Annotated in this window: 113 protein-coding genes, 1 tRNA gene and 1 pseudogene (1 of these 115 running past the window's edge); 36 read left to right on the top strand and 79 right to left on the bottom strand. The window is 59.2% G+C overall.

The genetic code is table 11. The features are described from left to right. Positions 1-89: 89 nt before the first annotated feature. Positions 90-1,745: a chaperonin GroEL gene (gene groL / locus V8G57_RS09825; protein WP_092400799.1), complete on the bottom strand. Its 1,656-nt coding sequence runs from the start codon at positions 1,743-1,745 to the stop codon at positions 90-92. A gap of 141 nt (positions 1,746-1,886) precedes the next feature. Then, complete coding sequence (gene groES, locus V8G57_RS09820) at positions 1,887-2,180, bottom strand: co-chaperone GroES (RefSeq protein WP_092400802.1); 294 nt, start codon at positions 2,178-2,180, stop codon at positions 1,887-1,889. Positions 2,181-2,679: 499 nt separating this feature from the next. On the opposite strand from groES, the gene V8G57_RS09815 reads away from it, so the two are divergent. The 4 genes from V8G57_RS09815 (at position 2,680) to V8G57_RS09800 (ending at position 9,661) form a co-directional block, all read left to right on the top strand. Next, positions 2,680-3,456: an APH(3') family aminoglycoside O-phosphotransferase gene (locus V8G57_RS09815; protein WP_342829217.1), complete on the top strand. Its 777-nt coding sequence runs from the start codon at positions 2,680-2,682 to the stop codon at positions 3,454-3,456. 471 nt (positions 3,457-3,927) lie between these two features. Then, entirely contained in the window at positions 3,928-5,412 is a 1,485-nt protein-coding gene (locus tag V8G57_RS09810) for an efflux transporter outer membrane subunit (protein WP_342829215.1), read from the top strand. Positions 5,413-5,436: 24 nt separating this feature from the next. Then, positions 5,437-6,579, top strand: a complete 1,143-nt coding sequence (locus V8G57_RS09805) for an efflux RND transporter periplasmic adaptor subunit (RefSeq protein ID WP_342829214.1) — start codon at positions 5,437-5,439, stop codon at positions 6,577-6,579. A gap of 13 nt (positions 6,580-6,592) precedes the next feature. Next, complete coding sequence (locus V8G57_RS09800) at positions 6,593-9,661, top strand: efflux RND transporter permease subunit (protein ID WP_342829212.1); 3,069 nt, start codon at positions 6,593-6,595, stop codon at positions 9,659-9,661. Positions 9,662-9,734: 73 nt separating this feature from the next. Here V8G57_RS09800 and cynR read toward each other — a convergent pair whose 3' ends face one another. Then, positions 9,735-10,625 (bottom strand): transcriptional regulator CynR, encoded by an 891-nt coding sequence (gene cynR, locus V8G57_RS09795; RefSeq protein WP_342829211.1) that lies wholly within the window; start codon positions 10,623-10,625, stop codon positions 9,735-9,737. Positions 10,626-10,738: 113 nt separating this feature from the next. On the opposite strand from cynR, the gene V8G57_RS09790 reads away from it, so the two are divergent. The 3 genes from V8G57_RS09790 to V8G57_RS09780 all read left to right on the top strand — a co-directional run bounded on the left by V8G57_RS09790 (position 10,739) and on the right by V8G57_RS09780 (position 12,733). Then, complete coding sequence (locus tag V8G57_RS09790) at positions 10,739-11,401, top strand: carbonic anhydrase (protein ID WP_342829210.1); 663 nt, start codon at positions 10,739-10,741, stop codon at positions 11,399-11,401. Positions 11,402-11,453: 52 nt separating this feature from the next. Next, on the top strand, positions 11,454-11,924 hold the full coding sequence (gene cynS, locus V8G57_RS09785) for a cyanase (RefSeq protein WP_342829209.1): 471 nt from the start codon (positions 11,454-11,456) through the stop codon (positions 11,922-11,924). Between the two features lie 155 nt (positions 11,925-12,079). Continuing rightward, positions 12,080-12,733 carry a DUF1345 domain-containing protein gene (locus tag V8G57_RS09780; protein ID WP_342829208.1) on the top strand — a complete coding sequence of 218 codons (654 nt, stop codon included), beginning with the start codon at positions 12,080-12,082 and terminating at the stop codon, positions 12,731-12,733. Positions 12,734-12,837: 104 nt separating this feature from the next. Here V8G57_RS09780 and mgtA read toward each other — a convergent pair whose 3' ends face one another. Then, a complete protein-coding gene (gene mgtA, locus V8G57_RS09775; RefSeq protein WP_342829207.1) occupies positions 12,838-15,600 on the bottom strand; it encodes a magnesium-translocating P-type ATPase in 2,763 nt (920 codons plus the stop codon). A gap of 691 nt (positions 15,601-16,291) precedes the next feature. Between mgtA and V8G57_RS09770 the strand changes: the two genes are divergently transcribed. Together V8G57_RS09770 and dacB are read left to right on the top strand one after the other, a co-directional pair. Beyond that, positions 16,292-16,474, top strand: a complete 183-nt coding sequence (locus V8G57_RS09770) for a hypothetical protein (protein WP_092400927.1) — start codon at positions 16,292-16,294, stop codon at positions 16,472-16,474. Between the two features lie 175 nt (positions 16,475-16,649). Beyond that, on the top strand, positions 16,650-18,077 hold the full coding sequence (gene dacB / locus V8G57_RS09765) for a D-alanyl-D-alanine carboxypeptidase/D-alanyl-D-alanine endopeptidase (RefSeq protein ID WP_425458257.1): 1,428 nt from the start codon (positions 16,650-16,652) through the stop codon (positions 18,075-18,077). A 103-nt stretch (positions 18,078-18,180) separates the two neighbouring features. On the opposite strand, the gene V8G57_RS09760 is transcribed toward dacB, so the two are convergent. Genes V8G57_RS09760 through V8G57_RS09750 form a run of 3 tightly spaced genes read right to left on the bottom strand, consistent with a single transcriptional unit; the run spans position 18,181 to position 20,152 of the window. Next, the gene (locus tag V8G57_RS09760; RefSeq protein ID WP_342829206.1) at positions 18,181-18,684 is read right to left on the bottom strand and encodes a TPM domain-containing protein; all 504 of its coding nucleotides are present in this window, start codon (positions 18,682-18,684) and stop codon (positions 18,181-18,183) included. Then, complete coding sequence (locus V8G57_RS09755) at positions 18,684-19,553, bottom strand: TPM domain-containing protein (protein WP_342829205.1); 870 nt, start codon at positions 19,551-19,553, stop codon at positions 18,684-18,686. The genes V8G57_RS09760 and V8G57_RS09755 overlap by 1 nt, the downstream gene beginning before the upstream one ends. Then, the gene (locus V8G57_RS09750; protein ID WP_342829204.1) at positions 19,553-20,152 is read right to left on the bottom strand and encodes a LemA family protein; all 600 of its coding nucleotides are present in this window, start codon (positions 20,150-20,152) and stop codon (positions 19,553-19,555) included. The genes V8G57_RS09755 and V8G57_RS09750 overlap by 1 nt, the downstream gene beginning before the upstream one ends. 141 nt (positions 20,153-20,293) lie before the next feature. Here V8G57_RS09750 and pyrF point away from each other — a divergent pair, with 141 nt between their 5' ends. Then, complete coding sequence (gene pyrF / locus V8G57_RS09745; protein WP_342829203.1) at positions 20,294-21,121, top strand: orotidine-5'-phosphate decarboxylase; 828 nt, start codon at positions 20,294-20,296, stop codon at positions 21,119-21,121. Positions 21,122-21,143: 22 nt separating this feature from the next. Here the strand turns inward: pyrF and V8G57_RS09740 are convergent, their stop codons facing one another. The 6 genes from V8G57_RS09740 to V8G57_RS09715 form a co-directional block, all read right to left on the bottom strand. Next, the gene (locus tag V8G57_RS09740) at positions 21,144-21,653 is read right to left on the bottom strand and encodes a CinA family protein (RefSeq protein WP_342829201.1); all 510 of its coding nucleotides are present in this window, start codon (positions 21,651-21,653) and stop codon (positions 21,144-21,146) included. An 80-nt stretch (positions 21,654-21,733) separates the two neighbouring features. Then, positions 21,734-22,252: a phosphatidylglycerophosphatase A gene (locus V8G57_RS09735; protein WP_144739066.1), complete on the bottom strand. Its 519-nt coding sequence runs from the start codon at positions 22,250-22,252 to the stop codon at positions 21,734-21,736. After that, positions 22,249-23,244 carry a thiamine-phosphate kinase gene (gene thiL / locus V8G57_RS09730; RefSeq protein WP_342829200.1) on the bottom strand — a complete coding sequence of 332 codons (996 nt, stop codon included), beginning with the start codon at positions 23,242-23,244 and terminating at the stop codon, positions 22,249-22,251. Before thiL ends, V8G57_RS09735 begins: the two co-directional genes overlap by 4 nt. A 246-nt stretch (positions 23,245-23,490) precedes the next feature. Further along, entirely contained in the window at positions 23,491-24,045 is a 555-nt protein-coding gene (locus tag V8G57_RS09725; protein WP_342829199.1) for a hypothetical protein, read from the bottom strand. A 27-nt stretch (positions 24,046-24,072) separates the two neighbouring features. Beyond that, the gene (trmB, locus tag V8G57_RS09720) at positions 24,073-24,780 is read right to left on the bottom strand and encodes a tRNA (guanosine(46)-N7)-methyltransferase TrmB (RefSeq protein ID WP_342829198.1); all 708 of its coding nucleotides are present in this window, start codon (positions 24,778-24,780) and stop codon (positions 24,073-24,075) included. A 138-nt stretch (positions 24,781-24,918) separates the two neighbouring features. Further along, positions 24,919-24,992, bottom strand: a tRNA-Gly gene (locus tag V8G57_RS09715). A gap of 242 nt (positions 24,993-25,234) precedes the next feature. Here V8G57_RS09715 and V8G57_RS09710 point away from each other — a divergent pair. Beyond that, positions 25,235-26,797 carry a hypothetical protein gene (locus V8G57_RS09710; RefSeq protein ID WP_342829197.1) on the top strand — a complete coding sequence of 521 codons (1,563 nt, stop codon included), beginning with the start codon at positions 25,235-25,237 and terminating at the stop codon, positions 26,795-26,797. A 205-nt stretch (positions 26,798-27,002) separates the two neighbouring features. Here V8G57_RS09710 and V8G57_RS09705 read toward each other — a convergent pair whose 3' ends face one another. Genes V8G57_RS09705 through V8G57_RS09695 form a run of 3 tightly spaced genes read right to left on the bottom strand, consistent with a single transcriptional unit; the run spans position 27,003 to position 28,748 of the window. Further along, entirely contained in the window at positions 27,003-27,935 is a 933-nt protein-coding gene (locus V8G57_RS09705) for a tyrosine-type recombinase/integrase (RefSeq protein WP_342829196.1), read from the bottom strand. Next, entirely contained in the window at positions 27,928-28,116 is a 189-nt protein-coding gene (locus V8G57_RS09700) for a hypothetical protein (RefSeq protein ID WP_342829195.1), read from the bottom strand. The genes V8G57_RS09705 and V8G57_RS09700 overlap by 8 nt, the downstream gene beginning before the upstream one ends. Further along, complete coding sequence (locus tag V8G57_RS09695) at positions 28,113-28,748, bottom strand: hypothetical protein (protein WP_342829194.1); 636 nt, start codon at positions 28,746-28,748, stop codon at positions 28,113-28,115. Before V8G57_RS09695 ends, V8G57_RS09700 begins: the two co-directional genes overlap by 4 nt. Positions 28,749-28,987: 239 nt before the next feature. On the opposite strand from V8G57_RS09695, the gene V8G57_RS09690 reads away from it, so the two are divergent. Genes V8G57_RS09690 through V8G57_RS09675 form a run of 4 tightly spaced genes read left to right on the top strand, consistent with a single transcriptional unit; the run spans position 28,988 to position 30,465 of the window. Beyond that, positions 28,988-29,173, top strand: a complete 186-nt coding sequence (locus V8G57_RS09690) for a hypothetical protein (protein ID WP_342829193.1) — start codon at positions 28,988-28,990, stop codon at positions 29,171-29,173. Further along, positions 29,166-29,435, top strand: a complete 270-nt coding sequence (locus V8G57_RS09685; protein ID WP_342829192.1) for a phage holin family protein — start codon at positions 29,166-29,168, stop codon at positions 29,433-29,435. The genes V8G57_RS09690 and V8G57_RS09685 overlap by 8 nt, the downstream gene beginning before the upstream one ends. Then, positions 29,432-29,995, top strand: a complete 564-nt coding sequence (locus V8G57_RS09680; protein ID WP_342829191.1) for a phage tail protein — start codon at positions 29,432-29,434, stop codon at positions 29,993-29,995. Before V8G57_RS09685 ends, V8G57_RS09680 begins: the two co-directional genes overlap by 4 nt. Continuing rightward, entirely contained in the window at positions 29,992-30,465 is a 474-nt protein-coding gene (locus tag V8G57_RS09675) for a phage virion morphogenesis protein (protein ID WP_342829190.1), read from the top strand. Before V8G57_RS09680 ends, V8G57_RS09675 begins: the two co-directional genes overlap by 4 nt. Positions 30,466-30,485: 20 nt before the next feature. Here the strand turns inward: V8G57_RS09675 and V8G57_RS09670 are convergent, their stop codons facing one another. Beyond that, complete coding sequence (locus V8G57_RS09670; RefSeq protein WP_342829189.1) at positions 30,486-31,253, bottom strand: hypothetical protein; 768 nt, start codon at positions 31,251-31,253, stop codon at positions 30,486-30,488. A 216-nt stretch (positions 31,254-31,469) separates the two neighbouring features. On the opposite strand from V8G57_RS09670, the gene V8G57_RS26255 reads away from it, so the two are divergent. Continuing rightward, positions 31,470-31,541 carry a hypothetical protein gene (locus V8G57_RS26255; RefSeq protein ID WP_425458260.1) on the top strand — a complete coding sequence of 24 codons (72 nt, stop codon included), beginning with the start codon at positions 31,470-31,472 and terminating at the stop codon, positions 31,539-31,541. Positions 31,542-31,611: 70 nt separating this feature from the next. Here V8G57_RS26255 and V8G57_RS09660 read toward each other — a convergent pair whose 3' ends face one another. Continuing rightward, positions 31,612-32,517 (bottom strand): hypothetical protein, encoded by a 906-nt coding sequence (locus tag V8G57_RS09660; protein ID WP_342829188.1) that lies wholly within the window; start codon positions 32,515-32,517, stop codon positions 31,612-31,614. A gap of 325 nt (positions 32,518-32,842) precedes the next feature. Here V8G57_RS09660 and V8G57_RS09655 point away from each other — a divergent pair, with 325 nt between their 5' ends. The 3 genes from V8G57_RS09655 to V8G57_RS09645 all read left to right on the top strand — a co-directional run bounded on the left by V8G57_RS09655 (position 32,843) and on the right by V8G57_RS09645 (position 34,573). Continuing rightward, on the top strand, positions 32,843-32,986 hold the full coding sequence (locus V8G57_RS09655; protein ID WP_425458256.1) for a phage virion morphogenesis family protein: 144 nt from the start codon (positions 32,843-32,845) through the stop codon (positions 32,984-32,986). A 230-nt stretch (positions 32,987-33,216) separates the two neighbouring features. After that, the gene (locus V8G57_RS09650) at positions 33,217-33,588 is read left to right on the top strand and encodes a hypothetical protein (RefSeq protein ID WP_342829187.1); all 372 of its coding nucleotides are present in this window, start codon (positions 33,217-33,219) and stop codon (positions 33,586-33,588) included. A 454-nt stretch (positions 33,589-34,042) separates the two neighbouring features. Beyond that, positions 34,043-34,573, top strand: a complete 531-nt coding sequence (locus V8G57_RS09645) for a phage baseplate assembly protein V (protein WP_342829185.1) — start codon at positions 34,043-34,045, stop codon at positions 34,571-34,573. A gap of 427 nt (positions 34,574-35,000) precedes the next feature. Here the strand turns inward: V8G57_RS09645 and V8G57_RS09640 are convergent, their stop codons facing one another. Beyond that, entirely contained in the window at positions 35,001-35,408 is a 408-nt protein-coding gene (locus tag V8G57_RS09640; protein ID WP_342829184.1) for a helix-turn-helix domain-containing protein, read from the bottom strand. Positions 35,409-35,598: 190 nt separating this feature from the next. Between V8G57_RS09640 and V8G57_RS09635 the strand changes: the two genes are divergently transcribed. Beyond that, positions 35,599-35,946: a hypothetical protein gene (locus tag V8G57_RS09635; RefSeq protein ID WP_342829182.1), complete on the top strand. Its 348-nt coding sequence runs from the start codon at positions 35,599-35,601 to the stop codon at positions 35,944-35,946. Positions 35,947-36,189: 243 nt separating this feature from the next. On the opposite strand, the gene V8G57_RS26250 is transcribed toward V8G57_RS09635, so the two are convergent. The 4 genes from V8G57_RS26250 to V8G57_RS09620 form a co-directional block, all read right to left on the bottom strand. Beyond that, positions 36,190-36,495, bottom strand: a complete 306-nt coding sequence (locus V8G57_RS26250; RefSeq protein WP_425458255.1) for a DUF4359 domain-containing protein — start codon at positions 36,493-36,495, stop codon at positions 36,190-36,192. Positions 36,496-36,531: 36 nt separating this feature from the next. Beyond that, positions 36,532-37,032 (bottom strand): SRPBCC family protein, encoded by a 501-nt coding sequence (locus V8G57_RS09630; RefSeq protein ID WP_342829181.1) that lies wholly within the window; start codon positions 37,030-37,032, stop codon positions 36,532-36,534. 22 nt (positions 37,033-37,054) lie between these two features. Beyond that, positions 37,055-37,342, bottom strand: a complete 288-nt coding sequence (locus V8G57_RS09625) for a putative quinol monooxygenase (protein ID WP_342829179.1) — start codon at positions 37,340-37,342, stop codon at positions 37,055-37,057. A 192-nt stretch (positions 37,343-37,534) separates the two neighbouring features. Then, a complete protein-coding gene (locus V8G57_RS09620; protein ID WP_425458254.1) occupies positions 37,535-37,987 on the bottom strand; it encodes a nuclear transport factor 2 family protein in 453 nt (150 codons plus the stop codon). 7 nt (positions 37,988-37,994) lie between these two features. Here V8G57_RS09620 and V8G57_RS09615 point away from each other — a divergent pair. Continuing rightward, a pseudogene (locus V8G57_RS09615) lies at positions 37,995-38,234 on the top strand (IS21 family transposase); the annotation flags it as partial. A 125-nt stretch (positions 38,235-38,359) separates the two neighbouring features. On the opposite strand, the gene V8G57_RS09610 reads toward V8G57_RS09615, so the two are convergent. From V8G57_RS09610 to V8G57_RS09580, 7 genes are all read right to left on the bottom strand, one after another. Further along, a complete protein-coding gene (locus V8G57_RS09610) occupies positions 38,360-39,145 on the bottom strand; it encodes an alpha/beta hydrolase family protein (RefSeq protein ID WP_342829178.1) in 786 nt (261 codons plus the stop codon). A 97-nt stretch (positions 39,146-39,242) separates the two neighbouring features. Further along, entirely contained in the window at positions 39,243-40,274 is a 1,032-nt protein-coding gene (locus V8G57_RS09605) for an isocitrate/isopropylmalate dehydrogenase family protein (RefSeq protein ID WP_092400886.1), read from the bottom strand. 62 nt (positions 40,275-40,336) lie between these two features. After that, positions 40,337-41,686 carry a 2-hydroxycarboxylate transporter family protein gene (locus tag V8G57_RS09600; RefSeq protein ID WP_305763972.1) on the bottom strand — a complete coding sequence of 450 codons (1,350 nt, stop codon included), beginning with the start codon at positions 41,684-41,686 and terminating at the stop codon, positions 40,337-40,339. A 267-nt stretch (positions 41,687-41,953) separates the two neighbouring features. Next, positions 41,954-42,133, bottom strand: coding sequence for a hypothetical protein (locus tag V8G57_RS09595; protein WP_092400889.1), 180 nt, complete (start codon positions 42,131-42,133; stop codon positions 41,954-41,956). Positions 42,134-42,239: 106 nt separating this feature from the next. After that, positions 42,240-42,365, bottom strand: a complete 126-nt coding sequence (locus V8G57_RS09590; RefSeq protein ID WP_342829176.1) for a hypothetical protein — start codon at positions 42,363-42,365, stop codon at positions 42,240-42,242. A 555-nt stretch (positions 42,366-42,920) separates the two neighbouring features. Beyond that, entirely contained in the window at positions 42,921-43,433 is a 513-nt protein-coding gene (locus V8G57_RS09585; protein ID WP_342829174.1) for a YybH family protein, read from the bottom strand. Between the two features lie 140 nt (positions 43,434-43,573). Continuing rightward, the gene (locus V8G57_RS09580; RefSeq protein ID WP_342829173.1) at positions 43,574-44,452 is read right to left on the bottom strand and encodes an aldo/keto reductase family oxidoreductase; all 879 of its coding nucleotides are present in this window, start codon (positions 44,450-44,452) and stop codon (positions 43,574-43,576) included. A gap of 113 nt (positions 44,453-44,565) precedes the next feature. Here V8G57_RS09580 and V8G57_RS09575 point away from each other — a divergent pair, with 113 nt between their 5' ends. Further along, the gene (locus V8G57_RS09575; protein WP_342829172.1) at positions 44,566-45,474 is read left to right on the top strand and encodes a LysR family transcriptional regulator; all 909 of its coding nucleotides are present in this window, start codon (positions 44,566-44,568) and stop codon (positions 45,472-45,474) included. Here the strand turns inward: V8G57_RS09575 and V8G57_RS09570 are convergent. The 5 genes from V8G57_RS09570 to V8G57_RS09550 all read right to left on the bottom strand — a co-directional run bounded on the left by V8G57_RS09570 (position 45,449) and on the right by V8G57_RS09550 (position 50,688). Further along, positions 45,449-45,961 (bottom strand): GNAT family N-acetyltransferase, encoded by a 513-nt coding sequence (locus V8G57_RS09570; protein WP_342829170.1) that lies wholly within the window; start codon positions 45,959-45,961, stop codon positions 45,449-45,451. The two genes, V8G57_RS09575 and V8G57_RS09570, sit on opposite strands and share 26 nt — an antisense overlap. 51 nt (positions 45,962-46,012) lie before the next feature. Next, the gene (locus tag V8G57_RS09565; protein ID WP_342829169.1) at positions 46,013-47,194 is read right to left on the bottom strand and encodes a hypothetical protein; all 1,182 of its coding nucleotides are present in this window, start codon (positions 47,192-47,194) and stop codon (positions 46,013-46,015) included. Positions 47,195-47,455: 261 nt separating this feature from the next. After that, positions 47,456-48,220 carry a hypothetical protein gene (locus V8G57_RS09560; RefSeq protein WP_342829168.1) on the bottom strand — a complete coding sequence of 255 codons (765 nt, stop codon included), beginning with the start codon at positions 48,218-48,220 and terminating at the stop codon, positions 47,456-47,458. A 531-nt stretch (positions 48,221-48,751) separates the two neighbouring features. After that, on the bottom strand, positions 48,752-50,134 hold the full coding sequence (locus tag V8G57_RS09555) for an NCS2 family permease (RefSeq protein ID WP_092400918.1): 1,383 nt from the start codon (positions 50,132-50,134) through the stop codon (positions 48,752-48,754). Positions 50,135-50,436: 302 nt separating this feature from the next. After that, the gene (locus tag V8G57_RS09550; protein ID WP_092400921.1) at positions 50,437-50,688 is read right to left on the bottom strand and encodes an energy transducer TonB; all 252 of its coding nucleotides are present in this window, start codon (positions 50,686-50,688) and stop codon (positions 50,437-50,439) included. Positions 50,689-50,835: 147 nt separating this feature from the next. On the opposite strand from V8G57_RS09550, the gene V8G57_RS09545 reads away from it, so the two are divergent. Further along, complete coding sequence (locus V8G57_RS09545) at positions 50,836-51,264, top strand: DUF3574 domain-containing protein (RefSeq protein WP_342829166.1); 429 nt, start codon at positions 50,836-50,838, stop codon at positions 51,262-51,264. Between the two features lie 25 nt (positions 51,265-51,289). On the opposite strand, the gene V8G57_RS09540 is transcribed toward V8G57_RS09545, so the two are convergent. The 4 genes from V8G57_RS09540 to V8G57_RS09525 all read right to left on the bottom strand — a co-directional run bounded on the left by V8G57_RS09540 (position 51,290) and on the right by V8G57_RS09525 (position 55,806). Further along, positions 51,290-52,342, bottom strand: coding sequence for a M29 family metallopeptidase (locus tag V8G57_RS09540; protein ID WP_342829165.1), 1,053 nt, complete (start codon positions 52,340-52,342; stop codon positions 51,290-51,292). Positions 52,343-52,781: 439 nt separating this feature from the next. Next, positions 52,782-53,048: a hypothetical protein gene (locus tag V8G57_RS09535; protein ID WP_092397198.1), complete on the bottom strand. Its 267-nt coding sequence runs from the start codon at positions 53,046-53,048 to the stop codon at positions 52,782-52,784. 100 nt (positions 53,049-53,148) lie between these two features. Further along, complete coding sequence (locus V8G57_RS09530) at positions 53,149-54,411, bottom strand: cation:proton antiporter (RefSeq protein WP_342829164.1); 1,263 nt, start codon at positions 54,409-54,411, stop codon at positions 53,149-53,151. 42 nt (positions 54,412-54,453) lie between these two features. Then, positions 54,454-55,806 carry a glycosyltransferase family protein gene (locus V8G57_RS09525; protein WP_342829163.1) on the bottom strand — a complete coding sequence of 451 codons (1,353 nt, stop codon included), beginning with the start codon at positions 55,804-55,806 and terminating at the stop codon, positions 54,454-54,456. Between the two features lie 291 nt (positions 55,807-56,097). Between V8G57_RS09525 and V8G57_RS09520 the strand changes: the two genes are divergently transcribed. Beyond that, positions 56,098-57,030 carry a 2-hydroxyacid dehydrogenase gene (locus tag V8G57_RS09520; protein WP_342829162.1) on the top strand — a complete coding sequence of 311 codons (933 nt, stop codon included), beginning with the start codon at positions 56,098-56,100 and terminating at the stop codon, positions 57,028-57,030. 76 nt (positions 57,031-57,106) lie between these two features. On the opposite strand, the gene V8G57_RS09515 is transcribed toward V8G57_RS09520, so the two are convergent. Next, positions 57,107-58,273 (bottom strand): ABC transporter substrate-binding protein, encoded by a 1,167-nt coding sequence (locus V8G57_RS09515; RefSeq protein ID WP_342829161.1) that lies wholly within the window; start codon positions 58,271-58,273, stop codon positions 57,107-57,109. A 98-nt stretch (positions 58,274-58,371) separates the two neighbouring features. Between V8G57_RS09515 and V8G57_RS09510 the strand changes: the two genes are divergently transcribed. Both V8G57_RS09510 and V8G57_RS09505 read left to right on the top strand, forming a co-directional pair. Continuing rightward, entirely contained in the window at positions 58,372-58,521 is a 150-nt protein-coding gene (locus V8G57_RS09510; protein WP_175500979.1) for a hypothetical protein, read from the top strand. Between the two features lie 64 nt (positions 58,522-58,585). Beyond that, positions 58,586-59,341 (top strand): tyrosine-protein phosphatase, encoded by a 756-nt coding sequence (locus V8G57_RS09505; protein WP_342829160.1) that lies wholly within the window; start codon positions 58,586-58,588, stop codon positions 59,339-59,341. A 90-nt stretch (positions 59,342-59,431) separates the two neighbouring features. On the opposite strand, the gene V8G57_RS09500 is transcribed toward V8G57_RS09505, so the two are convergent. The 4 genes from V8G57_RS09500 to V8G57_RS09485 all read right to left on the bottom strand — a co-directional run bounded on the left by V8G57_RS09500 (position 59,432) and on the right by V8G57_RS09485 (position 66,588). Next, positions 59,432-61,540 carry a M13 family metallopeptidase gene (locus V8G57_RS09500; protein ID WP_425458253.1) on the bottom strand — a complete coding sequence of 703 codons (2,109 nt, stop codon included), beginning with the start codon at positions 61,538-61,540 and terminating at the stop codon, positions 59,432-59,434. Positions 61,541-61,652: 112 nt separating this feature from the next. Beyond that, the gene (locus V8G57_RS09495; RefSeq protein ID WP_342829158.1) at positions 61,653-64,346 is read right to left on the bottom strand and encodes a M1 family metallopeptidase; all 2,694 of its coding nucleotides are present in this window, start codon (positions 64,344-64,346) and stop codon (positions 61,653-61,655) included. Positions 64,347-64,576: 230 nt separating this feature from the next. Next, positions 64,577-65,890: an ATP-binding protein gene (locus V8G57_RS09490; protein WP_342829157.1), complete on the bottom strand. Its 1,314-nt coding sequence runs from the start codon at positions 65,888-65,890 to the stop codon at positions 64,577-64,579. Next, positions 65,890-66,588: a response regulator gene (locus tag V8G57_RS09485; protein WP_342829156.1), complete on the bottom strand. Its 699-nt coding sequence runs from the start codon at positions 66,586-66,588 to the stop codon at positions 65,890-65,892. Before V8G57_RS09485 ends, V8G57_RS09490 begins: the two co-directional genes overlap by 1 nt. Positions 66,589-66,764: 176 nt before the next feature. On the opposite strand from V8G57_RS09485, the gene V8G57_RS09480 reads away from it, so the two are divergent. Both V8G57_RS09480 and V8G57_RS09475 read left to right on the top strand, forming a co-directional pair. Next, on the top strand, positions 66,765-67,580 hold the full coding sequence (locus tag V8G57_RS09480) for a MipA/OmpV family protein (RefSeq protein ID WP_342829155.1): 816 nt from the start codon (positions 66,765-66,767) through the stop codon (positions 67,578-67,580). 24 nt (positions 67,581-67,604) lie between these two features. Beyond that, positions 67,605-68,789, top strand: a complete 1,185-nt coding sequence (locus V8G57_RS09475) for an SDR family oxidoreductase (protein ID WP_342829154.1) — start codon at positions 67,605-67,607, stop codon at positions 68,787-68,789. Between the two features lie 75 nt (positions 68,790-68,864). On the opposite strand, the gene V8G57_RS09470 is transcribed toward V8G57_RS09475, so the two are convergent. The 17 genes from V8G57_RS09470 to V8G57_RS09390 form a co-directional block, all read right to left on the bottom strand. Then, entirely contained in the window at positions 68,865-69,110 is a 246-nt protein-coding gene (locus V8G57_RS09470; protein ID WP_014007628.1) for a GlsB/YeaQ/YmgE family stress response membrane protein, read from the bottom strand. A 191-nt stretch (positions 69,111-69,301) separates the two neighbouring features. Beyond that, positions 69,302-69,808 carry a DUF3761 domain-containing protein gene (locus tag V8G57_RS09465; protein ID WP_342829152.1) on the bottom strand — a complete coding sequence of 169 codons (507 nt, stop codon included), beginning with the start codon at positions 69,806-69,808 and terminating at the stop codon, positions 69,302-69,304. A gap of 349 nt (positions 69,809-70,157) precedes the next feature. After that, complete coding sequence (locus V8G57_RS09460) at positions 70,158-71,183, bottom strand: TonB-dependent receptor (protein ID WP_342829151.1); 1,026 nt, start codon at positions 71,181-71,183, stop codon at positions 70,158-70,160. A gap of 66 nt (positions 71,184-71,249) precedes the next feature. Further along, positions 71,250-71,567, bottom strand: coding sequence for a DUF2946 family protein (locus tag V8G57_RS09455; RefSeq protein WP_342829150.1), 318 nt, complete (start codon positions 71,565-71,567; stop codon positions 71,250-71,252). A gap of 147 nt (positions 71,568-71,714) precedes the next feature. After that, positions 71,715-73,331 (bottom strand): alkaline phosphatase D family protein, encoded by a 1,617-nt coding sequence (locus tag V8G57_RS09450; RefSeq protein WP_342829149.1) that lies wholly within the window; start codon positions 73,329-73,331, stop codon positions 71,715-71,717. A gap of 152 nt (positions 73,332-73,483) precedes the next feature. Then, positions 73,484-74,056 (bottom strand): YceI family protein, encoded by a 573-nt coding sequence (locus V8G57_RS09445; RefSeq protein WP_342829148.1) that lies wholly within the window; start codon positions 74,054-74,056, stop codon positions 73,484-73,486. A gap of 40 nt (positions 74,057-74,096) precedes the next feature. Further along, a complete protein-coding gene (locus V8G57_RS09440) occupies positions 74,097-74,669 on the bottom strand; it encodes a YceI family protein (RefSeq protein WP_342829147.1) in 573 nt (190 codons plus the stop codon). 29 nt (positions 74,670-74,698) lie between these two features. After that, the gene (locus tag V8G57_RS09435) at positions 74,699-75,223 is read right to left on the bottom strand and encodes a cytochrome b (RefSeq protein ID WP_342829146.1); all 525 of its coding nucleotides are present in this window, start codon (positions 75,221-75,223) and stop codon (positions 74,699-74,701) included. A 230-nt stretch (positions 75,224-75,453) separates the two neighbouring features. Continuing rightward, entirely contained in the window at positions 75,454-76,470 is a 1,017-nt protein-coding gene (locus V8G57_RS09430) for a hypothetical protein (RefSeq protein ID WP_342829144.1), read from the bottom strand. 2 nt (positions 76,471-76,472) lie between these two features. Beyond that, positions 76,473-78,179 carry a SulP family inorganic anion transporter gene (locus V8G57_RS09425; protein WP_342829143.1) on the bottom strand — a complete coding sequence of 569 codons (1,707 nt, stop codon included), beginning with the start codon at positions 78,177-78,179 and terminating at the stop codon, positions 76,473-76,475. A gap of 301 nt (positions 78,180-78,480) precedes the next feature. Beyond that, entirely contained in the window at positions 78,481-79,377 is an 897-nt protein-coding gene (locus tag V8G57_RS09420) for an efflux RND transporter periplasmic adaptor subunit (RefSeq protein WP_342829142.1), read from the bottom strand. 43 nt (positions 79,378-79,420) lie between these two features. Continuing rightward, a complete protein-coding gene (locus V8G57_RS09415) occupies positions 79,421-79,624 on the bottom strand; it encodes a DUF1656 domain-containing protein (protein ID WP_092397239.1) in 204 nt (67 codons plus the stop codon). A gap of 2 nt (positions 79,625-79,626) precedes the next feature. Continuing rightward, on the bottom strand, positions 79,627-81,741 hold the full coding sequence (locus V8G57_RS09410; protein WP_342829140.1) for an FUSC family protein: 2,115 nt from the start codon (positions 81,739-81,741) through the stop codon (positions 79,627-79,629). A gap of 12 nt (positions 81,742-81,753) precedes the next feature. Beyond that, complete coding sequence (locus tag V8G57_RS09405) at positions 81,754-83,259, bottom strand: efflux transporter outer membrane subunit (protein ID WP_342829139.1); 1,506 nt, start codon at positions 83,257-83,259, stop codon at positions 81,754-81,756. 189 nt (positions 83,260-83,448) lie between these two features. Next, complete coding sequence (locus tag V8G57_RS09400) at positions 83,449-83,721, bottom strand: DUF4148 domain-containing protein (RefSeq protein WP_342829138.1); 273 nt, start codon at positions 83,719-83,721, stop codon at positions 83,449-83,451. A gap of 386 nt (positions 83,722-84,107) precedes the next feature. Beyond that, positions 84,108-85,229, bottom strand: a complete 1,122-nt coding sequence (gene mnmA / locus V8G57_RS09395; RefSeq protein ID WP_092397247.1) for a tRNA 2-thiouridine(34) synthase MnmA — start codon at positions 85,227-85,229, stop codon at positions 84,108-84,110. Beyond that, the gene (locus tag V8G57_RS09390; RefSeq protein WP_092397248.1) at positions 85,222-85,707 is read right to left on the bottom strand and encodes an NUDIX hydrolase; all 486 of its coding nucleotides are present in this window, start codon (positions 85,705-85,707) and stop codon (positions 85,222-85,224) included. The genes mnmA and V8G57_RS09390 overlap by 8 nt, the downstream gene beginning before the upstream one ends. Before the next feature lie 302 nt (positions 85,708-86,009). On the opposite strand from V8G57_RS09390, the gene V8G57_RS09385 reads away from it, so the two are divergent. The 4 genes from V8G57_RS09385 (at position 86,010) to V8G57_RS09370 (ending at position 89,411) form a co-directional block, all read left to right on the top strand. After that, positions 86,010-87,125: a Re/Si-specific NAD(P)(+) transhydrogenase subunit alpha gene (locus tag V8G57_RS09385; protein ID WP_342829137.1), complete on the top strand. Its 1,116-nt coding sequence runs from the start codon at positions 86,010-86,012 to the stop codon at positions 87,123-87,125. A gap of 102 nt (positions 87,126-87,227) precedes the next feature. Continuing rightward, positions 87,228-87,590 (top strand): aspartate 1-decarboxylase, encoded by a 363-nt coding sequence (panD, locus tag V8G57_RS09380; protein WP_092397482.1) that lies wholly within the window; start codon positions 87,228-87,230, stop codon positions 87,588-87,590. 61 nt (positions 87,591-87,651) lie between these two features. Then, the gene (locus V8G57_RS09375; RefSeq protein WP_092353619.1) at positions 87,652-87,978 is read left to right on the top strand and encodes an NAD(P) transhydrogenase subunit alpha part 2; all 327 of its coding nucleotides are present in this window, start codon (positions 87,652-87,654) and stop codon (positions 87,976-87,978) included. Continuing rightward, the gene (locus tag V8G57_RS09370; protein WP_342829136.1) at positions 87,975-89,411 is read left to right on the top strand and encodes an NAD(P)(+) transhydrogenase (Re/Si-specific) subunit beta; all 1,437 of its coding nucleotides are present in this window, start codon (positions 87,975-87,977) and stop codon (positions 89,409-89,411) included. The genes V8G57_RS09375 and V8G57_RS09370 overlap by 4 nt, the downstream gene beginning before the upstream one ends. A gap of 76 nt (positions 89,412-89,487) precedes the next feature. Here V8G57_RS09370 and V8G57_RS09365 read toward each other — a convergent pair whose 3' ends face one another. From V8G57_RS09365 to V8G57_RS09345, 5 genes are all read right to left on the bottom strand, one after another. After that, positions 89,488-90,657, bottom strand: a complete 1,170-nt coding sequence (locus V8G57_RS09365) for a UbiH/UbiF/VisC/COQ6 family ubiquinone biosynthesis hydroxylase (protein ID WP_342829135.1) — start codon at positions 90,655-90,657, stop codon at positions 89,488-89,490. Next, positions 90,654-91,307, bottom strand: coding sequence for an HAD family hydrolase (locus V8G57_RS09360; protein WP_342829134.1), 654 nt, complete (start codon positions 91,305-91,307; stop codon positions 90,654-90,656). The genes V8G57_RS09365 and V8G57_RS09360 overlap by 4 nt, the downstream gene beginning before the upstream one ends. Before the next feature lie 5 nt (positions 91,308-91,312). Continuing rightward, on the bottom strand, positions 91,313-92,653 hold the full coding sequence (locus V8G57_RS09355) for an aminopeptidase P N-terminal domain-containing protein (protein WP_342829133.1): 1,341 nt from the start codon (positions 92,651-92,653) through the stop codon (positions 91,313-91,315). 66 nt (positions 92,654-92,719) lie between these two features. After that, complete coding sequence (gene murU, locus V8G57_RS09350; RefSeq protein WP_342829132.1) at positions 92,720-93,427, bottom strand: N-acetylmuramate alpha-1-phosphate uridylyltransferase MurU; 708 nt, start codon at positions 93,425-93,427, stop codon at positions 92,720-92,722. Positions 93,428-93,449: 22 nt separating this feature from the next. Continuing rightward, positions 93,450-94,502: an aminoglycoside phosphotransferase family protein gene (locus V8G57_RS09345; RefSeq protein ID WP_092397262.1), complete on the bottom strand. Its 1,053-nt coding sequence runs from the start codon at positions 94,500-94,502 to the stop codon at positions 93,450-93,452. Between the two features lie 182 nt (positions 94,503-94,684). Between V8G57_RS09345 and V8G57_RS09340 the strand changes: the two genes are divergently transcribed. The 4 genes from V8G57_RS09340 to rsmA all read left to right on the top strand — a co-directional run bounded on the left by V8G57_RS09340 (position 94,685) and on the right by rsmA (position 100,414). Continuing rightward, positions 94,685-97,024, top strand: coding sequence for an LPS-assembly protein LptD (locus tag V8G57_RS09340; RefSeq protein ID WP_342829131.1), 2,340 nt, complete (start codon positions 94,685-94,687; stop codon positions 97,022-97,024). Between the two features lie 68 nt (positions 97,025-97,092). Continuing rightward, on the top strand, positions 97,093-98,457 hold the full coding sequence (locus V8G57_RS09335) for a peptidylprolyl isomerase (protein WP_342829130.1): 1,365 nt from the start codon (positions 97,093-97,095) through the stop codon (positions 98,455-98,457). A gap of 33 nt (positions 98,458-98,490) precedes the next feature. Beyond that, positions 98,491-99,567, top strand: coding sequence for a 4-hydroxythreonine-4-phosphate dehydrogenase PdxA (gene pdxA, locus V8G57_RS09330; RefSeq protein ID WP_342829129.1), 1,077 nt, complete (start codon positions 98,491-98,493; stop codon positions 99,565-99,567). Positions 99,568-99,640: 73 nt separating this feature from the next. Further along, a complete protein-coding gene (gene rsmA, locus V8G57_RS09325; RefSeq protein WP_342829128.1) occupies positions 99,641-100,414 on the top strand; it encodes a 16S rRNA (adenine(1518)-N(6)/adenine(1519)-N(6))-dimethyltransferase RsmA in 774 nt (257 codons plus the stop codon). 94 nt (positions 100,415-100,508) lie between these two features. On the opposite strand, the gene gloA is transcribed toward rsmA, so the two are convergent. The 13 genes from gloA to V8G57_RS09260 all read right to left on the bottom strand — a co-directional run. Next, on the bottom strand, positions 100,509-100,919 hold the full coding sequence (gene gloA / locus V8G57_RS09320) for a lactoylglutathione lyase (protein ID WP_144738991.1): 411 nt from the start codon (positions 100,917-100,919) through the stop codon (positions 100,509-100,511). Between the two features lie 87 nt (positions 100,920-101,006). Next, positions 101,007-101,906, bottom strand: a complete 900-nt coding sequence (locus V8G57_RS09315; RefSeq protein WP_342829127.1) for a M48 family metallopeptidase — start codon at positions 101,904-101,906, stop codon at positions 101,007-101,009. Positions 101,907-101,962: 56 nt separating this feature from the next. Continuing rightward, complete coding sequence (locus V8G57_RS09310) at positions 101,963-102,706, bottom strand: lysophospholipid acyltransferase family protein (protein ID WP_092397276.1); 744 nt, start codon at positions 102,704-102,706, stop codon at positions 101,963-101,965. Between the two features lie 62 nt (positions 102,707-102,768). Beyond that, positions 102,769-103,326 (bottom strand): D-glycero-beta-D-manno-heptose 1,7-bisphosphate 7-phosphatase, encoded by a 558-nt coding sequence (gene gmhB / locus V8G57_RS09305; protein ID WP_092397278.1) that lies wholly within the window; start codon positions 103,324-103,326, stop codon positions 102,769-102,771. Between the two features lie 13 nt (positions 103,327-103,339). Further along, positions 103,340-105,460: a glycine--tRNA ligase subunit beta gene (gene glyS / locus V8G57_RS09300; RefSeq protein WP_342829228.1), complete on the bottom strand. Its 2,121-nt coding sequence runs from the start codon at positions 105,458-105,460 to the stop codon at positions 103,340-103,342. 11 nt (positions 105,461-105,471) lie between these two features. Further along, positions 105,472-106,452, bottom strand: coding sequence for a glycine--tRNA ligase subunit alpha (gene glyQ / locus V8G57_RS09295; RefSeq protein ID WP_092397280.1), 981 nt, complete (start codon positions 106,450-106,452; stop codon positions 105,472-105,474). Between the two features lie 114 nt (positions 106,453-106,566). Next, complete coding sequence (gene lnt, locus V8G57_RS09290) at positions 106,567-108,108, bottom strand: apolipoprotein N-acyltransferase (RefSeq protein WP_342829125.1); 1,542 nt, start codon at positions 108,106-108,108, stop codon at positions 106,567-106,569. A 73-nt stretch (positions 108,109-108,181) separates the two neighbouring features. Continuing rightward, a complete protein-coding gene (locus V8G57_RS09285) occupies positions 108,182-109,063 on the bottom strand; it encodes a CorC family transporter (RefSeq protein WP_092397284.1) in 882 nt (293 codons plus the stop codon). A 178-nt stretch (positions 109,064-109,241) separates the two neighbouring features. After that, positions 109,242-109,526, bottom strand: coding sequence for a pentapeptide MXKDX repeat protein (locus V8G57_RS09280; protein WP_092397286.1), 285 nt, complete (start codon positions 109,524-109,526; stop codon positions 109,242-109,244). A gap of 69 nt (positions 109,527-109,595) precedes the next feature. Beyond that, positions 109,596-110,369 (bottom strand): molybdopterin-dependent oxidoreductase, encoded by a 774-nt coding sequence (locus V8G57_RS09275; protein WP_144738987.1) that lies wholly within the window; start codon positions 110,367-110,369, stop codon positions 109,596-109,598. A 17-nt stretch (positions 110,370-110,386) separates the two neighbouring features. Further along, on the bottom strand, positions 110,387-110,992 hold the full coding sequence (locus V8G57_RS09270) for a cytochrome b/b6 domain-containing protein (protein ID WP_342829124.1): 606 nt from the start codon (positions 110,990-110,992) through the stop codon (positions 110,387-110,389). 290 nt (positions 110,993-111,282) lie between these two features. Next, positions 111,283-111,750 carry an rRNA maturation RNase YbeY gene (gene ybeY, locus V8G57_RS09265; protein ID WP_092397292.1) on the bottom strand — a complete coding sequence of 156 codons (468 nt, stop codon included), beginning with the start codon at positions 111,748-111,750 and terminating at the stop codon, positions 111,283-111,285. 5 nt (positions 111,751-111,755) lie between these two features. Beyond that, positions 111,756-111,809 carry the end of a PhoH family protein gene (locus V8G57_RS09260; RefSeq protein WP_342829123.1) on the bottom strand. Its footprint extends 1,098 nt past the window's final position, so the window shows 54 of its 1,152 coding nt (coding positions 1,099-1,152); its start codon lies off the right edge, out of view — the gene reads right to left on this strand; its stop codon occupies positions 111,756-111,758.

Genomic DNA, 111,809 nt, shown 5'->3' with positions numbered 1-111,809 from the left:
AAAAAGCCCACGACGGATAACCATCGCAGGCTTTTTCAAAACATGAGAACAGATGTTTTGTCAGGGCCGGAATATCCCGGCCGCGTCAATTACATCATGCCGTCCATGCCACCCATGCCGCCCATACCACCCATGCCGCCTGGCATGCCGCCGCCAGCCGATTTGTCTTCAGGCAGTTCAGCAACCAGTGCGTCGGTAGTCAGGATCAGGCTGGCAACCGATGCGGCATTTTGCAGCGCCGAACGGGTAACCTTGGCTGGATCCAGGACGCCCAGTTCAACCAGGTCGCCGTAGGTGCCGTCGGCTGCGTTGTAACCGTAGTTACCCTTGCCAGCCAGGACTGCGTTGATCACAACCGATGGCTCGCCGCCAGCGTTGAATACGATTTGGCGCAGCGGCTCTTCGATCGCGCGCAGCACGATCTTGATGCCGGCTTCCTGGTCGGCGTTGTCGCCTTTCAGGTCCTTGACTGCAGCACGTGCGCGCAGGAACGCCACGCCGCCGCCTGGAACAACGCCTTCTTCAACTGCTGCGCGGGTAGCGTGCAGAGCATCTTCAACGCGTGCTTTCTTTTCTTTCATTTCAACTTCGGTTGCAGCACCAACGCGGATCAGCGCAACGCCGCCGGCCAGCTTGGCGACGCGTTCTTGCAGTTTTTCACGGTCGTAGTCCGAAGTCGCTTCTTCGATCTGCGCACGGATTTGCTTGACGCGCGCTTCGATGGTGATGGCTTCGCCGGCGCCGTCGATGATGGTGGTGTTTTCCTTGCTGATTTCGATACGCTTGGCTTGGCCCAGTTCTGCCAGGGTAGCTTTTTCCAGTGTCAGGCCGACTTCTTCAGCGATCACTTGGCCGCCGGTCAGGATGGCGATGTCTTCCAGCATGGCTTTACGACGGTCGCCGAAGCCTGGAGCCTTGACGGCCGCGGTCTTCAGGATGCCGCGGATGTTGTTCACAACCAGGGTAGCCAGCGCTTCGCCTTCGACATCTTCCGCGATGATCAGCAGAGGACGGCCAGACTTGGCGACTTGTTCCAGGATCGGCAGCAGGTCACGGATGTTCGACACTTTTTTGTCGAACAGCAGGACGAACGGGTTTTCCAGGGCAACAACCTGTTTTTCCTGGTTGTTGATGAAGTATGGCGACAGGTAGCCGCGGTCGAATTGCATGCCTTCGACGATGTCCAGTTCGTTTTCCAGCGATTTGCCGTCTTCGACGGTGATCACGCCTTCTTTGCCGACTTTATCCATTGCCTTGGCGATGATGTCGCCGATGTCGGTGTCGGAGTTAGCCGAGATCGAACCAACTTGAGCAATTTCCTTGCTGGTGGTGGTTGGCTTCGACAGGGTCTTGATTTCAGCAACGATAGCGACAACAGCCTTGTCGATGCCGCGCTTCAGGTCGGTCGGGTTGAAACCGGCGGCAACGTACTTGAAGCCTTCGCGCACGATGGCTTGTGCCAGCACGGTAGCGGTAGTGGTACCGTCGCCGGCGTTGTCGGAAGTCTTGGAAGCAACTTCTTTCACGAGCTGCGCGCCCATGTTTTCCAGCTTGTCTTTCAGTTCGATTTCTTTCGCAACCGAAACACCGTCCTTGGTCACGGTCGGCGCGCCGAAGCTGCGTTCCAGGATGACGTTGCGGCCCTTAGGACCCAGAGTTACCTTGACGGCGTTAGCCAGGATGTTGACGCCGTTGACGATCTTGGCGCGTGCTTCATCGCCGAAAACTACTTGCTTTGCTGCCATGTTTGATTCTCCTATTAAGACTCATTGCGGGACAGAGTTTGAGAGTCGCCGCCGTGCGACGAATTACTCTGTCCCCAACTGATCAGATAAAACCGTGAAATTGCAGAGACTGTCTATTGAGAGCCATCCGAATCGGTCGGATTACTTGCCTTCGACTACGGCAAACAGATCTTCTTCGCGCATAACCAGCAGTTCCTGGCCGTCGATCTTGACAGCTTGACCGGAGTATTTGCCGAACAGAACGCGATCGCCAACCTTGACTGCCAGCGCACGGACGTTGCCGTTTTCCAGAATCTTGCCGTTGCCGACGGCCAGAACTTCACCTTGATCCGGCTTTTCAGCAGCAGCTTCCGGCAGCACGATACCCGATGCGGTTTTAGTTTCTTGGTCGAGACGCTTGACGATGACGCGATCGTGCAAAGGACGAAGATTCATATGTGACTCCTTAAGATTCAACAGGTTATTTGTATTTGCAGCAATATCGCAGCAAAGTGAACTGACCGCTCTGCATTGCCTTGTTATTGCATGCGAGTGACTAGGTCGAGGAGATTGTTAGCACTCTCTCCTAACGAGTGCTAAGTATAGGGACGCTCTGTCGATTTTTCAAGCCCGCATTCGGGTTCGCCGGATAATCTGTCGGAATTCACTCAAGTTTGGATATTGTTCATCTGATCCTGAATTTCCACATGGCTAGCCCTTGAACAACGTCCTTCTATCTAGGTGCGGCAGCTAGCAACACTAAACATCCAGGAAAATATTTGAGTAGCCGCACCGGACAAATCCTGGATCAATATTGTTTTTTTATAATTATTGATGTTTAATTGCCACCACGGATTTCTTTCCTGTTCATTGAAAATAATTTTGCGATCGTGATTTCGAGCTCATGTTTAATGGGAGACGGCGATCAAAATCGACTAGATTTCTTGATCTGCGCATGAGCCTCGACCTGCCTTCTACCATTCGCCGCTTCATCGGCGATGCCGACTTGATAACCGACAAGATCGGAGAGTCTCCCTGTGCGGTGCACGAGTTCCGGCGCGGCGGCGAGCGCTTCTTCCTGAAGTCTTCGCCGACGGCCTATGCCAATACCACCTACAGCGTGCGTCGCGAAGCACAGGTGCTTGATTGGCTGTCTGGACGCCTGCACGTTCCAGAGGTGGTTGCCACTGCCGAGCGCGACGGCGAGGCGTTCATGATCACGCGGGCAGTACCGGGGCGGCCACTGGCTACCTGTATCGCTGCCGGGCTGCCTGTTTCGGCGCTGTTCGGCGAAGCGCTGCGCAATCTCCAGCAAGTGTCCGTGTCCAATTGTCCATTCGATGCCAGTGTGGCAATGCGTCTGCGAGAACTGGACATCTTGTTAGCGAAGAACCTGATCGATCCCGACCACGACCTTGATGCCTGGCCGGGACTGGACACGCCAGCCAAACTGGTCGCCCATCTGCATGCCCACGTACCGCATCAGGATCGGGTGTTCTCGCACGGTGACCTGTGCGGCAACAACGTTTTCGTCGATGCGCGCGAACGGCTGTTCTTCATTGATCTTGGCCGCGGCGGCATTGCCGATCGCTGGCTGGACATAGCCTTCGTCCACCGCGAACTGCGTGACCAGGTCGCTGAAGCCAAGGCGAAGACGATCATGGCTGCGCTCGGCGAGCCAGACCAGCCGGACAAACGCCGTTATTTCGAGCAGTTGGACGAGCTGTTCTAATTCCCCAGTCTTCATGATCGGTTAATGATCGTGCAAAAAAATCGGGCATCATGCATGGCGCTGCCCCGAAGCATCTGCCTTCCACCGAATTCCCGGCAGCCGTCGGCGCCTGGTTCCACGCGGCGAAAGTGGTATGGCACTTACTAAACAGGGTGGAAGCAAGTTATTATTGCTGCGCAGAAATTTGACGACGTATCTGTAGTAGATAAATTGATATTTTTTTGCTGTTATTTCTTGCGATTCGGTCCGATTGCATTTCATCCCGTGTTTTAGTCGATTGATTCCCTCGATTCTGCAGCTTGTCGCAATCGCATACCCGGCAGCAATTTTCCTCTTTACAGTGTCGATACACACTGTACATTGGAGAGTTGCAGCAAATAATCACAGACAGCGCCATACCCAGTAAAGCAGCTAAAACAATTAAAAATCCCGCATTTGGGAGCCCCTCAAAAAATCATGTAAGGGAAAAGGATGCGTTTATTCAAGATGCTCGGCAGCGTACCCCTGCTGTCGGTGATCGCCGGTTGCGTTGTCGGGCCTACCTACCAGGTGCCCACGCCAGCTACCTCATCACAAGCGGTGCTGCCGCAATTTCAAAGCGCTTTGCCGAAGCCGGCGGAAGCCGATGGCGCTACTGACCTGACGCGTTGGTGGTCGCAATTCGACGATCCGCTGGTAGCGGAGCTGGTCGCCACGGCCGAGGCCAGCAATCCCAGCGTGGCGCAGGCGCTGGCGCGCATCACCCAGGCACGCGCCACGGCGGGTTCCGCCGGCAGCGCGCTCTATCCTTCGGTGGCCGCCGACGCCAGCAGCACACGCAGCAAATCCCTCTCGGGCCTGACCTCAAACCTGGGCAGCGTCGCCACCGTCGCCACCAGCAGCACCGCTACCCTCGACGCCAGCTGGGAGCTTGACCTGTTCGGCGGCAAGCGCAAGACCGCGGAAGCCGCCAACGCGCGCGTGTTCGCCCGCAACGCCGACTGGTACGGCGCCAAGGTGTCGCTGGCGGCGGAAGTCGGCAGCACCCTGGTGAACTACCGTGCTTGCGTGGCCACCGCGGCGATGCTGACGCAGGACCTGAAGTCGCGCGAGCAGACCGCCCAGCTTACGGCGCTCAAAGTCAAGGCTGGATTCACCGCGCCGGCAGACGGCGCGCTGATCAACGGCTCCACCGCGGACGCCCGGCAAAAACTGGTGGTGCAGCGTACCGAGTGCGACCTTGATGTCAAGGCGCTGGTGGCGCTGACCGACATTCCCGAACCCGCCTTGCGCACCAAGCTGGCTGTCAATGAGCGCCTGCCGACGCCGCGCGGTTTTGTGGTCGAGAGCGTGCCGGCGCAGGCTTTGTCGCAGCGGCCTGACATCGCTGTCGCCGAGCGCGAGCTGGCAGCGGCCAGCGCCGAGATCAATGTCGCCCAGGCCAATCGCTATCCGAGCATTTCGCTGCTGGGCAGCATCGGCATCGGCGGCTTGCGCTTCGACGGCGGCAGTTCCCGGTCCGATACCTGGTCGTTCGGTCCTTCGCTCAAGTTGCCGCTATTCGATGCCGGACTGCGCAGGGCGCAGGTGGACCTGGCGCACGGCCGTTACGACGAGGCGTATGCCGGCTACCAGTCGCAGGTGCGCAGCGCGGCGCGCGAAATCGAGGAAGCGCTGGTGCGCCTGGATGCGGCGGCGCGGCGTGAAGACGATGCGGCGCTGGCGGCGCGCGAATATGAAAGCTACTTCCACGCCAACGACGACAAGTTCAAGGCCGGCAGCGGCAGCCTGTTTGAACTGGAAGATGCGCGCCGCACCTTCCTGGCTGCGCAACAGACCCAGATCAGCGTGCAGCGCGATCACGTGGCGGCCTGGATTGCCCTGTACAAGGCTTTGGGCGGCGGCTGGCGCAACCAGGCGGAGCAGGCGGCCTTGCCGGCCGCGCCTGCCGCAGCGTCAAACTCCGAACGTTCTTAATATAGAAATGTAAAGAAGAGAGTCATGAAAAAGCCATCTTTGAAACTGACAGCAATCGCGGCGCTGGTCGTCGTCATCGGTTCTGCCGCGGTCTGGGCCACTACAGGAAAAAGCGGCAAACCTGCCGACAAAGAAACAAGCAAGCCTAAAGCTTCGCTGACCATCACTACCACCAAGGCGCAAAGCGCCGACTGGCCGCTGACCTTGTCGGCCAACGGCAGCGTCGCCGCCTGGCAGGAGGCAGTGGTCGGCAGCGAACTGGGTGGTTTGCAGCTGGCAGAGGTAAGGGTTAATGTCGGCGATATCGTCAAGCGCGGCCAGGTGCTGGCGCGTTTCAGCAACGACAGCGTAGAGGCCCAGGTGGCCCAGCAGAAGGCTGCCGTGGAAGAAGCGCGCGCGGCCTTGTCGGAAGCGGACGCCAATGCCGAGCGGGCGCGTTCGCTGGTCAACAGCGGCGCCTTGAGCGGCCAGCAGACCACCCAGTACGAAGTCGCCGAGCGCAGCGCCAAGGCGCGCCTGCAGTCCGCCCAGGCCAGCCTGGAAATGCAGCAGATCCGGCTGCGCCAGACCCAGGTGCTGGCGCCTGACGACGGCGTGATTTCTTCACGTACCGCAACGGTTGGTTCGGTGGCGTCGCAAGGACAGGAACTGTTCAAGCTGATCCGCCAGAACCGCCTCGAATGGCGCGGCGAAGTGAATGCCACCGACCTGCTGCAGATCAAGGTCGGGCAGGCGGTCAAGCTGCGCGTCACCAATGGCGTGGTGGTGGACGGCAAGGTGCGCATGGTGGCGCCGACCGTCGATCCGCTCACGCGCAACGGCCTGGTGTATGTCGACCTGCCGGCGCCGGGCAACGTCCATGCGGGCATGTTCGGCACCGGCCAGTTTGCGCTGGGTTACGCCACGGCGCTGACCTTGCCGCAGAGCGCGGTGGTGATGCGCGACGGCTATAGCTACGTTTACCAGCTGGGCAAAGATGACAAAGTGACCCAGACCAAGGTCACCATAGGGCGCCGCATTGGCGACCGCATCGAGGTTGCCCAGGGCGCGAACGGGATCACGGCGGCGATGACGCTGGTGGAAAAGGGCGCGGGCTTCCTGGCCGACGGCGACACCGTGCGGGTAGCGCCGGAAAACAAGCCGGCGGCACCGCTGGCGATGAAATAAGCGAGGACCGGCCATGAATTTTTCCGCGCTTTCCATCAAGCATCCGGTTCCCGCCATCCTGCTGTTCATCATGCTCACCGTCATGGGGCTGATGAGCTTCAAGGACATGCTGGTGCAGGATTCGCCCGATATCGATTTTCCCTTCATTTCGGTGACCACCAGCCTGCCAGGAGCTTCTCCTTCGCAGCTGGAAACCGAGGTGGCGCGCAAGATTGAAAATTCGGTCGCCACCGTCACCGACATCCGGCATATATACACCACCATCAACGACGGGGTAGTCAACACCCAGATCGAATTCCGCCTGGAAAAGGATATCCAGGAAGCGATGGACGATGTGCACGACGCGGTCAACCGCGTGCGCAGCGATTTGCCCACCGACGTCCGCGATCCGGTTTACGGCAAGGCGAGCACCTCGGGCCGGCCGATCATCACCTACACCGTCAAGTCCGACCAGCTGGATGAAGAAGCGCTGTCCTGGTTTGTCGACAACGATGTTTCCAAGGCCTTGCTGTCGGTCCCCGGGGTCGGCAAGATCGACCGCGTCGGCGGCGTCAACCGCGAAGTGCTGGTGGAACTGGACCCGGTACGGATGGCGGCCCTGAACGTATCGGCGGCGCAGATTTCGCGCCAGCTGCAGCGCGTGCAGCAGGAGGCGCCGGGCGGCAAGGCTGACATCAGCGGCGCGCGGCAATCGGTGCGCACCATCGGCACGGTCGGCAACGTGGCGGAAGTCGCCGCCTTGCAGATGGCTTTGCCGGACGGCCATGTGATCCGCCTGGACCAGGTCGCCAAGGTAACCGACGGCATCGGCGAGCGCACCGCGCTGACGCTGCTCGACGGTAAGCCGGTGGTCGGCTTTGAAATCACGCGCAGCAAGGGCGCCAGTGAAATCACGGTTTCCGACGCGGTGCAGAAAGCCGTCGCGACGCTGAACCAGAAGGCGAGCCACGTCAAGATCGAGGAAGCGTTCAACAACGTCGATGCGGTCAAGGAAAACTACGCAGGTTCGATGTCGCTGCTGTATGAGGGCGCGCTGCTGGCGGTGCTGGTGGTCTGGTTCTTCCTGCGCGACTGGCGGGCGACGCTGGTGGCGGCGGCGGCGCTGCCGCTGTCGATCATCCCGACCTTCATGGTGATGAAATTCCTCGGTTTTACCCTCAACGGCGTGACCTTGCTGTCGCTGGCGCTGGTGATCGGGATCCTGGTGGACGATGCGATTGTCGAAATTGAAAACATCGTGCGCCACCTGCGCATGGGCAAGACGCCATACCAGGCCGCGCTGGAAGCCGCCGATGAAATCGGCCTGGCGGTGGTGGCGACTACGTTCACCCTGGTCGCGGTATTCCTGCCGACGGCGTTCATGAGCGGCATCGTCGGCAAATACTTCAAGCAGTTCGGCTGGACCGCGGCGATCGCGGTGACCACCTCGCTGGTGGTGGCGCGTTTGCTGACGCCGATGATGTCGGCCTACCTGCTCAAGCCGCTGATGCACAAGGAAAAAGAAAGCCGCATGATGACCACCTACATGGCGGTCGCTTCGTGGTGCATGCACCACCGGCTCAAGACCATGGGCATGGCGGCGGTGTTCTTTATCCTGTCGCTAGCCATGATCCCGTTCCTGCCGACCGGCTTCATCCCGCCCAGCGACCGCGGCCAGACCCAGGTCACGCTGGAACTGCCGCCTGGCAGCATCCTGGCGGAAACCCGCGCCAGCTCTGAACAGGCGCGCCGTCTGCTGATGACCAACAAGAATGTCGCCCAGGTCTACAGCGCCATCGGCGGCGACGAGGCGCGCCGTTCGACCTTGACCGTGCTGCTCAAGGATCCGCCGGAGCGCAAGCAGAAGCAGACCGAAGTCGATAGCGAATTGCGCAAGCTGCTGACACAGTTGCCTGGCTTGCGGTTTACCGTGGGCGGCGGCGGCAACGGCGAAGAATTGCAGCTGCTGCTGTCGGGCGACGATCCGCAAGCGCTGGGCGCCGTGACGCGCGCCATCGAACGCGAAATCCGCACCATTCCCGACCTCGGCAACATTACGTCCAGCATCAGCCTGGTGCGGCCGGAAATCATTGTTACGCCTAACTTCGCCAAGGCTGCGGATCTCGGCGTCACCGCTTCGGCCATCGGCGACACCTTGCGCATCGCCACCTCCGGCGATTACGACCAGTCGGTGGCCAAGCTGAACCTGCCCGAGCGGCAGATTCCGATCCGCGTGCGTTTGCCGGAAGATGCGCGGCATGACATGAGCGTGCTGGAGCGCCTGGCGGTGCAGGGCAAGAACGGCAATGTGCCGTTGAGCTCGGTGGCCGATATCCGCTTCGACAGCGGCCCGGCGCGGATTGATCGCCTCGACCGCAACCGGCGCGTGATCATCCACGTTGAGCTGAACGGCCATGAAATCGGCGATGTGATGTCGAAGATCAACGAGCTGCCGAACCTGAAGAACCTGCCGCCCAACGTCAAGCGCGGCGAGCTGGGCGACGCCGAAATCATGAAGGAACTGTTCTCCGGCTTTGCGCTGGCGATGCTGACCGGCGTGCTGTGCGTGTACATGGTGCTGGTGCTGCTGTTCAAGGGCTTCCTGCAGCCGGTGACGATCCTGGCGGCGTTGCCGTTGTCGATTGGCGGTGCGTTCGCGGCCTTGCTGATCACGCATAATTCGTTCTCGATGCCGTCGCTGATCGGGTTGCTGATGCTGATGGGGATCGCGGTCAAGAATTCGATCCTGCTGGTGGAGTACGCCATCGTGGCGCGCCGCGACCATGGCATGAGCCGTTTCGAAGCGCTGATGGATGCCTGCCACAAGCGGGCCCAGCCGATCGTCATGACCACCATCGCCATGGGCGCCGGCATGCTGCCGATCGCCCTCGGGCTGGGTGCGGATTCCAGTTTCCGCGGACCGATGGCGATTGCCGTCATCGGCGGCCTGGTGACATCGACTTTCCTGAGCCTGCTGGTGATTCCGGTGGTGTTCACCTATGTCGACGACCTGCTGGTCTGGGCCGGCCGCAAGTTCCGGCGCAAGCCGGGAGAGAGCATGGTGCATATGGTGGCCAGCAAGCTGCACATTACCGAAACCTGATCGAAACATGATCCAGAAAACGCCCGCAAGGGCGTTTTTTCATTGCGGCATGTTTTTTGCGGCGTCTGCAGCTTTATTCAGCGGCAGCCAGATTGCCGGCGAGCTCGGCGAAAGCGCTGGCCGCAGCGCTTTGATAACTGTCCTTGCGCCACAAAAGCGAGACCGTGCGGTGCGGCAAGGCAGGGTTCAGCGGGACTTCCCGCAGCCCGGGATGTTCGCGTGCAATCGCATCCGGCAAGATGGTGGCGACGCCACCGCGGCGGACGATTTCCACGATCGCGCTAATGGTATTGGCTTCGATGGCGATGTTGGGCGAGATGCCCTGCTGCTGCAGGTAAGCATCGACAAAAGTGCGGGTGGCGAAGTCGCTGCTGAGCAGCGCCAGCGATTGCCGGCCAAGCTCGCTCGCTGCCAGCGCCCTGGCAGCCGGGCGCTTGGCCAGCGGGTGCGTCAGTCCGACCACCACGCATAGCTTTTCCACGAACAGGGGCCGGCTGCTGATTTCCTGCGAGCGGACCTGGCTGAAGGCCAGCCCCAGGTCAACCTGGTCCGCCGCCAGCGCCGTTTCAATTGCATCCAGGGTCTTTTCAATCACCTGCAGCGCGATGCCGGGGTAGCTGGCGTTGAAGCGCGCGATCAACGGTCCTGCCAGATAAGAAGTCAGGCTGGGCGTCATGGCCAGCCGCAGCGTGCCGCGCGACAGGTCGCGCACGTCGTGGATAGCCCGCTGGCCGGCTTCCAGCTCGCGCAGCGCCCTGCGGGCGTAGGCGACATAAGCTTCACCGGCATCGGTGGCGCGCACCACTCTGCCGCTGCGGTCCAGGAGCTGCACTCCCAACGTCTCTTCCAGCTGCCGTATCTGCTGCGACAAAGTCGGCTGCGAAACATACAAGGCTTCCGCCGCCCTGGTGAAGTTTCCCTGTTCGACGACGGCGAGCAGGTAGCGGATATGGCGTAGTAGCATGTTTGATAACTATAGGAAATTCTTATTGAGATTATTGTATATCGGTCTTGGACCTAATAGTTCGACGCCTTCATCATGGCTCCATTACTTCAACAGCTACAAGGAGAAACGCCATGAAGTCCATCGTCGATGGGGTCTTGAAATTCCAGAAGCACACCTTCCCGGGCCTGTCCGGGCTGTTCAAGGAACTGGCCACCGCCCAGAACCCGAGTGCATTGTTCATCACCTGTTCCGACAGCCGCGTCGTGCCGGAATTGCTGACCCAGCAGGATCCGGGCGACATCTTCGTGATCCGCAATGCCGGCAATATCGTTCCATCCTATAGCTCGGCGCCGGGAGGCGTCACTGCCACGGTCGAATATGCGGTCGCCGTACTGGGCGTGAGCGACATCGTGGTCTGCGGCCATTCCGATTGCGGCGCCATGACGGCTATCTCCAGTTGCAAATGCCTGGATCACTTGCCCGCGGTGGCTGGCTGGCTGCGCCATGCCGATTCCGCCAAAGCGGTGAATGCAGCCCGTACCCATGCCTCGCCTGCGGCCCGGCTGAGCTCGATGGTGCGTGAAAACGTCATCGCCCAGCTAGTCAACATCAGGACCCATCCTTCGGTCGCGCTGGCGCTGGAGCAGGGCAGCCTGAACCTGCATGGGTGGGTGTACGACATTGAAACTGGCTCGATCGTGGCGCTGGACGGCGCAAGCAATCAATTCGTCTCGCTCGCCGAATTTCCCCAAACCGTCGTTACGCCTGCCAAACGCAGCGTGCTGGCTGCTTAACGCTTAACCATTGGCAGTTCTTCGTCCGTTCTCTCACTGAAAAGGAAACATCATGCAACAAGCAAACGTATATCAAGACAACCGCGTCGCCCTCACTTCTCGCGTCATCGCCGCCAAGGCCCTCAAGGATCTGTCCTGGAAACAGCTGGCCGAAGGCAGCGGCCTGAGCGTGGCCTATGTCACGGCAGCGCTGCTGGGGCAGCATGCCTTGCCGAAGGTCGCCGCCGAAATGGTTTGCCGGCGCCTCGGCCTGGAGCCGGAAGCCGCGGCGGAGCTGCAGATGATTCCGTTGCGCGGCAGCATCCCGGGCGGGATTCCTACCGATCCGACCATTTACCGTTTCTACGAAATGCTGCAAATCTACGGCACCACCTTGAAGATGCTGGTGCATGAAGAACTGGGCGACGGCATCATCAGCGCCATCAACTTCAAGCTGGACCTGAAACGGGTAGAAGACCCTGAAGGCGGTTCGCGTGCGGTGATTACCCTGGACGGAAAATTCCTGCCGAATAAACCGTACTGACCGGGCTGCGTCGCCGTGTGTTTTCCTTAAAACGAAAACACACGGGAATCCGCAGTTGCAATATGCTATCGATTAAGAAACGGCGAGGCGGCTCCAATGCGGCCTCGTTTTTTCAATTTCGCCTTGCATCGACACCGGATTCAAAAAGGACAAGCATGAATAATTTGCGCCGCCTGGTTTTCCATACCCACCCGCGCCTGATGATTGCATTGATCGTCGGCCTCGCGGTATGGACGGTCCAGCCCACGAGCTCGCACCTGACGCGCCTGCTGATCGGCTGGAACGCCGGCGTCTGGACTTACCTGGCGATGCTCTGGTGGATGATGGCCAGGGCCAGCTCGGGGCAGGTGAAAAGGCGCGCCGCCATCGAGGACGAGAACGATACCGTGATACTGGTCCTGATCTGCGTCGCCGCGGTCAGCAGCATCGGCGCGGTGGTGCTGGGGTTGGCGCACACCCAGGATTTCCTGCCGGGCCCGAAAGAGCTGCGCTACATGTTTACCGGCATGACGGTGCTGGGCTCCTGGTTCCTGGTGGGCACCATCTTCGCGCTGCATTACGCGCGCCTGTTTTATGCCTGCGCGGGCGACAAGCTGCCGCTGCGTTTTCCTGACGATGAAAAAAATCCCGACTATTGGGATTTCCTGTATTTCTCTTTCACGATGGCGGTCGCGGTCCAGACTTCCGACGTCAGCATCATGACGCGCTCCATGCGCAAGATCGTGCTGATGCAGTCGGTGCTGACCTTCCTGTTCAATTCGGCCATCCTGGGCCTGTCGATCAACATCGCGGCAGGCCTGGTCGGATAAACACCGCGCCAGCGCCGGGACGTAAAAAAAGCCAATCGCATGATTGGCTTTTCTTTTTGCAGGGGCCGGGACGATGACCTGTCCCGTTCCCCTGGCGCCGCAGCTTATTGCCAGCCGTAGCGGCGGGCGTACCAGCCTTTCATTGCCTGCGTCAGCACCGCGTAGGCCACCAGGATCAGCAGCAGCCATGGGAAGTAAGTCAGCGGCAAAGCCTGCAGCTTGAAGTAATGGGCCAGCGGCGACATCGGCAGCAGGATGCCGACCAGCATGATGATCAGGGTCATGCTCATCAGGGCCCACGAAGCGCGGCTCTGGAAGAACGGGATCTTGCGGGTGCGGATCATGTGCACGATCAAGGTCTGCGACAGCAAGCCCTCGATGAACCAGCCGGACTGGAACAGGGTCTGGTGTTCCGGCGTGTTGGCGCCGAAGATGTACCACATCAAGGCAAATGTCGTGATGTCGAAAATCGAGCTGATCGGACCGAAGAACACCATGAAACGGCCGATTTCGGCGGCGTTCCAGCGCTGCGGTTTCTCCAGGAATTCCTTGTCGACGTTATCGAAAGGAATCGTGATCTGCGAGATGTCGTACAGCAGGTTCTGCACCAGCAGGTGCAACGGCAGCATCGGCAGGAACGGCAGGAAGGCGCTGGCGACCAGCACCGAGAATACATTGCCGAAGTTGGAGCTGGCGGTCATCTTGATGTACTTCAGCATGTTGGCGAAGGTCTTGCGGCCTTCCAGCACGCCTTCTTCCAGCACCATCAGGCTCTTTTCCAGCAAGATGATATCGGCCGCTTCCTTGGCGATATCGACCGCGGTGTCGACCGAGATGCCAATGTCGGCTGCGCGCAATGCCGGCGCATCGTTGATGCCGTCGCCCATGAAGCCGACCACGTGGCCCTTGTCATGCAGCACGCGCACGATGCGTTCCTTGTGGGTCGGGCTGAGCTTGGCGAAGACGGTGGTGGTGTCGACCGCGACGGCGAGCTCGGCGTCGCTCATTTTCTCGACGTCGTTGCCGAGCAGCATGCCGTCCACGGCCAGGCCGACCTGGCGGCAGATCTTGGCGGTCACCAGTTCGTTGTCGCCGGTCAGGATCTTGACCGTGATGCCGTGTTCCCGCAGCGCGTCCAGCGCCGGCTTGGTGGATTCCTTCGGCGGGTCGAGGAAGGCGATATAGCCGATCAGGACCAGGTCGCTTTCATCGGCGACGCCGTACACTTCCTTGGTCGGCGGCAGGTCCTTGGCGGCTACCGCCACCACGCGCAAGCCTTCGGCGTTCAGGCTGGAGGTGGTCTCGTAGATTTCCTGCAGCAGTTCCTTGGTGAACGGCACCACCTGGCCGTTGTGGCGGGCGTGGGTGCAGACCGAGACGATTTCTTCGACGGCGCCTTTGCAGATCAGTTCATGATGGTCTTCGCGTTCGCTGACCACCACCGACATGCGGCGGCGCTGGAAGTCGAACGGGATTTCATCGACCTTGCGGTAGGCCGAGGCCAGCGCCATTTCGCGCTGCAGCTCGGCGTGTTCGAGGACGGCGACGTCCAGCAGGTTTTTCAGGCCGGTCTGGTAATGGCTGTTGAGGTAGGCGTATTCCAGCACCAGGTCGTCCTGCTCGCCGAGGATGTCGGTATGGCGTTCCAGGAAAATCTTGTCCTGGGTCAGGGTGCCGGTCTTGTCGGTGCACAGGACGTCCATGGCGCCGAAGTTCTGGATCGCGTCCAGGCGCTTGACGATCACCTTCTTGCGCGACAGCGCGACCGCGCCCTTGGCCAGGGTCGAGGTAACAATCATCGGCAGCATTTCCGGCGTCAGGCCGACCGCGATCGACATCGCAAACAGGAACGCTTCGACCCAGTCGCCCTTGGTGTAGCCGTTCAGCAGGAACACCACCGGCGTCATCACCATCATGAAGCGGATCAGCAGCCAGCTGACCTTGTTGACGCCGGACTGGAACGCGGTAGGCGTGCGGTCGGATGCGGTGACGCGCTCGGCCAGGGCGCCGAAGTAAGTGCGGTTGCCGGTGGTGACCACGATCGCGGTGGCGGAACCGCTGACCACGTTGGTGCCCATGAAGCACAGGTTGTCCAGCTCCAGCGGGTTGCTGGTGGCGGCGCCGCGGTGGGTAACGAATTTTTCCACCGGCAGCGATTCGCCGGTCATGGCGGCCTGGCTGATGAACAGGTCCTTGGCGGTCAGCAGGCGCAGGTCGGCCGGGATCATGTCGCCGGCGGACAGCTGGACGATGTCGCCCGGCACCAGCTTCTTGATCGGCAGTTCGATGCGGCGCGCGCCCTTCGGATGCAAGGTGACGTCGAAGTAGCGCAGGGCTTCCTCGGCGATGTCTTCGGCCAGGTCGTGGCGCAGCACCGTGGCGGTGTTGCTGACCATGGCCTTGAGCTTGTCGGCGGCGGTATTGGAGCGCGACTCCTGGATGAAACGCATCAAGGTCGACAGCACCACCATCGAACCGATGACGATGGTGGCTTTCATGTCTTCGGTGAGGTAGGAAACGGCGGCCAGCACGGTCAGCAGCAGGTTGAACGGGTTTTTGTAGCATTGCCACAGGTGCGTCCATTTCGAGATCGGCTTTTCGTGCTCGACCTCGTTCGGGCCGGCGCTGGCGCGGGCAGCGTCCGCCTCGGCCTCGGTCAGGCCGTCGGCGCGGCTGTGCAGGGTCTTGAACAGTTCGCTGATATCGACATGGGCGGCAGAGGACAGGTTTTCCGCCAGCGAGGGCGGCACATCCTTGGTGACCGGGGTGCTGCGGAACATGTCCGCGCCGAGGCGGCGGAAGTGGCGGTCCATGCCGTGGGTGCGGACAAAGCTAACGAATGTTTCTCTCAGGATGTTCAGATTCATGGTCTTCTTCTTTTTTCATGCAATGCGGTCGGCTGTTGTCGATCAGTGTGTCGCTTGTTGCGTGCTTTTAGCTTTATCGCCTTTAACTTTATCGCCTTGACTTTGTGTTAACGACTGGCAACCCATCCGGATGACAGCCTGTCGGCAAAAAGAAAAAAGTTCTAGAACGGCACCAGACTGTAAATTCGATCGGTGACATCTTGATGACAATCTCGGATCTATCTCAAGCGCTGGATGCAAGTGTTCGATGGCCGCGACAACGGCGCTAGCCATGGTCAGGGCCAGATTCAGCCGGGTGCGCTGCCGGCGCGGCGGCGCAACTCTGGATGAAACAAGATCAGGTGGTGGAATACTGCGCGCCCGGGAAAGGATTCCAGGCGCTGGGATACCATCATCCGCCGGTGGCGAGATGACGGCAGGGAAATCCTGCGTTATCTTGCCGAGGCGGAGCCAGAACGGGTCTGGCTACAACTGTCACTCGAACAAGTGCCCATTAAAGGGACTCCATAAAATTTAGACTGGTGGATAGTAGCCGCGCGGCGGATGGCGGTCAAGAAAATTGTGCAGGACAGCACAAGTTCGATTGCATCCTGTTTCAGCTATGCCCGGCCTGTTGTCAATCAATTATTCGACCTTGTCATTGAGCATGAGAAAACTATACTGAAATTACAAGTAGACAAAGGAGATGACCATGGTCAACCTGGTGATGAACAACCTGCTGTTTTTCATACCGGCAGCCATCGCCGGCGTGGTGTTGTGCGGCGAAGTGCCGGTTGCATCCAGGTTTGCCCGCGGCAGCCTGCGCGCCATCGGCGCTGTGTGCGGCGCGCTGTTGGCTTTGATTATCCTGGAAGCCATACCGGCATTGCTCTGAGGCCGCAGCCTGGAAGTACACATCGGGATCGCCGGTGGCATCCCGCAGCGGCTCCATTTTCTGATTTTTCCAACCCTTGCCGGCGCTATTCGGCTGCCGGCTGCAGTTCCTTCCTTTGCATCGTGTGAACGCGTGGGATAATCCTGCGCAAACCTTCTTTTTCACCGGTGCCGACTTGAATAAACTCCACGCGATCAGTGTCCTCCTGTTGTCTTCCTTCCTGCTGCCCGGCGTCCAGGCGCAAGAATCCTCCGCGGCGCCGCCGCCGTCGTTCGGCAAGGCTTTGCAGCTTGCCGGGATCCCGGCCCAGAATGTAGGCGTCTATGTGCAAGAGGTCGACGGCGCCGGCAAGGTGCTGGCCTCAGCCAACGCCGGCACGCCGTTCAATCCGGCCTCGACCATGAAACTGGTGACCACCGACGCCGCGCTGGAGTTGCTGGGGCCGACCTATCGCTGGAAAACCCAGGCGTATACCAACGGCAGCCAGGTTGGCAATGTGCTGCAGGGCGACCTGATCTTCAAGGGCAACGGCGATCCCAAGCTGGTGCTGGAAAATTTCTGGCTGTTCCTGCGCCAGATCCGCGCCAAGGGCATCCGCGACATCCGCGGCAATATCGTCCTGGACCGCAGCACGTTTGACGAGAATGCCTACGATCCCTCCGAATTCGACGGCGATCCGATGAAACCGTATAACGTCGGCCCGGATGCCTTGCTGCTCAATTACAAGGCGCTGACATTCCAGTTCGTGCCGAATCCGGAAACGCGCCAGGTCAATGTGCTGATCGATCCGCCGATGAGCGGCTACCCGGTCACGCCGCCGCGCCTGGGCAGCGGCAGTTGCGACGACTGGCAGGGCAAGCTGCAGGCCGCGGTGGACGCCGACGGCGCCAGTTTCAACGGCGCGCTGCCAGCGTCCTGCGGTGAAAAGACCTGGTACGTCAATCCCTACAAGATGAGCAGCACCCAGTACTTCGGGGCAGTGTTCCGGCAAATGTGGGGCGACCTCGGCGGCACGTTCAGCGGCGTCGTGAAAAACGGCCTGGCGCCGGCCGGCAGCACCCTGGTCAGCGAATGGAGTTCGGTGACGCTGCCGGAAGTGATACGCGACATCAACAAGTACAGCAACAACGTGATGGCGCGGCAAGTGCTGCTGACCATCGCCGCCGATATCCTGAAAGTGCCGGCCACGCCCGAGCGCGGCGCGCGCGCCATCCAGAGCTGGCTCGGCAACAAGGGCATCGACGCCAGCGGCCTGGTGATCGAAAACGGTTCGGGACTGTCGCGCAACGAAAGGGTCTCGGCCCGAACCATGGGCCGCATGATGGCCGCAGCCTTCCAGTCACCGGTCATGCCGGAATTCGTCTCCTCGATGCCGCTGGTAGGCTACGACGGTACCATGCGCAAACGCCTGAAAAACCAGAGCGTCGCCGGCCAGGCCCACGTCAAGACCGGCACCCTGAACGATGTCAGGGCCATCGCCGGCTACGTGCTGGCCGCCTCCGGCAAGTACTACGCGGTAGTGTGCCTGATCAACCACCCCAACGCCCCCCGCGGACAAGCCGCACAAGACGGCCTGCTGCAATGGGTCTACGAAAACGGCTAAAGCCGCAGCCCAAAACAAATCGACTCTGACCCTAAATAATCAATTAGGGTCAGAGTCGATTTAATTGGAGTAATTAGGGTCAGAGTCGAATTAATTGAAGCGGTTACAGTACCAACGGCTTGTCCGACAGCTCGTTTTTCTTGCGGCCTTCGTCGGGGAAGTGCTGGGTCAGCAGGCCGTTCATTTGTTCCAGCGCCGCCAGCGTGCTGTCGTGGAATGCGCCGTTGGCGAATTCCTTGGTCATGGTCTTGCACACGGCTTGCCAGTCGGCAGGCTTGGTGGCGCGGCCGATGGCGCGGTCGACGATGATTTCGACCTTGTGGTCGGCCAGGTTGACGTAGAGCAGCACGCCGACGTTTTCTTCCGTGTCCCAGATCCGGTAATGCGAGAACAGTTCATGGGCGCGGTTGCGTGAAGTCACGCCGTTGAGCACGGCGGGCAGGCTGAGCGATCCTTCGACAATCATTTTGACTTCGGCCCGGTGCGTGACTTCGCCGTCGGCGATTTTCTGCTGAATAGCCTTGAGCGTGCTTGCCGGAAACGCCCGTCGCGCGTTGCGCCGGGTAGTCAGCAAATGACGCCAGATGCGTTGCAGGGTATGTGCCATCACCAGTCTCCCGAGGCGCCGCCGCCGTCAAAGCCGCCACCGCCGCCGGAAAAGCCGCCGCCGCCACCGCCGCCGAATCCGCCTCCTCCTCCAAAACCACCGCCGCCACGCCCGCCCTGGCTCAGGATGCTGCCGATGATGACGCCGGCGGCGTTGCCCCAGACATTGCTGTTGAGCGAACGGCCGGAACCGGCGCTGCCGCCGCGCGCGCGTGAAATGATGGTGATCAGGATGAAGAAACCGAAGAACAGCAGCGGCGCTAAGGCGCCCAGCCAGTCGGAGGAGGGCTCTTGGGCCGGTCCGGCTTTATGGCTGGGCGGCGCAAAATTTTCCTGGTCCAGCAGCGGCATGATGGCCGAGATGCCGGCGTTCAGGCCGCCGTAATAGTCGTTCTTGGAAAAATACGGTGCGATGATGTCCTGCAGCACGCGCTTGGACTGGGCATCGGTCAGCGTGCCCTGGACGCCGCGTCCGGTCAGTATCATCATGCGCCGCAAGGCTTTCGGATTGTCTTTCGCCACCAGCAGGATGACGCCGTCGTCGATCCCTTTGCGCCCCAGCTTCCAGGCATCGGCCACGCGCACGGCATAGTCCTCGATGCCTTCCGGTTCGGTCTTGCTGAGCAGCAAGATGGCGATCTGGCTGCCGGTGCGCGTTTCGTATTCGCTCAAGGTGCTGTCGAGCGCATCGCGCTGCGCCGGCTGCAGCATGCCGGCCAGGTCGGTGACATGCGCCTGCAGGGGCGGCACCGCCACCTGCGTCTGCGCCGCGGCGGGTGCTGCCGATAAACCGGCCAGCACCAGCCACAAGGCCAGCGCCGGCAGCCAAAGGCGGATTGCCGAGATTGCCGGGATGGCCTTAAGCGACATTATTTTTTGCCGCCGAAATCGACGTCGGGCGAAGTCGAGATCGCCTTTTCATTATCCACGGTGAACGATGGCTTGACCTTGTAGCTCATCGCCATCGCAGTCAGGTTGGTCGGGAAGCTGCGCGTCAGCACGTTGTAGTCCTGGACGGCGACGATGTAGCGGTTGCGCGCTACCTTGATGCGGTTTTCTATGCCTTCCAGCTGCGACTGGGCGTCGCGGTACAAGCCGTCGGCTTTCAGCTGCGGATAATTCTCGGACACCGCCATCAGGCGCGACAAGGCCGAAGACAGCTGGCCCTGGACTTGCTGGAATTTCTCGAAGGCGGCAGGATCGTTCAGCACTTCCGGCGTGATCTGGAAGCTGGTCGCCGCGGAGCGGGCCTTGGTCACGGCTTCAAAGGTCGCTTCTTCATGGGTGGCGTAAGCCTTGACGATCTGGGCGATCTTCGGCACCAGGTCGGCGCGTCCCTGGTACTGGTTGACGACTTCGCCCCAGGCAGCCTTGACGGCTTCATCCTTGGCCTGGAAATCGTTGTAGCCGCAAGCGCTGAGCAGCGAGGCGAAGGTAACAATTGCCAGCCATTTGGAGAAGGTTTTCATGGATATCCCTGATAAAAGAAACAATGTTATGCACGTTAGCAAACTATCGATAGCCGCTCAAGTGTTAAATAGCGACTACTCCGCTTATTCCCGGCTAAATTGGAATTACAATGCGGGGGTTTGCATTATTAAGGTTTCACCGTGACTTTTATTGAAAAATTATCCGCCGCCTGGAGCGCCAACAATTCCCTGCTGTGCGTCGGGCTGGATCCGGATGTTGCCAGATTCCCATCGCACCTGCAGCAGCAGCCGGATGCGATCTTTGCCTTTTGCAAGGCAATCATCGACGCCACCGCCGCCACCGCCTGCGCTTTCAAACCGCAAATCGCCTATTTCTCGGCGCTGCGGGCGGAAGACCAGCTGGAAGCGATCTGCGAGTACCTGCGCAAGAACTACCCGCACATCCCGATCGTGATGGACGCCAAGCGCGGCGACATCGGCGCCACGGCAGAGCAATATGCGCGTGAAGCCTTCGAGCGCTACGGCGCCGACGCCGTCACCGTCAGCCCGTACATGGGCTTCGATTCAGTCGCGCCGTACCTGGAATGGAAAGACCGCGGCGCTATCGTCCTGTGCCGTACCTCCAACGCCGGCGGTTCCGACCTGCAATTCCTGAAGGTCGATGGCGTGCCGCTGTACCAGCATGTGGCGCGCCTGGTGGCCGACAAGTGGAATACCAATGGCCAGTGCGCCCTGGTAGTGGGAGCGACATTTCCGCAGGAGCTGGCGCAAGTGCGCAGCATCATCGGCGACATGCCGCTGCTGGTGCCGGGCGTAGGCGCCCAAGGCGGCGATATCGAGGCAACCGTGAAGGCCGGCAAAACGGCAAACGGCATGGGCATGATGATCAACTCGTCGCGCGCCATCCTCTACGCCAAACCGGACCAGGCCGCCGGCGAAGACTTCGCCCAGGCCGCCCGCCGCGTGGCCGAGGAAACCCGCGACGCTATCAATCGCTTTCGTACTTGATTGTGTTTGATCGTAGTTGAGTTTATTTCAAGAAGCGCAACAAGCCTTGCAACGCATGGATCACGGTTTGTTCGCGCACCGCGCGGCGGTCGCCCGCGAACACCAGGCGTTCGGTATGGGTGCGATGGCCGACTGACCAGCCGAAGCAGACCGTGCCGACCGGCTTGCCCGGCACCGCGCCGCCCGGGCCGGCGATGCCGGTGGTGGAGACGGTGACGTCGGCATTGCTGTTGGCCAGCGCCCCTTCGGCCATGGCGGCGGCAATTTCTTCGCTCACCGTGCCATGCTGGGCAATCTCGGCTTCAGGAATATCCAGCAGTTCTGTCTTGGATGCGTTGGAGTAAGTGACGAAGCCGCAGTCGAACCATTCCGAAGAGCCGGCGATTTCCGTGATCGCTTGCGATACGCCGCCGCCGGTGCAGGATTCGGCGGTCGACAGGAACCAGTTCCTGGCTTGCAGGGCGCGTCCGACTTGGGCCGCCAGGTCGACGATTTGCTCGGTGTTGTCTTCAACTACAGTGCTGGTGTTCATGTCTCAACTCCTGTTTGCTGTTCTGCCGGCTGGGTCAGTACATACTGCCACTTGTTACGGGCAGATGCAATCGATCCATCCTAGATCACCCGCCATAGAGCCAGCGCCAGCAACGTATAAAACGCCGCCACGATGTCATCCCACATGACGCCGAAGCCGCCCTTGAAATGGCGGTCGAAATAGGCGATCGGCGGCGGTTTCACCATATCGAAAAAACGGAACACGACGAAGGCGCCGAATTGCGCCGGCAGGGTGGCCGGGGTCACCAGCACCAGCACCAGCCAGAATGCGATGATTTCATCCCACACCATGCTGCCATGGTCCGGCGCGCCCAAGTGGCGGCCGGTGCTCTGGCAGGTCCAGATGCCGACGATGAAACCGGCGGCGATGATCACCAGCCAGTTCAGCGGCGTGAAAATTTCCGGCCAGCGGGTAGTCATCACCACATACGACAGCCAGCCGAACAAGGTGCCGAACGTGCCCGGCATGATGGGCGAGAGTCCGCTGCCAAAACCCTGGGCTATGAAATGCGCCGGATGCGACAGCATGAAACGGGCGCTGGCCTTGATCGGTTGAGGCGGGGGAGTTGTTTCTGTCATGTTGAGCGAAAGTGGTCGAAAGAAGCCAGTTGCAGGTTGAGCGGGTTATTGCCGGCGTCGTGCAGGCGCAAGCCTGGGACGGCGTCGATGCTGCCGATGCGAGTGACGGCGGTGGCGGCAGCTTGGGCCGCGGCCAGCACGGCGTCGCGCTGGCCGGCGGCGGCGGTGAAGCACAATTCGTAGTCGTCGCCGCCGGCCAGCGTGAAATGGCGGCGGATCGCCTGGTTTTGCCGGCTCAGCACCGGACCGGCCGGCAGGCTGTCGACCGCCAGCGTGGCGCCGACAGCCGAGCGCGCCAGGATATGGCCGAGATCGCCGGCCAGGCCGTCGGAAATATCGATCGCCGCATGGGCGATGCCGCGCAGGGCCTGGCCTAGCGCGACCCTTGGCGTCGGCTGGTGCATGCGCGCCGCCGCCAGTTTGAAACTGTCGCTGCCCGGAATCAGGTCAGCGCTCAACTCGGCGCCCAGTTCTTGCCGGTAGACCGCCAGCGCCAGGCGGGCGTCGCCCAGCGTGCCGGAGACCCAGATGTCGTCGCCGGCCTGGGCGGCGTCGCGGCGCAAGGCTTGTCCGGGGACGGTTTCGCCAAATACCGTGATGCAGATATTCAAAGGGCCTTTGGTGGTGTCGCCGCCGATCAGTTCGCATTGATGCAGGTCAGCCAGCGCCAGCAGCCCGCCTGAAAACGCCGCCAGCCATCCCTCATGCACTGCGGGCAGGGCCAGCGCCAGCGTAAACGCCAGCGGCCGCGCGCCCATCGCTGCCAGGTCGGACAGGTTGACTGCCAGGCATTTGTGGCCGAGCGTGAACGGATCGGCATCGGGGAAAAAGTGGCGTCCTTCCACCAGCATGTCGGTAGAGATGGCCAGCTGCTTGCCGGCGCCGGGCGCCAGCAGCGCGCAATCGTCGCCGACGCCGAGCGCAATCTGGTCAAGATGGCTGCGCGGCGCGCGAGTGAAGTAGCGGGAGATCAGGTCGAATTCGGACAACATAGGCAGATTGTACCGAATGGCAGGCTGCTAGTGGACTGTAACAGTCAAATCAAGAGCGCTTGTCACGTATCCGACGCGCATGGCGGCGTTGCACATGCTCGCAATAGTCTCGCTATTGCTCCGCTGTGCGCCTTGCCCTGCACGTCGGATACGCGCCCTTCACTCTCGATTTGACTGTTACAGCCCACTAGACGGGCATTTCGGTCATTTTACTGAAATTGCTTACCGGCCCTGGCCGGGCTTGCTTCAAAACCCCGCGCCGCAGGAAGTGGTGCGCGAAATCGCGCCTTTCTGCATGATGTCTTCGCCCTTGGTATTGCCGACCGAGATCTGCGTGACGCAATAGGTGCCGTTCGGTCCGGTCACCTTGGTGACGCGCTGGCCGTTCGGCAGCGTGATGTCTTCCATGGTGGTGTCCTTCGGCGAGCTTGGCGGCGGCGGGGCCGCAGGGGCAAGGCCCATTTCCAGTTTCTGCTGCATGGTCGGCTCGGCCGCCTTGGCGTCCTTGGGCGGCGCATCCTTGCGCAGTTCGCGGTCTATCTTACCGATATCGCGTTTTGCGGCATCGACCATGCCCTCGGCCGACGGCCGGCTGGACGTAGCCGGCACCTGCGGCGCCGTCACGCCGGGAGCGGCCGGCTTGTAATGGGTTTCTTCAACCGTTATCGTCCCGGGCGGCAGCGGCGGCGTTTGCTCTCCCGCCTGCGCCAGCGGTAAATGGGCCAAGGCCAGCAGCAGCGCCGAGGCGGCAAAGCTGGCAAACCGGTTGTCGATGCGGGAAAAAAGTCGGGTTATCAACATGTCGCAGGCTTCCTATGGCAATGCAGGTCAAACGCGCTTGAACACCAGGTCCCAGACGCCATGTCCAAGACGCAGGCCGCGATTCTCGAACTTGGTCACCGGGCGGTACTCCGGCCGTTCCGCGTAAGTCTCGGCGGTATTCTTCAGCAGCGGCTCGGCGCTCAATACTTCCAGCATCTGTTCAGCATACTCCTGCCAGTCGGTCGCGCAATGCAGGTAGCCGCCCGGCGCGATGCGCGAGGCCAGCAGGCTGACCAGCGGCCCCTGGATCAGGCGGCGCTTGTTGTGCCGCGCCTTGTGCCAGGGATCGGGAAAAAACACATGCGCCCCGGCCAGCGAGCCGGGAGCGATCATGTTGGTCAGCACTTCCACCGCATCATGCTGGACCAGGAGCAAATTGCCCAGCTGCTGCTCGCCGATCAGCTTCAGCAGGCTGCCGACGCCGGGCGTATGGACTTCGACCCCAAGGAAATTCTTTTCCGGCATGCCGGCGGCAATCTTGGCCGAGGTTTCGCCCATGCCGAAGCCGATCTCCAGGATGGTCGGCGCATTGCGCCCGAAAACCTGGCCGAGGTCGACCACGGCCTTGTCGTAAGGCACGCAAAAACGCGGCCCCAGCTCCTCGATGGCCCGCGCCTGCGCCGTCGACAAGCGCCCGGCGCGCGTGACAAAACTGCGGATCCGGTGTTCGGTCGGATCGTAAAAAAGGGGTTTGCCGGATTTGTTTTCTGACATGCTTGATAGACGGTTAGGGTAAGGCGGGCGCGCAATTGCCATGTAACTGCCATGGACCATGGCGTCATTGTAACGCCAGGCAATCGATCGCCTCAAAAATACAAATGGCGCCCGGAGATGCTGGCGCCAACGCTGGTCTGGAGCGGGTAGAGGGGATCGAACCCTCGTCTAAAGCTTGGGAAGCTTTCGTTCTACCATTGAACTACACCCGCAAGGTGTTGATTTTAAACCAAATTTAATTCTTTCTGGTGATCTAAATTTGCATGAATTGCGGAGCGCTCCGCAAAAGTTCCTTTGTGGCTCTAAAATCTTGGAGCTGCGAAGGTGCCGGCATTGTAGCGAAACTGGGCTCATTCAGCCTTCCACGAGCGACAGGCAAAAGTCGGTTGGAGTGCCCCTTTGGGTAATTTTGCGTGTGGCAAGCGAAGAGAGTAAGCTTCATTGCGAATAAGCAATGCGTATTCAACCACCGAATTACTGGACAACAGTCTTCGTTAATTTTAACGTGTACCTAAAAATGCTAAAAAGCTTAGTTGTGGCTATTGTGGGTGGATTGATTTTGTGGTTTGTGCAAGATCACTTTAAGGATGTACCTACGGCAACGTATTCGATATCAGAAGCAATAGAGATCCCCGGTTCGAAGGGAACGGATGAATATGCCCAAGAAATCGCGGTTGTAAACTCTGGGCGTAGCCTAGTAAAGGGGATTTCGATCAAGGTGCCTCACCACATTTCTTCATACAAACTAACTAAGCATTCGAGCCTAATTAAAGAGGAAACCTTCTCAGAACCTAATAGTTTTGAGCTTGTTTATCCAGAACTTCCGGCAGGACAAAAGATTCGACTGCTTGTCCGTTATGACGGCCTCGCGATTGAAAAAAAATGGATTTCCATAAGTCATGCTGATGGGAATGCCCAAGCTCAAGAAAATCAGACGTCCCCAATCAATTACAATTGGATATGGTTGGCTTACATTGTCGGGGCGATATCACAGGGTTTTGGAAACATCCGAAGATTCAAAAGGGAGTCGTTTCGGAAATGGTCTAGTGCCGAAAGAATCTTTCGGGATGATAAGCCTTGGTTTGCATCTTCAACAGAGTGGTCGGAAATGCAATTTGGGGCTATTAAGAAAACGCTTTTTGAGTATAGTTTTTCCCCCTTAATCGAGCAGACGGCCTATTACAAGCTACTAAACCGCCCAAAGCCAACATTGCTTTCTGAAGACCATTGGGCGACGCTGAAAAAATATGCTTCCGAATTGTTAATGGCTAGATTTTCTAGGGAAGTCACACAATACTCGACGACGGAAAAATTGATTGATTTCTTTAGGCTGAAGAAACCTGAAGCACTTTCACATCAGTCATGGACCGAATTTCAGGAATCTCTTAATAAGCAAATACAAAATAGTCTATTGCCAACGTACGTTAATGAACCAGAATTCGTGAGCATCCTAGAGCCTAATAATTCGCTGTTAAAAAGCTTGCCCAATTCATTCGCAAATGAAATTCACACTCAAGCTCAACAACGCTACTCTAGTTATCTAATAGAGTGTAGTAAGTCAGGCATCGGAGGCGATCCGTTAATTGTGCTAAAGACAGCGCGGCTTGATCTCCTGACTGAAGAACAGTCAAAATCTGTAAAGAAAAGTCTGCTCCAGTTTGCGAGGATGACGGCAATGCCATCCCGATGGTATATACAGGAACTAAAGGACTTCATATCTAAAAAACGACCGGAATGGATGCAGGAGGCAGAGTTCAACTCAATATGCGATTTTGTCTCTCAAGCGGATACATTGTCCGATGAACGAGATGCCCTTCGCTCTCGACAGAGAGCGCTGGAATTTGCCGCACTAGAAACTGACAATCTCAAGAAACGTGTTATCGCGCAGCTCGACCTGATTGATAGAGTTCTCACGAATCCACGCTCGATAGACAAGATAGAAGATTACGACCAAACTTTTGCATCAGGAAATCGAAAGAATCTTGAGTTGGTTGCGTCTTTACTTACTCCTGTGTAGTTATTGAAGCACATCGTCCTCTTTCGCAGTTTTTCTGTCAGCCCTCGGCTGATAGAAGAAGATTGATAGAAGACGTTCAACGGAATCTCGCGCCAGTCCGGTTCGGGTCAAACTATGACCTTCGTGTTCGGACGCTACCTGCTAGATATATACGTTACGCCGTCAGGAATTTCTCTGGATTTTTGACAACTTCGCACCAGAAAAATTACTTGGTAGGCTCTACAATCTTGCCTCTTCGGAAGTAGTGCCGTTGTGTGGTTTTAATATTGTCATGGCCTAACAGATCACTTGCAGCTTGGTCGCCACGGTTGTCAGATGTGTCGTCAGCTGCTTTTGCACGCAGATCGTAAAACCGGAAGGCTTTTATATCTGCGGCTAGCTCTGGCGACTGCTTGGCTGCAGCGATTTTCGCCCGGTCGAAGTGACTGCGCAATGCGGGCAGGGTGAATACCTTGCCATCACCATTCATCAACAATTGATCGTTTTCAATCTTATGCTGCGCCTTGCGAACGACTATTCGGCCAAGCACGGTTGCCAGTTCCCCGGTAACGGAAATACGTAATTTCTTTTGAGTCTTGCCCTGGTCTACAAGCAGGAACCCATTGGCAATATCGCTGGCCTTCATTTTGAGAGTGTCGGCTGGACGTTGGCCAGTCAGGTAGGCCAGATCCAAGGCGTCTATCAACGTGTCGCTCGCGCAATCTCGGACGGCATTGAAAACTGCGTCGGTGATGTACACGGTGCGCTTTTCTAGGCTGAATCCTTTGATGCCAGTGCAAGGATTTTCTAGATCGGTATAGCCCCAGCCGCGTGCGTGATTCCACAAAGTCGAAAATAGTCGTTTGCATCGGTTAGCAGTTGCCTTTATCGAAATGTGAAAGTCATTGAACGTCGTGCAAACGGGGCCAAGGTAGAAGGTCGACGGCGGCCCGACCTGATCGGAAGTCAAAATGTCCGAGACAGGCACAGCGCGGACGCAGCCGGGTAATTGGTGATCCACTTCGACCCAGGCGTGCAACTCGCCGTTGCCCAGGTCGCGCCGCAGATCGCTGACGTAACCGGCCTGGATGCCTTCGTCGCTGTCGAATGTGATGCGGTCACGCACCTTCACGGTGACATCTTGATTCGCCTTATTCATGGAAAGCCCCCACGAGCAAGCCGATCACTAGGCAGATGACAATGACCAGTGCCACGAAGGCCGACAGTGCGCCGTGGTGGCGGATCTGGAAGCGCTTAAACGCTGGCTGGATTGTTTCGGCGATGCCAAGCATGGCGAACGCCATTAGCGAATTTAGGCATGCGTGCATGAGAATTTTCATAGGTCGCTTTCAGTAATAAAGATTCGTGGGTAAGGGCAGGCGCCAAGGGCCGCCCAGGTCGTGACAAGGCGCTTGCGTGCCGCCATGTCGTTTTTTTCATACGCGGTCATTTCCTGCCGGCGCGTCTCTTCGCACTGCGCATTCATCGCAGTGGCAAATTTGTCGGTTTCCCGTTCTAGATCTTTCGATTTTTTGTCTATCGTCGACCAGTCGGTGGGCTGATATGCCGGCTGCGGATTTTTTTCGATGAAATCAGCAAGTCGGACGGCGGTAGCTGCTATTTCCTCCTCTGTCAAAACAGAAGTAGGAACTTTCTTTTTTGACTTTTTCGTACAGTTATTTACACCAGTCCAAGGAAGGTCAAAGGCCACAGCCTTGACGGCGCCAACGACTGTCCACTGATAGCGGACCGATTCATACACTGCGCGAGGATTCCATGCGTGATAAATGCCGCATGGTTTTTCCATCTCATAAGTTGCGTACTTGCCCTCGACCACAGTGCTGCGCGTGGCGATCTTGACCAGTCCCTTGCGCCCGACCAGGGGGCCGCCTTGTGCCCGCAGATAGCACTCGCGAGCGGCACTGTCGGCAGCGCGATAGAGCGCCTCATCAGGAGCATCAAGCGGCAGCAAGTAGTGATCGGCTGACCAGATTTCGTCGATGAAGTCGATCTTGTGCTCGTGCTTAGGGTAATGGTCAATTCGTCGGCGTTGTCGCTACGGCACTCGGTCAGGTTGAGGCTGACCAGGCGCGACGCGAACTTGGCAGTCAAGTCCCGACCGTCCAGGGTGATCTTAAACGCGGGAATACGCCAAGGACGCGCACCAGCTGGGCCGCGTACCGACCCATTCCGGCATTGAGGCGGCATTGCATGTGCCAGGTGTGGAACGTGTACCTGGCCGCGCCCGAGGTCATCAACAACACGCCGCTGAAACAATCGGGCGTGGCCGCCTTCTTCGCGTCGGCGGCGGCCATTGCCCTGACTCTGCACGGCATCGATCTGATCAAGACCATCGAGCTGCCGGCGTGGATCCGCAAGGGAGGCGACCATGACTAACACCCTGACCATGCTGGCGCTGTTCTCCTATGCCAGCTCCTGCCTGCGGCTGCTGTGCTACCGGCGCGGCTTGGCTAACCACAGATTACATATTTCCGTGGTGGCCTGGCTGCTGATTGTAGCTACCGGCACCAGCGCCCTGGAAATCTTGCTCGACCATGGCCGCGCCTCCTTCGGTGAGGCTGGCATCGCCTTGACCTTGTGTTACCTGGTGCATCGCGCCCAGGGCAACGTCGCCAATATCATCAGGAACATGCAATGACTGTATCGACGCCACTTACCGAGCATTTCACACTGGAAGAATTCACGCGTAGCGACAAGGCGCGTGAGTTAAGGATTAACAACACGCCAGCGCCGGCCATCGTTGCCAACCTGCGGCGCCTGGCGAAATTTAACGAACTGGTGCGCCTGGAGTTGAAAGGCGCGGCGATGGTGATTTCTAGCGGCTATCGCTGTCCGGCGCTGAACCGGGCAGTCGGCGGCGCGGCCATCATTACCGACTATAGCGGCGATGCCGACGCCATCATGGTGGCGCTGCTGGCTTGGGTCGAGGTCCACCAGCGAGACTTGCTGGACAATGCGGACCTGCGAAAAACCGGTATTGGCTTTGATGTTGATTTCAACAATCACCAAACGATTGATCTATCGATCAAGCTGACCCTGACTGAGCGCGTAGTCGTCAAGCGGGGTAATGATGGCCGGCTGGACGTGCGACATCCGGCGGAACCGCAACTCACTCCGGGCTATACGGACCAATTCTGGCAAGCCTATGCGGGAAATTCGTTGATCGCTGAGTGGCACACGCCGGCAGATCCGCAATGAGCGACGATCTGCACACCATCGAGCATTGGGCCGGCGCGTTGCTGGCCCAGCTCCAACCCGGCCAGCGTCGCGTGATCACGCACAAGATTGCCCAAGACTTGCGGCGTAGCCAGGCGCGACGCATCGCCAGCCAGCAAGCCCCGGATGGTGCACCTTACGCGGCACGTAAGCAACGGAAGAATCTACGCGGCAAAAAAGGGAGAATCAAACGGCAGAAAGCGGCGATGTTTGAAAAGATCCGTCTGCAAAAAAATCTCAAAATCGAACAGGACGAAAACCAGCTATCGGTCGGATTCTTTGGACGCCTGGCACGCATTGCCCGCGTACACCAAGAAGGATTGACGGACAAGATCGACAAAAAAAGAGGGCCGGAGTATCGCTATCCGGCCCGGCCTTTACTCGGCTTTAGTGCTAATGATCAAGCGTTCATTCGAGATTCTCTATTGCGGCATTTGCATGGAACTCGATGACGAAACAAGCATATCGATGACTAGTTGCTTGTAATTTGTTCGTTGCATGATCCTTGGGGAACGTCAGTACCGCAGACGCCGGCACCAAGCTTCAATTCCAGCATTAGTTGCCGCGCAATTGCCTGGTGCCCTTGCAAAAGTTGGTCAAACGATTCCTTGAAACGTAACATCAACTGATTTGATGAAATATATTTGATTTGTCCCTCAATCGGAATGAATTCTATGGAATCCACAATCGGCTTCATCCCTGCACTGAAACTTTGGCGATAGAGGGCCATTTTCGTATGTGCATCCAATAATACCGAATGGACCATGAGCCAAGGTTGATAATCCTTGAAGGCGCCGGAGAAATACCCTGTGTATCCGAACCAGACCTGCAGGATGACATCTGCATCTGTTTTGATGTCCGAGTAGTCATAAGATTTTCCATCAGCTGACCACTTTGGGTATTGGTCGGTGAGGACTACAACGTCTAGACCTTTCTTTTGAAATCCGACCAACAAAGTGTCTCTCAACGTGTCTGCCATTTTCACGTTTTGCGCATTGATGGCCGCAGCATAAGCTTCACTATCCCTTATGTTCCAGGAGTTCGGAAATAGGGGGCCTATCGAACTATCCATTACAGTAATCGATTGTGATTCTCTTATTGGGATAAGAGCGACTTTTTTTACATTTTTGACTGCGGTTTGATCTAGCGGCAGTTTGGGGGGAAAAGCACATCCGACCAACATCAGCGTGGAAACAATACAAAAAAGGCTGAGAGTCGTTTTGTAAAGCATTCTATTCATAGTTATCCTTAGCTCAGTGCTCATAAAAACTTGGTTTGAAGCTTTGATCTATAGCTACCAAGTTAGTCGAAAATGATAGCCGATTGAATTCTCTCCGTTAATATTTTTGAGGTTTATCGACGCTATAAACTGTGCCTCATTAATTTTTCACCAGGAAAAAATGAGCGCCAAGGTCGACAAAAAAGAGGGCCGGCATATCACTATCCGGCCCGTCCCTTGCTCGGCTTCAGCGCCACCGATCGGGAGTTGATTCGTGATTCGTTGTTACGTCATCTAGATAGCTTTTGAGCACATCCCAATTGAATATGGCTGATGTCAAATCGATTTGCCATAATGAGGATATGACGCCGTTTTGATTTTATCGCTTAGCAGTCTTGTTGACCGCAAGTTTAGTGGTCTCTTTTTCTACAATTTTAAGCGACCTTGGAAACGGGAGTGGCCGCTGCAATAGTGTCGAGATGACCCCGTTGATCGTTGTATCACCACCGCCAAGATTGTTAAACACACCGACCACTCTTGGCGTTATTAACGTCTTGGGGTCATATATTTTTGCTTTAATTGACGCAAGCGCGAGTATTGCATTTTGAATGGTGGATTCGCTAATTTCACCGGGCATTGGAATTAAACCGGAGATTTCTGGACCACTTACTCCCAGCGTCTGTATGACCAACGTGCCTGAAACTTGCCCCGCCTTAGCAGCCACCCCTAGAGCAAAAAGACTGCCGAGATTGAGGTCGGCCGATACATTCTTAACCAGAATGTTTGCAGTAAGGCGCAGGCCCACACCGATATAGACTGGCACGACTACGTCTGCCTTTAATACCTCTGAATCTGGAAGCACCTTTGCGGTGCGGACTCCCTTACTGTCTGACGACACCGCGACACCGAAGGAATCGGTCCCGAATTTAATGTAATCCAGGATCACCACATAGTTACTACCAGAGACTCCAAATTTTGCGGGACCGAAAGTAATTGCACCTTCAGCGGAGACCGTACCAACAGCGATTCGTATCGTTTCATCCGGTAGAGCATCTAGAATCTTGGATTTTGGGATCCGAAGATCTATCGGCAGCGGGTCCAACGGATGATAGCCATAATTGTCAGCGCTGTTTTTGCCTTCCTGGGCACTGCCTGCTTTATTCTGCCCCTTTGAAGGAACCGCAGAATTAGTAGGGGTCTCATCGCTCTGTCCAGCCGATGGGAGAGGAATCGATACACACCCGCTAACGGCAAACACTACAACAAGCAGAAATAAAGCTCGCATTTCTAACCTCCCCGAGGTGATTGGATGAAGCAACTAACTTATAAAAGTTATTATTAAATCGACACCAATTAGAAAGCAGCTAAAACGCTATGGTTATATTTTTACCAAAGTAACATGTTTCAACAAGGAAATGTTTTTTCAATCGCTACGCAACGGATCGCCGGACGGCGCACCCTACGAGAAGCGCAAGCAACGCAAGAACCTACGGGGCAAAAAAGGGAAGAATAAAACGGCAGAAAGCGGCAATGTTTGAAAAGATCCGCACACAAAAAATCTCAAGACCGAGCAGGACGAAAACCAGCAGTCGGTCGGATTCTTTGCACGCGTGCATCAAGAGGGATTGACAGACAAGGTCGACAAAAAAAGAGGGCCGGAATATCGCTATCCGGCCCCGCCTTTACTTGGTTTCAGTGCGACAGATCAAGCGTTGATTCGAGATTCGTTGATACGCCATTTGACCAATTATTGACGGCGTTGCTGGCTACCTAGTTCTGCGAAAAAATAAGCGGCTCAAGCTATCACTATTGACAGGTTGTTTCCGCGTGGCAACGTGATTTAATGGCAGCTCATATCCGATGGATATGTATCCGGGCATAGCTATCGGAAAAATCTCTCAATAAATAAACCGATCACTGTTTTACATCTGTTGGCTATTGCTCCCCTTTCAGAAGCACGCCTCATACCATGGATGGAATGATCATGAAACCAAATGTCGTCTATACCGAATCAAAAATCTCCAAAGAACCTGCAACTTTTTTGGCAGCATCTGGCTATGATTCAGGCTGGGTAGCCGCCAACAACCAAACCAATCAAAACTTATCATTCACCCATGGACTGGGCAGGTCGCCCACTCTAGTCACGGTTTTGTTCTCGCCCGATCAAGAAAATTCCTACCCGTTGCAGTGGTCGTGGAATTCGCAAAATTCTGGAAGTCCCGTATCAATTTGGTTCAACGACCTTACAGTGCAATGTTCCATTTTCAATGGAGCTCCATTGCATGGGGCCTGGAGCGGGGTGACCGCCCAATGGACAAGTTGGAGCACCGGATATTTCCGGGTCTTTGCTTCATAGTTGAAGAAATAGGCATTGTTTAGTCGATTGCCTCAACCTATTTAGGTCGAATGCAATCGACTGGCTTGCGTCATCATAGGATCTTCAGCTCCTAGTTCGACCTGGTCGAGCGCATTGACTATATCGTTTGAAGGTTGAGTGAGTTCAGTCTCGCACTAGCAACGTTCCAATAGTGCGGCGACAATTCGCACCCGATCCACTGATATACCTGCGTAAATATGCTAGCCTTCGGCCCACCTGTACAGATGGCGCGGCCTTGGCCTTGCTTGCAGCCGTATTCTGCTGGCACGGTGGCGTGGTAGGTGTTGATGCACCCGGCACGTCGCCGCGTTCTTTTTCCAGACCGGCACTGTAGTACGCCCCGCAGCAATAAAACACCCGCCAGCAGTTGGTAAGTCTCATATCAACCCGCTACCAGGTGCGCCGATTACGGCAACCCGGCAACATGCATCGCATGACTGCTGACTACTCCGAATTGCTGCGCTTACTTCTGAATCTGATCCGATTCGGCACCATTGCCGACATCGATCATGACGCCCAGCGCGTGCGCGTACAGGTCGGTAAAAACACCACTACTTGGCGCCCCTGGATCAACATGCGCGCCGGCGACGCACAAACCTGGTTCCCGCCCTCCCTGGGCGAACAGGTCATCGTATTGTCGCCTGAAGGCGATTTCACCCAGGCCGCGATCCTGCCGGCGATCTATTCCGACAAATTCAAATCGCCATCGAGCAACCCGGCGTACCACACCACCCGTTATTCAGATGGCGCCATAGTCCAATACGACCGCGAGAGCCACACATTGAGCGCGACCCTACCGGACGGCACCAGCGTGACCGCAGCGCCTGGCCTGGTTACCTCCAATGCCGAAGACACCATCTGCACCGGCAACCTGACCGTTAAAAAGAACCTGACGGTCGAGGGCTTCGCGGCGTTGAACGCCGGCATGAACGTCAAAGCGAGCAAGGCTGGGATAAACACATAGCTATGAATGAATTGATTGCATAAAAACTCAAGATCTCTCGATTCCGTATGTATAACCTCTAGATTGAAAAGCTCATCAATACGATGAGAATTCAGGTAGTCGACTAATTTTATGCATGGTGAGTAAATCAAGGAGAAGGCTATCGTTCGAGTACTGGGCGATACTTTGAACGTGTCTAAAAGTTTGCGAATTGCATAAAACCCGATAAAAAGCTCACGCTCGATGCGCGCAAACGAGCGCTCTTCATTCCTTTTTCGTATGCGTAAGAGATCTAGCCAATTCGCAGCAGCTAATAGAGTTTTTTTCCAATGGACAGATTCGTGAATCAACAATGTCACCTAAAATTTTATTGCTGAACTTCGCGAATACAGACTCGAAACAAGTCGTCAGCGCTTAAAGAAGTCAATGTCAGTTGAATACAAGTCTATCAAACATCTTGTCGTAATTGCTCGACCAGTTCTTCAACAAGATATCTGCGATGCGGGGATAATTCCTGAATCTTCGCCGCGAGATTAATTAACTCTGGCGGTAGCTTCTTCACACCTTTCGCGGCCACATCTTTTGCCGTAGATGCTGGTTTCGATGGCGCAGGCCCATAGTGCAGCCAATGCTGATCCACATTCAGCCATTTTGCGATTGTCACAAGCTTGTCGTCGGTTGGGATCGCGCGTCCTGTTAACCACTTGTGCGCTGTCTGCGGCGATATCGCATTGCCTTGGTGCCGAAGATTGAATCGGAGCGCGAGTTCAGTCGCACCCTGGACCGATTCGGGGCTGCGTCGCAATGCAAATTCAAGACGTTTCGTGAACGCCGCTTTCTCTGTGGTGGTAGGCATGATCGCATTCTGCGATATCTCTTATAGCACGGAGTCAACCATTTAAGATAATATTATCTTAAATGGTTTAATAATATCTTGAGTTGGGCGGCAGTGCCCTCGGGGAATGGTTCTTCATGAATGTGACCAAAGGGTGATAAAGAGCCACGTAGTTTTAGACAAAACTTAGAGCATTATCAAGGAGCATCCTATGACCAGTATCAGCAGTCCATCCATTCAACATCCCTCGAAAGCCAAGCATCAACCATTTTCGTGGCTAGTCGAAGATTTACACATGAATACACCGGCTCAATTCATGGCAATCACATTGGATATCAGCCGAGGCATTCAAACCTGCCTATCACTGACTCACGCCAGTGATCTCGCGCGCGAGCAGCGGGACGATGCATTTCCACCACTGCTGAACGTAGCCGACACCGAAAGTCTGACGCGCATGGCGATGGCTGCCGCACGCATGTTGTCGGAGCGCGCGCAGGGCCATATCGATGTGCTCAACGACATGCATGCGAGCAAAGAGGATTGCGAGCTCAGTGGGTGATGCCGCACAAATTCATCTTGTTTTTCTTGTGGCGCAATAAGCAGGTCAGTGCATGACCCCGGCCATCGAAAGTCTAGGTTGAAATAGCGTCTGCTTCATCGCCATGGCTTATTTCACTGTCCGTCTACATGATGGCAGGTGAAAAATCTACACCATTACGGAGTGGGACCGAAGTGATGCGATCAGACATGAGCTTCATGCTGATGCGCATCAATTCCATAGGGGGATTTTTCGTAGCGACAATCAGCGATTTGTTGAAGATGTCTGAAAGAAATTGCCAAGGATGCCTACAAATTTCACATGCCGAGTCCCCAGGTTCGAGTCGTAAGTGCTAAACAGAACATAGTTATTCCTCACCGTGCTGCTGGCTATAAAGCTGCTAGCCACCCCGCCAAATATCGTTCCCAGTGTCCGCGTCACGTCATCCCGTTTGTCGGCTTCCTGAGTGATTATTTGATGAATGTGTTGTTCATAGCTGTCTAGCTTGGGGTTTGTGAACGCCAGCAGCCCTACAATCGATAGCACTATGATGGTTGGGGATAGTTTCATTCTTCTCTGTCAAAAAATATAAATTTAATGTGGTTTCTAGAGGGACATCTGCTTTTCTTCAAGCACGGCCTTGATATTTCGAAGCGCCTGTGCCGACTGGCGGACCAGTATCCAGCGCGTGAAGGTCGAGTCCAGCAATCGCCACGGCCAGCGCTTTGAGCGGAATTCCAGGGTGCGATGGAAGCGGCAGCCGCTGTTTGTGGGCATGATCGTGTAGGTGATGTGCGCTGCGCCATTCTTGGTGTCGGTGGCAATTTCCCAGGACCGGGGCGGCGAGCAGGCAGTTACCGTCCACAGCGCCTGGTCGCGGCGGCCTGCAACTGCGATGAGTTCCAGCATGGTCTCGCCGGTAACCAATGGGCGATTCGGGACGTCGCGCACTTCCACCGTGGCCGGATGCCAGGTGCGCCAGAGCGCCGGCGTGGTCACGTAGTCGAAGACTTCCTGGTGCGGCCGGTTGATGTCGATCTCTGTGTCAATTCTGATGCAATGCTGAGAGAAGGTTTGCCATTCGTTTTCGGCGTTATGCGCGTACATCGCTGATACCTCCGATATTTTCTCAGGCGAGTTGCGTGTAGCGATGGATGACGGGCGGCTGCGCCAGCAACGGAGTCGCTTTGGCGATTGCCGCGGCAACATGGGGCGTAGCCATATGCGCGTCGGCCGCTGCCTGCTCTGCCCAGTGCTCGATGGTCACAAATTCGAGCGGATTTTCTTCATCCTGAAACAGCTCGTAACTCTGGCATCCTGCCTCGTTGCGGCTGGGGGCAACCAGATCCTGCAATATGTTTTTCATTGACGATTCGGCGCCTGATTGCGATGAAATCCGGGCCATGATCTTGATCATTTTATTTTCCTCCCATTGCGGCAGATGAGAGTGGGGCTGGCAACGCCTGAAATCCGGGGACAATTGCTCGAGCCTGCCGCCAACTCCAGTGAAGATAATGATACGCCCGTTAATGCTAAAGAACTGAGGAATCGTTAAAAGCCAGTTCAGTTAGTTCTTGATAGGCCAATCCTTGCAGTTTTCCAACATTTTTCACCTCACGGCATACAGTTCGCTGACAATTTTCCAGCGCCCCTGGACTTTCAGCAACTGCAGGATTTTCCAGCCTTGGGCACTCTCGCCGGATTCGACGAGTGTCGTTTCAAAGTCTAAAGACACCTGGGCCAGATCGCCGTCTTGTTCAATCCTGATATTCGAGATTTTTTGACTATACTTTTTACCGCTCTCGAAGACCGCCTTCCGAAATCCTGCATAACCTTGCAAACTCTGCGAGATGGGCTTGAATGACGGGCTTAATTTTTCCCCAAGGCCGAAGAAAGGTATTTGCTCGTCCAGCAGCTGGGATTCGAAAAGCGCGCGGTCTCCAGTCGTCACGCTCTTGGCATAGTTATCCAAAACTTCCTGGATCTGTCGTTGGCTCTCTTTACTCGGAATATGGTCGGTTTTTCCGTTCAATGATGGAAGTTCTTCGGCCAGCGCCAGCATCGTTTCGCGCCGTTATCTGCGTACGGAAATCACAGAGCCGTCCTACGCGGAACGGCGTTCGCCCAGCGCAATCGACAAATATGCGTTCCAGTTATCGGCTTTGCTAAAGACTGAGGCGGCCAAATCACGCAAGCAACGGCGTACATTGAAGCTGATCCATGAAGACCTGAAGAGATTGGGTTTTGAGGGGTCTTATGACAGGGTGGCTGAGTTCGCGAGGGTATGGCGAGCAGGTCAAACTCACAGGGTCAACTCAGCAAGCAAACGAACACGGAGTGTCCTATAAAAGGCACGCGCTATCGGTTGAAAATCACCGATCCAGCGCATCGGCAATTGCCTCTCTAAACAATCTTCGAATTCTAAGCAAAAAACCTAACTCTGCTGGACCTTCTGAGCGTCATCGATGATGTAACGTTCGCTCCATGCTGCAATCACGTTTGCTGCGTACAAAGCATCGCTTTTCCGGGTCAGGAGATGATCTGCATCATCTAGGGATACGAAGCTTTTCGGATGTTTCGCAACGCTGAAAATATGACTCGCATTCTGCATCGCGACTGTCTCATCTTGCGGCGAGTGCATTACTAGCAACGCGCCGTCAAACTCCGAAACCTTGTGCAGCAATCGATGTTTCTCTGCATCGATAAGAAACTGCCGCTTGATTCTGAATGGGCGCCCGCTGAGCTTTACTACGGCTTCGCCATTAGTTTGAATCTCATCGATATACCCACGGAACTGTTTCTTGACATGTGCTGGGTCGCTTGGCGCACCGATCGTGACGACACCGCGCACCTCCGGTATCTTTGAAGCGGCGGCAAGTACTGCCGCGCCGCCCAGGCTGTGCCCGATCAGCATGGACGGCGCCCGATATGTCTGCCGCAAATAATCTGCCGCTGCGGTCAGATCAGCCAGGTTTGAGGAAAAATTGGTATTGGCAAACTCCCCCTCACTTGCACCCAGGCCGGTAAAGTCGAAGCGCAACACAGCTATGCCGCGGGTCGCGAGCGCCTGTCCAATCCGACTGGCTGCGAGAATGTCTTTACCGCCTGTGAAGCAATGCGCGAACAGAGCGTAGGCACGTGTTTCCCCCTCCGGCATATCGAGGCGAGCGGCAAGTTTTTGCCTTTCCGTCCCTAAGAACTCGAAACGTTCCGTTGGCATTTTTGTTCTCCGCACATATTAAAAATGAAAACCATGATCGTACCAACTTGGGGAAGCATATTCCGCCGCTGCACAGTTCGGTGAATCACAAGTCAGATCACCCAAGCCGACGCACGATGGCGTCGGTAAATTCTTGAGTCGACGCCTTGCCCTTGAGATCACCAGTGGCAATGTGATCCTTGTTAATGGTGTCGTTGATCACGGTGCGCAGTCGCAGCGCCAGGTCATCGTGGCCGACATGGTCCAGCATCTGCCCCGCAGCCAGCAGCAGGGAAATCGGGTTGGCGATGCCCTTGCCGGCAATGTCCGGCGCCGAGCCATGCACTGCTTCGAAGATCGCGACGTCATCGCCGATATTCGCGCCGGGCGCCATGCCCAGTCCGCCCACCAGGCCTGCCAGTTGGTCCGACAGGATGTCGCCGAACAGATTGGTGCATAAGAGCATGTCGAACTGCCATGGATTAAGCACCAACTGCATGGCGCAGGCATCGACGATCATGTCGTTCATCTGCACTTTACCTTCATACTCGCGCGCTACTTCCCGCGCGGCTTCCAGAAAAATGCCGGTCAGCGCCTTGAGGATGTTGGCCTTGTGGACTACGGTAATTTTCTTGCGGCCGTTCTTTACTGCGTACTCAAATGCAAAGCGCGCGATCTTCTTGCAAGCTTCACGGGTATTGATGCCGGTAGAGACCGCAACCGCGCGCGGATCGTCTCCGACCGGGATGTAGTATTCGTGCGCCACATAGAAGCCGCCGATGTTTTCACGGATCAGGACGACGTCGATGTCTTCAAAGCGGCCTGGAACAATCGTTCTTGCCGGCCGCACATTGGCATATAGCTGGAATTCTTCGCGCAGGCGCACGTTGGAGGAACGGAAGCCGCCGCCGACAGGCGTGGTCAGCGGGCCCTTGAGGGCAAGCTTGTTTTCGCGGATGCTGGACAGGGTTGCTGCCGGCAGCGGGTCGCCGCAGCTGTTGACGCCGGCCATGCCTGCTTGCTGTATATCCCAAGAGAACGGAGATCCCAAAGCAGCCAATACCTGGACTGTTGCATCGACCACTTCAGGACCAATGCCGTCGCCGGGGATCAGCGTCGCTGGAATTTGGGTAGTTATTGCGTTTTTCATGAGATATTTTTTAAAAAATCTTTAATCGAATAGATTGATTGATCAGTGTATTTGTCAGGAAATTATTTCAACTGGGACATGGCAATCAAGGTGAGCGTTACGGTAATCGCGCCGCCAATGCGTGTCGCAATCTGCGCAAATGGCATCATTTGCATGCGATTCGCGGCCGTCAGGATAGCGACGTCGCCGGTGCCGCCCTGGCCGCTGTGGCAGGCATTTACAATTGCCGTTTCAATCGGATACATGTTCAGCCAGCGCCCGACCATGAAGCCCGTCGCCATCAACGTCGCGACGGTCGAAACGATGGTGACGAGATTGAGCACGTTGAAGGCAGACACCAGTTTGTCCCAAGGCGTCATGGATACGCCGATGGCGAACAGCAAGGGATAAGTTACAGCTGTCGAAAAGAACTTGTAGACGACGACAGAGCCTTGTTGCAATTGCGGCGATACTGCGCGTGACAGCTTGAAAATCACGGCAATGAACAGCATGGCGACCGGCGCCGGAAAGTCGAACAGCTTGTAGCACATCAATCCAAACATATACAGCGAGATCGCCGTGATGCCTGCGGCCGCAATATTACCGACATCCGTATGGCCAGCGACTGCTTCCGCCGCCGGTTGCATTTCGTCATGTTCGCCCGGTTGCAGCCGGCCCTCGCCAGTCAGGTGGGGGTATTTCTTGCCCACAAAATTCAATGCCCCGGCCAGCATGATTGCGGTCAGGCTGCCGAGCATTACAGGAGGCAAGACCAGCGCAAAGACGTCGCCTTGAGCCTGGTGCAATATTCCGGAGTAACCAATGGATAAGGGAATGGCGCCTTCGCCCACGCCGCCGGCCATGATAGGAACGACGATGTAGAAAAAGGTATGGTAAGTACCCAAGCCCAGCAAAGTGCCGACGGCCGTGCCGACAATCGCCGCTGCGACAGAACCGGCGGCAAGCGGCACGAAAATCTTGATGAAACCCTTGATGAGAACCGCTCTATCCATACTCAGGATGCTGCCGACAATGATCGAAGCAATGAACAAATAGAGAAAATTGGTCGACTTGGTGAAATCCACGACGTTCTTTAAAACCATGGCAGGCAAAAGATGCTTGAATGCCAGGTAAGAAGGAATGAAGGTCGCAAAAATCGCTGCGGCGCCTATGTTGCGCATGACAGGAAGGCGCTTGCCCAATTCCGCGCAAGAAAAGCCCCCCACCGCCAGCAATGCGATCGATACCGATATATCGGAAGGCACTTTGCCGGTGGCGACAAATCCCGCAACCAATGCCAGCAACAACAAGTACACCGGCAACGGTATGATGCCGATACGCATTTCCATCAATTTCCACCAGCCATACGGCCAGAATTTTCCGGATATCTGTTCCGTGATCGGCATGAGCTGTTCAGCAGGGATAGGTTTCATTTCGTTCTCCTTTGATTCTATTTTTAAATTTAACGCCCGTGCCACGTGAAGCGCAGTGCTGAATCTCATGACGAGCGCTTGCGATCATGGTTTTCCGGCCAAGTTGCAATGCTGGCAGGTACGCCATCCATCCTGCATCTGTATTGCGGGTAGTGTTCATTCACGAGCGTGCAACATGCAGATTGGAGGCCGAGCCCGGATCGCCGGGCGCCTTGATCGAATCGTCGATCGTGCGGATTTCGATCCACGTTGTTTCATCAGGTCCCGCTATCCTTCTTTGCAATCACGAAACTGTTTTGTCAGCGTTGCCGGCAAATGCATCATTTCGACAATTCCGTAATCATGAAGGCTATTTTTTGATGGGTCGACAGCCGTGCCCTGAGCCAATGCTGTCAGGACGATATGCGCAGGCATCGCTGCGCCGCAGTCGAATTCATCGATCGGCAAGAAAAATCAGGCATTAATTTTTGTCTCCATCATTTGAGGATCGCGATCTACGGCCTACACGTAGCGGCGGCGATCCTCTTCAATTATTTATTAATGTTGACGCATTCTAGAACGGCGTAACTTTCATCCAGCTTTCCAATTTTGCGTTATTTAATTTGCCGTGCGACATGAAAATCAAGGCTATGGCGGGTTTTTCAGGCAGTTGCGCCATGGCTGCAACGCGCACGGCCATGGCGATATGCTTATCGACATGCATGCGAGTTGAGAGAAATGCAAACTCAGTGTGCGAGGGGCCTGTCGCAACCACCAGAAAATAATCGGTCGGCGTGTACGCGTGACTGGATGGTTGCCATAACAGAAAAGGAAGGCCACGCGGTGCGCGTAGGGTGTGGGAGCTGCAAGTGGCACTTTGCGCCGGATTCGTTTTTGATCGACCGTCGATTCATCACAATAGAAATAATGGAATTACTGCCACCGCAGGACGTCGACGACGCGATGAACCGGGTTTCCGCTCTGCCGTACCCATGGTGTCCTGCCGGATCCTTGGCGCGTTGTGCACCAAATCTAGGCAGCATGAGCAGTCTCCTCACCAGCATTGGCCGAAAAGACATATAAACTATTTGAAATGATGCTTACGTAATTCGTTGCAGTGAGGGTGGAGGATTTTGTGTGAGTGATGCAGTACAAATTTATCTTGTCTTTCTTGTGGCGCAATAAGTAGGGTCAGTTCATGACCCCCTGCCATCGACGGCCCAGGTTGAAATAGCACCCGGTTCATCACCATGGCTCATCTCACGGTGTACAGTTCGCTGACAATTTTCCAGCGCCCCTGAACCTTCAGCAACTGCAGGATTTTCCAGCCTTGCGCACTCTCGCCGGATTCGACGAGTGTCGTTTCAAAGTCTAAAGACACCTGGGCCAGATCGCCGTCTTGTTCAATCCTGATATTCGAAATTTTTTGACTGTATTTTTTACCGCTCTCGAAGACCGCCTTCCGAAATCCGGCATAACCTTGCAAACTCTGCGACATGGGCTTGAATGACGGACTTAATTTTTCTCCGAGTCCGAAGAAAGGTATTTTCTCGTCCAGCAGCTGAGATTCGAAAAGCGCGCGGTCTCCAGTCGTTACGCTCTTGGCATAGTTATCCAAAACTTCCTGGATTTGTTTTCGGCTATCTTCGTTCGGCATATGACCGGTTTTTCCGTTCAACGACGGCTGTTCTTCCGCCATTGCCGGGTGGCCAAGCGGTGAAAGTGCGAAGAGGGCGATGACAAGTGCGTAGCGGCTGAATGTGGTCATGGTTGACATGGTTGGGAGCGGGATTATTTGCATGGGACGAATCTTGATCCGCTTGCAGAATATCCCGGATTTCGTCATCGCACACGGGAGACCGCCAAATGCGCGCCGTTTGAATTTTCCAGGCGCGCATTTGCTACGCCTTAAGTGGCGCTGATAGTCGCCACGCTCTCCAATTCCTTGACTGCATCGTCCGGCAGCGCCAGTTCGGCCGCGGCCAGGTTCTCGTGCAAGTGGGCGATAGACGAGGTGCCTGGGATCAGCAGGATGTTGGGCGAGCGGCGCAGCAGCCAGGCCAGCGCGACCTGCATGGGCGTGGCGCCGAGGCGCGCTGCGACGCCGGACAAGGTCGAGGATTGCAGCGGGCTGAAGCCGCCGAGCGGAAAGAAGGGCACGTAGGCGATGCCGTCCCGTGCCAGCGCGTCGATCAGGGCGTCATCTTCCCGATGCGCGACGTTATAGTGGTTTTGCACGCAGACGATCTCGCAGATCTTGCGTCCTTCCGCGACCTGGGCTGGGGTGACGTTGCTGAGCCCGATGTGGCGCACCAGCCCTTGCCGCTGAAGTTCGGCCACAACCGTGAGCGGCTCTTCGATCGATCCTTCGACCGGTCCGTGGATGCCGAGCATGCTGCGCAGGTTAACCACATCGAGCACATCCAGGCCCAGGTTGCGCAGGTTGTCGTGCACCGCCTGGATCAGTTCTTCGCGCGACATGGCGGGAATCCACGATCCATCGTCGCCGCGCCGGGCGCTGATCTTGGTGACGATGGTGAGATCGTCCCGGTAAGGATGCAGCGCTTCGCGGATCAGCTGGTTGGTGATGTGCGGGCCGTAGAAGTCGCTGGTGTCGATGTGGTTGACTCCGCGCGCGACGGCTTCGCGCAACACGGCCAGTGCCGCCCCGCGATCCTTGGGTGGGCCGAACACGCCTGGCCCTGCGAGTTGCATGGCGCCGTAGCCGACGCGCTTTACGCTGCGGTGGCCAAGCGTGAATGTGCCGGATTGTTCGATGCTGGACATGATTACCCTCTTTTAGATGAAAGACGACCCATGGTAGGCGTCTTCCGCCTTCATGATAATTGGGTACAATCGGTACGGGTTGTGCGGATTGGCGAACAGTGGAGGTGCCGGCAATGAAGGTCAATCTGGAAGATCTGAACGCTTTCGTGGCGGTGGCGCGCGCCAAGGGCTTCCGCGAAGGCGCGCGTGCCAGCGGCAGCAGCGCGTCTGCACTCAGCGAAGCGGTGCGCCGCCTGGAGGCGCAGCTCGGTGTGCGGCTGTTCAACCGCACCACGCGCAGCGTGGTGCCGACCGAAGCGGGCGAGGGTTTGCTGGCGCGGCTCAGCCCGGCCTTGAGCGAGATGGAGGCTGCGCTCGACGTGGTGAACGGCTTTCGCGACCGGCCTGCCGGCACATTGCGCCTTAACGTGCCGGTCAGCGCGGCGCGGCTGGTGCTGGGCAGCATTGTGCCGCCATTTCTCGCCGCCTATCCCGATATCCAGCTGGAGATATTCACCGAAGACAGCTTTGTCGACGTGATCGCGGCCGGCTGCGACGCCGGTATCCGCTACGACGAGCGGCTGGAACAGGACATGATCGCGGTGCCGATCGGGCCGCGCGTCCAGCGCTTTGCCGCCGCCGCTTCTCCTGCCTACCTTGACCGGCGTGGCCGGCCAGAACACCCGCGCGAACTGCTCGGCCATGCCTGCCTGCGCGGCCGCTTTTCCAGCGGCTCAATGCCGCCGTGGGAATTCGAGCGGAACGGCGAGACGGTGCGGGTAGAGCCGACGGGACCGTTGATCGTGCAAGCGGGCGGGGGCGCCGATCTCGCCGTCGAGGTGGCGATCGCAGGCAGCGGCATCGTCTATCTCTTCGAGGACTGGCTGCGCCCGCATCTCGACAGCGGTGCGCTTGAGCCTGTGCTGGCGCCATGGTGGCCGCGCTTTTCCGGGCCGTTTCTTTATTATCCCGGACGCCGCCTGGTGCCGGCGCCTTTGCGCGCGTTCATCGATTTCATCAAGGCGCCTGCCGGCCATCCTTGACGCCGGCCGACAGCGATTTATGGAACAGGACGCGATGTTGTCCTTCGCCGGCATAATCGAGCGCAACCGGGACGCCGTCGATTTCACCGGATCCGGGAAGAAGCGTAAATCCGAGTTTGCGATGGAATTTGATCGAGCCGGTATTGACCGCCGAGGTGATGCTGCGCACTTCTGTGCAACCCATGGCGCCGACCACGTTGAAGAAATGTTCGTACAGCATGCGAGCCATGCCGCCAGTGCGTGCAGCAGGGCTTACGCCGACGAAATGGATGTAGGCGACTTTGGGATCGGCCTGCGATACGAAGCCGATCAGGAACGCCTGGACGGCGTCCGACGGTCCTATGGCATAACTGGTTGCGTTCAGGTGGTCGAAAAATATGCGGTGGACCAATGCCCGGACAGGACGGCCGCCCCACCAGTCGTCAACTGCGGAGGAGACGAATGGATAATCTGCAGGTTCGAGAGCGCGGATATTGTGTGCAGTCATCAATTGGTCTTTCCTGTAATTTTTTAATTCATCCAAATAATCAGGCTGATTTCATCTCAAGATGCGACATTGCCCGAAATCACAGCGCATCGCAAGAGAATCGCCGTTGTCGCAAGAGACGGTATACGATTCGAATCCCGGCCCTCTGGCGTTAAGGATGGCGTGCGGCGCCGCCGAGCATGATTGCGCTCTGGCGAGGTGCTCGCTTTGATATGAATATTGGCCGATCTGTTCTGCCGGCAGCCCGGCCGGTGCTGCTGCGGGAGTTGCCTGCTGGGGTGTTGCGCTTGCTGGCGGCACAGGCGCGGCAGGGACCTTATCCACCGGCATTGATGTGGCGGGCGCTGCATTCGCATACGCCGCGGATGGCGCCGCAACCGGCTGCTCGGCATAACTGCCGCCTGTGCCGTTGATGTCGTAGGTAAAGAAATATTTGTCGGTGGCCGATCTCATGGCGAACGTTCCGGCGCTGACCTGGTACAGGCGGTAGCAGTCCTGCATCACGCGCCAGCCGCTGCCGCCGTATATCGCAATGCAAATCTGGTTCTCAGCTACCTTGAACTCGTAAGCGCCCATCGTGCCGCCGCCCTTGTCAAGATTCTTGACCTCCAGGCGGCCGTCCTGGCCGACGTCATACTGCATTTTTGCGCCGCTTGCGCTATGTCCGGTCACGGTGCCAAGGTTGCTGAAATGCTGCTGCATTTCTTTACCGGTCAGCTGGCGCTCGGCGTTACGGACAGGGCTGGCCTGAACCGTTGGGGCGACCGGAGCGGCTGGCGCAACCGGAGCGGCCGGGGGGCTGAAGGGCGCGATCGGCGCGCCGCCGCTCTCGCCCATCAAGACCGTGATCGTGGCCGGATAGTCATAAGCCGCACCGGAATTGTGATCGATAATGGCGCCGACGACCCCGCCCAGCAAAAAATTACCGTAAGTCATTCCTTTGATGTTGGATCTGATTTGTGCCAGGCCGGGTTTGATATTTTCTTTGTCGCATTGGACTACCAGGTCGTCGCGCGAGCGATGGATGGTCACCGTGCCCGGTGCGGTTACGTAGAAGATGCCTTTTGTGTTTTGCAGTTTGCAGGAAGCGCCCTTGACCAGCTGTCCCTGATTGCGGGCTTCGACTGTGACCACCTGGCTGGTGCCGTCGACAATGGAGGCGCAGCCGGTAAGAAGCGAGGACGCGACGATTGCGGCAGCTGCGGCTGCCCGGACCAAGAAATGCCTATTCATCTACTCCCCTGTTTTTTTATTTCTTATATTTATGAACTACCTTGCTTCCGACAGGTGCGCATCGGTTTCCCCTGCTTTGGCCGGTGGTATCGTAGCAGATAAGATTTCCGGGTTGAAATATTGGACAATGAATATTTTTTCGTTGTGTATAAATTCATACAGGGGGCGCGCGACGGGAAATGATGGAGTCGCGGGTGTTGAGGGCAGACTGTGCTGCCCCCACCTGTCAATTTTGCGCAGACTGCTTGATTTTCACCGGTGCTATGGGGTGACGGTAAGGGTCAGGCCAAGGCCGTTTTGCGAGCCATCCGGAAGCATTCCAAGAATTGTCGTGCTATTCCCGCTCGTGCCCAAACTGACCGATCCTTGCCAGGTAGTCGATGTGGTTGACGTCGGCGTGACTTTGGGTTCTCCGGGATTGTTCGGGTAGTTCCATTGGATAGGCAAATTGGCGTCCATTTCAAGGGTCTGCCCAGCCCGAATCGTATAAAACCCCGGTTTCGTTGCCTTCAAGGGTTGTGGCTGGATAACGCCATTGATCTTGATTGTCGCAGTCAACTGAGGCGTGACGGTAATCACATAAGGCAAGGTCGCGCCGGTTAATGGATATTGCGCACTGCAAGCTTGGTCCTTGCATAACATCAGGGTGAGCGTTCCTTTGTATACGCCAGGGCTGAGCGTGACGTCAGGCACCAGGGTGGCGGTAAAGTTTGTGCTCGAATTCCGCACCACGACGGTGCTGCCGGTGAGGAACACCGCCTTGTCTTCGGCAACAACAGGGTAGGCGGTGCCAGACGGTAAGGTACTTAATGTAGCCGTGATGCTAATCGTCGGGTCTGCAGCTTGCGTCGTCGCATATTGTTTCTGGTTTTGAAAAAAACTGACCGACGCGGTGCTCATGTTATATGTCACGGCAGTTGCTGCATTGCCGGCAGGAGCGCTTTTGTCGCCGCTGCCGCCTCCGCCGCAGGCCGCCAGCATGACGGAGAAAAAAACAGCAATACATGTTCGAATGTTAAGGCACATTTTATTAACTTCCCTGAGTAATATTATTTTATTGGTGCGTCTGGATGGAAATGGTGAATAGAGGCTGCTTTGGTCTTGATACCCTGGTCTCCTTGAAATATTGAAACGGGAACGCAGCGCCACGTCTTGCGGTGGCACACTTTATTTTTTATTCATCAAGGAAAGCATGCGGCGCTGACGCACATGATTGCGGCAGCTGCTGCCACCCGGACCAAAAAGCACGGGATCATCTGCCCCTTTTTTGAATTTTTTAGTTTTTAATCAGGTCGTTTAGGGCAGAAGGAGTGTCAGTTTTCCTTCAACTTCAGCCCGCCGTATCGTAGCAGAGAAAATTTCTTGATTGGAATATTGTCGAGTCAATATTTTAAGTTGTGTTTAATTTCATGCATCAGGATTTGATGAATCGGAGCCGATACGAGTCAATACAAATAAGCGAAGAAAAAACAAAAAGGCAGCGCCCGCAGGCGCTGCCATGAATCGACTGTCCTAGGAGATCCGGACAGTCGAGATTACCCGGATGGATGCACGGTCTTAAATCGCCCAGCCGCCTGCATAGAAGACGGCCAATGCGACAGCGATGGCGACGGTGCCGAAGTTCAGCTTGCGGAACTCGCCGGAGACAACCCGGCCGATCACCAGCGTGCAGAAACCAAGCATGATGCCGGTCACGATATTGCATGTGAGGACGATGAACACTGCGCACAGCAAGCCGGCCAGCGCGTCGACCGTATCGTCCATGTGCATGCGGCTGACGCTGCCCAGCATCAGCAAGCCGACGTACATCAGCGCCGGTGCCGTTGCGTAGGACGGCACCAGGCCGGCCAGCGGCGAAAAGAAGATGACCGCCAGGAACAGCAGGCCGACCACGACCGCAGTCAGGCCGGTGCGGGCGCCGGCGGCGGTGCCTACCGTCGATTCAATGTAAGCAGCAGCCGGTGCGCCGCCGACCAGGCCGGCGAAAATCGAGCTGAGCGAATCGGCCGTCAACGCTTTGCCGCCGTTGTTGATATAACCTTTTTCATTGACCTGTCCGGCCTGTCCGGCCACCGCGCGGATCGTGCCGGTGGCGTCGAACACCGCGGTCATCACCAGCGCCAGCACGCTCGGCAACACGGCCATGCTGAGTGCGCCCTTGATGTCCATCGCGCCGATCAGCGAAGCATGGCCGGGAGCGCTCAGCGCCGGCATCGCAAATATGCCGGTGAACTTGACGGCAGGATCGAAGATCAGGCCGATGATCGACAGGACCACGACGACCAGCAGGATGCCGCCCGGAACGCGGCGCCGCTCAAGGCCGAAAATGGCGGCCAGGCCGACGATGCTCATCACTACCGGAAACGCGGTAATGTGGCCGAGCGCAACCGGCAGGCCGGGGCCGGCGTTTTTCACCACCAGGCCGACGTCGTTGGAGGCGATCAGCAACAGGAACAAGCCGATGCCGACGCCAGTGCCGTGCGCCACGCCGGACGGCAGGTTTTGCAGGATCCAGGAGCGCACGCCGGTGACGGAGATGGCGGTGAACACCAGGCCCATCAGGAACACCGCGCCGAGGGCGACCGCAGGCGACAGGCCTTTGCCGAGCACCAGGCCGAAGGCGGTGAAAGCGGTCAGCGAAATCGCGCATCCCACGGCGATCGGCAAACGCGCCCACAAGCCCATCAGCAGGGAACCGAAAGCGGTAGTCAGGCAGACCGCGACAAACACCGCGCTGACATCGAAGCCGGCCTTGCCCAGCATGCCGGGCACGACAAATACCGAATAGACCATGGCCAGGAAAGTGGTGATGCCGGCGACCACCTCGCGGCGCTGGGTGCTGCCGCGCGCGGTGATCTGGAAGTACTGGTCGATTTTTCCTTCGGCGACGGCGATAGGTTCTCCCAGACCCGCGGAGGGTTGGAGTTGTTGTTCCATCATGATCGAGCTGCTCCTTATATGTCCTTGAAGCGGCCGTCACTCGACCGTCATCAGGGTGTCTCGTGTTATGTTTTTGAATAGCCAGCAACCGAATGCCGAACCCTGGCCGCTGGGCTGCTCGTCATGTGAAAGGAAAATGAGCTCGGCGAAGACAGCTTAGGGTATGGACGGCAGCGAACCCATCATGGGAGCTTAATAGCCGCCATTTGCATTTCGATATGCGGGGAATGGGCGGCGCAGCCGCGGCGCTGCTTGCGGGAAACATACTGGAACAAGGCGGACAGGGCGCGCCGGCGCACTGTTTATTCGTGAAAGGTATAGGTCAGGTCATGCCAGTTGTGCGACGTTTTTGCGCCTTTGCTCTTGCTCGCGAAACGCATGCCCATGATTTCCCGCTGCGCATGCGCATCGCGCTCCGGGTCGCCGCAGCTTTTCCTGATCGTGACATTGGTGACGTGGCCGCCGGTGTCCAGGTAGACGCGCACCTGCACCTTGTCTGTCGAGGCCGGCGCGGATTTCACCGTGCCCGCTAGCAGTTTGTCGATGAGGCTCATGGGTTCTTGTCTGGAATGGTTGGTCGAGGCGTCGCAGGGAAATTATACGGTGCCGGCGGCTGTTGTTGAATGCCGGCGATTGACATTGATTCCCAGTGGCAATATTTAAGATAGCATGTGGCATTCCCAGCCATCGAGGATGCCGCCATGCGCCTTCAACTGATCTGCAGCCTGGCCTGCGCCGTAACGCTTTCCGCTTGCGCTGCTTTCCCTGACGGCGGCAGCGCCGGTGTATGCCGGCAGGTGCACGGCAGCACGCAGCTGCAGGCCGAGCTGCTGTTCGGGCGCGACATCCAGGGGCGAGGGCAGGTCACCGATGCGGAGCGAAGCGCCTTCATGGCGGAGGTCGTGACGCCGCGTTTCCCGGACGGCCTGACCACTTGGGACACGCACGGCCAATGGCGCGATGCGGCCACCGGCCAGACTATCCGCGAGGATAGCTTCGTGATCCGCATCGTCGCCCCGGAAACGCCGGATACGCTGGAGCGGCTGGCGCAGATACGCAGCGCTTATACCAGCCGGTTCCATCAGGATGCGGTGGGTTTGCTGGCGTCGCGCCTGTGCGTATCGTTCTGAGTCCCTGCCGGCCTGCCGGTTTTGCTCAGACCTGCCAGGCGCCGTTGCGGTAGACCAGTTCGTCATCCAGGTAAACCGCCTCGGTCACGGCAAAAACATCGATGTGATAGCGGGCGCTGGCGCGCTTGATGCCGGGTTTGCTGTAGACGCCATGCTTGGCGCCCAGCGACAGGTGGATGCCGCACATGCGCTCGTAGGTGCCGATGTCGCTCACCATCCGCTCCCGCGAAAACGCGCGGTTCATGCCGAAACCCAGTTCTCGCAGCCACACTTCGCCTTCGTCGGCACGGATATTGGCCAGCACCTGGTCGAAATCGGGCGTGGAATCGAGTACGTCGCTGACCCGGCCCTTGCTGATGACCAGCGTGATGGGATGCTCCGGCCGGTTGACCCGGAACGCGGTATCGCCGAAAACAAAAATACGCACGCGCCCGTTCACGGCTTCCAGGTCTTGCGCTTCGGTGAACACTTCGCCGATGGGGAACTGGCCGCCGACGTTGTTCATCTCGCTGTAGTCGCCGATGTTCAGCTTGGCGGGCTCGAACGGCGAGGCAAACACCAGGCGTTCGCCGCCGCTGTCGACCACGCCCATGCCGGCCTTGTCGATGCGAGCCTTCAATGCATAGCCGACGCCGCGATAGTAGCCCGGGTCGTAGGCCAGCGATTCGATATAGTGGAGCGCCTGTGCGCCCGGCATGCGCGACAGGTGCGGATGCTCAATTACCTTGAGCCCGCGCTTGAACAGCTCGACGCGGATGCGGAACGCCTCAAGGCGGAAATTGGTGGACTGGACCAGGATCACCAGGTCGTTGGCCTCGAGCGTCGCAAAGGCAGCGAGCACAGCCTCCGGCGCGACGGCGTCAAAGTCGATGAAGGTGGCCGCCGGCAGGCAGCGCCGGTAGGCTTCGGTGAGCGCGACGGCGAGCGCACAGCGTGTGTCCGACACCACCACGGCGGCGCGCGGCGGCGCGTACTGGATGGCCAGGGAAAGGATGTCGCGCAGGTGCTTTTGCGCAGCATCGATCGCCTCCTTGGCTATCGTGCCGGCGGCTGCTGCGTTCGCTGTTGAAGTGGTCATCAATTTATCGTATGGGAAAATGCCGGCCGCAAGACGGGATCCTGCCGGACCGACATTTTAATCGACAACCGGGATGGCGGCCGGTTATGGGGGCAGCCTGGCGGGGGTTATTAAGAGTTTCATGAAACATGACAATGCCCTTGCCCGGGTTTTCTGTGTGATTAACAAACGTAGCTAACTGGGGTCAGAGTGAACTTTCTGCGCGCTTTTTGCAGAAACTTCACTCTGACCCCACTTAGCGGGCCACGGAGTACCTGCCTCTCATCGTTAAAAAAAGACAAAACCGTGCTGTGCGCCCTGTCTTTCTCCGAATCCGTCATATGGGGTCAGAGTCAAGTTTCGCGATGAAGCGCTGCGAAAGTTGACTCTGACCCCATATGACTCTCGCCGTGGCGATGTTATGAATGATCGCGCATCTGTCGATCTATGCTTGCCCGGCTCAGCCTGCGAGACCCTTGGCCAGCAGCTCGGCCACCAGCTGATTGAGGTCCAGTTCGCGCTCTTTCGCCAGGGTTTGCAATTGCAGCACCAAGGCGCCATTGAGCTTGACGGCAAATGGCACCAGCCCTGCCGCCTGGTCGCGCTTGCGCTGCTCGCGCCGGTCGATCGTCGCCGCATCGCCGCCGCCAAAGGCGGAAGCGCCGGGGGCAGTCATTTTACCCATGAGCTTCTTGGCGTCGCTCTTTGCCATTCCTGTTTTTTTCATGATGGAGATCCCTGTAGATGAACAATACGTGTTGCGCGCAGTATAAGCTGCATAAGCTGACTCAGGCTGGCGCTGTCCTGTTCACGTCGCCGTCCGGGGTTCACGGATCGCGGGTCACTGCCCCGGCACCCCGCCGGTTGCCGGCGGGCATCCTCTCCTGGCGCTGCCAGAACCGCAGCAGCGGCACGGTCATCGCCGTCGTCACCAGGGCCATCAGCACCAGCATCGAATACACCGGAACCGGCAGGATGCCCAGCTGCAGGCCGATGGTCAGCACGATCAGTTCCATCAGGCCACGGGTGTTCATCAGCGCGCTTATGATCCTGGCATCGCGGTGGGGGATTCCCGACCAGCGCGCCCCCAGGTAGCTGCCGCCGAATTTTCCCAGGACCGCCGCAACCAGGAACAGCAAGAACCATTGCCAGAAATCGGGCGACTGCACGCTGCCCAAAGAAACATGGATGCCGGCATAGGCGAAAAAAACCGGCATCAGGATCAGTTCGACAAAACCTGTCACCTGGCGCCGCCAGGCTTGCGCCAGGTCGGCGTGGCCGCGCAGGACCAGGGCAGCCATCAGGGCGCCGAAAGCGCTATGGAAGCCGATCGCCGCCGTTATCCATGAGGACAGGAGTACATAACAGGCCACGCACGCCAATATCGCGGCCGACGGCGCCGTCGTCTTGCCGCGGTTCAGCAAGCTGCGCCAAAGCGGCTTGGCAAGCAGCAAGGAAAACGCGATAAACGCAGCCAGCAAGCCCAGGTCGCGCAGGGTGCGGTCGAATGCATAGGTGCCGGCCGCGAAGGCGGCAATCACGGCCAGCAACAGCCAGCCGAGTATGTCCGTGAGCGTCGCCGCGGCCAGCGCCACGGTCGCCGGATAAGAGTCGGCCATGCGCAGGTCCATCACGATCCTGGCCATCACCGGCACCGCGGATATCGATAGCGCCAGGCCGCAAAACAAGACGTAGCCGACGGCGCCGGCATGCGGCGCAATCCACGGCCTGGAGACCAGGCCGATGGCGCAGCCCAGCGCAAACGGGATAAGCATTCCCAGCAGGGCGACCAGCAGCGGCGCGTTGGCCTGGCGCCGTCCCTGCAGGCTTTTCAGGTCAAGATGCAGGCCAAGCTGGAACATCAGCAGCACCAGGCCGAGCTCCCCCAGCTGCGACAAGGCCGGCATACTGGCGCTGCTGAACAGGAAACGATATGCATCGATATCGATGGCGCCGAGGACCGATGGCCCAAGCAGCAGGCCGGCGGCGATTTCTCCGACTACCCGGGACTGGCCCAGCTTTTCTGCCGCAGCCCCGCAGACAAGGGCGGCAAGGACGATGACGCTGAGTTGCACTAGGAAGATTGGCATGCCGGTACCTGGAAATGATTCGCGTGCAAGCGCATCGCGTGGTTAGCCGCCGCTTCTTTGCGACGTGGCATCGTCGTCGGCCATGTACACCGAGCGGTAAGGTTCGCCCCAGCCCAGGTAGTGCGTCAGCAAAGTATCGCTGGTGGCAAGCTGGGGCGGGGTGTTGATGCTCAGGCAGTCGACGATGTATTGTTCGTTCAGCATGCCGGCCTCGCGCAATACCTCGATGGTGTGGAACTGATCTCCTTGGCTGCTGTAGACCGAGGATTTATCGTCGACGCCGGTGACGCGTTGCCATATCTTTTCCAGCAGCTCGGCGTTTGCGCCCGTATTGCGAAAGCCCATTACTCCAGCGTTCAACTCCCAGCCGCCAATGTCCTTGGCAAACAGGGCGTCGCGGTTTTCCAGCAAGGGCTCCAGTTTTTTCGCCTGGTTGGTAAACAGCATGTCGGCATCTATCCAGATCACCCAGTCGTGGTTGGCAATATGGCGCGACAACAGCCAGCTTTTCACCCAGGTTCCGGAAATGTTGCTGTCCAGCGGTTCCGGAATGGCGCGATACACATGGTAGGCGTAGCCATGGCGATCGCAGTAGCGTTTTACATTGTGCTCGGAAACGCGGGCGTAGTCGGCGATGTGATGGGTGTATAGCGTGACCAGCGCGATTTTCGCCTCTGGATTGAAGCTCGATTGCAGTTCGTCGGAAAGGGCCGGGTAGGCCGGCGTCTTCAGCAGCGGCAAGCCGTCGATCAATGCGCCGTTGATTTGCCGCACCAGCAGGTTTTTCATGCGCTGGTCAAACAGGATGTCGTGGTTCGGTTCGCTGTCGGCCGAGGGCAGGGGAGCCAGGCTGACCATGAAGATGCGGGCGTCGAACCATTTCGTGATGCACCAGCTGACGTTGACGTAGCTGTCGCCGATCATGGCGTTGATTTCCAGCACCGGGAATTTCTCCAGCAGGCTCAGTTCGCTCCGGCCCATTTCATCCCGGATCAGGCCCTTGTGCAAGATGAAGATCATGTCATGCAGGATCTTGCGGTTTTCCGCGGTATTGCGCAGCGCCAGCATGTTGTTCATGACGATGCACGGCTCGCCCGACGCGCTGCGGCTGGGGCCTTTGACCACCAGTGCGTCGCGGCCGGCCAGCAAGGTTTCCATCGCCAGCGGATGGAAAATGGCGGCATTGCAGTCCAGCAGGAGGACCCAGTCGTTGTCGGCGGCTTGCCGCAATTCTTGCAGCAGCACGTGATAACGGTACGCCTGCCGCAGCATGGGATGGGCAATGTGCGCGGTTTCCAGCCAGCGGTGCGGATAACCGAACAGCCTGCAGTAATGCTGGTGGTTGCGCAAAACCTGCGGGTCCAGATGTTCAAACACACTGATGCACAAGGCCATTTTATTTCCTCAATGTTAGGTTGCTTTGGAACGAATGGGAATGCAGCACGTGTATCGGCATTCGATTTCCCTGGTCGCCATGGCGTGGCGAATTACTGCCAGCCGCGGCAGCCAGCGCCAATGATAAAACAATAACGGCGACATGAGTCAAGCCGCAAACGAAGAATATCCGCGCAGCGCAATGTAACAATCGACGGCCGGCTGTCAAGCAGAGCAATTGCATCGCGGCTATCATGACGGGCATTGCGCCGCTGGCGCGAATTGATTAAAACACCCTTGCGACGCCATCCTATGCTTCCCATCCTGCTTATTCTCAATCCTTTGTCCGACCAAAGCTTGCAGCGCATCGCGCAAAACTTTCAGATAACCTATGCGCCAACGGCAGAAACGCGCCGCGCCGCCATTGCCAACCACGCTGACGGCATACAGGCCGTCCTGACCATCGGTTCGATCGGCTTGCATGCCGACGAAATCGCGGCGCTGCCCAAGCTGGAGCTGATCTGCGCGCTGGGCGCCGGCTTCGAGAACATCGATGTCGCTGCTGCGCGCGAGCGCGGCATTACCGTATCCAACGGCGCCGGCACCAACGATGCCTGCGTCGCCGATCACGCCATGGGCTTGCTGCTGGCGACGGTGCGCGGCATTCCGCAGCTGGGAGTGGCCCTGCACCAGGGCATCTGGCGCGACGCCCTGCCTTTGCCGCCCAGCGTCTCCGGCAAGCGGCTGGGGATTATCGGGCTCGGCACCATCGGCAAGCAGATCGCGCGCCGCGCCGCCGGTTTCGACATGACGATCGGCTATCACAACCGTTCGGTCCGCGGCGATGTGCCGTTCGCGTATTTCGCCTCAGTGCTTGAACTGGCCCAATGGGCCGATTTCCTGGTGGTGGCCACGCCTGGCGGCGCGGGTACCCGCCACATGGTCAACTGCTCGGTGCTGGACGCCTTGGGACCGCAGGGTTTCATCGTCAATATCGCGCGCGGCAGCGTGATCGATACCGCGGCGCTGGCCTTGGCCTTGCGCGAAGGGCGGGTGGCCGGCGCCGGCCTCGACGTCTACGAGAGCGAGCCGCTGCCGCCGGCGGAATTGCTGGATTTGCCGAACGCGGTGCTGACCCCGCACGTGGCGGGCTGGTCGCCGGAGTCGGTGGCAGAGACGGTCCGCCTGTTCCTGGAAAACGCCGGGCGGCACTTTTCCGGGCAAGCGGTGTTGACGCCGGTGTGAGGCGATGAACGTTCAGGCAATAAAAAATCCGGCTTGGCGCCGGATTTTTTATTGTGCGACTGCCTGACCAAATCTGTCAATTCAGGAATTTCTTGTCCTTGGTGATCATGGTCATTTCGACAAATTTCGAACCGCTATGGTTGCTGCCGGTGAAATTCACGTCGAAGCCGCCGCCGTTATAGTTCTTCATGTTGATGGTTTCCAGCGCCTTGACCAGTTTGGCGCGGGTCAGGTCCTTGCCGGCCCGCTTCAAGCCCTCGACAAACACCTTGGCCGCGATGAAACCTTCCAGGCTGGAGAAGTTAGGCTCCTTGACGCCGGCTTTTTGCATCAGCTTGGTGTATTCAGCCACCACCGGGGTCGACGAGCTCCATGGGAACGGCACCACCTGGGAAATGACGACGCCTTCTCCATCCTTGCCCAAGGCGTCGGCCAGGGCCTGGCTGCCGACGAACGATACGTTATAGAACTGGCCGTTATAGCCGGCCTTGCGCATTTCCTTGATGTAGGCGGCGCAGGAGGCGTAGGCGCTGATCTGGATGACCGCGGCAGGGCGTTTCGGCAGGATCTTGCCGACGGCTTCCTTGACGTCGGTGCTGTTGCGTTCCACCGTGGCCGCTTCGACCAGTTCCAGGTTCATCTTCTTCAGCGCGCGCTGCACGCCTTCCAGCCCGGCGCGCCCATAGGCGTCGTTCTGGTAGAACACGGCGATGTTCTTGATGCCGACGTTCGCCAGTTTTTCCACCAGGTGCTCGGTTTCGTCGAAATAGCTGGCGCGGATATTGAAGACCTGGCGGTTCAGCGGCTCACGCAGCGACTGGGCGCCGGTGACCGGGGCAAAGAACGGCACGCCGGCTTGCGTGAAAATCGGCAAGGCAGCGTTGCTGGTAGGGGTGCCGACATAACCGAACAAAGCGAACACATCGTCTTTTTCAATCAGGCGCTTGGTATTGGCGGCCGCCAGGTCGGCTTCGTATTTGTCGTCGGCCTTGATGATTTCGATCTGCCGCCCAAACACGCCGCCTTGTTCATTCACAGAGTCGAAGTACGCCTTGGCGCCGGCATTCATCTGGATTCCCAGCTGTGCCGCAGGGCCGGAAAATGCCGCGGATTGTCCCAGGATGATTTTCTGGTCGGTGACGCCGGATTCGGCAAAGCTGGCCGACAGCGGGCTGCAGACGCCGACCGCGATCGGCAGGACGAAGGAGAGCAGGCAGGAAAAAAGACGACGATGAGGGTGCATGATTGCCACTTTCTGATATTGATCAAGCGATGCAGCCAGGTAAGCATGAATCATACCTTCCCGTATTGCACCAGCGCGTATTATAGTGATATTGCTTGATGAAAACAAAAGAAGACGTGGTTTTGGCGGTAGTTAGGGCTTTTGCCAGTTTACTAAAACAGATCGGCGGTGCTGCTGGACCGTTTCTTCCACTTGGTGATAGCCTTATTGCAAGCGCATCCGGCGTACATGCCGGCATGCATCGCTAAATCAAGCAATCAATCAACAAGGAACGGGGATGTTTCCAGAATATGCCGGCGGGCAGTTGAACGCATGCTGAATTCCACGCACAGCCACGGCGACCTCGGTTTCGAGGCGCTGCGCAATACGCGCGACCTGGGCGGCTATCAGGCGGCCGACGGACGTCGCATCGCAATGGGCCGGCTGCTGCGCGGCGCCAATCCGGGCATGGCGTCGGCGGCGGATATCGACAAGCTCAAGAACTACCGGCTGGACCTGGTGCTGGATTTCCGCACCGAGGCCGAAAAGCATGCGGCGGAAACGGCATTCGCATCCTCTTTCAACTGGATCTCCGATCCGGTCATGGTCGGCAACCTGTCGCCGGAAGTGCTGCAGCCTATAGTGAAGAGCGGCGATCCGGAAAACAGCCGGCAGTTCATGATCGATTTTTACCGTGCCTTCCCGGTGCGCTACCAGTCCCAGTTCCGGCGTTTCCTGCAGCGCGCGGAGCAGAACCAGACCATGCTCTATCACTGCACCGCCGGCAAGGACCGCACCGGTTTTGCCAGCGCCTTGCTGTTGTCCGCCCTGGGCGTCGGCCACGCCGCCATCATCGCCAATTACCTGGAATCGAATCGCCATAACGCCATGCCCAATGCGCAAGTGCTGGCGCAGGTGTTCAAGGTTGAATTGCCGCCGCAGCTGGTGGCGCCGTTGATGACGGTGGAGGCGGCCTACCTGGATGCGGCGCTGGCGGTGATCGATGAGCAATACGGCGGCATGGACCGCTACCTGCGCCAGGTGCTCGGCATCGATGTCGAACGGATCCGGAACAACTATCTCGAATAAGCGCCAGCCTGGCGCATTCCCCCGTCTGCAAATAAAAAAGCCACCGACAGGGTCGGTGGCTTCCGGATCACGGCACAACGGCTGCGATGTTTACCACATCAGGACACGCTGCTCCGGCGGCAGGTACATCTTGTCGCCCGGCTTGACGTCGAACGCGCTGTAGAAACCAGGCTGGTTGCCCAGCGTGCCGTTGCCGCGGAAACGCGGCGGCGAGTGCGGATCGGTTTTTACATACACGATGGCCTGGGCGTCGCGCACCTTGCCGCGCCACACCTGGGCCCAACCCAGGTACAGGCGCTGGTCGCCGCTGAGGCCGTCGATTACCGGCGGCGTCTTGCCATCCAGGGACAGGTGATAAGCCTTGTAGGCGATCGCCAGGCCAGAGTTGTCGGCGATGTTTTCACCCAGGGTCAGCTCACCGTTGACCTTGTAGCCGGGAACCGGGCTGTAAGCGCTGTATTGCGCTACCAGGGCCTTGGTCTTGACCGCGAATTTCTCGTGGTCTTCCTTGGTCCACCAGTCGCGCAGGTTGCCGATTTCATCGTACTGGCTGCCCTGGTCGTCGAAGCCGTGGCTGATTTCATGGCCGATCACCGCGCCGATGCCGCCGTAGTTGACGGCGTCGTCAGCATTGGCGTTGAAGAACGGCGGTTGCAGGATCGCTGCCGGGAACACGATTTCGTTGAACTCCGGGTTGTAGTAGGCGTTCACGGTTTGCGGCGTCATGCCCCATTCGGTGCGGTCGACCGGTTTGCCGAGCTTGTCGATGTTGCGCTTGAACTCAAACTCGCGGGCCCGGATCACGTTGCCGACCAGGTCGTCGCGCTTGATGGCCAGGCTGGAGTAGTCGCGCCATTTGTCCGGATAGCCGATCTTCAGCATCAGCGTCGACAGTTTCTTTTGCGCCTGCTTCTTGGTATCGGCTCCCATCCAGTCCAGGCCGTCGATGCTGTGGTTGTAGGCGGCGATCAGGTTGGCCACCAGCTTCTCCATGCGCGCCTTGTTCTCAGGCGGGAAGAACTGCTGCACGTAGAGCTGGCCCAGACCCTCGCCGACGCTGGCTTCGACCACATTGATGCCGCGCTTCCAGCGTGGTTCGTTTTCCGGCACGCCGCGCAGCACGGTGCCCTTGAATGCGAAATTCTGGTCGACATACTGCTTGGAGAGGTCGGAGGCGAAGCTGCTCAGCACATGCCATTTGAAATAGGCTTTCCAGACCGGCAGCGGCGTCTTTGCCAGGATCTTGTCGAAACCCTTGATGTAGCTAGGCTGGCTGACCACCAGGTAAGTGACCTTGTCTTTCAGGCCGGCGCCGGACAGGTAGCCGTCCCACTCGTAATGCGGAGCCAGCGCTTGCAGCTGCGCCAGTTCAACCCGGTTGTAGGTCTTGACCGGATCGCGGTTCTCGACCTTGGTCCATTGCACCTTGGCCAGTTCGGTTTCCAGGGCGACGATGCTGGCGGCGTTCTTCTTCGCGGCCTTGTCGCCGGACAGCGCCAGCATGGTTTCGATGTGGGCGCGGTACTTGGCCAGCGTGTCTTTCAGCTTGGCGTCGTCGGCCTTCAGGTAATAGTCGCGGTCCGGCAGGCCGAGGCCGCTTTGGCCGAGGTCGGCGATCACCTTGCTGGAATCCTTGGCGTCCTGGTGGATGCCGATGTCATACGGCGCGTTGACGCCGATGCTGTTCAGGTGGGCGATCAAACCGGGGATCTGTTTCTTGTCTTTCAACGCATCGACTTTGGCGAACTCAGCGTCCAGCGGCTTGATGCCGAGCGTTTCCAGCGCCGGCTCATCCATGTAGCTGGCGTACAGGTCGGCGATTTTCTGCTGGTTGGAGCCAGGCGTGATGTTCTTTTCCGCGCTGACCGCGTCGACGATGGTATGCAGCTGGTTCAGCGAGTTTTCACGCAGCTCGTAGAACGCGCCCCACGACGATTTGTCGGCAGGGATTTCGGTTTTCTTGAGCCAGTTGCCGTTGACGTAGCTGTAGAAGTCGTCCTGGGGGCGCACCGCCGTATCGGCGTTCTGCATGTCGATGCCGCTGGCCAGCGGCGACGCCTGCGCCACGATGGCGGCGGCCACGGTGCGCGGAGTCTGGGCAAAACTGGCGGTGGAGCAGGTATAGCCTGCAACGAGTGTCAGCACTGCTGCACAAATCAGAGATCGTTTCACGAGTAAATAATCCTTATGAGAAGTCATCGGAAAAAACAGCCTTGTAAGGCATTCTAAAAACCGGGTTAAAGCTGGGGCAGTCAAAGTTCAGGTTATACGCCCAAATGAAAGCGTTTGCCCAGGCCGCGGTTGACACGCTTCAGCGCAGGATTGCCTCCGGATCCTGCTTGTCGCGCAAGGCGGTGCACAGCAGCGCTTTTTCGCGGGTTTGCGCCAGGCCGCGCTCGGCGCCAGGCAATTGTTTCAGCAGCGGCTGGAAAAATGTCGTCAGGCGCTCTGCTTCGCGCTGCGAACAGCTGTCGCCGGCCACCAGCCCCGGCAGCTTGCCGCCGGACGAATCGCCGCTGCGCTTGATCAGCTGCGCATGGTTGGCGGTAAACCATTTCCACATGGCGTCGCGGCCTTCGCCGTCTTCCCGGCTGGCGCGCAGCAGGGTGCTGATTTCGCCAACCTTGACGCGCGGATCGAGCGCCAGGTTGCGGGCGCGTTCGGCATTGCCGGCGGTAGTGGCGGAACCCAGGCCGGTCAGGATCGCCATCCGTTGCGCCGGTTCGCTGGTGCTGCCGAGCGCCTTGATCAAGACGTCGATGGCGCTGTCGCTGCTGTCTTGCGTGCTGACTGCCAGCACCGAACGCAACAGGTCGGGATTGGCGGCTGCCAGCTTGAGCTGGCCGTCGGCATCCAGCTGCAGCGCTTGCTTGCCTTGCGCCAGCAGGGCTTGGCGCACTTCCGGCAATTTCATGTCGAGCGCCAGGAACTCCGCCAGCGTGGCGCGCAGCAGGGCGTCGTCCTGGCTTTCATTGGCGCGGCGCTGGTAACCGAGCTGCTGCAGGCGCGGCAGGTACAGCTGGCGCGCCAGTTCGGCCAGGCGGGTTTGCTGGGCCGGGTTGCGGGCTTCGTGCCTGGACAGCCACTTGAGCGTCGGGATCAGCGCGGTTGCTACTTCGCGGGTGTTTGACTGCGCCAGGCGCGGCGCCGCGGCCAGCACGGCGGCGGCATCCAGGGCGCCGCTGTCGAAACCGGCGTTGATGGCGTCGGCGTAGGCCAGCTGTTCCGTGTCCGGCAATTGGCCGAGGCTGGCGGTCAGGCGCACCAGGTCGTCGTGCGCCATGTTGAAGCGGTAGTAGCCGGCGGCGTCTGCATTCGGCATGTACCAGCTGCTGGCGGAGGCGCCTTGCAACACCATCTTGCCTTGCTCCTGGTCCAGCAGTTCGCATTGCGTCTTGGCGCCGTCGCTGCCGGCGACGCTATAGCGTACGCATACCGGAATGCCCCACAGGCGCTTGGCTTCGCCGGTCGAGCCGAGCGGCAGGTAGCGCTGCTGTTTCAGGTGCAGCACGGCCTTGCCGTCTTCCCAGCTGAGCCTGGTGTCGACCAGCGGCACGCCGGACTGGTCGAGGAAACTTTGCATCGCTTTCGCAAAACGCCGGTCCTTGCCGGAAGCCTTGGCCAGCGCCGCCACCAGGTCATCCGCGGTGGCGTTGGAGAACTGGTGCTGCTTGATATACGCCCGCACGCCTTGGCGGAATGTGTCGGCGCCGAGGTAGCGCTCGAACATGTTCAGCACGGCAGCGCCCTTTTGATAGGTGATGCCGTCGAACGCCGTTTCGATATCGCCGTTACCGGTGATCGGCTGGCGGATGCGGCGCACGCTGACCAGGCTGTCGCTTTGCATGGCGTAGCTGGCGCCGTTGATCAGCTCCAGGTCGGCGCGGTATTCGGGATGCAGCTGGCGCGTGATCTTGCTTTGCATCCAGGTGGCGAACGCCTCGTTGAGCCACAGGTCGTTCCACCATGGCATGGTGACCGTGTCGCCGAACCATTGGTGCGCCAGTTCGTGGGCGGTGACATTGAACGAGTCGCGCACATTGTGCGCCGGCGAATTTGCATCGAGCAGCATCAGGTAATCGCGGAAAGTCACCAGCCCCGGATTTTCCATGGCGCCGGCGGCAAAGTCAGGCGCCGCCAGCAGGTCGACCTTGTCGAACGGGTAGCCGAAGCCGAAATAATCTTCCAGGGCGGTGATGATGGCCGGCGTCTGCGCCAGCGCGGGTTCGATGCGCGGGCCTTCGCCATGCGGCGCAATGCCGCGCAGCGGCGTCGCCTGGCGGTGCCATTGGGTGGCCGGGATTTCCGGTCCGTTCACCACATCCCATGGGCCGACGGCGAACGCCACCAGGTAAGTCGGCAGCGGCCTGGTCGGCGCAAAGCTGAGCTTGCGCCAGCCCTTGTCCAGTTTCTGTTCGCCGGTCTGCCGGGTGTTGGCGACCGCGACCTGGTCCTCAGGCACGGTCAGGCTGAGCGTGAACGGCGTCTTGAAGGACGGCTCGTCGAAACCGGGGAAGGCGTAGCGCGCGCTGATCGCTTCCATCTGCGTGATGACATAGGGCGCGCCCTGGCTGCTGACCTTGTACACGCCTTCCAGCTGTTCGTTGAACGGCGCACTGTATTCCAGCGTCACGCGATAGCGTCCGGCCGGCAGCGTCTGGCCGAACTCGATCGTCGCCACGCCTTCTTTTTGCGCCGCTACCTTGTATTGTCCGGCATAGGTTTTTTTTCGCGCATCGGCCAGCGTGACTTTGCTGACGGCCAGGTCCTGGCCATGCAGCCACAGGTGGTCGGCGGCTTGCTTGAGGTCGATGTCGATGGTGGCGCTGCCGCTGTAGCCAGGCTGGCGCGGATCGACGCGCAAGTCGAGCTGATAGGCCAGCGGCTGGGCCCAGCGTGGCAGTTTTCCCAGCGGCGCGGAATCATTCGGGGTCGCCGCTGCGGCGTTGAATGAAGCGATGCCGAGGGCGAGAGCGGCTAATGTGAAACGACGGGTAGTACACATCACAGATGAAATCCTCCCAAATTTGGTCTTGGGATTCTAGCGCGCACCACGCTGATTCGCTAGGGAAATAGTATGAATATAAAAAGCGGAAATGATTTCCCGATGCGCCCGGCGCGTTTGGCGCGCACCCTTGTGCGCGCGGCTGTCAGCTTGCGTTATCTGGAATAAGTAAAGGTGATAGGAAGGCGGGTAAAAGGGCGCGCGAGACGGTTAGAAGCGATTAGAAACGGTTAATGCCGCGGCAAGGCGGCCGGGCCCGGCAGCGGCAAATTCAATACAAACTTCGCGCCGCCCAGTTCCGAGCTGCCGACACTGATCGTGCCGCCCAGCCGGTCGGCAATTTTCTTGACGATCGCCAGGCCCAGTCCGTAGCCGCCGGTGGCGCGGTCGCGGCTGCGGTCGAGCCGGTAGAACGGTTCGAAAATCCGCTCTCGTTCCTGTTCCGGGATGCCGATGCCGTCATCTTCGACGATCAGGCTCCAGCAGCCGGCGCCGGGTTCGGCGCGCACCCGGATGGCGCTGCGCGTATAGCGCGATGCATTGCGCACCAGGTTGGAGAATGCGCGGCCCAGGCTGCGCGGTTCGACGACGATCTCTTTCAGCGTGGCGTCGATAGCCCAGCTGATGGTGCTGCGGCGCAGGGCCAGTTCTTCGCTGGAGATGCCGGTGGCGGAACGCAAGAAATCTTCCAGCATGATCTTTTCCCTGGATTCGGCCAGCGACGACTGTTCCAGCATGCTCAGCGTCAGCAATTCGCCGACCAGGATATCCAGCTCTTCCACGTCCTTGCGCATCGCCTGTATGCGTTTGTGGGCGTTGCTGTCGTCGGTGGTGTCCATCAGGTTGACCAGGCCGAATTCCAGCCGCGCCAGCGGCGTGCGCAACTCGTGCGAAGCGGCGTTGACCATGTCCCTCTGCGCCGTGATCAATGCGCCGATGCGGTCGGCCATGTTGTTGAAGTAGGCGCACAGCTGCTTGATCGAAGAGTTCTCGGACAGCTTGGCGCGCGCATCCAGTGCGCCGTCGCCAAAGCGGGCGGCGGCGATGCGCAATTTTTCCAGGTCGCGCCAGTGCGGCGTCAGCCACAGCAGCATCGCTCCCAGCATGACGCTGAAAATGATCGCATAGGCAATCACTTCAATCCAGCCGGAAGAAATACGCGGATGAACTGTCAGGATGCTGCCGTCATCCAGCGTGATATAGACCTCGGGATGGTTAACGTCGCCGCCGGGGTTCCATGCCATGCCGTGTTGCGCCAGCTCCCTTCGGACCGTCGGCGACAGCGCATGCACCTGCTCTTCGGACATGCGGCTGTAACGTTGCTGGCTGATGCGATTCATGCCATCCAGCCTGGCTTGCTGGGCGTCGTCCCGGACCGGACCCAGGTATCGGCGCAGCAGCATCGCCTCGCTGGCGTATTCGCGATGCATCTGGGTCGTGAATTGCGTCGAGAACAGATAGGGAAAACCTCTTTGCACGAAGATGATCGACAGGATCGACAGGACGGCAACGATCAAATACAGGCGTATCAGGATTCTTAGCATTATTCGTCCCAGGCGATAGGGCTGAACAGGTATCCGCGTCCCCACACCGTCTTGATCTTGCGCGGTTCGTTGGCGTCGTCGTCGAAACATTTGCGCAAGCGCGAAATGCTGACGTCGACGGTGCGGTCGAGGCCGTCGAAGCCGATGCCGCGCCAGCGCTTGAGCAGCTCGTCGCGGCTCAAGACTTTGCCGGCGGCCTGCACCAGGATCACGAACAGGTTGTAGTCGGCGGTCTTGAGGTCGACTTCCTGGCCCTTCCAGCAAACCTGGCGCGCCGACAGGTCGATGGCCAGTTCGCCGAACTGCAGCTGCGCGCTGCGCGCAGGCTGGCCGCGCAGCTCCACCCAGCGCAGGATGACGCGCAGGCGCGCCAGCAGCAGGCGCGGTTCGACCGGCTTCAGCATGTAGTCGTCGGCGCCGATTTCGAGGCCGGCCACCTGGTCGAAAATGTCGGCGCGCGCGGTCAGCATCAGCACCGGCAGCGACGACGTCTTGCGGATCGCGCGGCAGATATCCATGCCGTCCATGCCCGGCAGCATGAGGTCCAACACCACCACGTCCGGCTGTTCCCGGGCAATTGCGTCCAGCGCCAGGTCGCCGCGCAACACCAGCGTCACCTGGAAATCGTAGCGGCACAAGTATTCCGATATCAATTCGGCAAGGCGCGCGTCGTCTTCGATCAGTAAAACCTTCTTCATTCCGTTTTTCCCTCTTTTGTCCATGATAGCGCCGCCGTCAAGCGCTCGATGGAGCCATTACAAACAAACACATAAATGATACGGACTCGCACATTTTTCCCACCGTTGTCTCACAGACACGCGCGACGAGACTGCCGAGAATGTGCGCTGGTTTCCTTTACCGACCGGAGAAAAATTTGAAACACCAGATCAAGTCAATTATCGCTGTCACCGTTTGCAGCCTTCTTGCATCGCGCATGGCGGCGGCGCAGCAGGCCGCGCCAAGCCAGCCGGGGTCCTGGCTGCAGGACACCAAGATTACAATCGGACTCGGCGTCGGCCGCATGGCGCGTTATGCCGGCAGCGACGAGTACCGGGCGGTGCCGGTGCCGGTATTGAAGATCGTTTCCTCCAGCGGTTTCTTCCTCGACAGCACGCAGGGCGCCGGTTACCGCCACGACATCAGCGACACGCTGTTTGCCAGCGCCGCCATCGGCTACGGCGCCGGCCGCAAGGATTCCAACGACGGCTTGCAGTCCGGGTCCGACAAGCTGAAGGGCATGGGCGAAATCAAAGGCTCGGTGCTGGCCAACCTCGAAGCCGGCATCAAGCTGGGAGGCAGCAGCACCTTTTCGGCCGGCCTGTCGCAGCCGCTCAGCAACCGCGAGCGCGGCATCAGCTATCACGCGCAGTTGAGCAGCACCGTGCTGAAGCTGGAAAAGGACAATGTCACCGTCAGCGGCGCCGCGTATTTCGGCAGCGCCAAATACAACCAGACGTTCTTTGGCGTTACCGCACTGCAGAGCCGCAATTCGGGCTATGCGCAATACAAGGCGGAATCGGGCCTGAACGCGTTGAATGCCTCGGTCGTGTGGACCCATAGCTTCAACCGGACCTGGTCGGTCTCCACCATGGTCGGCGCCACGCATTATATGCAAAAGGCAGCCGACAGCCCGCTGGTCCTGGCCAAGACCAACTACAGTGGATTCACCAGCGTGAACTATTCGTTTTGAGCGCCCTCGGACTGGTGAAGCGACATGGTATTTAACTTGTTTCCGCGATCGAAGTGGCTGCGCGACACCCAGGACCTTGCCGCGCAGACGCGGCAGTCCGGACCGGCACGCATATTTCTCACCGGCGCCACGGGGTTCGTCGGCGGGGCGATTGCGGCGGCTCTCGCCGACACCGGAAATTTCAAGGAAATGCTTTTTCTGGTACGTGCAAGATCGGCTGCCGAAGGCGCGCAGCGGGTGCGTCAATCGATCGCTCGCTTTACGCAGCCGGGAGCGCCGCCGCCAGAGGTTTCGGAGCAGCAGGTCATCGTCGCTGACCTGAGCGATGCGGATGCATTCGCCGACGCCAGGCTCGATGCCGTGAGCCATGTCATCCACAGCGCGGCGATCACTTCGTTTGCCGACCGGCCCGCTATCTGGACGGTCAATGTCGACGCCACCATGCGCCTGGCTGAACGCTTCTCCCGGGTGGCCGGGCTAAGGCGCTTCGTGTATGTTGGCGCCGCGATGGCGTGCGGCGTCGCGCGCGGGCCGCTGGTCACCGAAACCTTGCATTTGCCGCTTGAGCGCGCGCACCTGGTGCCGTATACCGAATCCAAGGCACGCGCGGAAAACCAGCTGCGGGAACGCTTCCCGGAGCTGCCGCTGGTAGCGTTGCGGCCGTCGATCATCGTTGGTCATTCGGCGCTGGGCTGCAAGCCGTCGGCCAGCATCTTCTGGCTGCTGAAAGTGGTCTCTCAGCTGAACCGTTTTGTCTGTCCGCCCAGCGCTTACCTGGATATCGTGCCGGTTGATTATTGCGCCAGCACGATAGTGGCGTTGACCTTGAAGCCGACCCTGGCTTTTCCGGTGTATCACATCTCGGCGGGACAGGACGGCAGCGCTACGATAGGCGAGCTGTTGCAGGCGTTCCGGCAAACCGAAGCAAGCGGGCAAGGACAGCCTTACCAGCGCGTGACGGAAGCGGCGCTGAAGCAGATGGTGCAATCATTCGGCGCGGTAGCGCAGGAGGCGATCGATACCCGCATGCTGCATAAAGCCTTGACGTTGTACGGCCGCTTTTCGCGCCTGAATTACATCTTCGACCAGCGCCGGATATTGAGTGAAGGCATGCCGCCGGCGCCGTCTTTCCTGGATTATCTCGTCCGCTGCGACCATAGCGCGCGAGGACTGACGCTGAAGGCGCAAATGGCTTGCGACTTCAAGTAAGGCAAGGATTTGCGCCGGAAAAAGAAAAACCCGCATTGACGCGGGTTTTTCTGATACATCCGGCAATGCTGCAACTCAGGCGCGCTTGATAAGCCGCAGGATGAACAGCAGGATCACGGCGCCAACTGTAGCCGTCACGATCGATGCAATCCAGCCGCCGCCAACCTGGATGCCGAGGATACCCGCCAGCCAGCCGCCGATGAAAGCGCCGACGATACCAACGATGATATCGACCAGCACACCGAAGCCGCCGCCCTTGACCAGGACGCCTGCCAGCCATCCTGCAATTGCGCCCACTATCAACCAAGCGATAAAGCCCATGAGATTTCCTTTCAGAGTTGACCATCTTTAAACTACCCGTCAAGAGTAGCGTAAAAAGCATCAAAAATAGCGGCCAAATTGTTAAAGATAGATAAAACCGATGCCGATTTTATCGGCTGCGGCGCCGCCGGTTTGCATGCACATCAGCCAGAAACGACAACGGGACCCTGGGGTCCCGTTGCAGTCAGCTATCAGCTGCAAGCTTTGCCGTGGTCGGCATGGTTGCCTGCCGCCTTGGCTTCTGCTTCCGTCATGTAAGAACCGGCCTTGGTCTTGCCGTAGTATTTGGTGCCTTCGCAGTGGTATACCTTGCTGGCGCTGTTGACCCAGACCTTGCCTGCGCCGCCGCCCGCTGCAGGAGCGGCGGCTGCGACGGCAGGTTTGGCTGGCGCCATCGGGGTTGCTGCCGGAGCAGCCGGAGCTGCTGCTTTAGCGGCAGCAGGGGCTGGCGCTGCCGGGGCGGCTGCGGCTGGAGCCGGAGCGGCGGCAGGTGCGGCTGCTGCCGGCGCAGCGGAATACCATTCTTTTACGCCCTTATGGCCGGCGCAAGCGCCTTTCTTGGTAGCGTTGGAAGAATAGCTGCCGTCCTTGCACATTCCGGTAGTGCCGGCTGGCGCTGCTGCCGGGGCTTGGGCAAAGCTGGCTGCCGAAGTCAGTAAGGCTGCTGCCACTGCTGCTGAAATAAACAATGCTTTCATTTTGTTCTCCATGGAGTAAGTGAAACTCATGTGGCCGTCCAGCTGGCGCACCTTATTGTCAATCTATGTATCTATCCGTCTACCGCAGCACGACTAAGCAATGTTGTGCGCCGCACCTGGCAATATGACCGAGGTAGGTGTTAAACGCCGCCGGATTGGATATGGCTGACACGGTTATCGATACAATTGAAAACAATTGTGATATTTCTACCGCATGTCCTTGATCCCTGCATTTCGATGCATTTAAGGAAATATACGATTGGCCGGGTAAATACCCGGTTTTTTCGTTACTTGAATGTCAATCGGAACCTGGGTGCATGCGCGGGCAGGCATGGCCCGCGCATGCAGGCTAGAACGAGTAACGCAGGCCCAGGGTTGCGGTATAGCGCGGTGCAAGCTGCACGCCGTTGACCTTCTGGTAGATCGGCAATTGCACAAAACCGTACAGCGAGACTTGCTGGCTGACCGGAACCGATATTCCCGGGCTGAGATAGACCAGGGTGCCGCCGGTGCTGACGGTGTCCGCATCGGCGCCGGTATCGTGCAGCACGCGCCGCACATTCAGCTGGATTTGCGGCGTGAAAGCAGCATTGCCCATGTAGCGCAGGCCCAGGTTCAGGTTGGCGCCGTCGCCAGGGCGGTACTGGTCGCTGGAATTCAGCGCTTTCTGCACGATGCCCTGGACAAAATAATCCCAATTCTGGCCTAGCGTATCCATGTAATAGACACCCAGGATAGCGTCGGTGGTGCCGGTGCCTGGCTGCAGGCCGCGGTCGATAGGGACCGGGCCTGGTGCGCTGGGGTCGCTGGACATGGCGGTGTCGGTATGGCTGCCGGTCGGCAGTTTCAGGCCGAACATGACGCCGAAATTATGTTCCGGCATGAAACCCTGGTAACGGCCGATGAGCTTGAGGTCGCCGATGCTGGAAGTCCTTGAATCGTACTGGCCGCCGCCGTCTCCGGGCGTGACGCCATCGGAGGCGGTGCCCAGCGTGCTGTGGCTGCGCATGATGTAGGGCAGTTGCAGGTTGATGCCCCAATCCGGATTGATGCTGTAGTCGAGGCCCAGCGTCAGGTAATTGTTGCGGGTATATTTTTCGACTTCTTGCGGATCGCCGTTATTGGAAATCCGGCTGGCGGCGCCGGGCGAAATCGTGCCGCTGCCGCTGCGCAGCTGGTTCTGGTTCAGGTAATCGTAGCGGATATCCAGTTTGAAGCCGGAGGCATTGCCGATGCCGAGGTTGTCCCAGTCTGAGCTGAGGGTACAGCCGCAACTGGCGCAGGCCAGGGCTGCATGGGGAAACAGTGCGATGACAGAAAGCGCGGCAAACGGCAGTATTGCGGGCCGGATGCGGCGGCGTGATGGCGTAGCCATGGTATTCCTTGAGTAAGTTGTAAGGCGCAAACTGCCCGTGACGGGAGTTTGCGTTGGCAGACAAAATCAAGAAAAGACCGGCGGCCCGCGCGATTGCGGATTGAGCCAGATGGCGCTGGCGTGCAGGGCGGATACGGCTGGCGCCAGGTCGACGCCGGTGCTGGCTGGGGCCTGCCATAAGCCCAGGCTGGGCGGCAAGCCGACATCGGTCGCGTGGATGAAGCACAGCAGGCAGTGGCCCTGGTGGTCCTGGTCCGGCGCCGGGTTGTCCGAGCCGGGGGCCTTGACGTGGCCGGCGGTGCTGCACAGTTCGCCCAGTCCCGGCGGCTGTCCATGGGCGGCCGGCAGCAACTGCACCATGCTTGGCAGCAATGCTGCAAACATGGCCAGGCAGACGGCTAGCTGACGCAATGGACGGGGCAGGCGGAACATAGAGCGGCACGGGTAAGCGGTTCGCCGAAATGGCAAACCTAGCCGTATGGTAGCGCCCCGCCAAGGCCGCAGCAAGTCGGGTAAACCCTATTGATGGTCCTAGGCCTCGGGATGCAGGTCGACCTTGAACAAATCCTTGCCATCGACATTGTGCAGGGACACCGTCATGACCTTGCTCTTGGCGTTGATCTTGCCGATGCCGAAGAACTGCAGCAGTTCGCTGGGCGGACGGTTCTGCTTCATGTCGCTGGGGATGCTGACATAACGCACGTCGGGACCGAAGGTGCGGTCGATTTCGCCCGGGCCGAACGTGCCGGCATGCAGGGGGCCGCCGACGAATTCCCAGAACGGCTTGAAGTCGGTGAAGCTGGCCTTCTCAGGCAGGTAGCAGGTGGCCGAGGCGTAATGCACGTCGGCAGTGACCCACACCACGTTCTTGATGTCGTGCCGCTTGATGAACTTGAGCAGGTCGGCCACTTCCAGTTCGCGTCCGCTCGGCTTGCCGTGATCGTTGTTGGCCCATGCTTCGAAAGTGCCTTGCGGCACATCCGGGTTGAGGTCGGGCACCACGATGGAGATCGGCATGTCGCTGGCGATCACTTTCCAGGTTGAGCGCGAACGCAGCAAAGCCTGCTTGATCCAGCGCAATTGCGCCGCGCCAAGGAAGGCGGCGTCCTGGGTCAGCGCGCTCTGGCGGTTCGGCGAGTTGGCGCCGCGGTAGCTGCGTTCGTCCAGCATGAACACTTCCAGCAGCGGACCGTAGTTGAACATGCGATAGACCCGTTCGGGATCGCTGGGCTCGATCCGGTACGGGTTGTATTCGAACATCGCACGCTTGGCGTTGATTGCCAGGGTCGACAGGTCGCGCTCCTGGTAGCGTTTTTCCGCCGCGCCGATTTTCTGGCCCGGATACCAGTTGTTGCGTACTTCATGGTCGTCCCATTGCACCAGGAACGGCACTTCCGCGGCGAAGCGGAGCTTGTTGGCGTCCAGCAGGTTATAGGCGAAATTGCCGCGATAGTCGTCCAGCGTTTCCGCCACCTTGGACTTGGCCGGCGTCACCAGGTTTTGCCAGAGCGTGCCATCGTCCAGCTTGACTTCCTTTTCGATGACGCCGTCGGCATAGATCTGGTCGCCGGAATGGATGAAGAAATCGGGTTTGAAGCGGCGCATCGTGTCATAGATCCGGTAGCCGCCCCAGGCCTCGTTGATGCCCCATCCCTGGCCGGCTTCATCGCCGGAGAAGGCGAAAGTGATGTCGCGCTCGGCGCCGCCAGGGATCAGCAGGCTGCCGCTCAGCGGCTCGCTGTAGACCGAGGGATTCTGGATGTCCTGGAAACGCACGCGGTAAAAAACGGTTTGTCCGCTGGGCAAGCCGCTGAGGTCGACCCGGGCCGAGAAGTCGCTGCTGGACAGGGCCAGCGGCCCTTGCACCGTAAGCGCATCGCGGAAATTTTCATTCGATGCGTACTCCACCACCATGCGCGAGGGGCGGTCGGCGCGGCTCCAGATGATTGCCTTGTCGCGTGTAATGTCGCCGCTCATCACGCCGCTGGGCAGTTGCGGCCGCAGCTTGTCCGAGGTAACCAGGGCTGGCGCGCCGCCCTGTGCCATGACGCTGTGCAGCGGTGCGCCGGTCAGCAGCACGCCGGCGCCGGCAGTCATTTTGCGCAGGAAATTCCGGCGTTTGGAGGTAGGAGTGTTGTGGCTGGACATGGCGTGCTCCGCGAAATGGAAAGCGAAGCGAAGATTTTATCGAGCTTGTATTACAGGACGATGAATTGCCTGTCCCCGGCCCGGAAATGAAAAAAGCCGGGCGGCATGTCGCCGCTCGGCCTTGTGTCAGGCAGCTGCCGGCTGTGACCGGATCAGTTGCTCTTGATGCCTTCGACCTGGATCGCCAGCTTCACTTCCGGCGAGAACATCGGCAAGCCGTAGGTGATGCCGAAGTCGCTGCGGTTGAAGGAAGCGCTTGCATCGGCGCCGCAGACTTCGCGTTTCAGCATCGGATGCTGGATGCACTTGAAAGAATTGATGGTCAGCGTGACCGGCTTGGTGACGCCGTGCAGGGTCAGTTCGCCGTCAACCGAGACCGGCTTGTCGCCGTCGAATTTCACCGATGTGCCTTTGTAGGTCACCTCAGGGTATTTCTTGACGTCGAATATGTCAGGGCTGGATGCATGTTCGTTCATCTTTGCCTGGCCGAAATCGATGGAACTTGCATCGATGCGGATATCGATGGAGCCGGTCTTGGCGGCACGGTCCAGCGTCACGCTGCCGCTGGTCTTTTCGAATTTACCGCGCCAGAAGGAAATTCCCATATGGTCAGCGGTGAAGCTCGGATAGGTATGGTTAGGGTCGATGGTGTAAGTATCGACCGTTGCGAATGCACTGGCTGCGCTGGCCGCCAGCAGAGCGGCGATGATGAGTTTCAGTTTCATTGTTGATTGTCCTTTTGTTTTGAAGAGAAAAAATACCGAGTTAGTTCGCTACGAGGTGAAACTTGATGACGATTTCGTCTGCCACCATGCTGGTGTCTTTCCACTCGCCTTCACCGATGTTATAGGTGAGGCGCTTGATCGGCAGGTTGCCGTCGAAGACTTGCGCGCCGCCTTCTTTCTTGACGCTCAGGGGGAAGCTGACGTCGGTGGTCTTGCCCTTGATGGTCAGCTTGCCGGCGACGTCGTACTTGCTGCCGGCAGGCGCGCCGGCGCTGGCCTTGATCGAGCTGGCGACAAAGCTGGCCTTGGCGAATTGCGCGGCGTTGAACCATTCTTTCTTCAGCACTTCCTTATTGTATTCAGGATCGCCCAGGTCGAAGCTCGGGATCGAGATGTCGACGCTGGCTTTGGCAGCTGCGGGCTGGGCGCTGTCGAAATCGATCTGCGCCGTGAATTGCTTGAACTTGGCTTCCACCGGCACGTTCATTTGCTTGAACACGATGGTGACATTGCTCTTGGCCAGGTCCGGTTTCAGGGGAGCGGCGACGGCCGGCCAGCTGGCGCCGATGGCGAGCAGGCCGATAGCGGTGGTGTGTAACAGGAAACGGGTCATGGAATATTCCTTGTGATGGAGAGGGATGTTCAGGGCAGCATGCGTTTCAGCACGCCGTCGCGATCGATGAAATGGTGCTTGAGCGCCGCCAGCACATGCAGCGAGACGGCGCCCAGCATGATCATGTTGAGTGTGTAGTGGAGCAGCTTCAGGATCGGTTTCAGGTCCGGATTCGGCGCTATCAGCACCGGCATCGGGAACAAGCCGAGATAAGTCACCGGCACGCCGGCCGCCAGGCTGTAGAAATAACCCGAGATCGGCACCGCAAAGATCAGCACATACAAAAGGATGTGCAGGCCGTGCGCGGCGCGCTGCTGCCATGGCTGCATGCTGTCCGGATAAGGCGGCGCGCCTTGCGTTTTACGCCACAACAGGCGTATGCATGCCAGGCCCAGCACGGTGACGCCCAGCCACTTGTGCCAGGAAAAATATTTCAGTTTGGTGGGGGTCAGGCCGGGGATGTCGACCATGGTCAGGCCGAGGGCAAAGGTGGCGACGATCAGGATGGCGACCAGCCAGTGCAGCACAATGGCGGGGGTTGTGTAGCGTTGCATAAATATTGGTCGTGAATAAATTGATCAGAAGTCCGGAGACGCTACAGTACCGTGATATTTCACATGACTGCCGCCTGCCCGGCTGAGACTCGTAAAGCTGCAATGAGTTTCACTCGCGCGATGACATTCTGCTAATTTATCAATCGATTCGCTATAGTATCGGAAATTCTTGAATGCCGTTGCCGCAGGCCCGTGCACGGCCATGCTTATTGGCCCGCCGGGCCGTTCGCCTATCTGCGGCGGTAGATGCTTTCCTTGGATGGCGGGCCGTTGATGTCGTCCTGCGGTGCATAAAGTGAAATGGCGATCTTGCCGGCTTCCAGCGCCGGAGAAAGCTGCAGCCGGTCGACCCGCACGCCGGAGATCACGCATTGGCTATCCGGGGCGACCCGCAGCCGAACCCGCGCATTGCTGCTGTCCAGTATCGACAGCCTGGCGCGGTTGCAGTTGATGGCGTCGACCGCGCTGGCGTAGATCGCCACCGGATCGCCCTGGTTGATCTCGGCGTAGGGCGAAGGCGTGGCGCTGGTCGGCAGCCATGCCCCGAGCGCCCATGACGGAATCGCCAGCGGAGGCGGTGGCGGCGGCAGGGATGGCAGAGGCGACGGTGGCGGCGGTACGGCATCTGCCGCAGGCGTCATCGCCAGATCCGGCGGCACGCCCGGCGCCAGACCAGGTTCCTGTGCCGCGGGCATCGGCATCGGCGCGGCTTCCGCGGGCGATTCCGCAGGAGACTCCGAGACCGATGGCGGTGTTACCTGCTGGGCCTGGACCACATATGGCGCGGCGGCAAGCAGCGGTGCATGCGTGTCGGCCGGTGCGGGCGCCGCCAGCGCCGCTGGTTCCGCCGGCGCTCCTTGAGGGTTTACCGCGGCGCTCGCGCCGAGCAAAGACGGCAGCAGTTCCATGACGGCCTGTTTCGGCATGGCGATCCGCAGCTGGGGCGTATCGACTACGCTTTGCACGTGCGATGTGCTCACCGCCCTGCCATCAATGACTACGGTCAGGTCCTGTTCCAGCGCCGCGCCGCTGGCCGCCGCCATGCGCTGCTGGGCATCCTGGCTCAGCGTGATTTCGAGGGCGACCGAATCCGGATTGGCGTTATAGGTATCCTTGATGGTCAGGCTGATTTCGGTGAAATCGCGCTGAGAGGAAAAGGCGATCTCTGCTGCGTGCGCCGCTGTAGCCGTGGCGATCGCCAGTGCAGCGCATAGCGGGGCCGCCAATGTTTTCCAGCATGCTGGCATGGTTATTCTCCGGGTAGGGTTTCGATGATTGGGTTTGCGGCCTGCTGGCCCGCCAGCGCCAGGTGCACGGCTTCCGCTACGCTCAGCGCGCTCAGTGATTCCAGCGGAAAGCCGGGGGCGACGGCGTTTTTCATGCAGTCATACGCAGGATCCTTGAGCCGCGCCAGCAATAAACGCAAGCCGCGGCTGTCGATAAAATTGAAAAAATCATGCAGGCCTTCCAGGCTGGAGCTGTCCAGGTCCGGAGACTCTTCCAGGCTGAGGACGACCGTGTGCAGCGATGCCGGGGCGGCCAGGATATTCTGCCGCGCCTGGCCCAGGATGCGTTCGGCATTGGCGAAAAACAACGGCTCGTTAGGACGCAGGATCAAGATGCCAGACACCGGACGGGCTTCCGGATGGGTACGGATATTGACGAAATCATGGCCTTGTCCGAGCTGGCCCAGCACCGAGATGGTCGATTGTGAAAATTGCCGCAGCATCATCAGCAGGCTGATCGCAATCGAGGCCAGCAATCCATCCAGCACGCCCAGCAGCAGCACGGCGATCACGGAAGCGATCACCACCAGGCGATCGCGGCGCCACTGGAAATAAGGGTGGAAGATGGCGGGATTCAGGGTGTGGCCGACGGCGTGGATCACGATCGCCGCCAGCACCGGTTCCGGCGTCAGGGCGATGGCGGGCAGCAAGGTCAGGACGATCGCCAGCATCACCAGCGCCGCCACCCAGCCCGACAGGCGCGAGGTGGCGCCGGCAGCTTCATTGGCGGAGGTGGCGGAATAACCCGCGCCGACCGGCATGCCGTGGAACAGGCCGGACAGCAGGTTGGAGGCGCCCAGCGCCAGCAGGTCGCGGTTGGGCGCCACCGTATCGCCATGCTTGATGGCGAAGCTGCGGATGGCGCCATACGATTCGGCGTACAGGATCATGCCCATGGCAAAGCCCAGTTCGCCCAGGCGCAGCCAGTCGGCGCGCGACAGCATGGGCAGTGTCGGCGTCGCCAGCTGCAGGTGGATGCTGCCGACCAGGCCGACGCCATACCGGGTCAAATCCAGCCACTGGCCGGCGGCGACGCCGATGACGATCACCAGCAGCGCGCCCGGCAGCCGGCGCAGGCGCGCAAACAGATACAGCAAGGCCAGCGCGGCCGCCATCACGGCGACGCTGATCCAGTTCCAGCGGCCGACCTGCATCGCCATTTCAGGGATGAAGCGCGTCATGTCGCTATGCTCGGGATGCACGCCGACGACGCCGGCAAACTGCTTGAAAATGATGACCAGCGCCAGGCCGAAGGCAAACCCGCGCAATACCGGCTTGGCGATGAAATCGGTGACGCCGCCCATGCGCGCCAGGCCGGCCAGCAGGAAAAACAGTCCGGTAATCATCACCAGTCCGATCGCCAGCGTCATGCGCAAGCCGGTGTCGCCGTTTGCCATGGATGCCGTGGCTGCCGCCAGCACTGCTGCGGAGGAGGAGGTGGCGGAGACGATGGCAAAGCGGCTGCTGCCGAACAGGCCGTAGCAGAGCAGGCCGGCAAACAGCGCGATCACCCCGGTTTGCGGCGGCAGGTTGGCGATGCTGGAATAGGCGACCGCCTCGGGCAGCAGCAGGCCGGCGATCGACAGCCCGGCTATCAGGTCCGCCAGGTAGGCGCGTTTGGCGGCGGGCGGCGGGTTCAGGTCGGCATGTTGGGATGGTGCAGCGCTCATGCGCCTCCTGAAGATGAGTTTGGGGATCCTGGTTTTATGCTGTTTCGGCGGTCCGGCAATCCGGCAAGACAGCGGAAAAGCAGCTTCGGACCGGACCGCCGCGGCAGTTTACGCGATAACGGATTGCCGTTGATTTTAAGTCAAATCTCCTCTGTTGTTGCACGCATTTTTTGCGGCAGGCAAAGCTCGCGCGGTGTCGTTTTTGATGGCAGATTATTTCCATCCGCCGGACAAGGATTGAAGAAGCCGGTATCGGCTGCGGGTGCGGGCGATTCCTTGCGCTGCCTGCTTCGCATCATTTTTACGGTTTTGCCGCCGGCCGCTCCCCGGGTTTGACAATCACGGTGCAAGTCATGCCTGCCGCCAGCGTGACGCCGTCCGGCACCTTGTCGATATGGATGCGCACCGGCACGCGCTGCGCCAGCCGGACCCAGTTGAAGCTCGGATTCACGTTGGCCAGGCCGTAGCTGCCCAGCGCATTGTCGCGATCGGTGATGCCGCGCGAGATGCTGTCGATATGGCCGCTGATCAGCTGTTCGCTGCCGAGCAGGCGCATGTCGACGGCGTCGCCGACTTTCATCAAGGGCAGTTTGTTCTCTTCGAAATAACCGTACACCCAGAACGAATTGGCGTCGATCACCGCCAGCTTGGGCGTGCCGGCCTGGGCGAAATCGCCGGCATGCACGTTGAGGTTGGTGATCCAGCCGTCCACCGTGGCCCGGATTTCGGTGCGGTCCAGGTTCAGCCTGGCGCTGTCGCGCGCCGCCAGGGCAGCCTGGTACTGGGCCTGGGCGGCGGAAGCATCGGCACTCGAATTTTCACGGTTTTCATTGGAAATCACGTCGCCATCCAGTTTGGCGCGGCGCGCCGCATCGCGCTGTTTGGTGCTCAGCCCGATGCGCCGTTCAGCCACCGTCGCTTCGGCTTGCGCCAGCGCCAGCGCGTAGCGCGCCGGATCGATCTTCATCAGCAGGTCGCCCTTGTGCACATAGCTGTTGTCGGCCACCGGCACCGCCACCACGATCCCGGACACATCGGCGGCGACGCTGATGACGTCGGCGCGCACCCGGCCGTCGCGGGTCCAGGGCGTATTCATGTAGCGGTCCCACAGCGCGCGCACCAGCAGGAAGGCAATCAGGACCACAATCAGCGTAATCGCCACTTGCAGCAGGGTTTTTATAATGCTTGAGGATTTCATGTCGGCCTAAAGGTAAATTTTTACGGCGAATTTTTATGGCAAATCAGGTAGCGTGCAGCAGCAGTCCGGCGCCGCCGAAAATACAAAAGAACAGGGCGATCCGGAACAGGCTGGGATGCCAGACGTAACGGAACAGGCCCAGGCGGGTGAAGATCCAGTCGATCGCCATCTGCAGGAACAGGCAGCCGATGAACACCAGCAGCAAGGTCGGGATGAGCGCATCGAGGAGTGCGATTTCGCGCGGCATGGTCAAGTCTCCGAAGTGATGGTTGAGGTTTCGGCCGGCGTCAGCACGGTGACGCGTTCCAGCATGGCGCCGCGCATCAGGTGCAGGTTGGCCAGCACCGCGGGCAATGCGCCGCACACGGCGATCGCCGCCAGCACCGCATCGAGTGCGGCGCGCAAGCGTGCCTGGCTGGGGCGGGCAAACAGATAGGCGATGCCGCGTATGGATTGCTCGATCCGGTCGTGCGCTTGCCGGTCCGTGACGGCCAGCATTTCCTGGCGCAGCTGGATCACGGCGCGCCCGGTTTCCAGCACTGACAGCAGCCAGGTCATGATGTCGCGGTCGTCCGGGTTATCCAGCGAATGGGTAATCGCAAAACGCGACAGCAGGTCGCGGGTGCCGCTTTCAAAGCGGCCCAGCAAGCCCGGCAGAGGCCGGTTGCAGGCTTCCTCCACCTGGCGCCGCAGGGCGCGCGCCAGGCGGCGCTTGATCCAGCGGCTGTCGGACGGATCGATGACCTGGTACAGGACCGAGGCGACGGCGACCCCGATCAGGCCGCCGGCCATGCCGTTGAGCAGCGCCGGCATGTCGAACTGGTAGTTGCTGCCGATGCTGGCGTAGGAAAAGAAAAACAGCAGTATGCCGGTGCCGATGCCAGAGTATTTTTTTGTGGTAGTGAGCCAGGCGCCAATCAGGATGAACGGCGCCAGCGCGATGCACAGCATGGCGAAATTTTCGGCTTGCGATTGCAGGTAGTAGGCCGACAGGAAACCGAAAAAACCGCCTAGCGCGCCGCCGATCATGAATTGCCGCACGATCTTGATGGACGATGGTGCGGCGGCAAACAGGGCGCTGACAACCGTCGCCATGACTACCGCATCGGTGCCGGACACCCAGCCCGATTCGATCCAGAACAGCGACGATATGCCGAAACCGATCGCGGCTCGCAGCGCCGAGGTCAGCACCAGCGTCGGGTCGGTGCGCGCGACGTAGTGCGCGGGCAGCTGGACGTCGTCGGGCATGTGCATTTCAGTCTGAATTACGACGGCATGGATCCTTGCATAGACCTGCAGCTCATCGGCGAACCTTGCCAGCAGCTCGGCGGCGGAGTCGAAATCGAGCACGTGGCTGCTGTCGCTGTAGTTGCCACTACTGCTGCCGTTGGCCGTCGCCAGGCCCCGGCGCAAGGCGGCCAGGCGCTGCGGCAGCGCGAGGCGCACTTGCGCCAGCTGCGTCCGGTCCTGGCTGGAGAGGGCGCGCACGATGGCTTTATATTCCATCAGCAAGGCGTTCAGCGTGCTCAGTTTGCCGCCGGCTTGCAGGCGGCCGAACAGCTGGTCGAGCGAGTGGAAGGTGGTGGAAGCGGTCATGAACGCGTTGTTCAGCTGCCTTAGCTGCAGGCTTTGCAGATGCCCGGTCGCGCTTTCAAATACCGACGAGGTGCGCAGCGCTTCCAGGGAAATCACTTCACCGATAAAACGCAGCACCATGCGTTCGCGCGCCGGCCGGGAACTGGGAGCTACGTCATCCAGCGCGATGAAGGTCTTGAAATCGGCGAAACGCTTGCGCACCGTCAGCAGCAGGACATCGGACAGGCGCTTGGGAAACAGCACGTCGCTGACCACCCCGGCGCAGAGCAGGCCCAGCATCACTTCGCTCAGGCGCGTCATGGCGATGTCGAAAGCCTGGTCCGGCTGCAGCGCCGCCGGCAGGCCGACGATGACCAGCGTGTAGCCGGCCAGCACGAAGGCATACGACTGGAAATTACGGAAGACGGTCGAGCCGGCGGTGCAGAAAGCCAGCCAGCAGGCGCCTGCCGCCAGGAACAGGACCGGCTGTTGCGAAAACGAAGCGGCCAGGACGATCGACATGATGACGCCGACCGAGGTGCCGATGAAACGATAAAAACCCTTGGCCAGCACCAGGCCGCTGCGCGGCTGCAGTACGATGACCACGGTAATCATTGCGGTGCCCGGCTTGGACAGGTCGAACAGCAGCGACAGGCCCAGCGCCAGCAGGGTCGCCAGCAGGATCTTGCTGACATACAGCAGGTCCTGGCCATGGCCCTCCAGCCAGCTGACGGCGGCATGCTTCAGGTGGTCCAGCCAGCTTTCGCGGTTGCTTGCAATCTCGCTCATGGTCGGCGCTGCTTATTTTCCTGCCGCCACGGCATCGGCCGGCTGCGGCAAATCGTCGCCCAGGCCGCCGCCCAGCGCCTGCATCAGCTGCGCCCAGTTATCCAGGTAGCTGGCGCGGATCTGCGCTACGCGTATCTGCTGCTGCAGCAGGACCAGCTGGGTCTGGATCACGTTGATATTGGCGGTCAACCCGGCCTGGTAGCCGCGCATGGCGAGGTCGTAGGATTGCTTCGACAGCGCCAGCGCCTGTTCCGACTGCGCGCGCTGCTGTTGCTGCGATTTCAGCTTGACGATCTGGTCGGCCACGCTTTGCAGCGCTTGCACCAGCGTATTGTTGTAGCTTTCAATGGCGGCGTCGAAAGCGGCGGTCTGGGCGCCGAGGTTGGCGCGCAGGCGGCCGCCTTCAAAGATCGGCAGCGAAATCGCCGGTCCGGCGCCGCGCACCGCGGAGGCGGCGCTGAGGAAGTTGGTGAAACCGAGCGCTTGCAAGCCGGCGAAGGCTGAAATGTTGATGTCCGGGTAGAACGCTGCCTTGGCGGCATCGATATTCTTGTCCATGGCTTCCACCCGCCAGCGCTGCGCGATCACATCAGGGCGGCGGCCGACCAGGTGCGCCGGCACGTTGTCTGGCAAGCCTATGGCGAGCGGCGTGCTGTTGTCGGCGCCGACCAGGCGCGCCGCCAGCTGCGGCCGCTGGATCGATTCGCCGCTGCCGGGGCCTTTGCCGCTCAAGGCCGCAATCTGGTTGCGCAGCAGGGCGATGTTTTCATCGATTTTCTCGATATTGGCGCGGGCGTCCGGCAAGGCGGTTTCGGCCTGGCTGACTTCCAGCCGGGTGCCCAGGCCTGCCGCCAGCCTGCGCTGGGCGAAGCTGGCGATCAAGGTTTGCTGCGCCAGCGTGGTGACGGCGATATCGCGCAGGGCGTATTGCGTCGCCAGCTGCAGGTAGCCGCGCACTACCGCCACTTCCAGGTTCAGCTGCGCGCTGCGGGCTTCGGCGGCGCTGACGTGGACGTTGTCGAGCGCCGATTCCAGCGCGCTGCGGTCCTTGTCCCACAGGTCGAGGTCGTAACTGGCCTTGACGGTGATTTCATTGTCCCAGTTCCAGCTGCCGCCCAGCGGCGGTGGGAAGATGTATTCGGAGGAGTACAAGCCGCGCGTGCTGGTCGCTTCGGCGCCGACCTTGGGCAGGGTGGCGGCGCGAGCTACGCCGGCCAGCGACGAAGCCTGGCGGATGCGCGCCTGGGCGATCTTCAGGCTGGGGTTGCCGGCGACTGCCTGCTGCACCAGGGCGTCCAGTTGCGGATCGCGATAGCTTTGCCACCAGGCGCTGGTCGGCCATGCGGTCTTGCTCAGGTTGGCCAGTGCGGCGCCGCCGGAAAGCGCGTTGCCGTCGGTTAACCTGGATTGCTTGTCGATGCCTGAAAAGTCGGCGCAGGCGCTTAGCAAGAGCGCCAAGGAAGCGGCAAGCAGCAGCTTGGCCGAGGAAGGACGCTGGAAGATGGAATATAACCGCATGGGAACCCAAATTGTAATGATTAGAGAGGTCTGAACGCTTATTTGCCGACAGCGCTTGCACTACACTAAAACCCCGGGTTACGCGGTGAACGAGGATATGGCTGAATAATAGCAAAACGCCAGCTAGGCTGGCGTTTTGTGTAATTCTGAAACTCGCTGGATCAGTGTTGCATCAGATGCTTTTACAGCTTAGTTGCCGCTATAAACCGATGGCTCTGCCTTGTCGAGCTGGCTGACTACGTCAGCGCGGGTTTCCGGCTGGCCTACGGCTGCAACCACAGGGTACTGGTTGCGGGCCACGGTCAGCGAACCGTCTTTCTGGGCTTGCACCAGTTCGGCCTGGACATCGGCGCGCGATTTGGCCGAAACAAACGGCGTTTCAGGTGGATATGGAGCGTCGGCCAAGGCGCTGCCAGCGGCAGCCAAAATTGCGAGGCCTGCAATAATTTGTTTCGTGTTCATGTTTTTCTCCGATAAGTGGTTGATGGCACCGGGCTCGGCGGAACAGGCGTTGTGCAGCCCGTCGGGTCCTGCCTCGGTGAGCGGCGCACTTGCATTGGTTGATATTGCTTGTGTGTTGCGCCCATCGATGAAGCAAGTGTAGAGGCATCACGATCAACAATAAATGGTCATATTGGAAATTGACTATTCCTGATATGGCAATAATAAAAAGGAACTTTTTGGTGCGGTGCGCAACCAAACCACGTTAAGCAGAAGCGGGAATCGATGCAGGCCGGGACAGCCGGCTGTAGAGGAACGCTGGTTTTGCACCAGGAAGATGCAAAACCAGGAAAAAACCAGGAAAAAACCAGGAAAAAACCAGGAAAAAACCAGGAAAAAACCAGGAATCAGGCGATGTTGCCGGACGATTCGATGATGCCGCCGCCGAGACAGACATCGCCGTCGTACAGCACCGCGGATTGCCCCGGGGTGACAGCCCATTGCGGATCACTGAACCTGAGCGCGAAATTTTCCGTTCCAGGCAGCAGCAGGCTGTCAAACGCGCAGGCCATGTCGGCTTGCCGGTAGCGTGTCTTGGCCGACAGCTGGCCGCTGCCCGGCGCTTCTCCTGCCACCCAGCTGAGCTGGCCAGCCTGCAGCGTCGACGACAACAGCCACGGGTGATCATGCCCCTGGACGATGTACAAGGTGTTGTTTTCCACATCTTTCCTGGCGACATACCAGGGATCGCTATCGCCGCCGGCATTCTTGTGCGTCTTCATGCCCCCCAGGCCAATGCCCTTGCGCTGGCCCAGCGTGTAAAAACTCAAGCCGACATGTTCGCCCACCACGTCGCCGTCGGGGGTCTTCATCGGTCCCGGCTTATAAGACAGGTAGCGGTTCAGGAATTCGCGGAACGGCCGTTCGCCGATAAAGCAGATGCCGGTCGAGTCCTTCTTCTTGGCATTCGGCAACTGGATCTGCTCGGCGATCTTGCGCACCTCGGTTTTCTGGATTTCCCCCAGCGGGAACAGGGTCCGCGACAGTTGCGACTGGTTCAGCCGGTGCAGGAAATAACTTTGATCCTTGCTGGCGTCGACCGCTTTCAACAGTTCGAAGCGGCCGGAATCGGCCTGCCGCACGCGCGCGTAATGGCCGGTGGCGATCAGGTCGGCGCCTAGCTTCATGGCGTGGTCGAGGAATGCCTTGAACTTGATTTCGGCGTTGCACAGCACGTCCGGATTCGGCGTGCGCCCAGCCTGGTACTCGCGCAGGAATTCGGCGAATACCCGGTCCTTGTACTCGGCGGCAAAATTGACCGCTTCGATATCGACCCCGATCACGTCGGCCACGCTGACCGCATCGATCCAGTCCTGCCGCGTCGAACAGTATTCGGAATCGTCGTCGTCTTCCCAGTTCTTCATGAACAGGCCGATCACTTCGTAACCCTGCTGTTTCAGCATCCAGGCCGACACCGAGGAGTCGACACCGCCCGACATGCCGATCACTACACGTTTTTTATTAGACATGGGCCGCTCCGCAAGCGCTGGGATGGGTGTTGAGCATGGTCAGCGGCGCGCGCTGGCCGCGCAGGTAATCGTCGATGCACAGCAGCACTTGCGGGCTGCGGTGGCGTTCCGTGCACGCCGCCAGTTCGTCGCGCGACATCCACAAGGTGCGCAAGATGCCATGGTCGAGCGCCTGCTCATGCCGTGCGCCGAGATCGCCGCAGAAGGCGAAACGCAAATAAGTGACCGCTTTGCCGGTGCGCGCCGATACATAACGCGCCATATACATGCCAACCAGCGCGGTAGGGGTGAAGTCGTGCGCGGTTTCTTCCAGCGTTTCGCGCACGACCGCCTGCACCAGCGACTCGTTGGGATCGAGATGGCCGGCTGGCTGGTTGATGCGGATGCCGTCACTGGTCGCTTCTTCAATCAGCAAGAAGCGGCCGTCGCGCTCTATGATCGCGGCAACTGTGACGGAGGGTTTCCAAACGTCAGTCATAAATTCCTCGGTTAATCCGATATTTTAACTTGCCTGCCGGTTTTCGATGGGAAGCGGCTCAAGGCGGCGCAGCGTCTTAGCACAGAAAGCGGGTGTGATTGTAGCCATATTCACAACGGGGGATTAATTTTAGGATAAATAACCTACATCAAGACCTCTGGTTGTTGAGCCGCAATTTTTCCGTGTAAGATTCCATACAGCTAATTTGCAGGGCAGGGTTGAAGAGCCGCCTGGCCTGGGGGCGTGGTGCGTTATCCCGCCCTCGGCAAATCCAAGAATTCTTAACATAGTGGGAGAAGTACATGAAAATCGGCATTCCCGCCGAGACGCGGCCCGGCGAAACCCGGGTTGCTGCGACTCCGGAGACGGTAAAGAAGCTGGTGGCAGCCAAGCACCAGGTGCTGGTGCAGTCCGGCGCAGGCATTTCATCCAGCATTACCGATGAAGCCTACGCCGCCGCAGGCGCCGAGATAGTCACTGCCGCCGCGGCGTTCGGCGTTGAAACCGTGCTCAAGGTGCGCGCTCCCGGCGCCGATGAACTGGCCTTGCTGAAAAGCGGCACGGTCGTGGTCGGCATGTTGAATCCTTTTGATGCCGACAATATTGCTGTTATGGCAAGCTACGGCCTGACCGCGTTTGCACTGGAAGCGGCGCCGCGCACTTCGCGCGCGCAATCGATGGATGTGCTGTCGTCGCAAGCCAATATCGCCGGCTACAAGGCAGTGCTGATGGCGGCCAATACCTACCAGCGCTTCATGCCGATGCTGATGACCGCCGCCGGTACGGTCAAGGCGGCGCGCATGCTGATCATGGGCGCCGGGGTTGCCGGTTTGCAGGCGATCGCCACCGCCAAGCGCCTGGGCGCGGTGATCGAGGCTTCCGACGTGCGGCCCGCGGTCAAGGAGCAGATCGAGTCGCTCGGCGCAAAATTCCTGGACGTGCCTTTCGTTACCGACGAAGAAAAGGAAATCGCCCAGGGCGTGGGCGGGTATGCGCGGCCGATGCCGGCTGACTGGATGCGGCGCCAGGCTGAACTGGTGCATGAGCGCGCCAAGCAGGCTGACATCATCATCACCACCGCCCTGATCCCCGGCCGCAAAGCGCCGGTGCTGATCAGCGAAGACACCGTCAAGGCGATGAAGCCGGGTTCGGTGATCCTCGACATGGCGGTCGACCAGGGCGGCAACTGCCCCTTGTCGGAAAGCGGCAAGACCGTCGTCAAGCATGGCGTCCATATCATCGGCGAAGGTAACCTGGCGGCGCTGGTGGCGGCCGATGCTTCGGCGCTGTATGCGCGCAACCTGCTCGATTTCCTCAAGCTGATCATCAACGCCGAAGGCGGCCTGGTGATCAACCGCGAGGACGATATCGTGGCCGCCACCTTGCTGTGCAGCGGCGGCGAAGTGCTGCGCAAATAAGCGACACAAATAAGCTGCGCAAGACAAGTACCGATTTAATCAATGGCTGTAAAGGGGCAGCCGGCCTTGGCCGGCGGCTTCGTAAAACTGGAGAAACAAGATATGCAACGCATCATGCTGCGCGCCAAGATCCATCGCGCAACCGTTACCCAAGCTGACCTGCACTACGAGGGCTCTTGCGGGATAGATGAAGACCTGCTGGAAGCGGCAGACATCCGCGAGTTTGAAAAAATCGAGCTGTACAACGTCAACAACGGCCAGCGTTTCTCGACCTATGCGATCCGCGGCAAGCGCGGCAGCGGCGAGATTTCGCTGAACGGCGCCGCTGCGCGCTGCGCCCACCTGGGCGACCTGCTGATCATCTGTACCTATGCCCCGCTTTCGAATGAAGAGGCCAGCAGCCATGTGCCGAAAGTGGTGTTTGTCGACGACAACAACCGGATCACCGGCCTCAAGAAAATCTAAGGCGAATGCTGAAAGGCAACTGGGCAAATCGGCAACGCTGTCCTTCTATCAAGGGGAAACCATGGAAGTCACGCACACCATCACCAACCTGATCATTTTCGTACTGGCGATCTACGTCGGCTACCACGTGGTCTGGACCGTCACACCGGCATTGCATACGCCGTTGATGGCGGTCACCAACGCCATTTCGGCCATCATCATCATCGGCGCCATGCTGGCGGCCGGCCTGACCGAAGGCATCGTCGGCCAGGTCGCCGGCACGCTGGCGGTGGCGCTGGCAGCCGTCAATGTATTCGGCGGCTTCCTGGTGACCCAGCGCATGCTGGAAATGTTCAAGAAAAAAGAGCCTAAGGCAAAACCTGCCGCAAAAGAGGGAGCGCAGCAATGAGCATGAACCTGGTGACCTTGTTGTACCTGATCGCCTCGGTCTGCTTCATCCAGGCGCTCAAGGGTTTGTCGCATCCGTCTTCGGCGCGGCGCGGTAATGTCTTCGGCATGAGCGGCATGGCGATTGCGGTCGTCACCACGATCGCCCTGATCGTCAAGCTGAAGGCCGAATCGCAGGGCGCCGGCCTCGGCTTCTGGCTGGTGGCCGGCGGCGTGGTGGTGGGCGGCGGCATCGGCGCCATGCTGGCCAAGCGGGTAGAGATGACCAAGATGCCGGAACTGGTGGCGGCGATGCACTCGCTGATCGGCCTGGCAGCGGTGTGTATCGCGGTTGCAGCAGTGTCGGAGCCATGGGCTTTCGGTATCGCCGCACATGGCGAGTTGCTGCCGACCGGTAACCGCATCGAACTGTTCATCGGCACCTTCGTCGGCGCGATTACCTTCTCCGGTTCGGTGATCGCCTTCGGCAAGTTGTCGGGCAAGTATAAATTCCGCCTGTTCCAGGGCGCGCCGGTGAGTTTCCGCGGCCAGCATTTCATCAACCTGTTGCTGGCTGTGGCGATGCTGGGACTGGGGTTGATCTTTGTGCTGACGCAGTCCTGGCTGCCCTTCATCCTGATGACCATCATCGCGTTTGCGCTGGGCGTGTTGATCATTATCCCGATCGGCGGCGCCGACATGCCGGTGGTGGTGTCGATGCTCAACAGCTATTCAGGCTGGGCCGCTGCCGGCATCGGTTTTTCGCTGAACAACTCGATGCTGATCATCGCCGGTTCGCTGGTCGGCTCAAGTGGTGCGATCCTGTCTTACATCATGTGCAAGGCGATGAACCGTTCGTTCTTCAATGTGATCCTGGGCGGCTTCGGCGGCGATGCTGCTGCTGCGACATCGGCTGGCGCACAGGCCCAGCGCCCGGTGAAATCCGGCTCAGCTGACGATGCTTCGTTCCTGCTGGGGAATGCTGAAACCGTCATCATCGTTCCCGGCTACGGCCTGGCGGTGGCGCGTGCCCAGCATGCATTGATGGAGCTGGCTGAAAAACTGTCGCACAAGGGTGTCATCGTCAAGTTCGCGATTCACCCGGTGGCGGGGCGCATGCCAGGCCACATGAACGTGCTGCTGGCGGAGGCCGAAGTGCCGTACGACCAGGTGTTCGAGATGGAAGACATCAACAGCGAATTCGCCCAGGCCGATGTGGTGCTGGTGCTGGGCGCCAACGACGTCGTCAATCCGGCTGCCAAGGATCCGAAGTCATCGATTGCCGGCATGCCTATCCTGGAAGCCTACAAAGCCAAGACCGTGATCGTCAACAAGCGTTCGATGGCCTCGGGCTATGCCGGGCTGGACAACGAACTATTCTATATGGACAAGACCATGATGGTGTTCGGCGACGCCAAGAAGGTGATTGAAGATATGGCTAAGGCGATCGAGTAAGCGTCGGCTGTCCTTGTAAAAAAGCCGCGGCAGGTAAAACTGCCGCGGCTTTTTTTATCGTGCGGCAGGCGCGGATTCAGCGCCTTCCGAACATCATTTGCTGCGCCAGCAAGCGCCTGGCCGGTTTCACCACATCGACCAGCCCGAGCGACAGGCCGAGCAGGGTCTGCGACAGCGCGCCGTCGGGGGCGCTGGCGAAGATCCGCGCCATGACGTCGGTGAGATGTATCGTCAGGCTCCGGTCTGCCTGCCTGGCGGCGGTAAACCGCAGCAGCGTATCGGGCTCCGTGCCGCCGGCCAGCAGGCGCGCCAGGACCGCGGCATCGCGCAGGCCCAGGTTCAATCCCTGGCCGGCAACCGGATGCAGGGTTTGCGCGGCGTTGCCGATGGCGACGGTCCTGGCGGACGCTGCCGGGCATGCATTCAAGCCCAATGGAAAACTGTTGCGCGCCGAGGTTTTGGTAAAGCGCCCGAGCCGGCCGCCGAAAGCTTCCGCCAGCGCCGCCAGGAACGCCGCATCGTCCAGCGCCAGCAGCTGGCTGGCGGTAGCGGGGCGCACGCACCATACCAAGGCGTAGTTGTTGCCCTGGCCGTCGTCTTGCGGCAGCAGCGCCAGCGGCCCTTGGTCGGTAAACCGCTCAAACGCGCGGTGCGCAACCGGCGCGCTGCTCTGGACATGGGCGACGATGCCGATCTGCTCGTAATCGCGCTGCAGCGACTTGTCGTCCTGGGCGCCGAACAGGCCGCCCTCGGCTTGCACCAGCAATTTACTGCGCAACGCACGGCCGTCCGACAATTGCAGCTCTACGCAGTCTTCCTGCTCGGTGCTGGCGCTGACCTGCGCCGGCCTCAGCAACTGCACGCCCGCCAACGCCGGCAGTGCCGCCAACGCGGTCACCAGGGTTCCGTAACGCGTGACATAACCAAGCGCCGGCAGCTGGAATTCTTCACGCTGGATCAGCGTGCGGCCGAAATGCGCGCGGCGCGACACATGGATCTGGTGGATGGCGGTGGCGGCAACCGGCCAGGCGCCGATCTCTTGCAGTATCTGGCGGCTGCCGTAGGACAGCGCCAGGGAGCGCGGATCCTGGCGCGCCTGCTCGACTGTCTTGGCGTCGATGAGGGCAATGCGGTCGGCTGCCACGCCGCGTTTCACCAGCAAGGCCGCCATGCTCAAGCCGACCGGGCCGGCGCCGCAGATGGCGATGTCGGCGTCGGTCCGAGGCTGGTCGATATGCTGGTTCATGCCGGCAAACCCCACGCACGCAATTGCGCTGCGGTCGATTCGGGAGATGTGTGGTGGATGGCGCGCCAGCCGAGCGCGCGCGCAGCCTCGGCGTTGCGCTGGACGTCGTCGATGAACACCAGGTGTTCCGCTTGTGCGCCTGGATAGTGCTTGCGGATGCGCTCCAGCATGCGTTGATAAATGCGCGCATCCGGTTTGATCAGTTTTTCCTCGCCGGACACCAGTACATCCTTGAAGCGCTGGAGGACGGACTGGAACGGATGGGTCTTGCGGGCATAGGGAAAAGTTTCGGCCGACCAGTTGGTCAGGGCGTACAGCGGCACGCCGGCTGTTTCCAGCGCCTCGAAAATCGCCATGCCTTCTGCCAGCGTACCGTTCAGCATTTCGGTCCAGCGCGCGTAAAAGGCATGGATCAATTGCGCATGGCCAGGATGGTGCTCGCTGAGCGTTGCAGTCGCTTCGCTCAACGGGCGGCCGCCATCTTGCTGGAGATTCCATTCGCCGTTGCAGATATTGGCGAGGAACCATTTGCGTTCGGCCTCATCGGCGATCAGCTTGCGGTAAAGGTAATCCGGGTTCCAGTCGAAGAGGACACCACCGAGGTCGAACACGACGATGGTGGGCGTTGCCGCTGTATTTGCCGTTGCCATGGACGTCACTTGCGCATCAACGCTTCGATCTCGGCCACCGATGTCGGCACGCCGCTGGTCAGGTTCAGGTTGCCGTCGGCGGTGACCAGGATATCGTCTTCGATGCGGATGCCGATGTTCCAGTATTGCTCCGGCACGCCCTCGGCCGGACGCACGTAGATGCCTGGCTCGACCGTGGTGACCATGCCGGGCTGCAGCTTGCGCCACGGTTTTTGCTGGCCCTCGGGAGCCGCTTCGCCGGGTTCACGGTAGGCGCCGACGTCATGCACGTCAAGGCCGATCCAGTGGCCGGTGCTGTGCATGTAGAACTGGCGGTAATCGCCTTTTGCAATCACGTCGTCGAGCGTGCCGCTCTTGTTCTTGTCGAGCAGGCCGGTATCCAGCATGCCTTGCGCCAGCACCCGCAGCGCCGCGTTGTGGCCGTCGATGAAGCGCTGTCCCGGCCGGGTGGCCGCGATCGCCGCGTGCTGCGCCGCCAGCACGATTTCATACAAGGTTTTTTGCGGGCCCGAGAATATCCCGTTGGCGGGAAAGGTGCGGGTGATGTCGGAAGCATAGCTTTCGAACTCGCAGCCGGCGTCGATCAGCACCAGGTCGCCGTCCTTCAGCTCGGTGTTGCCGGCGCGGTAATGCAGCACGCAGGCGTTGGCGCCGGTAGCGACGATCGAGGTATAGGCGGGCGATTCGGCGCCGTTGCTGCGGAATTCATGCAGGATTTCCGCTTCCAGATGGTATTCGCGCTGGCCGGGGCGCGCCATGCGCATGGCGCGGCAATGGGCGCCGGCGGCAATGTGCCCCGAGCGCTGCATGATCGCGTGCTCTCCGGCGTCCTTGAACAGGCGCATTTCGGCCAGCAGCGGATCCAGGCTGTGGATGGTGGCCGGCGCGCTGATGCCGACGCGGGCCTGGCCGCCCAGCTTGTTGAGCCAGCCTTGCAGCTGGGCGTCGCGGTTGGCTTGTTTGCCCAGCGAGTAAAAGATCGCCGGCGCATCGGCCAGCAGCTTCGGCATTTCTTCGTCGATGGCGTCGATCGCATAGGCGGCGTCGAAACCGAGCTGTTCGCGCGCGGCGGCCGGGCCGAAACGGAAGCCGTCCCAGATTTCCCGTTCCAGGTTTTTTTCGCGGCAGAACAAGATCGCCTTGGGGTCTTTGCCTGCGACCAGCACGATCACGGCGTCCGGTTCGGTGAAGCCGGACAGGTAATAGAAACTGCTGTCGTGACGGTAGGGGAAGTCGGAATCGGCGTTGCGTGCGGCTTCGGGCGCGGTCGAGATAATGGCGACGCCGCCGCCCATGGCCTGCATTTGCGCAATCAGTTTGCTGCGGCGTGTGCTGTAAGGAGTCATGCTGGCGTCTTTCTGGAATAGGTTGGGTTGCTGTCGCTTATATATTGACGATTACTGCGTTGACGATTACAGCGGCGCGTTCAGTTGGTTCAGGCGTTCGATGGTGCCGACATCGGTCCAGTCGCCGCGATACACTTCGCCGCCGATCTGGCCGCGTGCCGCGTATTCGCGCAGCAAGGTCACCAGTTTTTCGGACTGGCCGGGGCTGACGGTGTCGAACATGGCTGGACGATACACCCCGATGCCGGAATAGGTGTAGGTCTGGCCGGCTTCGCCGTCGTTGCTGACGGAAAAACTATGCAGGCCGAAATCCCCTTGCGGATGATGGACCGGGTTTTTCACCAGGTAGAGCCAGGCGTTGTCGCGCTTGTCCGGTGCATACGGCTGGCCCCAGATGTCATTGTCTTCCAGCGTATTCTTGACCTGCTCGAAATTGAAATGCGGGCAATAGACATCGCCCGCAATCGCCACGAACGGCGCTTCGCCCAGCAGGTGGCGGGCGTTGGCGATGCCGCCGGCGGTTTCCAGCGCCACGGCTTCCGGCGAGTAGGCGATGGTGGCGCCGAATTTGCTGCCGTCGCCCAGCGCATCTTCGATCATCTGCCCCAGGTGGGCGTGGTTGATGACGATTTCGGTGATGCCGGCGCGCACCAGGTTGACGATGTGCCAGACGATCAGCGCCCGGCCGCGGACCTTGAGCAGGGGCTTGGGAAGGGTGTCGGTCAGCGGGCGCATGCGCTCTCCGCGGCCGGCGGCAAAAATCATGGCTTTCATGGATGTTTTACCCGGGTTGCCATCAGAACGTATAACCGACTTGCACAGCCTTGTCTTCCAGCTTGTCCAGCAAACGCACCAGCGGAATCAGTTCGCGGTAGCGCAATGCCGTCTTGCGGACGTAGTCCATGACCAGCGGGATGTCTTTCAGGTAGGCTTCCTTGCCGTCACGGTGATGCAGGCGCGCGAACAGGCCAAGGATTTTCAGGTGCCGCTGCAGCCCCATGTATTCGAAATCGCGGTAGAAAGTATCAATGTCGGTCGCGACCGGCAGGCCTGCGCGTTTGGCGCGTTCCCAGTAACGGATCATCCAGTCGAGCACTTGCGCTTCCTCCCACTGGATGTAGACATCGCGCAGCAGCGAAACGATATCGTAGGTGATCGGGCCGTATAGCGCGCCCTGGAAATCCAGCACGCCGGGATTGCCGCTTGGCAGCACCATCAGGTTGCGCGAATGGTAATCGCGATGGATGAATACCTGCGGCTGCGCCAGGTTGTTGGCCAGGATGGCGTCGAATACCTTGTTCAGGTCCGCGGTTTGCTGGTCGGTCAGGGTTGCCTTCAAGTGCTTGCCCAGGTACCACTCGGGGAATATTTGCAATTCTCGCAACAGGAAGGCGCGGTCGTATTCGGGCAATACGTCCGGCCGGCTTTTGGTTTGCAGCAGCACCAGGGCGTCGATGGCATCCATATATAGCGCCGGCGCGCTGTCGTCATTCAATTGCTGCAGGTAAGTCGTGGAGCCGAGGTCGGACAGCAGCAGGAAGCCGCGTTCGAGGTCTTGCGCCAGGATTGCCGGCACCGACAGGCCGATGCCGGCAAACAGCCCGGCAATTTCGATGAACGGCCGCACGTCTTCTTGCGGCGGCGGCGCGTCCATGACAATCAGGGTCTTGGCCCCAACTGTTCCTGGAGCGGCCGTGTCGATTCTGAAATAACGCCGGAAACTGGCGTCGGCAGAGGCAGGGCGGAGGGTTGAGGGGACGGTTGGCACGGCGTCAAGCGCAGTTAGCCATTCGACAATTTGGGTCTGGCGCAGATCAGGCAGGGCAGGGGCAGACGGTGACAAAGGCATTGAGCAATCCAGTATTACGGTTATCGGTGGTGAGTTCCCATATAATAAGGGATTAAATTCAAAAAATCGCCTGCCATGGTGTTTGCCAAATTCATTTCATGACCCGGTCCTCCTCAGCGCTACCTAAGCAATTCCAGTCATGTCCAGGCCGGGCCGCGTCCCAGTTGCCTGCCTTGCGGCGCATGACTATCCTGGTGGCTTCGGTCGTCGCGGCAGCGTACATGCCAATGTGGGCATGGGCGCAAACGACCGAAACGGTCGCGCCGGCCGTTCCCGCCACGCAAAACAGCATCAAGCCGCCGCGCGTCAACGATAGCGACGCGCCGACCACGGTAGAGGCCGAGCAGATGACCGGCCGGCCGGACCGGCTGATCAACCTGGATAACGATGTGGACATGACGCGCGGCCAGACCAACGTCAAGTCGGACAAGGCGACCTACCGGATTGTCGAAAACGAGGCGGAAGCCCACGGCTGCGTGCGCATGAACCGCTACGGCGACAAATACACCGGCGACGATCTCAAGCTGAATATGGATTCGGGGCAAGGTTTCCTGACGAATCCGACATACTGGTTCAAGGCCAATGACGGCCACGGCAGCGCGGAACGCATCGATTTTATCGACGAGGACAAGTCAAAAGTCATCACCGGCACCTACACTACCTGCCCGAGCACCAAGCCGGACTGGTATATCAAGTCGAGTACGCTGGATGTCGACAGCGGGCTGGGCGAGGGGACTGCCCATAACGGCGTGCTGTATTTCAAGAGCGTGCCCATCCTTGCTTCGCCGATCCTGTCTTTCCCGTTGTCGAACGACCGCCAGTCAGGCGTGCTGCCGCCGATCATAGGGACCACCAATAACGGCGGCTTCGAGTTCAACCTGCCTTATTATTTCAATATCGCCCCTAACCGCGACTTGACGCTGTACCCCAACATCATCACCCAGCGCGGTCTGCAGATGGGCGGCGACGCCCGCTACATAGGGGATGGCTATAGCGGCCAGACCAAGATCGAGTACCTGCCCGACGACAAGCTGACCAAGACCAATCGTTATGCCGTGCAGTCGATTCATCTGCAGACGCTGGCGCCTGGTTTCACCATGGGCTGGAATGTCAACTTCGCCTCGGACAATAATTATCCCGACGATTTTTCTCGTTCGATTACCCAAAGCTCTACCCGGACACTGAATCGGGAATTCGATTTGAACTATACCGGTTCATTCTGGAACGTGGCAGCGCTGGCATCGCGCTATCAGGTATTGCAGGATTTCGATTCCAATGGGAATCCGACGCTCAGCCGCCCCTATGACCGCCTGCCTCAAGTCACCCTCAATGCAGGCAAGCAGGATATTTACGGGTTTGACTGGAACGTGACCGCGCAATACACCCGCTTCAGGAATGGCCAATACGATTTTCCGCAAGGCAGCGGCACCACATATACCAGCAGCACCTTGCTGCCATTGGGCGGCGAGCGCATCTATATCAATCCGCAGCTTTCTTACCCGATCATTCGCCCCGGCTATTTCATCACGCCAAAGATCCAGCTGGATGCAACCTCCTATAACATCTCGCCGAATAAATTCGACATACCGAATCCGATTCCGGCGGGCCAAACCCCCTTGGGAAATAGTTATAGCCGGGTACTGCCAACCTTCTCGCTGGACAGCGGTTTGATTTTCGAGCGCGACGCAAAGTTTTTCGGCAACCCGATGACGCAGACGCTGGAGCCGCGGCTGTTCTATGTGCGCACGCCTTTCCGTGACCAGAGCCAGTATCCGCTGTTCGACAGCGGTGTCGCCGATTTCAATTTCGCCCAGATCTTTACCGAGAACCGGTATACCGGCCATGACCGTATCGGCGACGCCAACCAGCTGACGGCTGCCGTGATCTCGCGCTTTATCGAAGAGTCCGGCATAGAGCGCTTGCGCCTGGGTATCGGCCAGCGGTTTTATTTCACCCCGCCGCGCGTTTCATTGGGCGGAACTACCGATACGATCACCACCAGCCGTTCGGATCTGCTGCTGTCGGCAGGCGGGCAGGTGACGCAGGCGCTGGGCATCGACAATACGATCCAGTATAGCCAGAGCAATAACCAGTGGGTGCGCGCCAGCTCCAACATCAAGTGGCAGCCGGGCCCGAAAAAAGTTATCAATTTCTCCTATCAGCTGGACCACAATAACGTCGATCCGCTGCTGCTGGACAATAAGTACCTGAAGCAATTCGACCTCTCCGCACAGTGGCCGCTGAGCCGCCGCTGGTACGGCGTTGGCCGCGTCAGTTATTCCCTGCAGGAAAAAACGGTCGGGCAAAGCCTGCTTGGACTTGAGTACAAGGCCGATTGCTGGGTCTTCCGCGTGGTTGGACAACGCACGCCGACCTCGTCAACCCGCACGACTACAGGTATATTCGTGCAACTTGAGTTGAATGGTTTGTCAAGTATCGGCTCCAATCCGATGCAAGCCCTGCGCAGCAGTGTCCCAGGTTATCAGAATGTTAATCAACCCGACTCTTTCATTAGCCGTTGAATCCGTCATTTTTACTTATGAACGTTTTTCCAATTATGCGTAAAACCAATCAAATCCAACTCGCTGCAATGGCATTCTCGCTGTTGTCCGTTACTGCCGGCGGCGCCTTGGCCCAAGCCGCATCGACGACGCCGCCGGCGGTTGCGCCAACTACGGCGCCGGCTGCCAAGCCAGCAGCGGCCAAGGCAAATCCGCAGACCGTGGACGCTATCGTCGCGGTGGTGAACACGGACGTGATTACCCAGCAGGAATTGGCGAAACGCATGAGCGACGTGGTGCAGCGCATGCGCGCCCAGAATATCGAATTGCCGCCGGTTGCCGAGCTGCAAAAACAATTGCTGGAACGCATGATCCTTGAGCGCGCCGAAACGCAGCTGGCGAAAGAAAATGGCTTGTCGGTGGACGACGTCATGCTGGACCGGGCGATCAGCCGGATCGCCGAGCAGAACAAATTGTCGATGGCGGATTTCCAGAAGCAGCTGGCGCAGGACAAGATTCCTTATGCATCTTTCCGCGAAGAAATTCGCCAGGAAATGTTATTGCAGCGGCTGCGCGAACGTGAAGTCGACAACAAGATCCAGATTTCCGAATCGGAAGTCGACAACTACCTCGCCGCTGAAAGCAGCAACAAGCAAACCGCCCAGGAACTCGACCTGGCGCAGATCCTGGTCCGGGTGCCGGAGAATGCGTCGGCCGAACAGATTGCACAGCGCGCCAAGCGGGCTGAAGAAGCCATGCAGCAAATCAAGTCGGGCGGCAACTTCGCCGCTGTCGCTGCCGCTTATTCCGATGCCAGCGACGCCCTGACCGGCGGCGACATGGGCTGGCGTCCGCAAGACCGCCTGCCGGCGCTGTTTGTGGAAGCCGTCGCGAATCTGAATCCGGGACAGGTATCGAGCATCCTGAAAAGCGCCAACGGCTTTCATATCATCAAGCTGGTGAACAAGCGCGCAGCTGCGGCAGCCGCCGATACTGCCGCGGCGCCGGTCCAGCAAACCCATGTGCGGCATATCCTGATCAAGGTGACGCCAACCGTGACGGCGGCAGAAGCACGCCGCCGCCTGGTCGACCTGAAAGAGCGCATCGACAACAAGGCTGCGACGTTTGAAGAGCTGGCCAAACTGTATTCGAACGATTTGTCGGCTTCCAAGGGCGGCGACCTCGGCTGGGTTTACCCCGGCGACACCGTGCCGGAATTCGAACGCGCGATGGATGGCTTGAAGCCGGGCCAGGTCAGCGATCCGGTCGAATCGCCGTTCGGCTATCACCTGATCCAGGTGGTGGAGCGCAAGGCCAACGACGTATCCAAGGAACGCCAGCGCCTGGCAGCACGGATGGCGATTCGTGAACGCAAGACGGAAGAAGCCGCGAACGAGTGGCTGCGCCAATTGCGTGACCGCACTTACGTCGAATACCGTAACGACGACCGTTGATTGCTGTGTACCAGCCAGCCTTGAGGGTAGCGCATGTCTGATCAGCCGGCCGCGCAAGCGGCTGCAACTCCGCTTACATCGCCAAGGCCGATATTGGCCGTCACTTGCGGCGAGCCGGCCGGCATTGGTCCCGAAGTCGCGATCAAGGCCGCCTGGCAGCTGCGCGCCGAAATCAACAGCGTACTGATTGGCGACGCCGCTTTCCTGGCGATGGTCGCCGCCGAGATCGATCCGCAGATCCGGCTCGTAGCGTTGTCGCAGCACGCCTTGCGCAACAGCGGCCTGCCGAATTTCCCCCATGGCCAGATTGCCGTGATCGACTGTCCCCTGGATGCCCACGTGCAGCCGGGCCAGCTGGACGCGCGCAACGGTCGGGCCGTGCTGCGTACGCTGGATATTGCGATCAGCGGCGCACAGCAGGGGATATTCGACGGCATGGTCACCGCGCCCCTGCAAAAAAGCACGATCAATGACGCCGGGGTGCCATTTACCGGCCATACCGAATACCTTGCCGAAAAAAGCGCGACCGCACAGGTGGTGATGATGCTGGCCACGGACCGGACCACGCCGCCGCTGCGGGTAGCGCTGGCGACCACCCACCTGGCGCTGAAAGATGTCGCCGCAGCGCTCACCTTTGACAGCCTGAGCCGCACCATCGATATCCTGCATGCCGATCTGCAGAAAAAATTCGGCCTGGCGCAGCCGCGCATCCTGGTGACGGGTTTGAATCCGCATGCTGGCGAAGGCGGTTACCTGGGGCGCGAAGAAATCGATATCATCACGCCGGCGCTGCAAGCGGCCAAGGCGCGCGGCATTGCCGTCAGCGGCCCTTATCCGGCCGATACGCTGTTCCAGCAAAAATACCTGGAAGGTGCCGATTGCGTATTGGCGATGTATCACGACCAGGGTTTGCCGGTATTGAAATATGCCAGCTTTGGACACGGCATCAACATCACGCTGGGCTTGCCGTTCATCCGCACTTCGGTGGATCATGGCACTGCGCTCGATCTCGCCGCTGCCGGCCTGGGCCGGGCCGACCATGGCAGCATGCTGGCGGCGCTGAACGTTGCGGCGCAGATGGTGCGGCTGAGTCAATTGAGGAAAGAGTAAGCGGTTGCCTTGGGCCGGCTCTTGAACGCCCGGCCATGGTTGCAGCCTGTCCGCCTCGTAAATAAAGAAAAATATGAAGAACCACATTCCCCGCAAGCGCTTCGGCCAGAATTTCCTGACCGACGACACCGTGCTGTACAACATCATCAGCGCGATAGATCCGCAAGCCGACGACGATATGGTCGAAATCGGACCGGGCCTGGCCGCCATGACACGTTTGCTGCTGGAATCGCTGCGGCAATTGCATGTGGTCGAACTTGACCGCGACCTGGTGGCGCGGCTGCAAAAGAATTTTGATCCGGCCCGCTTGCATGTGCATTCCGCCGATGCGCTGAAATTCGATTTCAGCAGCATCCCCTTGGCTGGCGGCCGCAAGTTGCGCGTGGTCGGCAATCTTCCCTACAACATTTCCAGCCCATTGCTGTTCCATCTGGCGCAGATCGCGCCGCAGGTGCAGGACCAGCATTTCATGCTGCAAAAGGAAGTGGTGGAGCGCATGGTCGCTACGCCTGGCAGCAAGGCGTTCGGCCGCCTGTCGGTGATGCTGCAATGGCGCTACGACATGCAGCTGATGTTTATCGTGCCGCCGACTGCATTCGACCCGCCGCCGAAAGTGGAGTCGGCCATCGTGCGCATGATTCCGATTGCCCAGCCCCTGGCTTGCGACCAGAAAAAACTGGAAGATGTCGTACTCAAGGCGTTCACGCAAAGACGCAAGGTGATCAGGAACTGCCTGGCCGGCATGTTTACCGAAAATGACTTGATCGATGCGGGCGTCAATCCGCAGGCGCGGCCTGAAACCGTGTCGATGGAATTGTTCGTGGCGCTGGCGAACCGCCTGCCCTGATTTTCCTGGCTGTTCCTTCCTTCAGCCTTGAACGAAGGAACATCGATGCAATTTGGCCGGATTCGCCGCGGCCTTATCTTTTGTGTCGCTCGGTCTATAAAGCGGCGCCGGCGGAAACGCCGTCCTTGCGTTCGATCAGTTCAATTTTATAGCCGTCGGGATCCTGCACAAAGGCGATGACGGTACTGCCTCCCTTCACCGGTCCTGCTTCCCGCGTCACGTTGCCGCCTTGCGCCTTGACGTCGGCACAGGCTTTGTAGGCATCTTCCACCGCCACCGCCAGGTGCCCGAACGCCGTGCCCTGGTCGTAGCTGTCGACGCCGTAGTTATAGGTCAGCTCCAGTTCGGCGTGGTCGGGATTGCTGCCGTAGCCGACGAACGCCAGCGTGTATTTGTACTCGGGATTGTCGTTGGTGCGCAGCAGTTTCATGCCCAGCACCTTGGTGTAAAAATCGATGGAACGTTGCAGGTTGCCGACGCGCAGCATGGTATGGAGGATTCGCATGGTTGTTCTCGATGGTTGGGATGAGAGATGTTGCTCAGGCTTGCGCCGATATTTTAAATCGGCGCAACAAATCGGGCAGCGCTTGCCCTAGAAAACCGGCAAGGTTTCCTGGGCGCTGTCGCGCAGGGTTTTCCTGGCCGTTTCAAATTCGGGAAAAATCGATTGCACCGTGGCCCAGAAACGCGGGCTGTGGTTCATCTCGCGCAAATGCGAGAGCTCATGCGCAATCACATAATCAATCAGCGGCAGCGCAAAATGCATCAGCCGCCAGTTCAGCCGGATCTTGCCTTCCGAAGTGCAGGAGCCCCACTGGGTGGTCGCCGACGACAGCGCAAACGACTGGTAGGTGACGCCGAGTTTTTCGGCATAGATCGGCAGGCGTTCGGCGAATACGCGCTTGGCTTCGAGCTGCAGCCAGCCCAGCACGCGGTCCTTGAGCTGCTGCTCGCCGGCGTCGGCCGGCAGGCAGACGATCAGCTGGCCGCTGGCATCGTCAAAGTGGATGCCGGCCTTCTGGGTGGCGTGGATGCGCAGAGTGATGCTGCGCCCCATGTAGGGCAGGGTCTCGCCGTCGCGCCATTGCATTTGCGGCTGCATGCGGCGTGTCGAACGGTCGCGGTATTCGCTCAGCTTGGTAAAAATCCAACGTTTCTTTTCACGGATGGCGGTTTCGATATCGCCCAGGGTCACCCACTTGGGGGCGGTGACGCGCAGGCCGTCGTCGCTGATCAGGAAGCCGATAGAGCGCCGTTTGGAGCGTAGCAGGGTGTAGTCGAGCACATGCTCGCCAAAGCGCAGGCGGCGCTTGCCTGGCGCCAGCGCGGTCGGTTCCTCAGGCGCCGGGGCCAGCGGCTTTGGCCTTGGCAGCGGGCCGGCCGGCGGCGGCGCAACGGGCAGCGTGCTGGCGGCCAGGTCATCGGCAAACAAATCCAGTTGCAGCGCTTGCTGCTGCTGTGCCTTGCCCTGGGGCCGACCATGCGGTCCCAAGCGCGGCTTTGCTGGCTTTTGATGCAATAATTTCAATGGTGTCCAAACTGGAGGGGTTATTGCTGCCTGGAATAAACATGCGGTGAAATCACGCGCATTTCAGATTCTATCCAATTTTCGACTTTCGCCATCAGCTCGCTGCTATCCATGCCTTCCGGAGCAATCGGCTTGCCGATGGAGACGGTGATCAGCCCCGGTTTCTTGATGAAGGAATTCTTCGGCCAGCACTCGCCGGCGTTGTGCGCGATCGGCACCACCACGGTGTTGGTTTCCACTGCCAGGCGGCTGCCGCCGTTCTTGTATTTGCCGGTCTCACCGACCGGAATCCGCGTGCCTTCCGGGAACATGATGATCCACTGGCCGTCTGCCAGCCGCTTGCGTCCTTGCACCACCACCTGGGCGAAGGCGTCGCGGCCTTTGCTGCGATCGATAGGAATCATGCGCAGCAGGGCGATGCCCCAGCCGAAAAACGGAATATAGGTCAGCGATTTCTTGAACACGAACACCAGCGGGCGCGGCGTCATCTGCAGCAGGAAAATCGTTTCCCAGGCCGATTGGTGCTTGCTCAGCACGACTGCCGGCGCATCGGGGAAATTTTCAAAGCCCTTGACCTGGTAGCGGATGCCGCAAATGACCTTGGCCATCCAGATCACCATGACATTCCAGCGCGCGGTCAGGTAGTAGCGCCGGGCGTAAGGAAAGGGGGCGAACAGGATGCAAGCCATGGACCAGACCACGGTCAGGACAGTCATCAGCAGGAAGAACAGAAGGGAACGTAAAAACAGGGAAAAACGCAACATGCAGACTCCAGGTATTTTTTTCTAAACAAGCGATCTTTTTACGGGGCCGGGCCATCCGCCAGTCAGACTGACAGCTCCACCGGTTTCTTCAACAGGAATTCAACCACTGCCGCCAGGTCAGGAAAAACCAGGGTGCCGGGCGGCAGGCCGCCTTTGTCGCGCGTCTTCTCGCCTTTGCCGGTAAGCACCAGGTAAGGCGCGCAGCCGGCAACGAAGCCTGCCTGCAAGTCGCGCAACGAGTCGCCTACCGTCGCCACGCCGCCGCGCAGGCTGATCTCGAAGCGTTTGCCGATGTCGTGGAACATGCCGGGCTTGGGCTTGCGGCAATCGCAGTTGTCGTCGGCGGCATGCGGGCAAAAAAAGATGGCGTCGATTTCGGCGCCGACCAGCTGCGCCGCTTCATGCATTTTCTGATGGATCGCCATCAGCGTCGGCATGTCGAACAAGCCGCGCGCGATACCCGACTGGTTGGTCGCCACCACGACCCGATAGCCTGCCTGGTTCAGGCGTGCTATCGCTTCCAGCGAACCCTTGATCGGAATCCATTCGTCGGGCGATTTGATGAAGGCGTCCGAATCCTGGTTGATGACGCCGTCGCGGTCGAGGATGATGAGTTTCATGGCTACCTGGCGCTTAGGCCGCTAGTTTGGAAATGTCGGCAACCTGGTTCAGCATCACGTGCAGGTTGGCCAGCAGCGCCAGGCGGTTGTTGCGCAATTGCGCATCCTCAGCCATCACCATCACGTCGTTGAAGAAGCCGTCGACGTTTTCCCGCAGCCGCGCCAATGCTTTCAAGGCAGTGCTGAAATCGCCTTTGGCAAAAGCAGCGTCGACCTCGGGCTTGAGTGCATTCATCGCTGCGAACAGCGATTGTTCGGCGCTGTCGCGCAGCAGGTCTTGCTGCACCGTGCTGCCGACGCCTTCGGTCTTTTTCAGGATGTTGGTGATGCGTTTGTTGGCCGCGGCCAGCGCTTCCGCTTCGGGCAAGGCGGCAAACGCTTGCACCGCATCCAGGCGTTCGATGATGTTGTCGAGCCGCTCCGGCTGCTGCGCCACCACCGCTTCGATTTCGTTCTGCGCATAACCGCGTTCGCGCAGCAGGCCGCGCAGGCGGTCGTACAGGAACGGCAGCACGTCGCTGCCCGGATCCTTGAAATTGGGGTTGCCGGTGAACTGCTGCGCCGCATTGCCCAGCAATTGCGTGAGCGAGATCGGCAGGCGTTTTTCCAGCAGCATGCGCAGGATGCCCAATGCATGGCGGCGCAGGGCAAACGGATCCTTGTCGCCGGTCGGCTGCAGGCCGATGCCCCAGATGCCGACCAGGGTTTCCAGTTTGTCGGCCAGCGCTACCGCGATGCTGGTGTCGGTGGTCGGCAAGGTGTCGCCGGCAAAGCGCGGCTGGTAGTGTTCCGAAATGGCGAGGGCGACATCGTCCGCTTCGCCGTCATGGCGCGCGTAGTAGTTGCCCATGATGCCTTGCAGTTCAGGGAACTCACCCACCATGTCGGTCAGCAGGTCGGCCTTGGCCAGCAACGCTGCACGTTCGGCCGATGCGGCGTCGCTGCCCAGCAGGCCGGCGATCGCCGCGGCCAGGGTCTTGACCCGCTCCGTCCGCTGCAACTGGTTGCCGAGCTTGTTGTGATAGACCACATTGGCCAGCAGAGGCACGCGCTCGGCCAGTTTCTTTTTCTGGTCCTGTTCGAAGAAGAACTTGGCGTCGGACAGGCGCGGGCGCACCACGCGCTCGTTGCCTTCGATGATGTAATGCGGTTCGCTGGTCTGCAGGTTGGAGACGATCAGGAAACGCGAACGCAGTTTGCCGGCGCTGTCGGTCAGGGCAAAATATTTCTGGTTGGTCTGCATCGTCAGGATCAGGCATTCCTGGGGAACGCTGAGGAATTCGTCTTCGAATTTGCAGGCATACACCACTGGCCATTCAACCAGCGCCGTGACTTCGTCCAGCAGCGCTTCAGGCATCAGCACCTGGTCGTCGGCCGCAGATTTTGCCGCCCCTTCGAGCAGGTCCTTGCGGATTTTTTCCTTGCGTTCGCCGAAGCTGGCGATGACTTTGCCTTGTTCGGCCAGCGTCGCCGCGTAGCTGTCGGCGTCGGCCAGCTTGATGCGGCCTGGCGACAGGAAACGATGGCCTTCGGTCTGGCGGCCAGCATCGAGGCCGAGCAAGGTCAGCGGCAATACCTGTGCGCCATGCAGCGCCACCAGGCTGTGCGCCGGCCGTACGAAGCGTACGGTGTGGCCGGCCGCATGGCCGTGCTGGCGCTGGTAACTCATCACTTTCGGGATCGGCAGCTTGGCTACCGTGTCTTCCAGCACGGCTTGCAAGCCGGCCGCCAGCGCCACGCCTTTGGCGGTGTAGCTGTAGAAAAAGCTTTCGGCCTTGCCGTCAGGCGCGCGCTCCAGTTCGGCCGGGGTAATCACCGCTTGTCCGCATTGCGCAGCCAATGCGGACAGCTTCTTGACCAGCGGCGCGGTTGCGCGGCCATCGGCGTCCAGCGCCACCGACACCGGCAGCACTTTTTCGCGCATGGTTTTATCGAGCGAGGTGGCGCGCACATGGCTGATCGACACTGCCAGCCGGCGTGGCGTGGCGAATGCGGTGGCGACCGCGCTGTCATTGAGGAAGTCGCGTGTTTTCAAGCCATTGAAAATGCCGTTGGCAAAAGCATCGCCAAGTTTCGCCAGTGCTTTCGGCGGCAGTTCTTCCGTGAAAATTTCAATCAGCAGGGTCTGATCCAAGAGCGTGTCCTTCATACTGCTTCTCCCGCACGCTGCGCTACTGCCGCCATGTATTCATCTCCAAATTCTTGCAACAACAGATCGCCGTTTTCCTTGGTGATCTCCCACATCGGGAAGCCCAGCTTCGCCCGTGAATCGTAATATGCCTGCGCCACTGCGCGCGACAGGTTGCGGATCCGGCCCATGTAAGCGGCGCGCTCGGTGACCGAAATCGCGCCGCGCGCATCCAGCAGGTTGAAGGTGTGTGCTGCTTTCAGCACCATCTCGTAAGCAGGCAGCGCCAGCGGCACCTCCAGCAGGCGCTTGGCTTCAGCTTCGTAGTTGCCGAACAGCGGGAACAGGAATTCAGTGTTGGCGTGTTCGAAATTGTAGGTCGACTGTTCGACTTCGTTCTGGTGGAAGACGTCGCCGTAGCTTAGCTTCTTGGTCACGCCGTTTTCAACCCATTCGGTCCACACCAGGTCGTAGACATTTTCCACGCCCTGCAAGTACATCGCCAGCCGTTCGATGCCGTAGGTGATTTCACCCAGCACCGGCTTGCAATCGAGGCCGCCGACTTGCTGGAAATACGTGAACTGCGTCACTTCCATGCCGTTCAGCCAGACTTCCCAGCCCAGGCCCCAGGCGCCCAGGGTCGGGTTTTCCCAGTCGTCTTCGACGAAGCGCACATCGTTGCGCTTGAGGTCCAGGCCAAGTGCGGCCAGCGAACCGAGGTACAGGTCGAGGATGTTTTCCGGCGCAGGCTTGAGCACTACCTGGTATTGGTAGTAATGCTGCAGGCGGTTCGGATTTTCGCCATAACGTCCATCCTTGGGACGGCGCGACGGCTGCACATAGGCGGCGCGCCAGGGTTCGGGGCCGATGGCGCGCAGGAAGGTCGCGGTATGCGAAGTGCCGGCGCCGACTTCCATGTCGTAAGGCTGCAGCAAGGCGCAGCCTTGAGCGTCCCAGTAATCTTGTAGTTTAAGAATGATTTGTTGAAATGTAAGCATCGTTTTGTTGCTTTTCCATACGGTAAAGTGCCGAAAATCGGGCGGAATTCAGGGTGACGAAGGGCGCAAGAGGATAAGCGCTAAAACCAGCGATTTTAGCGGGTTTTGAACGCTTTAGGGCTGCCGGTGCGCTTTGCGGCCGCACCACCACCAGCTGGCGGCCAGCATCGAGAGCGCCAGCGCCAGCATCAGGCGATTGCCCAGCAGGATATACGGTGTTGTGCCGCTATAGCCTTGCACCGGTACCGCCAGCGCATCGCGGCTGTATGGGACCAGCCGGGTGCGGACCACGCCGTGCGGATCGATCACGGCGGTGGCGCCGGTATTGGTTGCGCGCAGCATCGGGCGGCCGGTTTCCAGGCTGCGCATTTGCGATATCTGCAAATGTTGCGGCAATGCAATCGTATTGCCGAACCAGGCGATATTCGACATGTTCAGCAGCAGCGTGGCGGTGGGTTTGCCGGCGACCCGGGTGGCGGCCAGTTGCCCGGCGATTTCTTCGCCGAACAAGTCTTCGTAGCAGATGTTGGGCAACACCCATTGGTCTTTCACCGCGAACGGCGCCTGCACCACTGCGCCGCGGGTGAAATCGCCTAGCGGGATGTTCATCATGTCGACAAACCAGCGGAAGCCCAGGGGGACGAATTCGCCGAACGGCACAAGGTGCTGCTTATCGTAACGGTAGGAGCGATCTTCGGTTTGGGGCGAGATGCCGACCACGCTGTTGGAGTAGCGCTCGGGGCCGTCGATATAGGGAATGCCGAGCGCGATGTGGCTGCCGCTTTGCCGCGCGAACTCGGCCAACGCAGGGATATAGTCCGGCGGCAGCTGGGTTTGCAGGATCGGTATCGCCGTCTCGGGCGTGGCGATCAGGTCTGCGGGCGCGGAGCGGATCATGTCGATATACAGCCGCAGGGAATTGACGATCTGGGCGTTATCGAATTTTTCTTCCTGTGGCACGTTGCCTTGCAGCAGGCGCACCGAAATCGGCTTGCCATGCGGCGCGGTCCAGTTGAACTGGTGCAGGCCAAGGCCCGCGGCCAGCACCAGCACGGCGGCGATCGCCGGCGCTTTGTGGCGCGGCAGCAAGGCCAGGCAGCCGGCGATCAGCGCCGAAATGCCGCCGATGCCATAGACCCCGACCAGCGGCGCATAACCGGCGAGCGGACCGGCGGTATGGGCATAGCCCGAAATCAGCCAGGGAAAACCGGTAAACAGCCAGCCGCGCAGCCATTCCGTCAGCGCCCACAGGGCCGGGAAAATCGCCAGCGCAAACAGCAGCGGCGAAGCCGACCAGCGGCGCCGCAGCCAGAGCGCGGCAGCGGTGCCGATGGCCATGTACAGCCCCATGATGGCCGCCAGCAGCGCTACCGCCAGCGCCGCCAGCCAGCCCGGCAAAGCGCCAAAGTCATGCAGCGAAATATAAATCCAGTAGACGCCGTGCGCCACCCAGCCGAAACCATAGGCCCAGCCCAGCAGGGCGCCATGCTTGATGGCGGGGACGCGGATCAGGCAGAACACGAACAGCGCCAGCGTCAGCAGCTGGACCGGCCACAGCCCATACGGCGCGAAGGCAAACACGTTGACGGCGCCGGTAAGGGCGGCCAGCGGCAGCAGCAGGGAAAGTTTAGGAAACGAAGTCAGGCGAAAACTCATGGGCAGCGGTGATCTTGCTCTTGGATGGAGTGAGCCGGCGCCAGTGCGGCCAGGCGCCGGCCCATGCTCTTTTTCAGGACTCTTCGTGAGCCGATTCCGGCAATTTCTCGACCAGCAAGACATGCACCTGGCGCGCATCGGCGCGCAGCACTTCAAAGCGCACATTGTCTATCGTGAACTCATCGCCTTTGCGCGGCACGCGTCCAAGATGGTTGGCGACCAGGCCGCCGATGGTGTCGACGTCTTCATCCACCAGCGCCGTCTCCAGCGTTTCGTTGAACTGTTCGATCTCGGTCAGCGCCTTGACCCGCCAGCGGCCGCCATGGTCGCCGTCGCGGATGGCGAGGATATTGTCTTCTTCTTCGTCGAAGTCATATTCGTCTTCGATGTCGCCGACGATCTGCTCCAGCACGTCTTCAATCGTGATCAGGCCGGCGACGCCGCCGTATTCGTCGACCACGATCGCCATGTGGTTGCGGTTGGCGCGGAAATCGCGCAGCAAGACGTTGAGGCGTTTCGATTCGGGGATAAACACGGCAGGCCGCAGCATGTCGCGCACGTCGAAAGAATCTTCGGCGTAGTAGCGCAGCAGGTCTTTCGCCAGCAGGATGCCGATCACCTTGTCGCGCTCGCCGTCGACGGCAGGGAAGCGCGAGTGGGCGGTCGACAGGACTTCCGGCATCCAGTCTTCGATCGGTTTGGTGACGTCGATCATGTCCATTTGCGAACGCGGGATCATGATGTCGCGGGCGGAGAGGTCGGAGACCTGGAACACGCCTTCGATCATCGACAGCGCGTCGGCGTCGATCAGGTTGCGTTCGTGTGCGTCTTGCAGCACATCGAGCAGTTCGGCGCGATTTTCAGGTTCGGGAGAAATCAGTGCGGTCAGGCGTTCGAATAACGACCGGTGGGGTTTAGCGTCAAATGATTTGACGCTACTAGGGTGCTCTGGCATATGGCGTTAGCCTTGGTTTCACATTGTTTCGGAAGCAATAGGATACAACAAATATGTGACAGGACGACGAAACGCACAGGTTTGCGGGATTTTTTTGTGGCGCCGGCAGACGAGTTCCAGGCATGAAAAAAGCGGCCGCTGCCCGAAAGCACCGACCGCCGCATTGTGGAAAAGATAATTATTTCTTCATTTCATCTTTGGCCATGCCGTCTTTGCCCATGGCATCCTTGCTCATCGCATCTTTCGCCATGGCGTCTTTCTTGGCGTGGGCTTTCTTTTTCATTGCATCCTTGGCCATGGCCGGCTTGTCCATGCCATCTTTCGACATGGCGTCCTTGGACATGGCATCCTTGGACATGGCGTCTTTGGACATCGCGTCCTTCGACATCGCATCTTGTGCATAGACGCCGCCGGCAGTCATCATCAGGCAGGTAACCAGCAGGGTTGTGAGGCTCTTTTTCATTTGTATCTCCAGGTAAAAGTGGCGAAAGTGCCGTAAAAATCAGCGGGTGCTGCAGGGCTGCTTGCCAGCCTAAGCACCGCCGAACCAGTTGTACCCCTGGTCTTCCCAGTAACCGCCGGGGTACTTGTTTGTTACTTCGATCGACATGATGTGTTTCGGATTCTTGTAGCCAAGCTTGGTCGGCATCCGCAATTTCATCGGAAAACCGTATTTCGGCGGCAGGATCTGGCCGTCGTAGGTCAAGGTCAGCTGGGTCTGCGGATGCAAGGCGGTCGGCATGTCGATGCTGGTGTGGTAATCGTCGCCGCATTTGAAATCGATATACTTGGCGCTCAGGTCGGCGCCGATCTGCTTGAGGAAATAAGAAAACGGCACGCCGCCCCAGCGGCCGATGGCGCTCCATCCCTCGACGCAGATGTGGCGCGTGATCTGCTCGTTTTGCGGCAGCCTGTGCAATTGCTCCAGCGTCCAGGGCTGCTTGTTCGTCACCAGGCCGCTCACTTCCAGCCGATAGTCGCCGCCGTCGATGTCAGGCACCTCCTCAATGGCGTAAAACGCATTGAAAGGGAAGGGGCGGGTGATTTCGGCCTGGGTATAGGTCGGCGCCAGCCGTTTCGGATCGAACAGCCATCCTTGCACGCCATCGTTCATGCGCGAGATGCGTTCCAGCATGCGGTTGACCGAGGGCTCGTCGGTGATGTTGCAGCCGGTCAGCAGCGACAGGCCGCCCAGGGTAAGCGCGCGTTTTGCAAACAGGCGGCGGGAAGGCAGCGCCAGCTCGCGCCGGGCGTCTTTCAATATCGATTCGGTGTCGAGCGCCGGGCCGGGATTTTTCTTGAACATGATTGTCTCCATTCACCTTAGCGGCCGCGCAGCATGGCCAGCAGCGTACGCGGCACCAGCGCCACCATGATGATATGCACCACGATAAATGCGACCAGGAAGCTCATCGCGCAGAAATGCACGATCCTGGCATTATCGAAACCGCCCATCAGCTCGCGCAGGAGCGGGAACTGCACCGACTTCCAGATAGCCAGGCCGGAGACCACCAGCAGGATCAGGTCCAGGATGACCGAGACATACGCCAGTTTCTGTACCGCGTTGTAATGATCGAGGGCGTCGTGCTGCAGCTTGCCGCGCAGCGCTTTGACAAAATCCTGCACTACTTCAGCCGGGCGCAGCGGCAGGAATTTTTTCCACAAGCGGCCGCTGCCGGCATTCAGCAGCAGGTAAACCAGGCCGTTGAAGAACAGCAGCCACATGGCGGCAAAATGCCATTGCAAGGCGCCGCCCAGCCAGCCGCCCAATGTCCATTCGCTGGGAATGCGGAACGGAAAGATCGGCGATGCGTTATAGATGCGCCAGCCGCTCAGGATCATGATGATCACCGCCAGCGCGTTGAGCCAATGGGTGACGCGCAGCCAGATCGGGTGGATGACGGTTTTTTTGATGGCAGGGGCTGGCATTCAGGTCACCTGCGCAAGAGGATGGACGATCGCCATGGGTGGCGTGACTTGGTTCACGGTAGTCTCCGGCAACTGAGCAATGAGGGTTTTCATGTGGCTTAGTCGCGGGCCAGGTCGGTTCATTACATGAATTCATCATAATCTTATTAATTAAAAAGATAAGGGGAAATATGTAATGCATGAATGGCAATATTTATTCTGCAAACCTTTGATTCTCAAATGAAAATCGAAATCCGGCCGCAGAAATGAAAAACGCCGCAAAAGCGGCGTTTTATCGGGGCGGAAGCGAATTACCGGTCGGCGTAGGGATTGGGCCAGCCCAGCTTGTGCAGGATTTCAATTTCCAGGTTTTCCATTTCCATCGCTTCTTCATCGTCCTCGTGGTCGTAACCTTGCGCATGCAGGACGCCATGCACCACCAGATGCGCGGCATGTTCCACCAGCGACTTGCCTTGTTCTTCTGCTTCGCGCTGCAAGACATCGGTGCACAGGATAATGTCGGCCTGGGTAATGCCGCTGTCTTCTTCGTCCTGGTCTTCCGAATAAGCAAACGTCAGCACATTGGTGGCGTAATCCTTGCCGCGATAATCGCGGTTCAGGGCACGCCCTTCGTCGGCGTCGACGAAACGGAGCGTCAGTTCGGCCGGCGCCAGCAATGCCGCCTGCACCCAGCGCCGCAATTGCGGGCGCGGCACACTGTCTTGCAGGCGTGGATCGGGGTATTGGACCGACAGGGAGAGTTTATTTTTTTGCGACATTGTGCTTACTTACGATTCCGGGCTGTTTTGGTGATCCCGGTCTGCACCGGTTTGGCGGG

This window comes from Collimonas rhizosphaerae, from assembly GCF_038896935.1.
Taxonomy (GTDB): Bacteria; Pseudomonadota; Gammaproteobacteria; order Burkholderiales; family Burkholderiaceae_D; genus Collimonas; species Collimonas rhizosphaerae.
The sequence above is the reverse complement of the archived record's forward strand: the minus strand, read 5'-3'. Positions and strand labels throughout refer to the sequence as shown.

Coding starts and splice junctions, on each gene's coding strand:
- V8G57_RS09500 (WP_425458253.1), bottom strand. CDS start 61,540: ATGACTTCTCATAAGGATTATTTACTCGTGAAACGATCTCTGATTTGT.
- V8G57_RS09530 (WP_342829164.1), bottom strand. CDS start 54,411: ATGCCAATCTTCCTAGTGCAACTCAGCGTCATCGTCCTTGCCGCCCTT.
- glyQ (WP_092397280.1), bottom strand. CDS start 106,452: ATGCTTACATTTCAACAAATCATTCTTAAACTACAAGATTACTGGGAC.
- V8G57_RS09540 (WP_342829165.1), bottom strand. CDS start 52,342: ATGACCACTTCAACAGCGAACGCAGCAGCCGCCGGCACGATAGCCAAG.
- V8G57_RS09805 (WP_342829214.1), top strand. CDS start 5,437: ATGAAAAAGCCATCTTTGAAACTGACAGCAATCGCGGCGCTGGTCGTC.
- V8G57_RS09600 (WP_305763972.1), bottom strand. CDS start 41,686: ATGAAACCTATCCCTGCTGAACAGCTCATGCCGATCACGGAACAGATA.
- V8G57_RS09560 (WP_342829168.1), bottom strand. CDS start 48,220: ATGTGCCTTAACATTCGAACATGTATTGCTGTTTTTTTCTCCGTCATG.
- V8G57_RS09555 (WP_092400918.1), bottom strand. CDS start 50,134: ATGATGGAACAACAACTCCAACCCTCCGCGGGTCTGGGAGAACCTATC.
- V8G57_RS09450 (WP_342829149.1), bottom strand. CDS start 73,331: ATGTCCAGCCACAACACTCCTACCTCCAAACGCCGGAATTTCCTGCGC.
- V8G57_RS09405 (WP_342829139.1), bottom strand. CDS start 83,259: ATGCGGTTATATTCCATCTTCCAGCGTCCTTCCTCGGCCAAGCTGCTG.
- V8G57_RS09410 (WP_342829140.1), bottom strand. CDS start 81,741: ATGAGCGAGATTGCAAGCAACCGCGAAAGCTGGCTGGACCACCTGAAG.
- V8G57_RS09660 (WP_342829188.1), bottom strand. CDS start 32,517: ATGCGAGCTTTATTTCTGCTTGTTGTAGTGTTTGCCGTTAGCGGGTGT.
- rsmA (WP_342829128.1), top strand. CDS start 99,641: ATGAAGAACCACATTCCCCGCAAGCGCTTCGGCCAGAATTTCCTGACC.
- V8G57_RS09445 (WP_342829148.1), bottom strand. CDS start 74,056: ATGAAACTGAAACTCATCATCGCCGCTCTGCTGGCGGCCAGCGCAGCC.
- V8G57_RS09275 (WP_144738987.1), bottom strand. CDS start 110,369: ATGTTCAAGAAAAATCCCGGCCCGGCGCTCGACACCGAATCGATATTG.
- V8G57_RS09580 (WP_342829173.1), bottom strand. CDS start 44,452: ATGTCCAGCATCGAACAATCCGGCACATTCACGCTTGGCCACCGCAGC.
- V8G57_RS09415 (WP_092397239.1), bottom strand. CDS start 79,624: ATGCCGCGCGAAATCGCACTCCTCGATGCGCTCATCCCGACCTTGCTG.
- V8G57_RS09650 (WP_342829187.1), top strand. CDS start 33,217: ATGAAACCAAATGTCGTCTATACCGAATCAAAAATCTCCAAAGAACCT.
- V8G57_RS09645 (WP_342829185.1), top strand. CDS start 34,043: ATGACTGCTGACTACTCCGAATTGCTGCGCTTACTTCTGAATCTGATC.
- V8G57_RS09345 (WP_092397262.1), bottom strand. CDS start 94,502: ATGCCTTTGTCACCGTCTGCCCCTGCCCTGCCTGATCTGCGCCAGACC.
- V8G57_RS26250 (WP_425458255.1), bottom strand. CDS start 36,495: ATGAAACTATCCCCAACCATCATAGTGCTATCGATTGTAGGGCTGCTG.
- V8G57_RS09735 (WP_144739066.1), bottom strand. CDS start 22,252: ATGACAGAAACAACTCCCCCGCCTCAACCGATCAAGGCCAGCGCCCGT.
- V8G57_RS09340 (WP_342829131.1), top strand. CDS start 94,685: ATGACTATCCTGGTGGCTTCGGTCGTCGCGGCAGCGTACATGCCAATG.
- trmB (WP_342829198.1), bottom strand. CDS start 24,780: ATGTCAGAAAACAAATCCGGCAAACCCCTTTTTTACGATCCGACCGAA.
- V8G57_RS09760 (WP_342829206.1), bottom strand. CDS start 18,684: ATGGCACATACCCTGCAACGCATCTGGCGTCATTTGCTGACTACCCGG.
- V8G57_RS09610 (WP_342829178.1), bottom strand. CDS start 39,145: ATGCCAACGGAACGTTTCGAGTTCTTAGGGACGGAAAGGCAAAAACTT.
- V8G57_RS09565 (WP_342829169.1), bottom strand. CDS start 47,194: ATGAATAGGCATTTCTTGGTCCGGGCAGCCGCAGCTGCCGCAATCGTC.
- V8G57_RS09675 (WP_342829190.1), top strand. CDS start 29,992: ATGAGCGACGATCTGCACACCATCGAGCATTGGGCCGGCGCGTTGCTG.
- V8G57_RS09460 (WP_342829151.1), bottom strand. CDS start 71,183: ATGGCTACGCCATCACGCCGCCGCATCCGGCCCGCAATACTGCCGTTT.
- V8G57_RS09520 (WP_342829162.1), top strand. CDS start 56,098: ATGCTTCCCATCCTGCTTATTCTCAATCCTTTGTCCGACCAAAGCTTG.
- V8G57_RS09270 (WP_342829124.1), bottom strand. CDS start 110,992: ATGCCAGCCCCTGCCATCAAAAAAACCGTCATCCACCCGATCTGGCTG.
- V8G57_RS09495 (WP_342829158.1), bottom strand. CDS start 64,346: ATGTGTACTACCCGTCGTTTCACATTAGCCGCTCTCGCCCTCGGCATC.
- V8G57_RS09635 (WP_342829182.1), top strand. CDS start 35,599: ATGACCAGTATCAGCAGTCCATCCATTCAACATCCCTCGAAAGCCAAG.
- V8G57_RS09455 (WP_342829150.1), bottom strand. CDS start 71,567: ATGTTTGCAGCATTGCTGCCAAGCATGGTGCAGTTGCTGCCGGCCGCC.
- V8G57_RS09465 (WP_342829152.1), bottom strand. CDS start 69,808: ATGAAAGCATTGTTTATTTCAGCAGCAGTGGCAGCAGCCTTACTGACT.
- V8G57_RS09490 (WP_342829157.1), bottom strand. CDS start 65,890: ATGCTAAGAATCCTGATACGCCTGTATTTGATCGTTGCCGTCCTGTCG.
- gloA (WP_144738991.1), bottom strand. CDS start 100,919: ATGCGAATCCTCCATACCATGCTGCGCGTCGGCAACCTGCAACGTTCC.
- groL (WP_092400799.1), bottom strand. CDS start 1,745: ATGGCAGCAAAGCAAGTAGTTTTCGGCGATGAAGCACGCGCCAAGATC.
- mgtA (WP_342829207.1), bottom strand. CDS start 15,600: ATGAATCTGAACATCCTGAGAGAAACATTCGTTAGCTTTGTCCGCACC.
- V8G57_RS09525 (WP_342829163.1), bottom strand. CDS start 55,806: ATGGCCTTGTGCATCAGTGTGTTTGAACATCTGGACCCGCAGGTTTTG.
- pdxA (WP_342829129.1), top strand. CDS start 98,491: ATGTCTGATCAGCCGGCCGCGCAAGCGGCTGCAACTCCGCTTACATCG.
- V8G57_RS09435 (WP_342829146.1), bottom strand. CDS start 75,223: ATGCAACGCTACACAACCCCCGCCATTGTGCTGCACTGGCTGGTCGCC.
- V8G57_RS09740 (WP_342829201.1), bottom strand. CDS start 21,653: ATGAACACCAGCACTGTAGTTGAAGACAACACCGAGCAAATCGTCGAC.
- murU (WP_342829132.1), bottom strand. CDS start 93,427: ATGAAAGCCATGATTTTTGCCGCCGGCCGCGGAGAGCGCATGCGCCCG.
- V8G57_RS09585 (WP_342829174.1), bottom strand. CDS start 43,433: ATGACCACATTCAGCCGCTACGCACTTGTCATCGCCCTCTTCGCACTT.
- thiL (WP_342829200.1), bottom strand. CDS start 23,244: ATGTTGTCCGAATTCGACCTGATCTCCCGCTACTTCACTCGCGCGCCG.
- V8G57_RS09280 (WP_092397286.1), bottom strand. CDS start 109,526: ATGAAAAAGAGCCTCACAACCCTGCTGGTTACCTGCCTGATGATGACT.
- gmhB (WP_092397278.1), bottom strand. CDS start 103,326: ATGAAACTCATCATCCTCGACCGCGACGGCGTCATCAACCAGGATTCG.
- V8G57_RS09430 (WP_342829144.1), bottom strand. CDS start 76,470: ATGCCAGCATGCTGGAAAACATTGGCGGCCCCGCTATGCGCTGCACTG.
- panD (WP_092397482.1), top strand. CDS start 87,228: ATGCAACGCATCATGCTGCGCGCCAAGATCCATCGCGCAACCGTTACC.
- cynS (WP_342829209.1), top strand. CDS start 11,454: ATGCAACAAGCAAACGTATATCAAGACAACCGCGTCGCCCTCACTTCT.
- V8G57_RS09755 (WP_342829205.1), bottom strand. CDS start 19,553: ATGTCGCTTAAGGCCATCCCGGCAATCTCGGCAATCCGCCTTTGGCTG.
- V8G57_RS09355 (WP_342829133.1), bottom strand. CDS start 92,653: ATGACTCCTTACAGCACACGCCGCAGCAAACTGATTGCGCAAATGCAG.
- V8G57_RS09535 (WP_092397198.1), bottom strand. CDS start 53,048: ATGAAAAAAACAGGAATGGCAAAGAGCGACGCCAAGAAGCTCATGGGT.
- V8G57_RS09685 (WP_342829192.1), top strand. CDS start 29,166: ATGACTAACACCCTGACCATGCTGGCGCTGTTCTCCTATGCCAGCTCC.
- V8G57_RS09505 (WP_342829160.1), top strand. CDS start 58,586: ATGCTGAATTCCACGCACAGCCACGGCGACCTCGGTTTCGAGGCGCTG.
- V8G57_RS09605 (WP_092400886.1), bottom strand. CDS start 40,274: ATGAAAAACGCAATAACTACCCAAATTCCAGCGACGCTGATCCCCGGC.
- V8G57_RS09485 (WP_342829156.1), bottom strand. CDS start 66,588: ATGAAGAAGGTTTTACTGATCGAAGACGACGCGCGCCTTGCCGAATTG.
- V8G57_RS09545 (WP_342829166.1), top strand. CDS start 50,836: ATGCGCCTTCAACTGATCTGCAGCCTGGCCTGCGCCGTAACGCTTTCC.
- V8G57_RS09710 (WP_342829197.1), top strand. CDS start 25,235: ATGCGTATTCAACCACCGAATTACTGGACAACAGTCTTCGTTAATTTT.
- V8G57_RS09800 (WP_342829212.1), top strand. CDS start 6,593: ATGAATTTTTCCGCGCTTTCCATCAAGCATCCGGTTCCCGCCATCCTG.
- V8G57_RS09810 (WP_342829215.1), top strand. CDS start 3,928: ATGCGTTTATTCAAGATGCTCGGCAGCGTACCCCTGCTGTCGGTGATC.
- V8G57_RS09515 (WP_342829161.1), bottom strand. CDS start 58,273: ATGCACCCTCATCGTCGTCTTTTTTCCTGCCTGCTCTCCTTCGTCCTG.
- V8G57_RS09725 (WP_342829199.1), bottom strand. CDS start 24,045: ATGTTGATAACCCGACTTTTTTCCCGCATCGACAACCGGTTTGCCAGC.
- V8G57_RS09470 (WP_014007628.1), bottom strand. CDS start 69,110: ATGGGCTTTATCGCTTGGTTGATAGTGGGCGCAATTGCAGGATGGCTG.
- V8G57_RS09550 (WP_092400921.1), bottom strand. CDS start 50,688: ATGAGCCTCATCGACAAACTGCTAGCGGGCACGGTGAAATCCGCGCCG.
- V8G57_RS09670 (WP_342829189.1), bottom strand. CDS start 31,253: ATGAATAGAATGCTTTACAAAACGACTCTCAGCCTTTTTTGTATTGTT.
- V8G57_RS09640 (WP_342829184.1), bottom strand. CDS start 35,408: ATGCCTACCACCACAGAGAAAGCGGCGTTCACGAAACGTCTTGAATTT.
- V8G57_RS09365 (WP_342829135.1), bottom strand. CDS start 90,657: ATGAACCAGCATATCGACCAGCCTCGGACCGACGCCGACATCGCCATC.
- V8G57_RS09620 (WP_425458254.1), bottom strand. CDS start 37,987: ATGCTGGCGCTGGCCGAAGAACTTCCATCATTGAACGGAAAAACCGAC.
- ybeY (WP_092397292.1), bottom strand. CDS start 111,750: ATGTCGCAAAAAAATAAACTCTCCCTGTCGGTCCAATACCCCGATCCA.
- V8G57_RS09390 (WP_092397248.1), bottom strand. CDS start 85,707: ATGACTGACGTTTGGAAACCCTCCGTCACAGTTGCCGCGATCATAGAG.
- V8G57_RS09285 (WP_092397284.1), bottom strand. CDS start 109,063: ATGCCAGAGCACCCTAGTAGCGTCAAATCATTTGACGCTAAACCCCAC.
- V8G57_RS09780 (WP_342829208.1), top strand. CDS start 12,080: ATGAATAATTTGCGCCGCCTGGTTTTCCATACCCACCCGCGCCTGATG.
- V8G57_RS09360 (WP_342829134.1), bottom strand. CDS start 91,307: ATGGCAACGGCAAATACAGCGGCAACGCCCACCATCGTCGTGTTCGAC.
- V8G57_RS09690 (WP_342829193.1), top strand. CDS start 28,988: ATGTGCCAGGTGTGGAACGTGTACCTGGCCGCGCCCGAGGTCATCAAC.
- V8G57_RS09790 (WP_342829210.1), top strand. CDS start 10,739: ATGAAGTCCATCGTCGATGGGGTCTTGAAATTCCAGAAGCACACCTTC.
- V8G57_RS09570 (WP_342829170.1), bottom strand. CDS start 45,961: ATGACTGCACACAATATCCGCGCTCTCGAACCTGCAGATTATCCATTC.
- mnmA (WP_092397247.1), bottom strand. CDS start 85,229: ATGTCTAATAAAAAACGTGTAGTGATCGGCATGTCGGGCGGTGTCGAC.
- V8G57_RS09590 (WP_342829176.1), bottom strand. CDS start 42,365: ATGGCCGTGCGCGTTGCAGCCATGGCGCAACTGCCTGAAAAACCCGCC.
- V8G57_RS09335 (WP_342829130.1), top strand. CDS start 97,093: ATGGCATTCTCGCTGTTGTCCGTTACTGCCGGCGGCGCCTTGGCCCAA.
- V8G57_RS09770 (WP_092400927.1), top strand. CDS start 16,292: ATGGTCAACCTGGTGATGAACAACCTGCTGTTTTTCATACCGGCAGCC.
- V8G57_RS09370 (WP_342829136.1), top strand. CDS start 87,975: ATGAGCATGAACCTGGTGACCTTGTTGTACCTGATCGCCTCGGTCTGC.
- cynR (WP_342829211.1), bottom strand. CDS start 10,625: ATGCTACTACGCCATATCCGCTACCTGCTCGCCGTCGTCGAACAGGGA.
- V8G57_RS09385 (WP_342829137.1), top strand. CDS start 86,010: ATGAAAATCGGCATTCCCGCCGAGACGCGGCCCGGCGAAACCCGGGTT.
- V8G57_RS09625 (WP_342829179.1), bottom strand. CDS start 37,342: ATGATCAAGATCATGGCCCGGATTTCATCGCAATCAGGCGCCGAATCG.
- V8G57_RS09815 (WP_342829217.1), top strand. CDS start 2,680: ATGAGCCTCGACCTGCCTTCTACCATTCGCCGCTTCATCGGCGATGCC.
- V8G57_RS09400 (WP_342829138.1), bottom strand. CDS start 83,721: ATGAACACGAAACAAATTATTGCAGGCCTCGCAATTTTGGCTGCCGCT.
- V8G57_RS09375 (WP_092353619.1), top strand. CDS start 87,652: ATGGAAGTCACGCACACCATCACCAACCTGATCATTTTCGTACTGGCG.
- V8G57_RS09575 (WP_342829172.1), top strand. CDS start 44,566: ATGAAGGTCAATCTGGAAGATCTGAACGCTTTCGTGGCGGTGGCGCGC.
- V8G57_RS09420 (WP_342829142.1), bottom strand. CDS start 79,377: ATGAAATCCTCAAGCATTATAAAAACCCTGCTGCAAGTGGCGATTACG.
- V8G57_RS09630 (WP_342829181.1), bottom strand. CDS start 37,032: ATGTACGCGCATAACGCCGAAAACGAATGGCAAACCTTCTCTCAGCAT.
- V8G57_RS09425 (WP_342829143.1), bottom strand. CDS start 78,179: ATGAGCGCTGCACCATCCCAACATGCCGACCTGAACCCGCCGCCCGCC.
- V8G57_RS09700 (WP_342829195.1), bottom strand. CDS start 28,116: ATGAAAATTCTCATGCACGCATGCCTAAATTCGCTAATGGCGTTCGCC.
- V8G57_RS09510 (WP_175500979.1), top strand. CDS start 58,372: ATGAAAACAAAAGAAGACGTGGTTTTGGCGGTAGTTAGGGCTTTTGCC.
- V8G57_RS09750 (WP_342829204.1), bottom strand. CDS start 20,152: ATGAAAACCTTCTCCAAATGGCTGGCAATTGTTACCTTCGCCTCGCTG.
- lnt (WP_342829125.1), bottom strand. CDS start 108,108: ATGAGTTTTCGCCTGACTTCGTTTCCTAAACTTTCCCTGCTGCTGCCG.
- V8G57_RS09705 (WP_342829196.1), bottom strand. CDS start 27,935: ATGAATAAGGCGAATCAAGATGTCACCGTGAAGGTGCGTGACCGCATC.
- groES (WP_092400802.1), bottom strand. CDS start 2,180: ATGAATCTTCGTCCTTTGCACGATCGCGTCATCGTCAAGCGTCTCGAC.
- V8G57_RS09680 (WP_342829191.1), top strand. CDS start 29,432: ATGACTGTATCGACGCCACTTACCGAGCATTTCACACTGGAAGAATTC.
- V8G57_RS09475 (WP_342829154.1), top strand. CDS start 67,605: ATGGTATTTAACTTGTTTCCGCGATCGAAGTGGCTGCGCGACACCCAG.
- V8G57_RS09310 (WP_092397276.1), bottom strand. CDS start 102,706: ATGTTGCGTTTTTCCCTGTTTTTACGTTCCCTTCTGTTCTTCCTGCTG.
- V8G57_RS09440 (WP_342829147.1), bottom strand. CDS start 74,669: ATGACCCGTTTCCTGTTACACACCACCGCTATCGGCCTGCTCGCCATC.